This window comes from Enterobacter sp. CPE_E1241, assembly GCF_045618265.1.
Lineage (GTDB): Bacteria > Pseudomonadota > Gammaproteobacteria > Enterobacterales > Enterobacteriaceae > Enterobacter > Enterobacter adelaidei.
Map to the genome: position 1 here is coordinate 1,311,182 of NZ_JBIWYV010000001.1, position 115,343 is coordinate 1,426,524.

The 115,343-nt window shown below is 53.6% G+C and carries 103 protein-coding genes, 12 tRNA genes and 1 pseudogene (2 of these 116 running past the window's edge); 55 read left to right on the plus strand and 61 right to left on the minus strand.

The window, feature by feature from the left end:
* The 10 genes from dacA to leuS all read right to left on the minus strand — a co-directional run.
* A protein-coding gene (dacA, locus tag ACJ9Y9_RS06305; protein WP_028019477.1) for a D-alanyl-D-alanine carboxypeptidase DacA crosses the window boundary here: on the minus strand, positions 1 to 132 show its 5' portion. The gene continues 1,080 nt to the left of window position 1, outside the view; the window shows 132 of its 1,212 coding nt (coding positions 1-132); its start codon is at positions 130 to 132; its stop codon lies beyond the left edge, outside the window.
* 139 nt (positions 133 to 271) lie between these two features.
* Complete coding sequence (gene rlpA, locus ACJ9Y9_RS06310; protein WP_028019476.1) at positions 272 to 1,384, minus strand: endolytic peptidoglycan transglycosylase RlpA; 1,113 nt, start codon at positions 1,382 to 1,384, stop codon at positions 272 to 274.
* 16 nt (positions 1,385 to 1,400) lie between these two features.
* A complete protein-coding gene (gene mrdB / locus ACJ9Y9_RS06315) occupies positions 1,401 to 2,513 on the minus strand; it encodes a peptidoglycan glycosyltransferase MrdB (RefSeq protein ID WP_028019475.1) in 1,113 nt (370 codons plus the stop codon).
* Positions 2,514 to 2,515: 2 nt separating this feature from the next.
* Positions 2,516 to 4,417, minus strand: a complete 1,902-nt coding sequence (mrdA, locus tag ACJ9Y9_RS06320; protein ID WP_028019474.1) for a peptidoglycan DD-transpeptidase MrdA — start codon at positions 4,415 to 4,417, stop codon at positions 2,516 to 2,518.
* Between the two features lie 29 nt (positions 4,418 to 4,446).
* Positions 4,447 to 4,914, minus strand: a complete 468-nt coding sequence (gene rlmH / locus ACJ9Y9_RS06325; protein WP_003858701.1) for a 23S rRNA (pseudouridine(1915)-N(3))-methyltransferase RlmH — start codon at positions 4,912 to 4,914, stop codon at positions 4,447 to 4,449.
* A 3-nt stretch (positions 4,915 to 4,917) separates the two neighbouring features.
* Positions 4,918 to 5,235: a ribosome silencing factor gene (gene rsfS / locus ACJ9Y9_RS06330; RefSeq protein WP_003858696.1), complete on the minus strand. Its 318-nt coding sequence runs from the start codon at positions 5,233 to 5,235 to the stop codon at positions 4,918 to 4,920.
* A gap of 269 nt (positions 5,236 to 5,504) precedes the next feature.
* Positions 5,505 to 6,170 carry a nicotinate-nucleotide adenylyltransferase gene (gene nadD, locus ACJ9Y9_RS06335; RefSeq protein ID WP_407226077.1) on the minus strand — a complete coding sequence of 222 codons (666 nt, stop codon included), beginning with the start codon at positions 6,168 to 6,170 and terminating at the stop codon, positions 5,505 to 5,507.
* A complete protein-coding gene (holA, locus tag ACJ9Y9_RS06340) occupies positions 6,163 to 7,194 on the minus strand; it encodes a DNA polymerase III subunit delta (RefSeq protein ID WP_028019472.1) in 1,032 nt (343 codons plus the stop codon). Before holA ends, nadD begins: the two co-directional genes overlap by 8 nt.
* Positions 7,194 to 7,763, minus strand: coding sequence for an LPS assembly lipoprotein LptE (gene lptE, locus ACJ9Y9_RS06345; protein ID WP_028019471.1), 570 nt, complete (start codon positions 7,761 to 7,763; stop codon positions 7,194 to 7,196). Before lptE ends, holA begins: the two co-directional genes overlap by 1 nt.
* Before the next feature lie 14 nt (positions 7,764 to 7,777).
* Complete coding sequence (leuS, locus tag ACJ9Y9_RS06350) at positions 7,778 to 10,360, minus strand: leucine--tRNA ligase (protein ID WP_032667025.1); 2,583 nt, start codon at positions 10,358 to 10,360, stop codon at positions 7,778 to 7,780.
* 214 nt (positions 10,361 to 10,574) lie between these two features.
* On the opposite strand from leuS, the gene ACJ9Y9_RS06355 reads away from it, so the two are divergent.
* A complete protein-coding gene (locus tag ACJ9Y9_RS06355) occupies positions 10,575 to 11,057 on the plus strand; it encodes a zinc ribbon-containing protein (RefSeq protein WP_028019469.1) in 483 nt (160 codons plus the stop codon).
* A gap of 79 nt (positions 11,058 to 11,136) precedes the next feature.
* On the opposite strand, the gene rihA is transcribed toward ACJ9Y9_RS06355, so the two are convergent.
* The 10 genes from rihA to miaB form a co-directional block, all read right to left on the minus strand.
* Positions 11,137 to 12,078, minus strand: coding sequence for a pyrimidine-specific ribonucleoside hydrolase RihA (gene rihA / locus ACJ9Y9_RS06360; RefSeq protein ID WP_028019468.1), 942 nt, complete (start codon positions 12,076 to 12,078; stop codon positions 11,137 to 11,139).
* Positions 12,079 to 12,198: 120 nt separating this feature from the next.
* Positions 12,199 to 12,924: an amino acid ABC transporter ATP-binding protein gene (locus ACJ9Y9_RS06365; protein ID WP_014883001.1), complete on the minus strand. Its 726-nt coding sequence runs from the start codon at positions 12,922 to 12,924 to the stop codon at positions 12,199 to 12,201.
* Complete coding sequence (gene gltK / locus ACJ9Y9_RS06370; protein WP_023334900.1) at positions 12,924 to 13,598, minus strand: glutamate/aspartate ABC transporter permease GltK; 675 nt, start codon at positions 13,596 to 13,598, stop codon at positions 12,924 to 12,926. Before gltK ends, ACJ9Y9_RS06365 begins: the two co-directional genes overlap by 1 nt.
* Positions 13,598 to 14,338, minus strand: a complete 741-nt coding sequence (gene gltJ, locus ACJ9Y9_RS06375) for a glutamate/aspartate ABC transporter permease GltJ (protein ID WP_028019467.1) — start codon at positions 14,336 to 14,338, stop codon at positions 13,598 to 13,600. The genes gltK and gltJ overlap by 1 nt, the downstream gene beginning before the upstream one ends.
* 155 nt (positions 14,339 to 14,493) lie before the next feature.
* The gene (locus ACJ9Y9_RS06380; protein WP_014069338.1) at positions 14,494 to 15,399 is read right to left on the minus strand and encodes an amino acid ABC transporter substrate-binding protein; all 906 of its coding nucleotides are present in this window, start codon (positions 15,397 to 15,399) and stop codon (positions 14,494 to 14,496) included.
* 384 nt (positions 15,400 to 15,783) lie between these two features.
* The gene (gene lnt, locus ACJ9Y9_RS06385) at positions 15,784 to 17,322 is read right to left on the minus strand and encodes an apolipoprotein N-acyltransferase (RefSeq protein WP_028019466.1); all 1,539 of its coding nucleotides are present in this window, start codon (positions 17,320 to 17,322) and stop codon (positions 15,784 to 15,786) included.
* Between the two features lie 5 nt (positions 17,323 to 17,327).
* Positions 17,328 to 18,206: a CNNM family magnesium/cobalt transport protein CorC gene (gene corC / locus ACJ9Y9_RS06390; RefSeq protein WP_028019465.1), complete on the minus strand. Its 879-nt coding sequence runs from the start codon at positions 18,204 to 18,206 to the stop codon at positions 17,328 to 17,330.
* An 89-nt stretch (positions 18,207 to 18,295) separates the two neighbouring features.
* Entirely contained in the window at positions 18,296 to 18,763 is a 468-nt protein-coding gene (ybeY, locus tag ACJ9Y9_RS06395) for an rRNA maturation RNase YbeY (RefSeq protein ID WP_003858677.1), read from the minus strand.
* A complete protein-coding gene (locus ACJ9Y9_RS06400; protein WP_028019464.1) occupies positions 18,760 to 19,806 on the minus strand; it encodes a PhoH family protein in 1,047 nt (348 codons plus the stop codon). The genes ybeY and ACJ9Y9_RS06400 overlap by 4 nt, the downstream gene beginning before the upstream one ends.
* 154 nt (positions 19,807 to 19,960) lie before the next feature.
* Positions 19,961 to 21,385, minus strand: coding sequence for a tRNA (N6-isopentenyl adenosine(37)-C2)-methylthiotransferase MiaB (gene miaB / locus ACJ9Y9_RS06405; RefSeq protein ID WP_028021394.1), 1,425 nt, complete (start codon positions 21,383 to 21,385; stop codon positions 19,961 to 19,963).
* A gap of 135 nt (positions 21,386 to 21,520) precedes the next feature.
* Between miaB and ubiF the strand changes: the two genes are divergently transcribed.
* On the plus strand, positions 21,521 to 22,696 hold the full coding sequence (gene ubiF, locus ACJ9Y9_RS06410; protein WP_028019462.1) for a 3-demethoxyubiquinol 3-hydroxylase: 1,176 nt from the start codon (positions 21,521 to 21,523) through the stop codon (positions 22,694 to 22,696).
* Between the two features lie 102 nt (positions 22,697 to 22,798).
* Here ubiF and ACJ9Y9_RS06415 read toward each other — a convergent pair.
* The 12 genes from ACJ9Y9_RS06415 to nagB form a co-directional block, all read right to left on the minus strand.
* Positions 22,799 to 22,873, minus strand: a tRNA-Gln gene (locus ACJ9Y9_RS06415).
* 35 nt (positions 22,874 to 22,908) lie between these two features.
* A tRNA-Gln gene (locus ACJ9Y9_RS06420) sits at positions 22,909 to 22,983 on the minus strand.
* Between the two features lie 40 nt (positions 22,984 to 23,023).
* Positions 23,024 to 23,100, minus strand: a tRNA-Met gene (locus ACJ9Y9_RS06425).
* A 17-nt stretch (positions 23,101 to 23,117) separates the two neighbouring features.
* Positions 23,118 to 23,192 (minus strand) — tRNA-Gln (locus ACJ9Y9_RS06430).
* Positions 23,193 to 23,224: 32 nt separating this feature from the next.
* Positions 23,225 to 23,299 (minus strand) — tRNA-Gln (locus ACJ9Y9_RS06435).
* Positions 23,300 to 23,322: 23 nt separating this feature from the next.
* Positions 23,323 to 23,407: transfer RNA gene (locus tag ACJ9Y9_RS06440), tRNA-Leu, on the minus strand.
* A gap of 9 nt (positions 23,408 to 23,416) precedes the next feature.
* Positions 23,417 to 23,493, minus strand: a tRNA-Met gene (locus ACJ9Y9_RS06445).
* Positions 23,494 to 23,720: 227 nt separating this feature from the next.
* Entirely contained in the window at positions 23,721 to 25,385 is a 1,665-nt protein-coding gene (asnB, locus tag ACJ9Y9_RS06450; protein ID WP_028019461.1) for an asparagine synthase B, read from the minus strand.
* A gap of 249 nt (positions 25,386 to 25,634) precedes the next feature.
* Positions 25,635 to 26,387: a ribonucleotide monophosphatase NagD gene (gene nagD, locus ACJ9Y9_RS06455; RefSeq protein ID WP_023310763.1), complete on the minus strand. Its 753-nt coding sequence runs from the start codon at positions 26,385 to 26,387 to the stop codon at positions 25,635 to 25,637.
* A 45-nt stretch (positions 26,388 to 26,432) separates the two neighbouring features.
* Positions 26,433 to 27,653 carry an N-acetylglucosamine repressor gene (locus ACJ9Y9_RS06460; RefSeq protein WP_021242995.1) on the minus strand — a complete coding sequence of 407 codons (1,221 nt, stop codon included), beginning with the start codon at positions 27,651 to 27,653 and terminating at the stop codon, positions 26,433 to 26,435.
* Positions 27,654 to 27,661: 8 nt separating this feature from the next.
* Positions 27,662 to 28,810, minus strand: coding sequence for an N-acetylglucosamine-6-phosphate deacetylase (gene nagA, locus ACJ9Y9_RS06465; RefSeq protein WP_028019460.1), 1,149 nt, complete (start codon positions 28,808 to 28,810; stop codon positions 27,662 to 27,664).
* A 55-nt stretch (positions 28,811 to 28,865) separates the two neighbouring features.
* Positions 28,866 to 29,666: a glucosamine-6-phosphate deaminase gene (gene nagB / locus ACJ9Y9_RS06470; protein ID WP_023310765.1), complete on the minus strand. Its 801-nt coding sequence runs from the start codon at positions 29,664 to 29,666 to the stop codon at positions 28,866 to 28,868.
* A gap of 326 nt (positions 29,667 to 29,992) precedes the next feature.
* Here nagB and nagE point away from each other — a divergent pair, with 326 nt between their 5' ends.
* From nagE to chiQ, 4 genes are all read left to right on the plus strand, one after another.
* Positions 29,993 to 32,014, plus strand: a complete 2,022-nt coding sequence (gene nagE / locus ACJ9Y9_RS06475; RefSeq protein ID WP_028021393.1) for an N-acetylglucosamine-specific PTS transporter subunit IIBC — start codon at positions 29,993 to 29,995, stop codon at positions 32,012 to 32,014.
* 169 nt (positions 32,015 to 32,183) lie between these two features.
* Positions 32,184 to 33,851, plus strand: a complete 1,668-nt coding sequence (glnS, locus tag ACJ9Y9_RS06480) for a glutamine--tRNA ligase (protein WP_028019458.1) — start codon at positions 32,184 to 32,186, stop codon at positions 33,849 to 33,851.
* Positions 33,852 to 34,299: 448 nt separating this feature from the next.
* Positions 34,300 to 35,697, plus strand: coding sequence for a chitoporin ChiP (gene chiP / locus ACJ9Y9_RS06485; protein WP_028019457.1), 1,398 nt, complete (start codon positions 34,300 to 34,302; stop codon positions 35,695 to 35,697).
* Between the two features lie 15 nt (positions 35,698 to 35,712).
* Positions 35,713 to 36,042, plus strand: coding sequence for a ChiQ/YbfN family lipoprotein (gene chiQ, locus ACJ9Y9_RS06490; RefSeq protein WP_028019456.1), 330 nt, complete (start codon positions 35,713 to 35,715; stop codon positions 36,040 to 36,042).
* 108 nt (positions 36,043 to 36,150) lie between these two features.
* On the opposite strand, the gene fur is transcribed toward chiQ, so the two are convergent.
* From fur to ybfF, 4 genes are all read right to left on the minus strand, one after another.
* A complete protein-coding gene (gene fur, locus ACJ9Y9_RS06495; RefSeq protein ID WP_014169146.1) occupies positions 36,151 to 36,597 on the minus strand; it encodes a ferric iron uptake transcriptional regulator in 447 nt (148 codons plus the stop codon).
* Between the two features lie 288 nt (positions 36,598 to 36,885).
* Positions 36,886 to 37,416, minus strand: a complete 531-nt coding sequence (gene fldA, locus ACJ9Y9_RS06500) for a flavodoxin FldA (protein WP_008501067.1) — start codon at positions 37,414 to 37,416, stop codon at positions 36,886 to 36,888.
* A gap of 155 nt (positions 37,417 to 37,571) precedes the next feature.
* On the minus strand, positions 37,572 to 37,859 hold the full coding sequence (gene ybfE / locus ACJ9Y9_RS06505; RefSeq protein WP_028019455.1) for a LexA regulated protein: 288 nt from the start codon (positions 37,857 to 37,859) through the stop codon (positions 37,572 to 37,574).
* 128 nt (positions 37,860 to 37,987) lie between these two features.
* On the minus strand, positions 37,988 to 38,761 hold the full coding sequence (gene ybfF, locus ACJ9Y9_RS06510) for an esterase (RefSeq protein ID WP_028019454.1): 774 nt from the start codon (positions 38,759 to 38,761) through the stop codon (positions 37,988 to 37,990).
* A 183-nt stretch (positions 38,762 to 38,944) separates the two neighbouring features.
* Between ybfF and seqA the strand changes: the two genes are divergently transcribed.
* On the plus strand, positions 38,945 to 39,493 hold the full coding sequence (seqA, locus tag ACJ9Y9_RS06515) for a replication initiation negative regulator SeqA (RefSeq protein ID WP_028019453.1): 549 nt from the start codon (positions 38,945 to 38,947) through the stop codon (positions 39,491 to 39,493).
* Positions 39,494 to 39,517: 24 nt separating this feature from the next.
* Positions 39,518 to 41,158 carry a phosphoglucomutase (alpha-D-glucose-1,6-bisphosphate-dependent) gene (pgm, locus tag ACJ9Y9_RS06520; protein ID WP_028019452.1) on the plus strand — a complete coding sequence of 547 codons (1,641 nt, stop codon included), beginning with the start codon at positions 39,518 to 39,520 and terminating at the stop codon, positions 41,156 to 41,158.
* Between the two features lie 34 nt (positions 41,159 to 41,192).
* Here the strand turns inward: pgm and potE are convergent, their stop codons facing one another.
* From potE to kdpF, 9 genes are all read right to left on the minus strand, one after another.
* A complete protein-coding gene (gene potE / locus ACJ9Y9_RS06525) occupies positions 41,193 to 42,506 on the minus strand; it encodes a putrescine-ornithine antiporter (RefSeq protein ID WP_014831099.1) in 1,314 nt (437 codons plus the stop codon).
* Positions 42,503 to 44,701, minus strand: coding sequence for an ornithine decarboxylase SpeF (gene speF, locus ACJ9Y9_RS06530; RefSeq protein WP_028019451.1), 2,199 nt, complete (start codon positions 44,699 to 44,701; stop codon positions 42,503 to 42,505). Before speF ends, potE begins: the two co-directional genes overlap by 4 nt.
* 254 nt (positions 44,702 to 44,955) lie before the next feature.
* A complete protein-coding gene (speFL, locus tag ACJ9Y9_RS06535; RefSeq protein WP_003858645.1) occupies positions 44,956 to 45,060 on the minus strand; it encodes a leader peptide SpeFL in 105 nt (34 codons plus the stop codon).
* Between the two features lie 279 nt (positions 45,061 to 45,339).
* On the minus strand, positions 45,340 to 46,017 hold the full coding sequence (gene kdpE / locus ACJ9Y9_RS06540; protein ID WP_028019450.1) for a two-component system response regulator KdpE: 678 nt from the start codon (positions 46,015 to 46,017) through the stop codon (positions 45,340 to 45,342).
* Positions 46,014 to 48,701 carry a two-component system sensor histidine kinase KdpD gene (gene kdpD / locus ACJ9Y9_RS06545; protein WP_028019449.1) on the minus strand — a complete coding sequence of 896 codons (2,688 nt, stop codon included), beginning with the start codon at positions 48,699 to 48,701 and terminating at the stop codon, positions 46,014 to 46,016. Before kdpD ends, kdpE begins: the two co-directional genes overlap by 4 nt.
* Positions 48,702 to 49,277 carry a potassium-transporting ATPase subunit KdpC gene (kdpC, locus tag ACJ9Y9_RS06550; RefSeq protein ID WP_028019448.1) on the minus strand — a complete coding sequence of 192 codons (576 nt, stop codon included), beginning with the start codon at positions 49,275 to 49,277 and terminating at the stop codon, positions 48,702 to 48,704.
* Between the two features lie 12 nt (positions 49,278 to 49,289).
* Positions 49,290 to 51,338, minus strand: a complete 2,049-nt coding sequence (kdpB, locus tag ACJ9Y9_RS06555; protein WP_028019447.1) for a potassium-transporting ATPase subunit KdpB — start codon at positions 51,336 to 51,338, stop codon at positions 49,290 to 49,292.
* An 18-nt stretch (positions 51,339 to 51,356) separates the two neighbouring features.
* The gene (gene kdpA / locus ACJ9Y9_RS06560; RefSeq protein WP_028019446.1) at positions 51,357 to 53,036 is read right to left on the minus strand and encodes a potassium-transporting ATPase subunit KdpA; all 1,680 of its coding nucleotides are present in this window, start codon (positions 53,034 to 53,036) and stop codon (positions 51,357 to 51,359) included.
* On the minus strand, positions 53,036 to 53,125 hold the full coding sequence (gene kdpF, locus ACJ9Y9_RS06565; protein ID WP_014069365.1) for a K(+)-transporting ATPase subunit F: 90 nt from the start codon (positions 53,123 to 53,125) through the stop codon (positions 53,036 to 53,038). Before kdpF ends, kdpA begins: the two co-directional genes overlap by 1 nt.
* Before the next feature lie 309 nt (positions 53,126 to 53,434).
* On the opposite strand from kdpF, the gene ACJ9Y9_RS06570 reads away from it, so the two are divergent.
* The 7 genes from ACJ9Y9_RS06570 to nei all read left to right on the plus strand — a co-directional run bounded on the left by ACJ9Y9_RS06570 (position 53,435) and on the right by nei (position 59,546).
* Positions 53,435 to 53,641 (plus strand): YbfA family protein, encoded by a 207-nt coding sequence (locus ACJ9Y9_RS06570; protein ID WP_028019445.1) that lies wholly within the window; start codon positions 53,435 to 53,437, stop codon positions 53,639 to 53,641.
* 604 nt (positions 53,642 to 54,245) lie between these two features.
* Positions 54,246 to 55,658, plus strand: a complete 1,413-nt coding sequence (gene phrB / locus ACJ9Y9_RS06575; RefSeq protein WP_028019444.1) for a deoxyribodipyrimidine photo-lyase — start codon at positions 54,246 to 54,248, stop codon at positions 55,656 to 55,658.
* 10 nt (positions 55,659 to 55,668) lie between these two features.
* The gene (locus tag ACJ9Y9_RS06580) at positions 55,669 to 56,412 is read left to right on the plus strand and encodes a type 2 GTP cyclohydrolase I (RefSeq protein ID WP_028019443.1); all 744 of its coding nucleotides are present in this window, start codon (positions 55,669 to 55,671) and stop codon (positions 56,410 to 56,412) included.
* 14 nt (positions 56,413 to 56,426) lie between these two features.
* The gene (pxpB, locus tag ACJ9Y9_RS06585; protein WP_028019442.1) at positions 56,427 to 57,083 is read left to right on the plus strand and encodes a 5-oxoprolinase subunit PxpB; all 657 of its coding nucleotides are present in this window, start codon (positions 56,427 to 56,429) and stop codon (positions 57,081 to 57,083) included.
* Positions 57,077 to 58,009 carry a 5-oxoprolinase subunit PxpC gene (gene pxpC, locus ACJ9Y9_RS06590; protein WP_028019441.1) on the plus strand — a complete coding sequence of 311 codons (933 nt, stop codon included), beginning with the start codon at positions 57,077 to 57,079 and terminating at the stop codon, positions 58,007 to 58,009. Before pxpB ends, pxpC begins: the two co-directional genes overlap by 7 nt.
* Entirely contained in the window at positions 57,996 to 58,736 is a 741-nt protein-coding gene (pxpA, locus tag ACJ9Y9_RS06595) for a 5-oxoprolinase subunit PxpA (RefSeq protein ID WP_028019440.1), read from the plus strand. Before pxpC ends, pxpA begins: the two co-directional genes overlap by 14 nt.
* An 18-nt stretch (positions 58,737 to 58,754) precedes the next feature.
* Positions 58,755 to 59,546, plus strand: a complete 792-nt coding sequence (gene nei, locus ACJ9Y9_RS06600; RefSeq protein ID WP_028019439.1) for an endonuclease VIII — start codon at positions 58,755 to 58,757, stop codon at positions 59,544 to 59,546.
* A 98-nt stretch (positions 59,547 to 59,644) separates the two neighbouring features.
* Here nei and ACJ9Y9_RS06605 read toward each other — a convergent pair whose 3' ends face one another.
* Positions 59,645 to 60,928, minus strand: a complete 1,284-nt coding sequence (locus ACJ9Y9_RS06605; RefSeq protein WP_028019438.1) for a citrate synthase — start codon at positions 60,926 to 60,928, stop codon at positions 59,645 to 59,647.
* A gap of 639 nt (positions 60,929 to 61,567) precedes the next feature.
* Between ACJ9Y9_RS06605 and sdhC the strand changes: the two genes are divergently transcribed.
* The 8 genes from sdhC to sucD all read left to right on the plus strand — a co-directional run bounded on the left by sdhC (position 61,568) and on the right by sucD (position 71,319).
* Positions 61,568 to 61,972 (plus strand): succinate dehydrogenase cytochrome b556 subunit, encoded by a 405-nt coding sequence (gene sdhC / locus ACJ9Y9_RS06610; RefSeq protein WP_020684965.1) that lies wholly within the window; start codon positions 61,568 to 61,570, stop codon positions 61,970 to 61,972.
* Positions 61,966 to 62,313, plus strand: coding sequence for a succinate dehydrogenase membrane anchor subunit (gene sdhD, locus ACJ9Y9_RS06615; RefSeq protein ID WP_008501088.1), 348 nt, complete (start codon positions 61,966 to 61,968; stop codon positions 62,311 to 62,313). Before sdhC ends, sdhD begins: the two co-directional genes overlap by 7 nt.
* Positions 62,313 to 64,079 carry a succinate dehydrogenase flavoprotein subunit gene (sdhA, locus tag ACJ9Y9_RS06620; RefSeq protein ID WP_028019437.1) on the plus strand — a complete coding sequence of 589 codons (1,767 nt, stop codon included), beginning with the start codon at positions 62,313 to 62,315 and terminating at the stop codon, positions 64,077 to 64,079. Before sdhD ends, sdhA begins: the two co-directional genes overlap by 1 nt.
* Before the next feature lie 15 nt (positions 64,080 to 64,094).
* Positions 64,095 to 64,811 (plus strand): succinate dehydrogenase iron-sulfur subunit SdhB, encoded by a 717-nt coding sequence (gene sdhB / locus ACJ9Y9_RS06625; protein ID WP_008501090.1) that lies wholly within the window; start codon positions 64,095 to 64,097, stop codon positions 64,809 to 64,811.
* A 347-nt stretch (positions 64,812 to 65,158) separates the two neighbouring features.
* Positions 65,159 to 67,966, plus strand: a complete 2,808-nt coding sequence (gene sucA / locus ACJ9Y9_RS06630) for a 2-oxoglutarate dehydrogenase E1 component (RefSeq protein WP_028019436.1) — start codon at positions 65,159 to 65,161, stop codon at positions 67,964 to 67,966.
* Between the two features lie 14 nt (positions 67,967 to 67,980).
* Complete coding sequence (odhB, locus tag ACJ9Y9_RS06635) at positions 67,981 to 69,201, plus strand: 2-oxoglutarate dehydrogenase complex dihydrolipoyllysine-residue succinyltransferase (protein ID WP_028019435.1); 1,221 nt, start codon at positions 67,981 to 67,983, stop codon at positions 69,199 to 69,201.
* Between the two features lie 82 nt (positions 69,202 to 69,283).
* Positions 69,284 to 70,450 (plus strand): ADP-forming succinate--CoA ligase subunit beta, encoded by a 1,167-nt coding sequence (sucC, locus tag ACJ9Y9_RS06640; protein ID WP_006809579.1) that lies wholly within the window; start codon positions 69,284 to 69,286, stop codon positions 70,448 to 70,450.
* Positions 70,450 to 71,319, plus strand: a complete 870-nt coding sequence (gene sucD / locus ACJ9Y9_RS06645) for a succinate--CoA ligase subunit alpha (protein ID WP_008501094.1) — start codon at positions 70,450 to 70,452, stop codon at positions 71,317 to 71,319. The genes sucC and sucD overlap by 1 nt, the downstream gene beginning before the upstream one ends.
* Positions 71,320 to 71,403: 84 nt before the next feature.
* Here sucD and ACJ9Y9_RS06650 read toward each other — a convergent pair whose 3' ends face one another.
* Genes ACJ9Y9_RS06650 through ACJ9Y9_RS06665 form a run of 4 tightly spaced genes read right to left on the minus strand, consistent with a single transcriptional unit; the run spans position 71,404 to position 76,257 of the window.
* A complete protein-coding gene (locus tag ACJ9Y9_RS06650; protein ID WP_028019434.1) occupies positions 71,404 to 71,727 on the minus strand; it encodes a cupin domain-containing protein in 324 nt (107 codons plus the stop codon).
* A 47-nt stretch (positions 71,728 to 71,774) separates the two neighbouring features.
* A complete protein-coding gene (locus tag ACJ9Y9_RS06655) occupies positions 71,775 to 73,709 on the minus strand; it encodes a heparinase II/III family protein (protein WP_028019433.1) in 1,935 nt (644 codons plus the stop codon).
* 28 nt (positions 73,710 to 73,737) lie between these two features.
* The gene (locus ACJ9Y9_RS06660; protein ID WP_032667022.1) at positions 73,738 to 74,970 is read right to left on the minus strand and encodes an alginate lyase family protein; all 1,233 of its coding nucleotides are present in this window, start codon (positions 74,968 to 74,970) and stop codon (positions 73,738 to 73,740) included.
* Positions 74,971 to 75,000: 30 nt separating this feature from the next.
* The gene (locus tag ACJ9Y9_RS06665) at positions 75,001 to 76,257 is read right to left on the minus strand and encodes an MFS transporter (protein ID WP_032667021.1); all 1,257 of its coding nucleotides are present in this window, start codon (positions 76,255 to 76,257) and stop codon (positions 75,001 to 75,003) included.
* Positions 76,258 to 76,673: 416 nt separating this feature from the next.
* On the opposite strand from ACJ9Y9_RS06665, the gene ACJ9Y9_RS06670 reads away from it, so the two are divergent.
* A complete protein-coding gene (locus ACJ9Y9_RS06670) occupies positions 76,674 to 77,429 on the plus strand; it encodes an oligogalacturonate-specific porin KdgM family protein (protein ID WP_032667020.1) in 756 nt (251 codons plus the stop codon).
* 58 nt (positions 77,430 to 77,487) lie between these two features.
* Here the strand turns inward: ACJ9Y9_RS06670 and ACJ9Y9_RS06675 are convergent, their stop codons facing one another.
* Positions 77,488 to 78,204: a GntR family transcriptional regulator gene (locus ACJ9Y9_RS06675; RefSeq protein ID WP_028019430.1), complete on the minus strand. Its 717-nt coding sequence runs from the start codon at positions 78,202 to 78,204 to the stop codon at positions 77,488 to 77,490.
* A 170-nt stretch (positions 78,205 to 78,374) separates the two neighbouring features.
* On the opposite strand from ACJ9Y9_RS06675, the gene mngA reads away from it, so the two are divergent.
* The 20 genes from mngA (at position 78,375) to pnuC (ending at position 95,148) form a co-directional block, all read left to right on the plus strand.
* Positions 78,375 to 80,291 (plus strand): PTS 2-O-a-mannosyl-D-glycerate transporter subunit IIABC, encoded by a 1,917-nt coding sequence (gene mngA, locus ACJ9Y9_RS06680; protein ID WP_028019429.1) that lies wholly within the window; start codon positions 78,375 to 78,377, stop codon positions 80,289 to 80,291.
* Between the two features lie 22 nt (positions 80,292 to 80,313).
* Positions 80,314 to 82,947, plus strand: a complete 2,634-nt coding sequence (mngB, locus tag ACJ9Y9_RS06685; protein WP_028019428.1) for a mannosylglycerate hydrolase — start codon at positions 80,314 to 80,316, stop codon at positions 82,945 to 82,947.
* Positions 82,948 to 83,621: 674 nt separating this feature from the next.
* Positions 83,622 to 85,190: a cytochrome ubiquinol oxidase subunit I gene (gene cydA, locus ACJ9Y9_RS06690; RefSeq protein ID WP_028019427.1), complete on the plus strand. Its 1,569-nt coding sequence runs from the start codon at positions 83,622 to 83,624 to the stop codon at positions 85,188 to 85,190.
* 15 nt (positions 85,191 to 85,205) lie between these two features.
* Complete coding sequence (gene cydB, locus ACJ9Y9_RS06695) at positions 85,206 to 86,345, plus strand: cytochrome d ubiquinol oxidase subunit II (RefSeq protein WP_028019426.1); 1,140 nt, start codon at positions 85,206 to 85,208, stop codon at positions 86,343 to 86,345.
* Between the two features lie 14 nt (positions 86,346 to 86,359).
* Positions 86,360 to 86,473, plus strand: coding sequence for a cytochrome bd-I oxidase subunit CydX (cydX, locus tag ACJ9Y9_RS06700; RefSeq protein ID WP_003858598.1), 114 nt, complete (start codon positions 86,360 to 86,362; stop codon positions 86,471 to 86,473).
* Positions 86,473 to 86,763, plus strand: a complete 291-nt coding sequence (ybgE, locus tag ACJ9Y9_RS06705) for a cyd operon protein YbgE (RefSeq protein WP_028019425.1) — start codon at positions 86,473 to 86,475, stop codon at positions 86,761 to 86,763. The genes cydX and ybgE overlap by 1 nt, the downstream gene beginning before the upstream one ends.
* Positions 86,764 to 86,911: 148 nt before the next feature.
* The gene (gene ybgC, locus ACJ9Y9_RS06710; protein ID WP_003858593.1) at positions 86,912 to 87,316 is read left to right on the plus strand and encodes a tol-pal system-associated acyl-CoA thioesterase; all 405 of its coding nucleotides are present in this window, start codon (positions 86,912 to 86,914) and stop codon (positions 87,314 to 87,316) included.
* Positions 87,313 to 88,005 (plus strand): Tol-Pal system protein TolQ, encoded by a 693-nt coding sequence (gene tolQ / locus ACJ9Y9_RS06715; protein WP_008501101.1) that lies wholly within the window; start codon positions 87,313 to 87,315, stop codon positions 88,003 to 88,005. The genes ybgC and tolQ overlap by 4 nt, the downstream gene beginning before the upstream one ends.
* Positions 88,006 to 88,008: 3 nt before the next feature.
* Positions 88,009 to 88,437 (plus strand): colicin uptake protein TolR, encoded by a 429-nt coding sequence (tolR, locus tag ACJ9Y9_RS06720; protein WP_003858589.1) that lies wholly within the window; start codon positions 88,009 to 88,011, stop codon positions 88,435 to 88,437.
* A gap of 28 nt (positions 88,438 to 88,465) precedes the next feature.
* Entirely contained in the window at positions 88,466 to 89,767 is a 1,302-nt protein-coding gene (gene tolA / locus ACJ9Y9_RS06725) for a cell envelope integrity protein TolA (RefSeq protein WP_028019424.1), read from the plus strand.
* 134 nt (positions 89,768 to 89,901) lie between these two features.
* Positions 89,902 to 91,194: a Tol-Pal system beta propeller repeat protein TolB gene (tolB, locus tag ACJ9Y9_RS06730; protein WP_028019423.1), complete on the plus strand. Its 1,293-nt coding sequence runs from the start codon at positions 89,902 to 89,904 to the stop codon at positions 91,192 to 91,194.
* A 35-nt stretch (positions 91,195 to 91,229) separates the two neighbouring features.
* A complete protein-coding gene (pal, locus tag ACJ9Y9_RS06735; RefSeq protein WP_003858578.1) occupies positions 91,230 to 91,751 on the plus strand; it encodes a peptidoglycan-associated lipoprotein Pal in 522 nt (173 codons plus the stop codon).
* A gap of 9 nt (positions 91,752 to 91,760) precedes the next feature.
* A complete protein-coding gene (gene cpoB, locus ACJ9Y9_RS06740; protein WP_028019422.1) occupies positions 91,761 to 92,558 on the plus strand; it encodes a cell division protein CpoB in 798 nt (265 codons plus the stop codon).
* Between the two features lie 161 nt (positions 92,559 to 92,719).
* A tRNA-Lys gene (locus ACJ9Y9_RS06745) sits at positions 92,720 to 92,795 on the plus strand.
* Between the two features lie 27 nt (positions 92,796 to 92,822).
* A tRNA-Val gene (locus ACJ9Y9_RS06750) sits at positions 92,823 to 92,898 on the plus strand.
* Between the two features lie 3 nt (positions 92,899 to 92,901).
* Positions 92,902 to 92,977: transfer RNA gene (locus ACJ9Y9_RS06755), tRNA-Lys, on the plus strand.
* Between the two features lie 46 nt (positions 92,978 to 93,023).
* Positions 93,024 to 93,099: transfer RNA gene (locus ACJ9Y9_RS06760), tRNA-Lys, on the plus strand.
* Positions 93,100 to 93,123: 24 nt separating this feature from the next.
* Positions 93,124 to 93,199: transfer RNA gene (locus ACJ9Y9_RS06765), tRNA-Lys, on the plus strand.
* A 163-nt stretch (positions 93,200 to 93,362) separates the two neighbouring features.
* Positions 93,363 to 94,406, plus strand: coding sequence for a quinolinate synthase NadA (gene nadA, locus ACJ9Y9_RS06770; protein ID WP_028019421.1), 1,044 nt, complete (start codon positions 93,363 to 93,365; stop codon positions 94,404 to 94,406).
* A gap of 22 nt (positions 94,407 to 94,428) precedes the next feature.
* A complete protein-coding gene (gene pnuC, locus ACJ9Y9_RS06775) occupies positions 94,429 to 95,148 on the plus strand; it encodes a nicotinamide riboside transporter PnuC (RefSeq protein WP_028019420.1) in 720 nt (239 codons plus the stop codon).
* On the opposite strand, the gene zitB is transcribed toward pnuC, so the two are convergent.
* Positions 95,145 to 96,074, minus strand: a complete 930-nt coding sequence (gene zitB / locus ACJ9Y9_RS06780) for a CDF family zinc transporter ZitB (protein ID WP_028019419.1) — start codon at positions 96,072 to 96,074, stop codon at positions 95,145 to 95,147. The genes pnuC and zitB overlap by 4 nt on opposite strands.
* A 183-nt stretch (positions 96,075 to 96,257) precedes the next feature.
* On the opposite strand from zitB, the gene aroG reads away from it, so the two are divergent.
* Entirely contained in the window at positions 96,258 to 97,310 is a 1,053-nt protein-coding gene (gene aroG / locus ACJ9Y9_RS06785) for a 3-deoxy-7-phosphoheptulonate synthase AroG (RefSeq protein WP_028019418.1), read from the plus strand.
* 61 nt (positions 97,311 to 97,371) lie between these two features.
* Here the strand turns inward: aroG and gpmA are convergent, their stop codons facing one another.
* The 7 genes and pseudogenes from gpmA to modE form a co-directional block, all read right to left on the minus strand.
* Positions 97,372 to 98,124: a 2,3-diphosphoglycerate-dependent phosphoglycerate mutase gene (gene gpmA / locus ACJ9Y9_RS06790; protein WP_028019417.1), complete on the minus strand. Its 753-nt coding sequence runs from the start codon at positions 98,122 to 98,124 to the stop codon at positions 97,372 to 97,374.
* A gap of 206 nt (positions 98,125 to 98,330) precedes the next feature.
* Positions 98,331 to 99,371, minus strand: a complete 1,041-nt coding sequence (galM, locus tag ACJ9Y9_RS06795) for a galactose-1-epimerase (RefSeq protein ID WP_028019416.1) — start codon at positions 99,369 to 99,371, stop codon at positions 98,331 to 98,333.
* Complete coding sequence (gene galK / locus ACJ9Y9_RS06800; RefSeq protein ID WP_028019415.1) at positions 99,365 to 100,513, minus strand: galactokinase; 1,149 nt, start codon at positions 100,511 to 100,513, stop codon at positions 99,365 to 99,367. The genes galM and galK overlap by 7 nt, the downstream gene beginning before the upstream one ends.
* A 3-nt stretch (positions 100,514 to 100,516) precedes the next feature.
* Complete coding sequence (gene galT / locus ACJ9Y9_RS06805) at positions 100,517 to 101,563, minus strand: galactose-1-phosphate uridylyltransferase (RefSeq protein WP_028019414.1); 1,047 nt, start codon at positions 101,561 to 101,563, stop codon at positions 100,517 to 100,519.
* Positions 101,564 to 101,572: 9 nt separating this feature from the next.
* Positions 101,573 to 102,587: pseudogene (gene galE, locus ACJ9Y9_RS06810) on the minus strand (UDP-glucose 4-epimerase GalE).
* A 201-nt stretch (positions 102,588 to 102,788) separates the two neighbouring features.
* A complete protein-coding gene (gene modF, locus ACJ9Y9_RS06815; protein WP_028019412.1) occupies positions 102,789 to 104,261 on the minus strand; it encodes a molybdate ABC transporter ATP-binding protein ModF in 1,473 nt (490 codons plus the stop codon).
* 67 nt (positions 104,262 to 104,328) lie between these two features.
* Positions 104,329 to 105,117: a molybdenum-dependent transcriptional regulator gene (gene modE / locus ACJ9Y9_RS06820; protein WP_028019411.1), complete on the minus strand. Its 789-nt coding sequence runs from the start codon at positions 105,115 to 105,117 to the stop codon at positions 104,329 to 104,331.
* Between the two features lie 127 nt (positions 105,118 to 105,244).
* Between modE and ACJ9Y9_RS06825 the strand changes: the two genes are divergently transcribed.
* The 4 genes from ACJ9Y9_RS06825 to modC all read left to right on the plus strand — a co-directional run bounded on the left by ACJ9Y9_RS06825 (position 105,245) and on the right by modC (position 108,097).
* On the plus strand, positions 105,245 to 105,394 hold the full coding sequence (locus ACJ9Y9_RS06825) for an AcrZ family multidrug efflux pump-associated protein (protein ID WP_008501118.1): 150 nt from the start codon (positions 105,245 to 105,247) through the stop codon (positions 105,392 to 105,394).
* Positions 105,395 to 105,573: 179 nt separating this feature from the next.
* Positions 105,574 to 106,347 carry a molybdate ABC transporter substrate-binding protein gene (gene modA / locus ACJ9Y9_RS06830; protein WP_028019410.1) on the plus strand — a complete coding sequence of 258 codons (774 nt, stop codon included), beginning with the start codon at positions 105,574 to 105,576 and terminating at the stop codon, positions 106,345 to 106,347.
* Positions 106,347 to 107,036, plus strand: a complete 690-nt coding sequence (modB, locus tag ACJ9Y9_RS06835; RefSeq protein WP_028019409.1) for a molybdate ABC transporter permease subunit — start codon at positions 106,347 to 106,349, stop codon at positions 107,034 to 107,036. The genes modA and modB overlap by 1 nt, the downstream gene beginning before the upstream one ends.
* Positions 107,037 to 107,038: 2 nt before the next feature.
* Positions 107,039 to 108,097, plus strand: coding sequence for a molybdenum ABC transporter ATP-binding protein ModC (modC, locus tag ACJ9Y9_RS06840; protein ID WP_028019408.1), 1,059 nt, complete (start codon positions 107,039 to 107,041; stop codon positions 108,095 to 108,097).
* Here the strand turns inward: modC and ACJ9Y9_RS06845 are convergent, their stop codons facing one another.
* On the minus strand, positions 108,098 to 108,916 hold the full coding sequence (locus ACJ9Y9_RS06845) for a pyridoxal phosphatase (RefSeq protein ID WP_028019407.1): 819 nt from the start codon (positions 108,914 to 108,916) through the stop codon (positions 108,098 to 108,100).
* Between the two features lie 140 nt (positions 108,917 to 109,056).
* Here ACJ9Y9_RS06845 and pgl point away from each other — a divergent pair, with 140 nt between their 5' ends.
* Complete coding sequence (gene pgl / locus ACJ9Y9_RS06850) at positions 109,057 to 110,052, plus strand: 6-phosphogluconolactonase (RefSeq protein WP_028019406.1); 996 nt, start codon at positions 109,057 to 109,059, stop codon at positions 110,050 to 110,052.
* A gap of 443 nt (positions 110,053 to 110,495) precedes the next feature.
* Positions 110,496 to 110,585, plus strand: coding sequence for a type I toxin-antitoxin system toxin TisB (tisB, locus tag ACJ9Y9_RS06855; protein WP_023332440.1), 90 nt, complete (start codon positions 110,496 to 110,498; stop codon positions 110,583 to 110,585).
* A gap of 52 nt (positions 110,586 to 110,637) precedes the next feature.
* On the opposite strand, the gene ACJ9Y9_RS06860 is transcribed toward tisB, so the two are convergent.
* Entirely contained in the window at positions 110,638 to 111,921 is a 1,284-nt protein-coding gene (locus ACJ9Y9_RS06860) for a putative acyl-CoA thioester hydrolase (RefSeq protein WP_028019405.1), read from the minus strand.
* Between the two features lie 224 nt (positions 111,922 to 112,145).
* Between ACJ9Y9_RS06860 and hutI the strand changes: the two genes are divergently transcribed.
* From hutI to hutU, 4 genes are all read left to right on the plus strand, one after another.
* Positions 112,146 to 113,369, plus strand: coding sequence for an imidazolonepropionase (gene hutI / locus ACJ9Y9_RS06865; protein WP_028019404.1), 1,224 nt, complete (start codon positions 112,146 to 112,148; stop codon positions 113,367 to 113,369).
* Positions 113,366 to 114,304: a formimidoylglutamase gene (gene hutG, locus ACJ9Y9_RS06870; RefSeq protein WP_028019403.1), complete on the plus strand. Its 939-nt coding sequence runs from the start codon at positions 113,366 to 113,368 to the stop codon at positions 114,302 to 114,304. The genes hutI and hutG overlap by 4 nt, the downstream gene beginning before the upstream one ends.
* Positions 114,305 to 114,323: 19 nt before the next feature.
* Positions 114,324 to 115,058, plus strand: coding sequence for a histidine utilization repressor (locus tag ACJ9Y9_RS06875; protein WP_028019402.1), 735 nt, complete (start codon positions 114,324 to 114,326; stop codon positions 115,056 to 115,058).
* Between the two features lie 127 nt (positions 115,059 to 115,185).
* A protein-coding gene (hutU, locus tag ACJ9Y9_RS06880; protein ID WP_028019401.1) for a urocanate hydratase crosses the window boundary here: on the plus strand, positions 115,186 to 115,343 show its beginning. 1,531 nt of this gene lie beyond the right edge of the window; the window shows 158 of its 1,689 coding nt (coding positions 1-158); the start codon lies at positions 115,186 to 115,188; its stop codon lies beyond the right edge, outside the window.

The window sequence follows — 115,343 nt, forward strand, 5'->3', positions numbered from 1 at the left end:
AATTTGCGGAACGCCAGGGATCATGGTCTTGATATTCAGGTCATCGGCGTGAGCTGCAGAGAGTGCAGTAGCGCAAAGGGCCGTGGTCAGCGCCATGCGCTGCACAAAACGAGCGGAAAAAGTGGTCTTCATGGTCAGAACTACGACATCCGTGATGGAATTAAAAAAAGTGCCCTACTATAGCAAATGCTATTCAGGCAGGCATCCGACTTTAAGCATGAGTTTGTGAATGTGTTTTACACAAACTGACAATTCGGATACCGCCGGTTCATTATTTCGCAACAGCGATAAATGACTGAAGTTGAGCTTCATTCTGCAGACGCTGCTGCAAGGACGCTGCCTGCGATTTGCTGGCAAACGGCCCCATTTGAATACGCCAGACCGCGCCATTCTGCTCAACGCGTCCTGGTACGCCAAACTGCTGGCTCAGACGCTGCTGATACTGTTTGGCCCGAGCCTGATCGCTCACTGCGCCTACCTGAACCACATAACTGCCACTGGCCGCTGCTGGAGCAGCAACTGGCGCACTTTGCGTCACGGCTGGGGCTGTTACAGGAGCTGGCTGGGTAGCCGGAGCGGTAACAGGAGCGGGTGCTGGTGTAGGTTCACTGCCTTCCAGCACGCCTGCGGCTAAGGTCGTTGGTGCGCCAAGGAAGCCGCTACTCTTTACCGGTGCGCCGGTCGAGTCATCGCTTTGCAGGGTATCATTGCTGATGGCGCGGATCTCCCCACCTGGCTGAGCAGGCTCTGCCGGTGAAGAGGCGCTCCCCATTCCACCGTCAAGATTTGGGCGGTCAGGAAGGGCATAAGTCTGTTTAGCCACCGTGGTACATGCTGTGCCTGGGCCGGACAGCGAACCATCCTGCGCCACAATAATCGGATCAATACGGACTTTGGTATTGTTTGAGGTGTTCAGGCGGTCAGCGGATGCGCGGGACAGAGAGATCACCCGGTCATTACCGTACGGGCCGCGATCGTTAATTTTCACGACGATCATTCGCCCATTCGCCAGGTTCGTTATACGAGCATAGCTTGGGATCGGCAGCGTTGGGTGCGCCGCGGTAAGCTGCGTTGGGTCAAAGGCTTCGCCTGATGCAGTCAGGTTACTACCGGGTTCAGCATCATAAATGGCGGCAAAGCCTGCCTGACTGAAACGAGAAGGATCCTGAACAATTTTGTAGCTTTTGCCGTCGCGCTCGTAATCCTGATTCGCGCTGGCATTTAGCGGTTCATAAACGGGATCGGCGCCGCTGATTTCAACGATCGGGCCATTACAAACCGCAGGCTGCGGTGGCGCGACGGTTGCCTGTTGCTGACCATCATCACTTGTGCAGGCCGCAAGTAAACTTGCCGCGATGCAGATCCCCAGCCACTGCTTACGCATTCCGATCCCCTTATTTTTATACGCTTTTTGACAACATTTTTCTGTGGGTATGGATCGACATTACGATACCAAACCCGGCCATCAACACGATCAGTGCCGAGCCTCCGTAACTCACCAGCGGCAGCGGTACGCCTACTACTGGCAGAATACCACTCACCATACCAATATTTACGAAGACATAAACGAATAAAATCAACATTAACCCGCCAGCCATGACGCGACCAAAGGTGGTTTGCGCACGAGCGGCAATCCACAATCCGCGCATGATTAGCAGCACGTAGAGCGCCAGCAATATTAAGATGCCAACCAGTCCCAGCTCTTCCGCCAGTACCGCAAAGATAAAGTCAGTGTGGCGTTCCGGTAAAAATTCCAGCTGAGACTGGGTGCCGTGTAGCCAGCCTTTACCGCGTAGGCCACCTGAGCCAATCGCAATCTTGGACTGAATAATATGATAGCCCGCACCAAGCGGATCGGTTTCTGGATCGAGCAACATCATTACGCGCTGGCGCTGGTAATCATGCATCAGGAAGAACCAGAGAATGGGGATGAAAGCCGCAATCAGCACCACCGCGATACCAATCAGACGCCAGCTTAAGCCCGACAGGAAGAGAACAAACAGGCCGGAGAGGGCGATTAATATTGAGGTGCCAAGGTCAGGCTGCGCGGCAACCAGCAGTGTCGGCAGGAAAATCAGCACCAGCGCGATGGCGGTATTTTTTAGCGACGGCGGGCAGACGTCACGGTTGATAAAGCGCGCGACCATCAATGGAACGGCAATTTTGGCAATTTCAGAAGGCTGGAAGCGAACCACACCCAGATCCAGCCAGCGCTGTGCGCCTTTAGAGATAGCGCCGAAGGCGTCAACCGCAACCAGCAACACAATACAGAATATATACAGATACGGCGCCCAGCCTTCATAGACGCGCGGCGGGATCTGCGCCATGACCACCATAATGACCAGACCCATCGCGATCTGGCCGATTTTGCGCTCCATCATGCCGATGTCCTGGCCACTGGCGCTCCAGATAACCAGGGCGCTGTAAACCAGCAGAGCCAGCAGGATCAGCAGCATGGCTGGGTCGATGTGGATTTTATCCCACAGCGATTTCTTATTTGGATTATCCGTCATGATTATTGGTCCTCCGCCGCAGCGGCGGCCGGGTTTTCAGCCGGCAGTTCGGTGTTGTTATCACCCAGCATAATGTGGTCAAGGATCTGGCGCATGATGGTCCCGACTGCTGGTCCGGCACCGCCGTTCTCCAGAATCATTGCCACCGCCACCTGCGGGTTATCATAAGGGGCAAATGCCGTCATCAGTTTATGGTCACGCAGTCTTTCGGCAATGCGGTGCGCGTTATAGGTTTCATTAGCTTTCAGACCAAACACCTGCGCAGTACCTGATTTCGCGGCCACTTTATACGGCGTACCAGTGAAATACTTATGCGCGGTACCGTTAGGGCGGTTTGCTACGCCGTACATACCGTCTTTAGCGATTTCCCAGAAGCCGGAGTGAATATCCCCCACAGGCGCTTCATGCGGCTGGTTCCAGGGCACTTTTTTACCGTCTTCAACCGTACTTAGTAGCAGGTGTGGAACTTTCACGACACCGTCATTGATGAGGATCATCATGGCTTTGTTCATCTGAAGCGGTGTTGCTGTCCAGTAACCCTGTCCGATACCCACCGGAATGGTATCGCCCTGATACCATGGTTTTTTAAAGCGTTTCAGCTTCCATTCACGCGTTGGCATATTACCGGAACGTTCTTCTGCAAGGTCAACGCCGGTGTAGTGCCCATAACCGAATTTGCTCATCCACTCTGAGAGGCGGTCAATCCCCATGTCATACGCCACCTGATAGAAGAAGGTATCCGCAGACTCCTCCAGCGATTTGGTGACGTTCAGATGACCGTGGCCCCATTTTTTCCAGTCACGGTAGCGTTTTTCAGAACCAGGCAACTGCCACCAGCCCGGGTCAAACAGGCTGGTATTACGGTTGATAACACCGGCACTCAATGCAGAAACCGCCACGTACGGTTTAACCGTTGACGCTGGCGGGTAAACACCCTGTGTCGCGCGGTTCACCAGCGGCGTATTAGGGTCATTCAGCAGACCGGAATAGTCCTTACTGGAGATGCCATCGACAAACAGGTTCGGGTCATAACTTGGCATTGAAACCATTGCCAGAATGCCACCGGTACGCGGATCGGTGACCACAACGGCTGCTCGGCTGCCTGCCAGCAGGGTTTCAATATACTGCTGAAGCTTAAGATCGAGCGTCAGATACACATCATGTCCCGCCTGAGGCGGCACTTCTTTAAGCTGGCGAATAACGCGGCCACGGTTGTTAACCTCAACCTCTTCATAGCCAGTCTGTCCGTGCAGAACATCTTCGTAATAACGTTCAATCCCCAGCTTACCGATATCGTGCGTCGCGGCGTAGTTCGCCAGTTTGCCGTCTTTATCGAGACGATCGACGTCTTTATCGTTAATTTTGGAAACGTAGCCAATCACATGCGTCAGCGCAGAGCCATAAGGGTAGTAGCGACGTTTGTAACCCTTCACTTCCACGCCGGGGAAACGGTACTGGTTTACCGCAAAGCGGGCAACCTGGACTTCCGTCAGATTGGTTTTTACCGGAATGGAGGTGAAACGGTGAGAGCGGGCCCGTTCTTTTTTGAAAGCGGCGATATCGTCATCGTTAAGATCGACAACGCTTCTCAGCGCTTCCAGCGTATCCTGAACATTATCGACCTTTTCCGGCATCATCTCTATTTGATAGATGGTGCGGTTTAACGCCAGCGGTGTGCCGTTACGGTCGTAAATGATGCCGCGGCTGGGGGCGATTGGCACCAGCTTAATACGGTTTTCGTTTGAACGCGTCTGGTAATCGGTAAAGCGGACAATTTGCAGATTATAAAGGTTGGCGATCAGCACGCCGGTAAGCAGCAAAATCCCCGTAAAGGCGACCAGCGCCCGGCGCACAAACAGCGCGGACTCAGCCGTATAGTCGCGAAAAGAATTCTGTAGTTTCATCCGCTGCTTAATCTACCCTGGTCAAGTCACTATTCGCGGTGATAGGGGTGGTTGGTCGTAATGCTCCACGCGCGATACAGGCTTTCTGCCACCAGTACCCGAACGAGCGGATGGGGAAGCGTCAGCGCGGAGAGAGACCAACTTTGTTCTGCTGCCGCTTTGCAGGCAGGGGATAACCCTTCTGGCCCGCCAATCAACAGACTGACGTCACGGCCATCCTGCTTCCAGCGCTCCAGTTCGTGCGCCAGCTGCGGCGTATCCCAGGGTTTTCCTGGAATATCGAGGGTGACGATGCGGTTTTTGCCTGCGGCAGCCAGCATCAGTTCGCCCTCTTTATCAAGAATACGTTTGATATCGGCGTTCTTGCCGCGCTTTCCGGCGGGGATCTCCACCAGTTCGAACGGCATGTCTTTTGGGAAACGACGCAGATACTCAGTAAAACCGGTTTGTACCCAGTCCGGCATTTTGGTGCCGACGGCGACCAGTTGCAACTTCACGCATTAACCCCAGAGTTTTTCCAGCTCATACAGGCGACGGCTCTCTTCCTGCATGACATGGACAATCACATCGCCGAGGTCGACAACCACCCAGTCAGCCGTCGCTTCACCTTCAACACCAAGCGGCAACAGCCCTGCTGCACGTGATTCCTGAACCACGTGATCGGCAATCGAAACAACATGACGCGTAGAAGTACCGGTGCAGATAATCATGCAGTCGGTAATACTGGATTTACCCTTAACGTCGATAGCGATGATGTCCTGACCTTTCAGGTCATCAATTTTGTCAATAACAAAATCCTGGAGTGCTTTACCCTGCAAGTTTTCCCCCTGGGGTGAACGAGATTGTATAACTATGAATTCGTGGCCAGACAGTATACCTGAACTAGCGCCTGTGTCGGGACAAATGTCTCCGGCCGGGCTTTTGAAGGCGGGTATCATCCCACCCTCCGCCTGAGATTGCATCGCCATTTTTGTAAAACAATTTCTGTAAAGCAATGATCGGCGGGAAAGTCTGGCAGCGGAGGATAACAGTATGGCTTACTCTGTCAAGGCAGGATAATCAATAAGCCACTTTTTATGGTCCCGGGTCAGGCATCTGCACTTTTCTGATACAACCCGTGTGCGTGAATATACGCCAGTACCGATGCGGGCAGCAGATCGTCACACGCTAAGCCCTGTTGCAGGCGCTCACGAATGAGGGTCGCAGAGATATCGAACCACGGTGTTTCTGCCAGATAAATTTTCCCGGCAGGCTGATTGTGGAGATCTTCAACATTATCGGTGAGATGGTCTTCCAGCCATTGCTGATACTGCTCTTCGCGCATCGTCAGCGGATAACCCGGACGGCGGCAGACAAGCAGGTGGCTGTTCTCCAGAATGGTTTCATACTGATGCCATGTGGGGAGATTTAGCAGTGAATCCTGGCCAATAATGAAGGCCAGCGGCTTGTCAGGGCCTTGTTCAGTCCGCCACTCCTGCAGCGTCTGTGACGTCCAGGAGGGAGTATCGCGACGTAGCTCCCGTTCATCAAGTTTGAAAAGCGGTTTATCCGCAATGGCCAGGACCAGCATCTCTTTGCGTTGCTCGCTGGTCGCCTCAGGCTGGGGACGGTGTGGCGGAACATTATTGGGCATAATGGTGACGCACTGAAGCCCGATCAGATTCGCCAGAATTTCGACTGGCTTCAGATGCCCGTAATGTACCGGGTCGAAGGTGCCACCATACAGGGCCTGTAAAGAATGCATGCTATCCATCAATAAATACGTCTGCGAGCGCCTTGTGGCAGAGCAGCAGAGAAAGGCTTTCCAGCTCTGCCCAGACCGACTGGCCGTAATCTTGTTTTAACGTGAGCTCAGCGCGCATCAGCAGCTGAACAGCCTGTCGCAGCTGTTCATGACTCAGGCGGTTAATGGCCTCTGTCGTCATAGCCCGGCGATTTTGCCATACGCGGTGTTTATCAAACAGCGAACGCAACGGCGTATGGGCAGACTGACGCTTTAGCGTAATCAGCAGCAGTAATTCGCGCTGCAGAGTACGTAGCAGAATAACGGGTTCGCTCCCTTCGAGGCGCAGTTGTTGCAGAATATGCAGGGCGCGTTTGCTTTTCGCCGCCAACAACGCATCCACCCAGTGGAATGGCGTGAAGTGCGCGGCATCGTTAACGGCCTGTTCGACACGCGGTAGGGTGAGTTTACCATCCGGCCAGAGTAGGGAGAGTCTGTCCAGCGCCTGAGCCAGGGCCAGCAGATTTCCTTCATAGCAGTAGCAAAGCAGTTGATTCGCGGCGTCATCCAGTTGAAGGTTGTTTTGCTTCGCTCTCGCCGCCACCCATTTGGGTAGATGCATTTGCTCAGGCGTCTGACAGGTGACCAGCACTGCGTGAGTTGCGAGCTGGGTAAACCAGGCTGCATTTTCCTGTGCTTTAGTGAGCTTGTTGCCGCGCACGATGAAGAGCAGATCGTTGTGCAACAGGCTCACCAGCGTAGCGAGTTGTTCATTCATGGCCGCGTTAGGACCATTTTCCGGGAGCAGGATCTGGATAGTCTGGCGCGACGCGAAAAGACTCATCGCCTGGCAAAGCGAGAAGAGGGCGTTCCAGTCGGTGTTGTTATCCAGTTGAACGGTGTGATGTTCATCAAATCCCTGTGCCGCCGCCGCATGGCGCACGGCATCCAGGCTTTCCTGAAGTAATAGCGGATCGTTTCCAAGAAGCAAATACGCCGCGCGCAGCCCTTCATTGAGCTGCGCGCGAAGTTGTTCAGGATACAGCCTGATCATCATTTACCCAGAGAGTTAGCAGCGGGAAGCGTGCCAGCAACCGGTTTTTCAACAATGTCAGAACCTTGCTTGGTTGACGCTGCAACACTTGGCAGTTTACGGATCAGCTGTTCCGCTGCCTTGTCGTACATTTCGTTGATAATAATCTGCTGTTCGGCATCTTTTGCCAGCGCCGTCTGCGGGTTATCGAAGAACGAACGGTACACTTTCGTGCTGATCGGATAAATATCTTTACCCGGGATCAGAACTGCCGCATCGACCGTTAACACCATCTGATACTCTGCGGTGCGGCCATCCTGGAAGATAGAGGCTGTATCTCTCGACAGACCGCCTCCTATCACACGCAGAGACGGTACATCCTGGCGAAGCGTTTGTTTCTCAACAATTTCAACACCGTTCAGACGCAGCTGGTTACGAATTGCCCGGCTGAGTGGGCCATTCGGATCCCCGGAATCAAAGATCATCGTTTTCATCTGAGCAGGCACCGCCGTAGTATTGCGCAGATGCCAGCCACAGCCAGCGGTGACAAGCACCGCCAGAGATAAGAGTATTGTTGCCAGTTGTCGCACGTTTCCTCCCGCGCTTAGCCAACGACCAGATTCAGCAATTTACCCGGTACGTAGATCACTTTACGTACGGTAACGCCCTCAAGATATTTTGCGACCAGAGGTTCCTGGCCCGCGCGTTCGCGAACCTGTTCTTCGGTTGCATCGACCGCCACGGTAATTTTACCGCGTACTTTGCCGTTTACCTGAACGACAACCAGCGTAGTGTTTTCCACCATCGCGGCTTCGTCGGCCTGTGGCCATGGCGCATTGTCGATATCGCCTTCGCCTTTCAGCTCCTGCCACAGGGTGAAGCTAACGTGCGGAGTGAACGGGTTCAGCATGCGAACGACGGCCAGCAACGCTTCACGCATTAAGGCACGATCCTGCTCGCCGTCCTGCGGGGCTTTCGCCAGCTTATTCATCAGTTCCATAATAGCTGCAATTGCAGTGTTAAAGGTCTGACGACGACCAATATCATCGGTCACTTTCGCAATCGTTTTATGAACATCACGACGCAGCGCCTGCTGATCTTCAGTCAGTGCAGCGGCGTTCAGTGCCGGAGCATCACCCTGTGCAGTGTGTTCGTAAACCAGTTTCCAGACGCGTTTCAGGAAGCGGTTTGCACCTTCCACACCCGATTCCTGCCACTCCAGGGTCATGTCCGCCGGAGAAGCAAACATCATGAACAGACGCACGGTATCCGCGCCGTAACGTTCAACCATCACCTGTGGGTCGATGCCGTTGTTTTTGGATTTAGACATCTTGCTCATGCCGGTATAGACCAGTTCATGACCTTCGGCGTCTTTCGCCTTCACAATGCGGCCTTTCTCGTCACGCTCAACGATAGCATCAACCGGAGAAACCCAGTTACGCTCGCCGTTAGCACCCACGTAGTAGAAGGCATCAGCCAGTACCATACCCTGACACAGCAGCTGTTTTGCCGGTTCGTCAGAGTTCACCATGCCGGCATCGCGCATCAGTTTGTGGAAGAAGCGGAAGTAGAGCAGGTGCATGATGGCATGTTCGATACCACCGATGTAAATGTCTACCGGCAGCCAGTAGTTCGCTGCATCAGAGTCCAGCATACCCTCTTTATACTGCGGGCAGGTGTAACGCGCATAGTACCAGGAGGACTCCATAAAGGTGTCGAAGGTGTCGGTTTCACGCAGAGCAGGCTGGCCGTTGACGGTGGTTTTTGCCCACTCAGGATCGGCTTTGATCGGGCTGGTAATGCCGTCCATAACCACGTCTTCAGGCAGGATCACCGGCAGTTGATCTTCCGGCGTTGGCATCACGGTGCCGTCTTCCAGCGTCACCATTGGGATTGGTGCACCCCAGTAACGCTGACGGGAAACGCCCCAGTCGCGCAGACGGAAGTTAACTTTACGCTCGCCCACGCCCAGAGAGGCCAGTTTGTCTGCAATGGCATTAAAACCGTCTTCGAAGCTCAGTCCGCTGAATTCACCGGAGTTAAACAGGGTGCCTTTTTCAGTCAGCGCTTGCGCGGACAGGTCTGGTTCAGAACCATCGGCGGCCAGGATAACGGCTTTAATCGGCAGGCTGTATTTGGTCGCAAACTCGTAGTCGCGCTGATCGTGGCCAGGAACAGCCATGACTGCACCTGTACCGTATTCCATCAGAACGAAGTTCGCGGCCCAGACAGGGATCGCTTCGCCTGTCAGTGGGTGCTTAGCATAGAAGCCTGTCGCTACACCTTTTTTCTCCATCGTCGCCATGTCGGCTTCGGCCACTTTGGTGTTGCGGCATTCGTCGATGAAGGTGGCCAGTTCCGGATTGTTCTCCGCCGCTTTCTGCGCCAGAGGGTGACCCGCCGCCACGGCCAGGTAGGTCGCGCCCATGAAGGTGTCTGGACGGGTGGTGTAGACGGTCAGGGTCTGGTCGTAGTTCTCAACGTTGAAGGTGATCTCCACGCCTTCAGAACGGCCGATCCAGTTGCGCTGCATGGTTTTAACGGTATCTGGCCAGTGATCCAGCGTATCCAGATCGTTCAGCAGTTCGTCAGCATAGGCTGTGATTTTGATAAACCACTGTGGGATCTCTTTACGCTCAACTTTGGTATCACAACGCCAGCAGCAGCCATCAATAACCTGTTCGTTCGCGAGAACAGTCTGGTCATTTGGACACCAGTTAACAGCAGAGGTCTTCTTATACACCAGGCCTTTTTTGTACAGCTCGGTGAAGAATTTCTGTTCCCAGCGATAGTATTCCGGGGTGCAGGTTGCCAGCTCGCGGCTCCAGTCATAGCCAAAGCCCAGCATTTTAAGCTGGTTTTTCATGTACGCGATGTTGTCATACGTCCATGGGGCAGGTGCGGTGTTGTTTTTTACCGCAGCGCCTTCAGCAGGCAGACCGAACGCATCCCAGCCGATTGGCTGCAGAACGTTTTTGCCCAGCATACGCTGGTAGCGGGCGATCACATCACCAATGGTGTAGTTACGCACGTGGCCCATGTGTAGTCGACCAGAAGGATAGGGAAGCATCGACAGGCAGTAATACTTCTCTTTGCTCTCGTCTTCGGTTACTTCAAAGGTGCGCTTCTCGTCCCAGTGTTGCTGGACTTTTGATTCTATCTCTTCCGGGCGGTATTGCTCTTGCATGGCAGCCAGTGGTCCTGTTTTCAATACAGCTACAAATGTAGCCAATGGATGTGGTATTTCAGATCCGCATAGCATAGCCCAAACGTCCGCGTCAAAACAGCCTTTCGCACAAATGCACATTGCAGGAATTTACCGGGTCTGTGCTTCACCTGACAAAGCGGCGACGAAATAAGGTCTATTATTAGAAATAGTTACTTACCCGGGAGGCAAAATGATGAACAAGGTTGCTCAATTTTACCGCGAACTGGTGGCGACACTGACGGAACGGCTGCGTAACGGCGAGCGCGATATTGACGCGCTGGTGGAGCAGGCTCGTGCCCGCGTGACGCAAACGGGTGAGTTAACGCGCACCGAAGTTGAAGAGGTCACCCGCGCGGTACGCCGTGACCTGGAAGAATTCGCACGCAGCTACCAGGAGAGCCAGGATGAGGTCACTGACAGCGTATTTATGCGGGTGATTAAAGAGAGCCTGTGGCAGGAACTGGTGGATATCACCGATAAAACGCAGCTGGAGTGGCGCGAGGTGTTTCAGGATCTGAACCATCATGGTGTGTATCACAGCGGTGAAGTGGTTGGCCTGGGGAATCTGGTCTGCGAGAAATGCCATCACCATATTGCAGTGTATACGCCGGAAGTGCTGCCGTTATGTCCGAAATGTGGGCACGATCAGTTTCAGCGTCGACCGTTTGAGCCATAAATAAAAGTAAAACGGCAACTATGTTGCCGTTTTTAGTGTCTGCCCCCTCTCACCTTGGGAGAGGGGTAGGGTGAGGGCATCAGGCCGCAGCGTAGTACTTGAGCCTCTCCGCCAGCAAATCCACAAACGCCTGCCGATCGATATCCACCATCACCGTGGTATTCGGCGCATTTCCCGTCAGTGAGTAGTAATCCACTACTGTCATCCCTTGGGTATATTTCCCCTGCGTCTCCACACCGACCCAGCGTTCCACTGTGGTAAACATCTCCGGCTTCAGTAGCCAGGCAATGGTGCATGGATCATGCAGGGGCGCGCCGTGGAAGCCCCACTTCTCGGCTTTGTGATATTCCATAAAGAAGTCGAGCAGTTCGGCCACAGTTGTCGCAACCGGGTTGCCCACCGAGCGGAAACGCTCAATATCGTCCGCCATAATCTGCGCTCGATGGGTAACGTCCAGTCCCGCCATCACAACCGGCAAGCCGGACTGGAAGACAATCTCAGCGGCTTCCGGGTCGACAAAGATGTTGAACTCCGCCGCAGGCGTCCAGTTACCCAGCCCCATTGCGCCACCCATTATCACGATACGGGAAATTTTACTGTGCAGCTCTGGATGACTGTTAAGCAGCAACGCAACGTTGGTTTGCGGACCGGTTGCCACCAGCGTTACCGGCTCGGCACTTTCATGCAGCACCTTCGCCATCAGTTCCACGGCAGTGCAGTGTTGCGGTGCGAAACCCGGCTCCGGCAGTGCCGGGCCGTCCAGCCCGCTCTCACCGTGAACGTTGTCGGCAATGATCAGCTCGCGCATCAGCGGCTTCACGGCTCCGCCGGCGACGGGAATATCGGTGCGTTTGAGCAGTGTTAGCATGCGCAGGACGTTACGCAGGGTTTTTTCAGGCGTCTGGTTTCCGGCGGACGAGGTGACGGCTTTGACGTCAAGTTCAGGGGAGGCAAGAGCGAGGACGAGCGCGATCGCGTCATCATGACCCGGATCGCAATCGAGAATAATAGGCTGTGCCATAGCGTTCTCCATACGTAGCGTTATTTTGTGACAAGGTTAACGCTGCAATGTGACGCCGACGAGAGGAAGTGAGTGAAAGCGTGAAGCAGTGCGCAATCCGCAGATTGCGCACTGAGAAGATTAATGCAGAATTTTGGCAAGGAAGTCTTTTGCACGTTCCGATTTCGGGTTAGCGAAGAACTCTTCTTTCGGCGAGTCTTCCACGATCTTCCCTTCGTCCATAAAGATCACGCGGTTTGCTACTTTGCGGGCGAAGCCCATTTCGTGGGTCACCACCATCATGGTCATCCCTTCGTGCGCCAGCTCGACCATCACGTCCAGCACTTCGTTGATCATCTCTGGATCGAGCGCCGACGTTGGCTCATCAAACAGCATCGCCACCGGATCCATGCACAGCGCGCGGGCGATCGCCACACGCTGCTGTTGGCCGCCAGATAGCTGTGCCGGGAATTTATCGGCATGCGCAGAGAGCCCAACGCGTTCCAGGAGTTTCAGCCCTTTCTCGCGCGACGCTTTTTTATCGCGCTTAAGCACTTTTACCTGCGCCAGCGTCAGGTTCTCAATAATGGAGAGGTGAGGGAACAGCTCAAAATGCTGGAACACCATGCCAACGTGAGAGCGAAGCTGGGCGAGATTGGTTTTTTTGTCATTGACTTTAGTGCCGTTGACGACGATCTCACCCTGCTGCACCGGCTCCAGTCCGTTGACGGTTTTGATCAGCGTGGATTTACCGGAACCTGACGGTCCGCACACTACCACCACATCGCCTTTTTTCACTTCGGTGGAGCAGTCGGTCAGCACCTGAAAGTGCCCATACCATTTAGAAACATTTTTCAGGGAAATCATTATACCGTCCTTTTCTTCAGCCAACTGACCAACAGCGACGCGCTTAAACTAATCACAAAATAGACCGCACCCGCAAAGAGCACCATCTCGACCTGCGTACCATCACGCTCACCGATGGTGGAGGCGGTACGGAAGAAGTCTGCCAGGCTGAGTACATATACCAGAGAGGTATCCTGGAACAGCACGATACCCTGAGTCAGCAGGAGTGGAACCATGGCGCGAAACGCCTGCGGCAGAATGATGAGCTGCATGGACTGCCAGTGTGTCATCCCCAGCGCCAGGGCGGCACTGGACTGCCCACGCGAGATACTCTGGATACCCGCACGGATAATCTCTGAATAGTAAGCGGCCTCAAACATGGAGAACGCCACCATCGCCGAGATCAGGCGGATATCGGTTTTCGGTGACAGTCCCAGCACGTTCTGCAGGAAGCCGGGAACAATCAGGTAAAACCACAGCAGCACCATCACCAGCGGGATGGAGCGGAACACGTTAACGTAGGCGGTCGCAAACCAGGCGAACGGCTTAAAGCTCGACAGGCGCATGACCGCCAGCAGGGTACCCCAGACAATACCGATGATGATGGCGATAACGGTGATTTTTAAGGTAATCACCAGGCCATCAAGTAGGTATGGCATGGATGGAACAATGGAACTCCAGTCAAATTCGTACATTATTTGCCCCCCAGATTGCCCGGCAGGCGAATTTTGCGTTCAACCAGGTTCATCACCAGCATGATGAAAGCGTTAATAAGAACATAGGCGAGCGTGATTGCGGTGAAGGATTCCCACGCATGAGCGGAGTAATCCAGCAGCTTGCCCGCCTGCGCAGCCATATCCACCAGGCCGATGGTCGAGGCGATGGCCGAGTTTTTCACCAGGTTCATCATCTCAGAGGTCATCGGTGGAACGATAACGCGGTAGGCGTTGGGCAGCAGCACATAACGGTAGGTTTGTGGCAGTGTTAATCCCATCGCCAGGCCTGCATTTTTTTGTCCACGCGGCAATGACTGAATGGCGGCTCGCACCTGCTCGCACACGCGGGCAGCGGTAAACAGCCCCAGACAGAGCATCGAGGAGACAAAGAACTGAACGTTAGGATCCAGTTCCGACTTGAACCACATGCCAATATTTTCCGGCAGCAGTTCAGGAATCACCAGATACCAGGTAAAGAACTGCACAATCAGCGGAACGTTACGAAACAGTTCAACGTACAAGGTGCCGAGGGTTGAAAGAAAGCGGTTAGGGACGGTACGCAAAATACCGAACAGCGAGCCGACAAGAAATGCGATGATCCATGCCGTTATGGATAAAGCGACAGTGACCTGAAAGCCGCTCCATAACCAGCCAAGATAGGTGGTGTTGCCGAACGGGGCTTGTTGCAGAAAGATGCCCCAGTTCCAGTCTATTGACATAATAAACTCCAGAAAAAAAAGGGTAGCAGCGCTACCCTCGAAGATTGGTGAGAAGCTCATTTTTCGCGCTGAGTGGGGAACGACCACTCAACGTATAGTCTGTCCATGCTTCCCGACAATCGAGAGGGCAGGAGATCCCGCCCCTGTTGTTCTAATTAGTTAAGAGCCTTGTCATTTGGTGATTTGAACAGCGCTTTCATGTCGTCAGACAGTTCAAAGTTCATGTTCAGGTTTTTTGGTGGAATTGGGTTCTTGAACCACTTGTCGAACCATTTTTCCGCTTCGCCGGAAGTTTGTGCCTGGGCGATGGTGTCATCGATCAGTTTTTTGAACTCAGCGTCGTCTTTACGCAGCATGCAGCCATAAGCTTCTTTTGACTGTGCAGTTCCGACGATTTCCCAGTTGTCCGGTTTCTTCGCTTTCGCGCGTTCGCCCGCCAGCAGGGCGTCATCCATCATAAACGCGACGGCACGGCCACTTTCCAGGGTACGGAAGGAGTCGCCATGGTCTTTCGCGCTGATGATGCGCATATCCATTTTCTTCTCATCATTCAGTTTGTGCAGCAGCACTTCTGAGGTGGTACCGGAGGTGACAACGACCGCTTTGCCTTTCAGGTCAGCAAAATCTTTAATCTCGCCGCCTTTTTTGGTCAGCAGGCGGGTACCTACCACGAAGATGGTGTCAGAGAAAGCAGCCTGTTTCTGACGCTCAAGGTTGTTGGTGGTGGAGCCACACTCAAAATCAAAGGTGCCGTTTTGCAGCAGTGGAATACGGTTTTGTGAAGTGATTGGGATCAGCTTCACCTGCAGGTCAGGTTTGTTCAGCTTTTTCTTCACGGCTTCAACGATGGCGTTGGAGTAATCCTGTGAATAACCCACGACTTTTTGCGTGTTGTCGTAGTAAGAGAACGGAACAGAAGATTCACGGTGGCCGACCACGATCACGCCGTTTTTGGCGATCTTGTCGAGAGTGCTCCCGGCAGCCGGAGCGTCTTCAGCGTGAACCACGCCTGCAGACATCCCCATCACCAGCATTGCTGTGGCCAGTTTACGTAATTGCATACCCAACTCCTTTTTTATCAGCGCCAGAGACGCATTGATACCCATTGTGATGTTGTTATATCTCGCGCTATGCGAGTACAGTGTTATGCAAGCTTGTTAACATTTAGTCTGGCTTAATGTAAAGATTTTGCTGCGTTATTGTTTATTTTTGCGAAGCGCGCCGCACCATTCAGAGGCAAAAATCTCTCGTTGCACCGTTTCGGTGCTACCGATGATCTACGCTGGTGCGACCAGGTTGCGCGTTAAGCCAAACTGCGTTTACCTGAATAAACAAAGCAATAGGCGTGCCAGAATTGGAGTCTGGAGGGAATGGTAGGATGGTAGCAACAGTATGGAAAAGTAGGCCGGGTAAGCGTCAGCGCCACCCGGCAACAGAAGGTAGGGTTATTTACGACGCCGACGAAGACTCATCAACACCGCACCAAAACCAAACAGCGCGGTCAGGATCCACAGCGGCCAGTTGCCGGTGCGGGCGTACGGCGTAAGTCCCGTGGTTGGCGTGACGTTGGTGGTCAGCACCTCACGGGTAAACTGCGGGATCATGGCCTGAATTTCACCCTGTGGGCCAATTACGGCGGTGATGCCGTTGTTGGTGCTACGCAGCAGTGGACGCGCCAGCTCCAGGGAACGCATCCGCGCCATCTGGAAGTGTTGCCATGGGCCAATCGACTTACCAAACCACGCGTCATTGGAGATGGTCAGCAGGAAGTCCGTATCCGGGCGGAAGTTATCGCGTACCTGCTCGCCGAGGATAATTTCGTAGCAAATGGCGGCGGTCAGGGCAAAACCGTGCGCATGCAGCTGCGGCTGAACGTATGGACCACGGCTGAAAGAGGACATCGGCAGGTCAAAGAACGGTGCCAGCGGGCGCAGAATGGACTCCAGCGGGACAAATTCACCAAACGGAACCAGGTGATTTTTGTTGTACCTGTCAGTGGAGTTGTAGCTGTATTCGCTATCTTTGCCGAGGGTAATGATGGTGTTATAGGTGTCATAACGGTTCTGCTGATTCAGACGCGCATCAACAATACCGGTAATCAGCGTGCTGCCGCGCGCGAGCAGCAGATCGTTCATCATGTTCAGGAACGGCTGCTGGTTTATTTCCAGGTCCGGGATCGCAGATTCCGGCCAGATAATCAGCTGTGATTTGCCCATGACCTCTTCGGTCGCGTTGGCGTAGATCTTCAGCGTATTCAGAAGCTGCTTTTCATCCCACTTCATGGCCTGTGGGATATCACCCTGCACCATGGAAACCTGCGTAGCGCGTTCTGGCTCCAGGGTATACCACTGGATATAGCGCAGCGGGAAGGGCAGTGCGAACAATACCAGTGCCGCAACCAGCGGCTTCCAGCAGCGCTTGGCCAACGCCAGTACCAGCAGGCCGCTGACAACCATCAGCAGGAAGTTAATCGCCTCAACGCCCATCACCGGTGCTAGGCCTTTCAGCGGCCCGTCAATCTGGCTGTAGCCGAACTGCAACCATGGAAAACCGGTCAATACCCAGCCACGCAGGAACTCGGTAATTTGCCAGACAACCGGTGCCGCAATGGCGACGCGCAGCCAGGTTGTTTGTGGCCACAGACGAGAAAGAATGCCGGCGAACAGACCGGTATAGAGCGAGAGATAGGCCGCGAGCAGGACGACCAGGAAGACGTTCACCGGCCCTGGCATACCGCCAAACTGAGCAATGCTGACATAGACCCAGTTGATACCGGAACCAAACAGCCCCAGTCCCCAGAAGTAGCCAATCGCAGCGGCCTGCACCGGACGACGATTCAGGGTCAGCCCCTGTAGCCCCATCAGGGAGAGTATGGCGGCGGGCCAGATATCGTAAGGAGAAAAAGCCAGCGTACCGCTGGCTCCGAGTAACAGCGCCAGCAGCAAACGGACGCGCTGGCGTTCAAGCAGTGGGGCAAATGCCATTTACATTAATCTTCCAGTTTTGGCACCGGTGAGTCATCCGGCGTTCTGACATGAACCTGTATAATACGTCGGCTGTCGGCCATCGCTACCTTGAACTGGTAACCGTCGATGTCAACGGTTTCACCGCGCGCCGGGAGGTGGCCAAAGGCCTGCATCACCAGACCGCCAATGGTATCAACCTCTTCATCGCTGAAGTGGGTGCCGAAAGCGTCGTTAAAGTCTTCAATCGAGGCCAGCGCACGCACAGTCCAGGTGTGGCGGCTCAGTTGACGGAAGTCGATATCTTCTTCTTCGTCATACTCATCTTCGATTTCTCCCACGATCAGCTCAAGGATATCTTCGATCGTGACAAGACCCGACACACCGCCAAATTCATCAATAACAATCGCCATGTGGTAACGCTGAGAGCGAAACTCTTTCAGCATCCGATCCACACGTTTACTTTCCGGCACAACCACGGCCTGGCGTAACACTTTTTCCATGCTGAAAGCGTCAGAATCGCTGCGCATAAACGGCAGCAGATCTTTCGCCATCAAAATCCCTTCAATGTGATCTTTGTCTTCGCTGATGACCGGGAAACGTGAATGAGCGGATTCGATAATCACATCGAGGCACTCGTCCAGTGTCTGGTTACGTTTCAGGGTGATCATTTGCGAACGGGGGATCATGATATCGCGAACACGCTGGTCGGCGATGTCCATGACCCCTTCAAGCATTTCGCGCGTATCTTCATCGATAAGGTCGTTTTGCCCGGAATCACGAATCAGCTCCAGCAGTTCATCACGGTTTTTCGGTTCGCCGTGGAAAAGCTGGTTCAGAATGAGGGAGAAAAATCCCTTTTTACCGTTTGTCGTGTCGCTACTGTGTGAATTGTCGTCGCTCATGGCGTTTGTTAAGGGTTCTCTTGTTAGTTCAACGTTTACCGCCACGCGATTTCCTTTCGTGGCGGCATGTTAGTCAGTGGGGAGACTGACTATTCTTTCTCGGCAATGTACGGATCCTCATAGCCCAGAGCAAGCATTATCTCTGTCTCGAGGGACTCCATCTCTTCTGCTTCGTCATCTTCTATATGATCGTAGCCGAGCAGATGCAGGCTGCCATGTACCACCATATGCGCCCAGTGGGCTTCAAGGGGTTTTTGCTGCTCTTTGGCTTCCTGCTCAACCACCTGGCGACAGATGATCAGATCGCCCAGCAGCGGCATCTCGATGCCCGGTGGGGCTTCGAACGGGAAAGAGAGCACGTTGGTCGGCTTATCTTTCCCGCGATAGGTCAGGTTAAGCTCATGGCTTTCGGCTTCATCCACCAGGCGAATCGTGACTTCTGATTCTTCCTGAAATTGGGGGATAACGGCATCCAGCCATTTCTGAAACTGCGCCTCTTCTGGCATACCGGAATTATCTTCACAGGCCAGCTGTAAATCGAGGATCACCTGACTCATTTCTGTTCTTGCTCCTGCGCTTCGCGCTTACGTTCTGCTGCCAGTTCGGCCTTACGCTTCTGATCGGCTTCTTCCCAGGCCTCGTAGGCGTTAACAATACGCGCGACGACCGGGTGGCGTACCACGTCTTCACTGTGGAAGAAGTTAAAACTGATTTCTTCGACCTCGGCCAGCACCTCAATGGCGTGACGCAGGCCAGATTTGGTGCTGCGCGGCAGATCGATCTGGGTGACGTCACCGGTAATGACCGCTTTCGAGTTAAAGCCGATACGCGTCAGGAACATCTTCATCTGTTCGATGGTGGTGTTCTGACTTTCATCAAGAATGATAAACGCATCGTTCAGCGTACGGCCGCGCATATAAGCGAGCGGAGCAACTTCGATAACGTTACGCTCAATAAGTTTCTCAACTTTTTCAAAACCGAGCATTTCGAACAGCGCGTCGTATAAGGGACGCAGGTATGGGTCGACTTTCTGGCTCAGGTCGCCTGGCAGGAAGCCCAGTTTCTCGCCCGCTTCAACCGCAGGGCGAGTCAGCAGAATACGGCGGATCTCCTGACGCTCCAGCGCATCCACTGCTGCTGCTACCGCCAGATAGGTTTTACCGGTACCGGCCGGTCCAACGCCGAAGGTGATGTCATGGTCGAGGATATTCGCGATGTACTGTGCCTGGTTTGGCGTACGCGGTTTAATCACGCCACGTTTGGTTTTGATGTTAATTGCCTTGCCGTAGTCAGGCACACTTTCCGCGCTCTGCTCGAGCACTCGCGCTTCTTTAATGGCGAGGTGGATCTGTTCTGGCTCGATATCCTGAATTTCGCCACGCATTGGGGAGGTATCCACATACAGGCTACGCAGAATATCTGCAGCGGCGTTGACGCAGATAGGGCGTCCGGTCAGTTTGAAATGATTATCGCGACGATTGATTTCGATACCCAGACGTCGCTCCAGTTGCTTGATGTTGTCATCAAACGGCCCGCACAGGCTCAGCAGGCGAGCGTTGTCTGCTGGCTCAAGGCTAATTTCACGCGTGTCTATATTCAAACCGTTCCTCTTTGAGTGTTTAGTAGGGCTGGCATCATAAAACTGTCATTACCGAAATTATTCACGCCACAGAATAAAGGCGCAAGCATTGCGATGGATATTGGGGGCGAAGAGGGGAATTACAAGGCCTGCCAGAAAGGCAGGCCTGGACGCATTACGGCTGATAGATACCCACGCCAGAATCGTTTTCTTTTCGGGTTCGGGAAATGACGGATTCCGGAGATTCTGCAATGCGCAGACCCATTTCATCCTCGGTACGTACCACCTTCGCTCGCAGCGAGTTGGTCAACACTTCCACAATCTCGACGTCCACGAACTTACCGATCATATCCGGGGTGCCTTCGAAGTTCACCACGCGGTTATTTTCGGTACGACCGGAGAGTTCCATAATGCTCTTGCGCGAGGTGCCTTCAACCAGAATACGCTGGACAGTACCAAGCATACGACGGCTCCAGGCATTGGCCTGCTGGTTGATACGCTCCTGCAGAATATACAGACGCTGCTTTTTCTCTTCTTCCGGCACATCGTCAACCATATCTGCCGCAGGGGTTCCAGGACGTGCAGAGAAGATGAAGCTGTAGCTAACGTCAAAATTCACGTCGCCGATGAGCTTCATGGTGCGCTCAAAGTCGTCGGCAGTTTCGCCTGGGAAGCCGACGATAAAGTCCGAGCTAATCTGGATATCAGGACGGGCTTCACGCAGTTTACGGATGGTGGATTTGTACTCCAGAACCGTATGCGGGCGCCCCATCAGGGTCAGCACACGGTCAGAACCACACTGAATCGGCAGGTGCAGGAAGCTCACCAGTTCCGGCGTGTCGCGATAAACATCGATGATGTCATCGGTAAATTCCATCGGGTGGCTGGTGGTGAAGCGAATGCGGTCGATACCGTCAATCGCGGCCACCAGACGCAGCAGTTCAGCAAAGCTGCCGGTGCTGCCGTCATAGTTCTCGCCGCGCCAGGCGTTAACGTTCTGGCCCAGCAGGTTCACTTCGCGTACGCCCTGCGCGGCAAGCTGCGCGATTTCAAACAAAATGTCATCCGCCGGACGGCTGACCTCTTCACCGCGCGTGTAAGGCACCACGCAGTAAGTGCAGTATTTGTTGCAGCCTTCCATGATTGAGACAAAAGCGGTCGGGCCATCCGCGCGCGGCTCTGGCAGACGGTCAAATTTTTCAATCTCCGGGAAGCTGACGTCAACAACCGGGCTACGATTGCCGCGAACCTGATTGATCATCTCAGGCAGGCGGTGCAGGGTCTGAGGGCCAAAGACAATATCCACATACGGGGCTCTCTGGCGGATCAGTTTCCCTTCCTGCGACGCAACACAACCGCCAACACCAATGATCAGGTCCGGATTTTTTCGTTTGAGAAGTTTCCAGCGACCTAACACATGAAAGACTTTTTCCTGCGCTTTTTCACGAATAGAACAGGTGTTTAGCAGCAGCACATCGGCTTCTTTCGCATTTTCAGTCAGCTGGTATCCGTGGGTTGTATCCAGCAGATCGGCCATCTTGGATGAATCGTATTCGTTCATCTGACAGCCCCAGGTTTTTATATGGAGTTTTTTAGTCATCGACTTGCTCAGCTCAGGATTGCAAGCCGCGTATTGTAATGCTTTGGTGCGGTTGTGACCAGTATGAAGGTTGTCAACCTCCTGACCCCAAAAATCCGGTAAACTTAAGGGATTCTGCAATAAGGAAAATTGACCATGACACTCCAACAAACCGAAATCGCCGTTGTCGGCGGCGGTATGGTCGGCGGCGCACTGGCGCTGGGGCTGGCGCAGCAGGGATTTGAGGTGACGGTTATCGAGCAGGCTGCTCCTGCTACGTTTGACCCGACGGCAAAGCCGGATGTGCGTATTTCTGCGATCAGTGCCGCCTCAGTTGATCTACTGCGCGGGCTGGGCGTTTGGGACGCGGTGCTGACGATGCGTGCTCACCCTTACAGCCGCCTCGAAACGTGGGAGTGGGAAAATGCCCACGTCGCGTTTGATGCCGCTGAACTCAAGCTGCCCCGTCTGGGCTATATGGTGGAAAACAACGTCCTCCAGCAGGCGCTCTGGCAGGCGCTGGAGGCACACCCGAAGGTGACGCTGCGTGTCCCATCGTCACTCAAAGCCTTGCATCGTCATGACAACGGATATCGCCTGACGCTTGATAATGATGATGAATTAGCCGTGAAGCTGGTGGTGGGCGCTGATGGCGCCAACTCTCAGGTCAGAGAGATGGCGGGGATTGGGGTTCATGCCTGGCAGTATCAACAGTCTTGTATGTTGATTACTGTCCAGTGTGAGAATGCGCCAGGAGAGAGCACCTGGCAGCACTTTACGCCGAATGGTCCGCACGCGTTTTTACCGTTGTTCGATAACTGGGCATCGCTGGTGTGGTACGACAAACCGGCGCGTATTCGTCAGTTACAGGGGCTTTCGATGGCGCAACTGCAAGACGAAATTATGCGCCACTTCCCGAGCCGACTGGGATATGTGACGCCGGTTGCGGCAGGAGCATTCCCGCTGACTCGTCGACACGCGTTGCAATACGCCCGCGAAGGGCTGGCTCTGGTAGGAGATGCGGCACACACCATTCACCCGCTGGCAGGGCAGGGGGTAAACCTGGGGTATCGTGATGTTGATGCATTACTGGATGTGCTGGGTAGTGCACGCGGGCATGCGGAGGACTGGTCAAGCCATCAGGTACTGAAGCGTTACCAGACGCGGCGTATGGCGGATAACTTCATCATGCAGTCAGGGATGGATCTGTTCTATGCCGGGTTCAGCAATGACGTAGGGCCGGTGCGTATTCTGCGTAATATTGGATTGATGGCGGCTGAGCGTGCCGGAGGTCTGAAGCGTCAGGCGTTGAAATACGCCCTCGGACTCTAAACTTTATTCCCTCTCCCCGTGGGAGAGGGTTGGGTGAGGGAGCCAGGCCGCACTGACAACAAAAAAAAAAAAGCCCGCAGAGCGGGCTTTTTCGTTACTAAGTGGCTGGGGTGCAGGGATTCGAACCCCGGAATGCTGGTATCAGAAACCAGAGCCTTACCGCTTGGCGACACCCCAATTGCGTTAAACAGTGTTTAACGACTTTTTTAAATTGGCTGGGGTACGAGGATTCGAACCTCGGAATGCCGGAATCAGAATCCGGTGCCTTACCGCTTGGCGATACCCCAACAATTTGTCTTGATTACCGAAAAATCGACAATCTAAATATGGTGGCTACGACGGGATTCGAACCTGTGACCCCATCATTATGAGTGATGTGCTCTAACCAACTGAGCTACGTAGCCAGTACTGCAATCTTCGATGGCTGGGGTACCTGGATTCGAACCAGGGAATGCCGGTATCAAAAACCGGTGCCTTACCGCTTGGCGATACCCCAATACCGCGGAGAACCGCAAAATCGAAGAAATATGGCTGGGGTACCTGGATTCGAACCAGGGAATGCCGGTATCAAAAACCGGTGCCTTACCGCTTGGCGATACCCCATCCGTGCAACGCTTACCTGGGAATGGTGCGGGAGGCGAGACTTGAACTCGCACACCTTGCGGCGCCAGAACCTAAATCTGGTGCGTCTACCAATTTCGCCACTCCCGCAAAAAAAGATGGTGGCTACGACGGGATTCGAACCTGTGACCCCATCATTATGAGTGATGTGCTCTAACCAACTGAGCTACGTAGCCATCTTTTTTTCGCGTTACCTTATCGGCGTTGCGGGGCGCATTATGCGTATAGACCCTTGCAGCGTCAACACCTTTTTCAACGAAAATGGCCGGAATGTGACTGTTTGGTTAGGTTGCGAACAGCGTGACCGAATATTCGGCAATTATTGGTTATTAATCAGATTTAGGTGGTGAAATGTGAGGCAAAAAAATCAGGCCCCTGAGGGGCCTGATTGCGATCTGAGCGATTATTTGTAGGCTGACTGGTGAACGCCTACTGCGCGTCCTGATGGATCGTTCATGGATTTGAACGATTCATCCCATTCAATCGCTTTTGCTGAAGAGCAGGCGACGGACGGGCCACCCGGCACACATTCCGCAGCACTTGGAACCGGGAACAGTTCTTCAAAAATTTCACGGTACAGATAGGCTTCTTTGGAACCCGGCGTGTTGTACGGGAAGCGGAAGCTCGCTGTTTCCAGTTGTTGGTCGGAAACCTGTTTTGCCGCCACCTCTTTCAGGGTGTCGATCCAGCTGTAACCTACACCGTCAGAGAACTGCTCTTTCTGACGCCACGCCACGCTTGCCGGCAGGTAGGATTCAAAACATTCACGCAGGATATGTTTTTCCATTTTGCCGTTGCCGCACATCTTGTCCTGCGGGTTGATACGCATCGCGACGTCGAGGAATTTCTTATCCAGGAACGGAACACGCGCTTCCACACCCCAGGCCGACATCGCTTTGTTGGCACGCGCACAGTCAAACATATGCAGCGCCTGAAGTTTGCGCACTGTCTCTTCATGCAACTCTTTGGCATTCGGCGCTTTGTGGAAATACAGGTAGCCACCGAATACTTCGTCAGAACCTTCGCCAGACAGCACCATCTTAATGCCCATCGCTTTGATCTTACGGGACATCAGATACATAGGCGTAGAGGCGCGGATGGTCGTCACATCATAAGTTTCGATGTGATAGATAACATCGCGGATCGCATCCAGACCTTCCTGCACGGTGAAATGAATTTCGTGGTGCACGGTACCAAGATGGTTTGCCACTTCCTGTGCGGCTTTCAGATCCGGCGCGCCTTCCAGGCCCACGGCAAAGGAGTGCAGCTGTGGCCACCAGGCTTCAGAGCGTTCCTGATCTTCCACGCGACGGGCGGCAAATTTCTTGGTGATCGCGGAGATCACGGAAGAATCCAGGCCGCCGGAGAGCAGCACGCCGTACGGCACGTCTGACATCAGGTGGCTTTTAACGGAGTCTTCCAGCGCCTGACGCAGCTCGGCTTTGTCCGTGACGTTGTTTTTTACCGCATCATAGTCGAACCAATCGCGCTGATAATACTGACGGATCTCGCCGTCTTTGCTCCACAGGTAGCTACCTGCAGGGAACTCTTTAATGGTGCGGCAAACCGGTACCAGGGCTTTCATTTCAGAGGCAACATAGAAGTTGCCGTGTTCATCGTGACCCATGTACAGGGGAATAATACCAATGTGATCACGGCCAATCAGGTAAGCGTCTTTTTCGCTGTCGTACAGTGCGAAGGCAAACATGCCCTGCAGGTCGTCCAGGAACGCCGGGCCTTTCTCCTGATACAGCGCGAGGATCACTTCACAGTCAGAACCGGTCTGGAACGCGTAGCGGTCGCCGTACTCGGCACGCAGTGCCTGATGGTTGTAGATTTCACCGTTGACAGCCAGCGCGTGCGTTTTTTTCTCGTTATACAGCGGCTGAGCACCAGCGTTGACGTCTACGATCGACAGACGTTCGTGAGCCAGAATAGCTTTATCGCTGGCGTAAACGCCGGACCAGTCCGGGCCGCGATGGCGCATCAGGCGGGACAATTCGAGTGCTTTTTTACGCAGTTCGCCCGCGTCAGTTTTAATATCCAGTACGCCAAAAATAGAACACATAACCTTCTCCGTTAACCCTGTTGCATTGTGATGTTGCTTGCTTATGAAAATGCCGCAAAGGGACTGGGGGCGCAAGCGTTTTACGGGCTAAAACGGAAATAGTGCAATGGTAATTGCTGAATAGTGAAAAACGAGTATGTCATGCATGCTTTTATTGATGATTATTCAATAAAACGTGGTTTTTGTTAGATGGGTTTTTATTTGGCTGGGCTGAAAATGAAAAACCACGCCCTGAGGCGTGGTTTGGTATCAGATAATGTCAATTTCATCAACGGAGGGGTAAATCCAGCTCGGCCGGAACGGCATCGAATCAATGTCATCAAGCTGAGAGACGCCAGAGAGCACCAGAATAGTTTCAAGACCCGCCTGGAAACCGGCCAGAATATCGGTACGGAGGTTGTCGCCGACAATGACGGTTTCTTCAGAGTGAGCCTGCATTTTGTTCAGTGCGGCACGGATGATCCACGGGCTAGGTTTCCCGACCACAAACGGCTGACGACCAGAGATTTTCTCGATACCGGCGCAGAGCGCACCACATGCCGGATAAAAGCCACGGCCGTGCGTATCCGGGTTGGTGGCGATAAAGCGCGCGCCGCTGGCGACAAAGTATGCCGCTTTATGCATCATCTCCCAGTTAAAGGAGCGCGTTTCACCCACGATCACAAAGTCCGGGTTCACATCGGTGATGGTAAAACCGGCTTTGTACAGCTCATGGATCAGCGCACCTTCACCGACCACGTAGGCTTTTTTTCCTTCCTGACGTTTCAGAAAATCAGCCGTTGCCATCGCCGAGGTATAAAACACGCTGTCCGGCACGTCGACACCGGCTGTGGCAAAGCGGTTCGCCAGATCCTGACCGGTCTGAGAAGGGTAGTTCGTGAGAAGAACCAGAGGCATTCCTTTGTCGATGATGCGGTGAAGAAACTCCGCAGCACCCGGCACAGCAACGTTGTCGTGCATCAGCACGCCGTCGATATCACAAATTACATTCTTAATGGTCATGGACAGTCCGACATCAAAAAAAGAAGGCGTTACTATAAGGTTCGATCAACTTTCCAGCAAATGCTGCAACAGAATGCCGTTGAGCATCGCACGTTTTACCAGCGCGAATGCACCAATCGCTGAACGATGGTCAAGCTTTGAACGAACAACCGGGAGATTCTGGCGGAATGCTTTCAGCGCCTGGGTATTAATACAGCCTTCAATGGCGGGCAGCAGTACCTTTTCCGCTTCAACAATTTCACCGGCGATCACCACTTTTTGCGGGTTAAACAGGTTAATCGCGATAGCAATGGTTTTGCCCAGATGACGTCCAACCTGCTCGATCACCTCACAGGCCAGCGCGTCGCCTTTATTGGCGGCTTTACAGATAGTTCCTATCTTGCAATCGTCCAGCGTGACGCGGCTTTGATAACCCTGCTCAAGCAAATGGCGAACACGCTGCTCAATGGCCGTATTGGCGGCAATGGTCTCAAGACAACCAAAGTTTCCGCAGTGGCAACGTTCGCCAAGCGGCTCGACCTGAATATGGCCGATCTCGCCGACATTACCGTTGCGACCAATAAAAATACGCCCGTTAGAGATAATGCCTGCACCTGTACCGCGGTGAACGCGCACCAGAATAGAGTCTTCGCAGTCCTGACTGGCACCAAAATAGTGCTCCGCCAGCGCCAGAGAGCGAATGTCATGGCCTACAAAACAGGTCACTTTAAAGCGCTTTTCCAGCGCATCGACCAACCCCCAGTTTTCAACCTGAATGTGCGGCATATAACGGATCACGCCGCTTTCCGGGTCGACCAGACCAGGCAGAATCACGGAGATGGCGATGAGTTCACGGATTTTACGCTGACAGCTTTCAATAAACTGCGCGATGGTATTCAGCAGCGCGTGTTCCAGGGTCTCCTGAGTGCGTTCAGGAAGGGGGTAGTGCTCTTCCGCAATGGCTTTGCTGCTCAGATCGTAGAGCGTAAGCGTGGTGTCATGACGGCCAAGGCGGACGCCAATGGCCTGAAAATTACGGGTTTCGGTAATAATAGAGATAGCGCGGCGGCCTCCGGTGGAGGCCTGTTGATCGACTTCTTTGATCAAACCGCGCTCGATGAGCTGGCGGGTAATTTTTGTCACGCTGGCGGGAGCAAGCTGGCTTTGTTCGGCTATCTGAATTCGCGAGATAGGCCCGTGCTGGTCAATCAGACGATAAACCGCCGCACTGTTAAGTTGTTTAACGAGATCGACATTACCTATTTGAGCTTGTCCGCCTGGTGTCATACTTTTACTTACTCAGTGACGACCTCGTTACCATTAACGATGGTCTTAATAATTTTATAATCGTGTGTGAATGCCGTCAGGTTTGCAACCATACCTGGTGCAATTCCGCCAAGCTGTTTATCGACGCCCATTGCGCGCGCCGGATAAAGCGTCGCCATACGCAGCACTTCATCGAGGGCAATACCGCAATGCTCAACCAGGTTGCGTACCCCTTCAATCATGGTCAGGGCAGAACCACTCAGCGTGCCGTTCTCATCCACACACAGTCCATTGCGGTAGTATATTGTTTTACCGGCAAAAATGAACTGCTCAATATTTGCACCTGCTGGCGCGGTGGCATCGGTGACCAGACAAAGCTTGTCACCTTTCAGCCGCTTGGCATTACGAATGTTGGTGTAATCGACATGTAAGCCGTCAGCAATAATACCGCAGTAGACGTCTGGCTCATCCAGAATCGCTCCGACCAGACCCGGTTCACGACCGGTTATATACGGCATTGCGTTGTAGAGGTGCGTGGCGAAGGTAATGCCCGCGCGGAAACCGGCTTTCGCTTCTTTCAGCGTCGCGTTTGAGTGACCCGCTGAAACGATAATCCCTGCGGCAGCCAGTTTGCTGATGACATCCGTACCTGTCATTTCAGGCGCCAGCGTCACTTTGGTGATCACATCGGCGTTAGCACACATGTAGTCAACCAGCTCCGCATCAGGTTTACGCACGTAATTCGGGTTATGCGTCCCTTTTTTGACCATATTCAGCCATGGCCCTTCAAGGTGCAGACCCAGCGCCTGATTCGGGTGTTTTGCCAGGTATTCACGCATCACGCGGATGCCCTGTTTCATAAGGTCATCACTGCTGGTGATGAGCGTTGGCAGATAGCTGGTGCAGCCCGAATTCTCGTTGGCTTTTTGCATGATCTCCAGCGTTTCTACCGTCACCGCATCCGCAGTGTCATTGAATTGCACACCGCCACAGCCGTTGAGCTGTACGTCGATGAAACCGGGGGAGATTACTGCTCCATTGAGTGAGCGCTGTTCAATCTCCGGCGGCAGTTCTGCCAGCGGGCAAACACGTTCAATCAGGCCATTAGCGATAACAATCGCATGGTCATCCAGAATATCATGGCCGGTATAAATCCGACCGTGGGTTAAAGCGTACATAACGACCCCCGGTTAAAAAAAGCGGCCGCCTCTTGATGAAGAGGCGGTTATTCAATTACAGACCTTTGATGTTCTCTGCTTCTAATTCGTTGAAGTATTTCAGCGTTTTCACTTTCAGCTCCATCGTGGACGGTTCGTCACAAACGATGACTGATTTCGGATGCAGCTGCAGGCAGCTGATGGTCCACATGTGGTTAACGTTGCCTTCAACGGCAGCCTGGAGCGCCTGTGCTTTCACGCCGCCTAGGACCAGAATCATCACTTCTTCGGCATCCAAAAGGGTGCCTACACCTACGGTCAGGGCGTATTTTGGAACCTGGTTAACGTCACCGTCAAAGAAGCGGGAGTTTGCCACGCGTGTGTCATGGGTCAGCGTTTTAATACGGGTGCGGGAAGCCAGAGAAGACGCAGGTTCGTTAAACGCGATATGACCATCATTACCTACACCACCCATAAACAGGTGGATTTTACCGTAGGAACGGATTTTTTCTTCATACTGACGACATTCTGCGTCAATATCAGGCGCGTTTCCATTCAGCAGGTTAATATTTTCAGATGGAATATCAACGTGATCAAAGAAGTTGCGGTGCATAAAGCTATGGTAGCTTTCCGGGTGATCCTTCGGTAAGCCAACATATTCGTCCATATTGAAGGTCACAACATGTTTAAAGCTAACCTGGCCTGCTTTATGCATCTCAACCAGTGCCTTATACGCGGTCAGGGGTGTGCCACCAGTCGGAAGACCAAGAACGAAAGGACGATCGGCAGTAGGTTTGAATGCGTTAATACGGTTAACGATATGGCGAGCGGCCCATTTACCAACTTGTTCAGCAGTTGCCAGGGGAATCAGTCTCATTGTTCACCTCAAGAGTTAAAGTAGAAGAGTGGGCGGATGGCTATCGGAACCTGAATTAAGCGTAACCTGGAATCTTTCAGGCCGGATCAATCCGTCTTGATTTTTTGAATGATAAAATAAGTTTTCGCAGTTAGCCAGCATAAGGGAGGGTTAATAACGATATTTGGTGACAAAAATCACAAAAAATACGTGTTTAATTTGCGATACGAATTAATTTTTCACACACTCACAATGCCAGTGAATCATCAACTGTATTTATAGTTCGTGACACAATAAAAAACAGAGCTGAGAACATGCCTTAAACGGGGTCTCATAGGGGGAAGAAAGTGAGTATTCTAGGTTATTTACAAAAGGTTGGTCGCGCACTTATGGTGCCGGTCGCCACGCTGCCAGCCGCAGCGATATTAATGGGTGTCGGTTACTGGATTGACCCGGTAAGTTGGGGCGGCGATAACGCTCTGGCGGCATTGTTTATTAAATCGGGCTCCGCCATTATCGATCACATGTCAGTCCTGTTCGCGATTGGTGTGGCTTATGGTATGTCCAAAGATAAAGACGGCGCAGCGGCGCTGACCGGCTTTGTCGGTTTCCTGGTATTAACTACCCTCTGCTCCCCAGCAGCGGTGTCTATGATTCAAAAAATCCCAGCGGATCAAGTTCCTGCCGCATTCGGGAAAATTGAAAACCAGTTCGTTGGTATCCTCGTCGGTATCATCTCTGCTGAACTGTACAACCGCTTCAGCGGCGTAGAGCTGCCAAAAGCGCTGTCCTTCTTCAGCGGTCGTCGTCTGGTGCCTATTCTGACTTCCTTCCTGATGATCGTTGTTGCATTCATCATGATGTACATCTGGCCGGTTATCTTTGACGGTCTGGTGAACTTTGGTGAGCACATTCAGAAGCTGGGTTCCGTCGGTGCGGGCGTATACGCGTTCTTCAACCGTCTGCTGATCCCGGTCGGTCTGCACCACGCGCTGAACTCCGTATTCTGGTTCGATGTTGCCGGTATTAACGATATTCCTAACTTCCTGGGTGGCGCACAGTCCATCGAAGCAGGTAAAGCGGTTGTCGGTATCACTGGTCGTTACCAGGCGGGCTTCTTCCCAATCATGATGTTCGGCCTGCCAGGTGCAGCGCTGGCTATCTACCACTGCGCACGTCCAGAGAACAAAGCGAAAGTCCTGGGTATCATGATGGCGGGTGCATTTGCAGCCTTCTTCACCGGTATCACTGAACCGCTGGAATTCTCCTTCATGTTCGTGGCTCCTGTGCTGTATGTGATCCACGCTGTCCTGACCGGTATCTCTGTGTTCATCGCCGCAAGTATGCAGTGGATTGCCGGTTTCGGCTTCAGTGCGGGTCTGGTGGATATGGTGCTTTCTTCCCGTAACCCGCTGGCAACCCACTGGTGGATGCTGATCCCACAGGGTCTGGTGTTCTTTGCTATCTACTACGTGGTGTTCCGTTTCACTATCACCAAATTCAACCTGATGACCCCAGGTCGTGAACTGGCTGTTGCCGGTAGCGAAGCGGATGGTCAGGACGTGAATGTGAGCGCGGACAAAGACCAGGATGTTGCAGGTCTGGCGCGTCAGTACATCGCCGCTGTCGGCGGTTCTGACAACCTGACCGGTATCGACGCATGTATCACCCGTCTGCGTCTGAACGTAAAAGACTCTTCTCTGGTGAACGAAGCGCTGGCTAAACGCCTGGGTGCATCCGGTGTTATCCGTCTGAACAAAACCAGCGTGCAGATTATCGTTGGGTTCGTGGCGGAAAAAATTGCCAATGCCATGAAAACGACAGGTCCGGTAGCCGCAGCGGAAACGTCTGCAGCTCCAGCCGCTGCGCCAGCTGCCGCAAAACCGCAGGCAGTACCAAATGCTAAAACGATTGCCGCACTGGTTTCCCCAGTGACGGGTGAAGTCGTTGCCATTGAGCAGGTGCCTGACGAAGCCTTCGCCAGCAAAGCGGTCGGTGACGGTGTCGCGGTAAAACCAACGGAAAAAACCGTGGTGTCACCAGCAGCCGGTACCATCGTAAAAATCTTCAATACCAACCATGCGTTCTGCCTCGAAACCGAGAATGGTGCTGAGATCGTTGTCCACATGGGTATTGATACCGTTGCGCTGAACGGCCAGGGCTTTACTCGCCTGGTGGAAGAGGGTGCTGAAGTGGTCGCAGGGCAGCCAATCCTGGAAATGGATCTGGACTTCCTGAACGCCAACGCGCGCTCAATGATTAGTCCGGTCGTTTGCAGCAACATTGATGACTTTAGTGGCCTGGTCATTCAGGCGAAAGGTCAAGTGGTTGCGGGTCAAACGCCACTGTATGAGATTAAAGGCAAGTAATCGCTCCTGAGTAGAGTCATGCCTTAAGCGGCGGGGGATATCCCTCGCCGCTTTTTTTTGCAGCAAATGCCCCCATTATTTTCTTCAGAGCCGTTTTAAGGGTTGTCACTACGTCCGGCTTATAAGATCATATGCCGTTATACGTTGTTTACGCTTTGAGGAATCCACGATGAGTGAGGCAGAAGCCCGCCCGAGTAACTTTATTCGTCAGATCATCGATGAAGATCTGGCCAGTGGTAAGCACACCACAATTCATACGCGTTTCCCGCCGGAGCCGAACGGTTACCTGCATATTGGTCACGCGAAATCTATCTGCCTGAACTTTGGCATTGCCCAGGACTACCAGGGGCAGTGCAACCTGCGTTTCGATGACACCAACCCAGTAAAAGAAGACATCGAATACGTTGAGTCCATCAAGAACGACGTGCAATGGCTAGGCTTTAACTGGTCTGGCGACATCTGCTACTCCTCTGACTATTTTGATCAGCTGTATGCCTATGCGGTAGAGCTGATTAACAAAGGTCTCGCGTACGTCGACGAGCTGTCTGCCGATGAGATCCGTGAATACCGCGGCTCGCTGACCGCGCCGGGCAAAAACAGCCCGTACCGCGATCGCAGCGTGGAAGAGAACCTGGCGCTGTTTGAAAAAATGCGTGCCGGTGGCTTCGAAGAAGGCAAAGCCTGTCTGCGTGCCAAAATTGACATGGCATCTCCGTTCATCGTGATGCGTGACCCGGTGCTGTACCGCATTAAGTTTGCGGAACACCACCAGACGGGTAACAAGTGGTGCATCTACCCGATGTACGACTTCACCCACTGCATCAGCGATGCGCTGGAAGGCATTACTCACTCTCTGTGTACGCTGGAGTTCCAGGACAACCGTCGTCTGTACGACTGGGTACTGGATAACATCACTATCCCTGTGCATCCACGTCAGTACGAGTTCTCTCGTCTGAATCTGGAATACACCGTGATGTCCAAGCGTAAGCTGAACCTGCTGGTGACCGACAAGCATGTTGAAGGCTGGGACGATCCGCGTATGCCGACCATCTCTGGTCTGCGTCGTCGTGGTTACACCGCCGCTTCTATTCGTGAGTTCTGCAAACGCATCGGTGTGACTAAGCAGGATAACACCATTGAAATGGCGTCTCTGGAATCCTGCATTCGTGAAGATCTCAACGAAAACGCACCGCGCGCAATGGCAGTCATCGATCCAGTGAAACTGGTTATCGAAAACTACCCGCAGGGTGAAAGCGAGCTGGTGTCCATGCCTAACCATCCGAATAAACCGGAAATGGGTAGCCGCGACGTACCGTTCAGCGCTGAAATCTGGATCGATCGTGCTGACTTCCGCGAAGAAGCGAACAAGCAGTACAAGCGTCTGGTATTGGGTAAAGAGGTGCGTCTGCGTAATGCTTACGTCATCAAGGCTGAGCGCGTAGAGAAAGATGCTGAAGGCAATATCACCACCATCTTCTGTTCTTATGATGCTGAAACCCTGAGCAAAGATCCGGCTGATGGCCGTAAAGTGAAAGGCGTTATCCATTGGGTAAGCGCTGCACACGCGCTGCCTGTTGAAATTCGCCTGTACGATCGTCTGTTCAGTGTCCCTAACCCTGGTGCTGCCGAAGACTTCCTGGCGACGATCAACCCGGAATCTCTGGTAATTAAACAGGGTTATGCCGAGCCGTCTTTAAAAGCGGCCGAAGCGGGTAAAGCGTTCCAGTTCGAACGCGAAGGTTACTTCTGCCTGGATAGCCGTTACAGCACGGCGGAAAAACCGGTGTTTAACCGTACCGTTGGTCTGCGTGACACCTGGGCTAAGATCGGCGAATAATATTGCCATTCTGGTCAATGAGAGACAAACGCCGCGATAAGCGGCGTTTTTTTATTTAACGATCAGACTATTAAGGCGCAGCGCAAATAAGATGTTCGTGAAATTGAGGTCAATGAGGTGCTACTTATTTTACTCAAAAAAAGTTTCAATATTTACGAATAGCCTTAAGGACAAAAAATACGCAGAATAAACGGTCGATACTCCCTCAAAATACGCGTTATTCCCTGTAAATCCTCGCATTGGCACAGATGTTACAAATCACTACCAATTATGTGCACTTCGTCATAATCCTGACTTTTGCTCGCTGAAAAGCATTGATAATTCGCGTCGCGAAAAATAACCTAAAGGCGGTAGTTAATTCGAGGGTATTTCTAACTACCCCTGACCATTAGGTCTTTTATATTTTTCGCCGTTTAAGGCGTTTTAATTCGTCAAAGAGGAATAATCTATGCGTACGTTCAGTGGCAAACGTAGTGCGCTGGCGCTGGCTATTGCCGGTGTGACAGCAATGTCGGGCCTGGTGATTGCACCAGAGGCGAAGGCAGCAGGTTTTATTGATGATTCAACCCTCACGGGGGGGATTTACTACTGGCAGCGTGAACGTGACCGTAAAGACGTCACTGAAGACAAATACAAAACCAACCTTTCTCACTCCACCTGGAACGCCAATCTGGATTTCCAGTCTGGTTATGCTGCCGATATGTTCGGTCTGGATATTGCTGCATTCACGGCAATTGAAATGGCGGAAAACGGCGACAGCGCCCACCCGAACGAAATCGCATTCTCCTCCAGTAATAAAGCCTATAAAGAAGACTGGTCCGGAGATAAAAGCGGTATCAGCCTGTATAAGGCAGCAGCGAAATTCAAATACGGCCCGGTATGGGCGCGCGGTGGTTATATTCAGCCAACCGGTCAGACATTGTTAGCACCACACTGGAGCTTTATGCCGGGTACTTACCAGGGCGCGGAAGCGGGTGCCAACTTTGATTACGGTGATGCAGGTGCGTTGAGCTTCTCCTATATGTGGACCAACGAGTACAAAGCACCATGGCACATTGAAATGGACAAGTTCTACCAGAACGATAAGAAAACCAAAGTAGATTATCTCCATTCACTGGGTGCTAAATACGACTTTAAAAATGACCTGGTACTTGAGGCGGCATTTGGCCAGGCTCAAGGTTACATCGATCAGTACTTTGCCAAGGCCAGCTATAAATTTGATATCGCGGGTAGCCCGCTGAGCACCAGCTACCAGTTCTACGGTACGCGCGACAAAGTCAGTAATGGTGGCGTCAATGATATCTATGACGGCACCGCGTGGTTGCAGGCACTCACCTTCGGCTACAAAGTCGGACAGGTTGATTTGCGTCTGGAAGGCACATGGGTGAAAGCGGAAGGGCAGCAGGGGTACTTCCTGCAGCGTATGACCCCAACCTATGCATCGTCTAACGGTCGTCTTGATATCTGGTGGGATAACCGCTCTGACTTCAACGCCGACGGCGAAAAAGCGGTGTTCTTCGGCGCGATGTATGATCTGAAAAACTGGAACCTGCCAGGCTGGGCGGTGGGTGCATCTTACGCTTATGCCTGGGATGCAAAACCTGCAGATATGGCTACACCGGACGCTTACTACGATCCAAACTATCGCCTGAAAGAGTCTTCTTACAGCCTGGATGCTATCTACACCCTGCAGGACGGCCGCGCGAAAGGCACGATGTTCAAACTGCACTTCACCCAGTATGACAACCACTCCGACATTCCGAGCTACGCAGGCGGTTACGGCAACATCTTCCAGGATGAGCGTGACGTGAAATTCATGGTTATCGCTCCATTCACTATCTTCTAATGGAGACAGAACATGATGAAAAACATCGTAATCGTCGCGTTGCTGGCTGCGGGGCTGGCGGGGTGTGCGCAGGAGCAGGCACCGAAAGAGGACTCGCGTCTTAAAGAGGCGTATAGCGCCTGCATTAACACAGCGGAAGGTTCACCGGAGAAGATCGAAGCCTGTCAGAGCGTGCTGAATGTGCTGAAGAAAGAGAAGGCACATGAGCAGTTCGCCACACAGGAAAGCGTTCGCGTGATGGATTACCAGGCCTGTATTCAGGCACGTAAAACCGGAAACGATCAGGAAGTGGCGAAGCGTTGCGACCAGATCTGGAAAGAGATTCGCAGTAACAACAGCAAATAATTCTCTGTCATCATGCCCGGTAGCACAGCGCTACCGGGCTTTTTTGCGTCAAATAACAGGCAAAAAAAAAGCCAACCTCGCGGCTGGCTCAGAGTATGAAAGCTTGAGTTATTTAGCGTCGTGCGCGTGATCGTCTTCGCGGCAATCACCTTCAGCACAGTGACCATACAGGTACAGGCTGTGGTTGGTCAGGCGGATGCCATGACGAGCCGCGATTTCACGCTGGCGCGCTTCGATGGAGTCATCGCTAAATTCAATGACCTTGCCACAGTCGAGGCAGATCAGGTGATCGTGGTGCTGTTGCTGGGTCAGTTCGAATACAGATTTACCGCCTTCGAAATTATGACGGGTAACAATGCCCGCGTCATCAAACTGGTTCAGCACGCGATAGACGGTAGCGAGCCCAATTTCTTCGCCCATGTCAATAAGACGTTTATAAAGGTCTTCCGCACTGACATGGTGATTGTCTGGACCCTGAAGCACTTCAAGGATTTTTAACCGAGGAAGCGTAACTTTCAGGCCAGCCTTCTTTAATGCGGTATTGTTGTCAGTCATGCGGAATCTGTCCTGTTGCTAAACGATTCACTTCTGTAGGAAGTGACAGAAAATGCACCTTGGATAATGCGTCTCATTATAGAACTGCCATGTCTAAATGAAAACAGCAAGTCTCAGGCAAAATATGCTTATAAAAATGGGGTATCACCAACAAACTTGCTCAATGGAAACCACATTTTTCAGGGAGACATTGTACAGGTCTGGGCGAAAAAGTTAAAAGATTGTAGCAATTAATTTAATCGGTTTGACCTGGGGCGTGGCGCAACCGCAGTTGCGCCACGATAAAAATCAGGCGTTCAGAATATCATCCAGGTGCAGTTCTTCACGGATCTGCTTAACCCACTTCTCAACACGCTCTGCGGTCAGTTCAGGCTGGCGGTCTTCGTCGATGGCCAGACCCACGAAATGATCGTCATCAGCCAGGCCTTTAGAGGCTTCGAAGTGGTAACCCGCCGTTGGCCAGTGGCCTACGATAACCGCGCCATTTGGCTCAATGATGTCGCGGATGGTACCCAGCGCATCACAGAAATATTCTGCGTAGTCTTCCTGATCGCCACAGCCAAACAGGGCAACCAGCTTGCCGTTGAAATCAACTTCTTCCAGCGTCGGGAAGAAATCATCCCAGTCACACTGGGCTTCACCGTAGTACCAGGTTGGAATACCCAGCAGCAGAATGTCATAGCCTTCGAGATCTTCTTTGCTGCTCTTGGCGATGTCATGCACATCAGCAACGTCTTTACCGAGCTGTTTTTGAATGTTTTTTGCGATATTTTCGGTATTGCCGGTATCACTGCCGAAGAAAATGCCGATGATTGCCATGAGTAAAATAACCTCTTGAAACTTAATAGTATGGTGGCGCAATTAGGCCACGGATAAGGGCAATAATAGCAGAACTGGCAACCCTGCGGAAACAGCTATCGCGCAGGACTGCACTCTGTGCTACATGAAAAGGGCGATAAAGGGGATTTTCAGACTTATGCCTGGCTGCGTAACGTCTCAAGCTGGACGAGCAACATCTCTTCAATGAGTTCGCTGCGGCTGATATTTCGCGCGTCAGCCAGCTCGTTAAGCGCATCGACGGCGTCGGCGTTGAGCTTCAGTTCGACACGCTTAAGCCCACGATTTTTATCGCGTTTAAGCTGATTGCGTTTATTGATACGCAGCTGTTCATCGCGCGAAAGCGGATTCGTTTTCGGTCGTCCCGGGCGACGCTCATTCGCGAACAGATCTAGTGTCGTACGGTCCGTTTGTTCTTTGGCCATGATTCTGAGACTTCGGGGGAAACACGCCGCCCTGCTAATGCCCGGGCGATAAGCGCGCCATCATACATCACCAAAAACGGCACGCCAACGACTGGAAGCCTGCAGCCTTCCAGTCGCTCTCTTTTTAATCAATTTGCAGTATCAGCAAGATAGCGACGAATGGCGCGCAATACGGCGTCAGGTTTTTCCGCGTGAACCCAGTGTCCGGCCCCGGCGATAACATGAGCGCGAGCCTGCGGGAATTGCGCCAGCAATGCGTCGCGGTACGCGTCGGTGACGTAAGGCGAGTTACCGCCACGGATAAAGAGGGTAGGATGCGGCCAAACAGGTACCGTTTCCCAGCCTACGATATTGTTGTACTGCTCCCAGAGCACCGGCACGTTAAAACGCCATTGTCCGTCAACAAATGACTTCAGCAGGAACTGCACGACACCTTCTTCATCAAGATGCTCACGCATGACGGCAGCCGCTTGTTGACGAGTCGTGGCTCTTGCCTTTGTTACCGCGTTGATCGCCGCGAAAATTTCGTCATGGCGTCGAACGTCGTAATCCACCGGAGCAACATCGATTACCACCAGACCCTGAATTCTCTCAGGTGCCAGCGCCGTCAGGGCCATTACCGCTTTGCCGCCCATTGAATGCCCGATGAGGGTGACCTTTTGCAGGTTGTTGGCATCCAGCGTATCCAGCAGATCCTGCGCCATTGCCGCGTAGGTCATCTCTTCTGAGCGCCCTGAAAGACCGTGATTGCGCATGTCGACTTGCAAAATGTCGTGATCGCTAACCAGATCGCGCGCCAGCACGCCCAGGTTATCCAGGCTGCCAAAAAGTCCGTGAACCAGTACGATGGGAGAATTATTGTTCGGCGATTGTGCAGTTTGCGCTCGGGTATTCAATTTCATGGCAAAGTTCTTTTTTTACGTATGTCAGGTTAGGGTATCATGTTGACCATTCTGCCGCCCGGCTGCAAGGTTCCAGTTTAATCTGACTTTTGCCGCCAACCTGGTTTGACGCTATCCGCTGTTGGGATTTGACCTTATAATCCCAATGACTTGTATTCAGATAAGATATCGCACTGGATTAAGATGAAAACAATCGAAGTTGATGACGAACTCTATCAGTATATTGCCAGCCAGACGCGGCATATCGGGGAGAGTGCGTCCGACATTTTACGGCGCATGCTTAAAATTTCCGCCGCTTCACAGCCTGTCACCCCAGTTACCAAAGATGTCGTGTCTCAGCCGAGCGTTGTTGCACAAGCAAAACCTGCCGTGACACCGGCAAAAGATAAAGTGCGGGCGATGCGCGAGCTGCTGCTGTCCGATGAATATGCGGAGCAAAAAAAGGCGGTTAACCGCTTTATGCTGGTGCTGTCTACACTCTACTCACTGGATAACAAAGCGTTTGCTGAAGCGACCGAGTCGCTGCACGGTCGTACTCGCGTCTATTTCGCGGGTGACGAGCAAACGCTGCTGCAAAATGGCAATCAAACCAAACCCAAACATGTCCCTGGCACTCCGTACTGGGTGATCACCAATACCAATACGGGCCGCAAGTGCAGCATGATTGAACACATCATGCAGTCTATGCAGTTCCCGGCGGAATTGATTGAAAAGGTTTGCGGTACAATTTAACCCTTGCATCAGAAGGACCCGGTAATGGCAAATCACAGCCGTGCAGGCCAACCTGCACAACAAAGCGATTTGATTAATGTCGCTCAGCTGACCGCGCAGTATTACGTTCTGAAGCCGGTTGTGGGCAATGCAGAACACGCCGTGAAGTTTGGTACATCTGGTCACCGCGGTAGCGCGGCGCGCCATAGCTTTAACGAACCGCACATTCTGGCCATTGCTCAGGCCATTGCGGAAGAGCGCGCCAAAAATGGCGTTACCGGTCCATGCTATGTGGGAAAAGATACCCATGCTTTGTCTGAGCCGGCATTCATTTCTGTCCTGGAAGTGCTGGCCGCAAACGGCGTTGATGTGATTATTCAGGAGAATAACGGATTCACGCCAACGCCTGCGGTGTCTAACGCCATTCTTGTGCACAACAAGAAAGGGGGCGCGCTGGCTGACGGGATCGTTATCACGCCATCCCACAACCCGCCGGAAGATGGTGGTATCAAATACAACCCGCCTAATGGCGGCCCGGCTGATACTAACGTCACCAAAGTGGTGGAAGATCGTGCTAACGCCCTGTTAGCCGATGGCCTGAAAGGTGTGAAGCGTATTTCTCTGGATGCTGCGATGGCATCTGGTCATGTGAAAGAGCTGGATCTGGTGCAGCCGTTTATTGAAGGGCTGGCGGATATCGTCGACATGGCGGCGATTCAGAAAGCCGGTCTGAAGCTGGGTGTGGATCCGCTCGGTGGCTCCGGTATTGAATACTGGAAACGCATTGCTGAGCATTACAAGCTGGATCTGACCATCGTGAACGATCACGTCGATCAGACCTTCCGCTTCATGCACCTGGATAAAGACGGCGCAATCCGTATGGACTGCTCCTCTGAATGTGCGATGGCGGGCCTGCTGGCGCTGCGCGACAAATTCGATCTGGCATTTGCCAACGACCCGGATTACGACCGTCATGGTATCGTCACCCCGGCAGGGCTGATGAACCCGAACCATTACCTGGCGGTAGCGATTAACTACCTGTTCCAGCACCGTCCGCAGTGGGGCAAAGAGGTTGCTGTGGGCAAAACGCTGGTCTCATCGGCGATGATCGACCGTGTGGTCGACGCGCTGGGCCGCAAGCTGGTGGAAGTGCCGGTGGGCTTCAAATGGTTCGTTGACGGTCTGCACGACGGCAGCTTCGGTTTTGGCGGTGAAGAGAGCGCCGGGGCATCTTTCCTGCGTTTCGACGGTACGCCATGGTCAACCGATAAAGACGGCATCATTATGTGCCTGCTGGCGGCGGAAATTACCGCTGTCACCGGTAAAAACCCGCAGGAACACTACAATGAGCTGGCTGCACGCTTTGGTGCACCAAGCTATAACCGTATTCAGGCATCGGCGACTTCAGCTCAGAAAGCCGCCCTGTCCAAACTCTCTCCGGAGATGGTCAGTGCGAGCACGCTGGCTGGCGACCCGATAACTGCACGCCTGACGGCTGCACCGGGTAATGGAGCCTCTATTGGTGGCCTGAAAGTGATGACTGAAAACGGCTGGTTCGCCGCGCGTCCATCCGGTACCGAAGATGCGTACAAGATCTATTGCGAAAGCTTCCTCGGCGCTGAACATCGTCAGCAGATTGAGAAAGAAGCGGTAGAGATTGTCAGTGAAGTGTTGAAAAACGCGTAAGAATGAAAAAGGGAGCCGAATGGCTCCCTTTTTTTTAGCTGTGCTTATTCTTTAACTCGAACCGTGGTGACACCAGACCGTACAGCGTCCAGCCCATAAAGGTGACCATTGCGCCGTAAAGCATCGCTTCCTGGCCGGATGAATAGAGCGCATAGAAGCTGTAGATTGCCCCAATCAGCGCCACGATATTGGCCGCCCGCGCTTTGCGTGGGTCCACCTTCGCCACCTTCTGAATAATCACCAGCGCCGCCATCGACAGAATATACGGAATGATGTTCGTCACGACCGCCAGGTTAACCAGCACATTGAACTGGCTGTTCAGCGACGGGCTAATGGTCATCAGCGATAATCCACTCTGGAAGATGACAATCGCCAGCATGCCCTGCACCGGTGCATCCGCTTTGGTGACGCGAGAGAAGATTTTCGGGAAGTACCCTTCGTCAGCCGAGGATTTAAAGACCTGAGCGATGGTGAACTGCCAGCCGAGGAGTGAACCGCAGCAGGACATCACCATCAGGCCCATGATCACTTTCCCGACTTCTGGCGTGAACATCTGCGCAAAGGCCAGACCAAACGGCGCCGTAGAGTTAGCCAGATCCATGTTTGGCACAATCCCGGCAATCACGTTAGTCGAGACGATATAGATCACCGCCGCGCCCAGCGTTCCGCCGAGGACCGCAATCGGGACGTTTTTCTCAGGGTTCTCAACCACTTCCGCATTCGCGCAGGCAGATTCCAGACCGAGGAAGGCCCAAAGCGTCATGGCAATGGAAGAACCCACTGCGGTAAAGAACGGTACATGGTGAGGGTTCCAGGAGTTCGCGTACAAGGTCGGGCTGAACCAGAACCAGCCGATGATGCACAGGCCAACAACCGGGATAATCACGCCCCAGACGGTGATGCTGCTGAGCTGTCCGGTGATACGCGCGCCGCCAAAGTTAGCCACGGTGCAGATCCACAGCACACCGATGGTCGCCAGCCCAATTTGTACCGGGCTCAGCGTGGCACCAAACAGCTCCGTACCGTAACCCACGGCGGAAATGGCAATCGCCACGTTAGCGATCAGCAATGACACACCATAGGTATAGTTGGCCATAAAGTTGCCTGACTTACCAAAGGCGTATTCTGCATACCCCCCCATCCCGCCTGACTTGCGGCTGAACATCCCGCATTTGGCAAAGGCCCATGCCAGTGCCATTGACCCTACGGCGGTCACCAGCCAGGAGATAATCGAAATGGTTCCCACTTCTGCAAGCTTGGTCGGCAGCATGATGATCCCTGACCCCATCATGTTAACCATGGTGAGGATGGTCAGCTGCACAACGCCCATTTTGTTGGATTTACTCATAATTTCTCTCCTTTCAGCAGTGCAGGCTGAGCGGTGGGTTGTTTGATGACGTTGCAGCGAACCTCTTTGCGCCCTTCACACTCCTCGACATACACACCCTGCAGTTCCGGTGCGAAGCCAGGCAGAAGGTTGATGCCTTCTTCCAGTGCGGCAAAGTAGCGCAGTACGGAACCGCCCCAGACTTCCCCTGGGACAACACACAACACTCCTGGTGGATAAGGGAGTGCGCCTTCGGCAGCGATGCGACCTTCCGCATCGCGCAGGGACACCAGTTCAACTTCACCGCGCAGATAGGCGTAGTTCGCATCTTGTGGATTCATCATCACGCGTGGGAAGTGGGATTTGCGGAACATCTCTTTTTGCAGCTGTTTCACGTTGTGACGGGCATACAGGTCATGCATCTCCTGGCAAATCTGGCGCAGGGTGTAATCTGCGTAACGCTCAGGATGTTGTTTGTAAAGAGAAGGCAGGACGTCTTTCAGCGGAACATCGCTCTCGAGCAGTTTTTCGAAGCGCACCAGCTGTGCCACCAGTTGTTGCAGCTTGCCCATATCCTCTGCTGGGGTGAGCAGGAACAGGATCGAGTTGAGGTCGCATTTCTCCGGCACAATGCCGTTTTCACGCAGGAAGTTGGCAAGGATTGTGGCAGGTACCCCGAAATCCTCATACTCGCCGGTACGCGCGTTAATGCCTGGCGTGGTCAGCAGCAGTTTGCACGGGTCGATAAAATATTGATGTTCGGCGTAGCCCTCAAAAGCATGCCAGTTCTCACCGGGAACAAAATGGAAGAAGCGCAGATCGGTAGCGATTTCCGACGTCTCCCAGCTTTCCCACGGACGACCATCCACCATATCTGGCACGAATGGACGCAGATACTGGCAATTCTGCAGGATCAGCTTACGCGCTTCGATACCGGTGACCACGCAGTCCATCCACATGTTGCGGCCACTCTGGCCTTCATGCATGCGGGCGTTGATATCCAGTGCGGCAAACAGCGGATAGAACGGGCTGGTGGAGGCGTGCATCATAAAGGCATTATTCAGACGCTTGTGGGGCACATAGCGCTGTTGACCTTTAATGTGGCTGTCTTTCTTGTGGATCTGCGAGGTTTGCGAGAAGCCAGCCTGTTGTTTATGCACGGACTGGGTCACCAGAATGCCCGGGTCGTTTTCGTTCAGTTCCAGCAGCAGTGGAGAGCAGTCGGCCATCATCGGAATAAACTGCTCGTAACCTACCCAGGCTGAGTCAAACAGGATGTAGTCACACAGAGGGCCAATCTTATCTACCACCTGACGAGCGTTATAAATGGTGCCATCGTAAGTACCTAGCTGGATTACCGCCAGGCGGAACGGACGTGCATCACGCGCTCTGCCTGGTGCGACTTCTGATACCAGCTCGCGCAGATAACTCTCTTCAAAGCAGTGGGCGTCAATACCCCCGATAAAGCCGTACGGGTTACGCGCGGTTTCCAGATAGACTGGTGTTGCACCTGCCTGGAGGAGGGCACCGTGATGGTTCGATTTATGGTTGTTACGGTCAAACAGGACCAGGTCGCCAGGAGTGAGCAGGGCGTTAAGCACTACTTTGTTGGATGATGACGTTCCATTCAGCACGAAGTAGGTCTTATCGGCATTAAAGACTTTCGCCGCATGTTGCTGCGCAATGCACGGCGCACCTTCATGGATCAGCAGATCGCCCATCGCCACGTCGGCGTTGCACAGGTCGGAACGGAAGAGCGTTTCACCAAAGAAATCGACAAACTGATTACCGGCAGGATGGCGGCGGAAGAACTGGCCGCCCTGATGCCCCGGGCAGTCAAAGGCGCTGTTACCCTGTTTCACGTAGTCGACCAGGGCGCGGAAAAACGGCGGTCGCAACTGGGTTTCATACTTCTGGGCCGCCGCTTCCAGTTGACGTCCATAATAGTCGTTGCTGGTGTCTGAGTGTTCGAAAACGCCGTGAATGCGCGATAAATAGTCTGCCGGGATGATCTCTTCTTTGTGCGTTGCGACAAAAACAGGAATGCCAAACCCGGTGGCTTCTATTTCTTCCAGAATGCCGCTGGAAATATCGCTGACCGCCAGAACAATAGCGGCAACATCAATATAATCAGAGGCTCTGACATCCACGAGTTCACGCTGAGTGGTAAAGCAATCAGGGCATGCACGGCTGGCTGCGATTTTTAAATTTTTCATCTTTATCTCTTTATTTTAGGTAATAGAAGTCCCTCGATTCCTTGTAAAAAAGAAATCGATAATTTCCCGGAAAAAAAGCAAAGGGTGACCGCTGATTAAAATCAGTGAGTTGCTTTTTGATGATTGAAATTCAGTCTGCCCGGTTGCAGATGCGTCTGAATTAAGATGAATAAGCGCACGGGTTCACAGGCAATTGCCTGTAAATAAATGAGTTTCAGGATGACCTGTAAGCGGGTGCGCCAGAAGTCGAAGGACTACCGGGCATTAAAGAGATGAAAGTCAAAGCAGTTTCGGTGGGCAAACATCATGATATGTGTTGTCCGCCTTATATGGGGCATTAAACGATTGTTGTTTTCCATGTTTCATTTTCCTTTCAGTAATTGAAAGCATGGTCATTTTATCCAGGAAAGGGCTATGAACTGTGAAGAAGATCACCATTAACCGATCAAATCAGAAATAAATATTCGGTTTTGATGAATATCGCAGATCAAAATGCTGATTTGTTGGTTATGCGTTAATGGGTTGTGTTATTAATGTTTTGAATGGGCAAAAATAAGACGGAAAAATAACCATCGGGTTATTTTTCGAATATTTAATAAGTGAGCTTAGTTTTATTTATAAATAAAATGAATAGTTATTCAAAGCATAAACCGATAACCGATACCGGTTTCAGTTAATAAATGACGAGGGCGAGCGGGGTCGACTTCGAGTTTCTGACGAAGGTGTCCCATATATATGCGTAAATAGTGACTATGCTCCACGGCATTTGGCCCCCACACCTGGCTCAGTAGCTGGCGTTGGGTGAGCACCTTCCCGTGGTTATTGAGCAACACGGCAAGCAGTCGAAATTCTATTGGGGTGAGATGGATCTCCTCCTCACCACGCACAATGCGCCGGGCGGCAAGGTCAACCTGGATATCACCAAACGTGTATGTGGGATCGGCGGGCGTGGTGGCGCTGTGACGACGCAGCGCCACGCGAAGGCGAGCCTGTAGCTCGCCAATGCCGAAAGGTTTAATCAGATAGTCATCCGCTCCGGCGTCCAGCGCCGCGATTTTATCCGTCTCTTCAGTACGTGCTGAAAGCACGAGAATCGGCATCTGGCTCCACTGGCGGACTTCACGGATAAAATCAATACCGTCACCATCCGGCAGACCAAGGTCGAGGATCACCAGGTCCGGCTTGCGGGTGGCGGCTTCAATTAAACCCCGTTGGAGCGTACCCGCATCATGAACGCGCAGGCCATCTCCTTCCAGCGCAGCGCGCAGAAATCGACTAATGGCGATCTCATCTTCAACAATCAGAACGTTGATCACAAATCCTCTGGTAATTCATTAAGTTCCGGCGGGGTTTCCAGAGGAAGTGTAACACAAAAACGCGCGCCTCCATCCGGACGGTTCTCTGCGGAAATGGTCCCGCCATGGACATCAATAATCGCCTGGCAAATGGCCAGACCCAGCCCAACCCCCGGAATGGCCGACTCCTTATTGCCACGCGCGAATTTTTCGAAAATGGCCAGCTCTTGTCCGGCAGGAATACCTGGCCCGGTATCCCAGACTTCAAGGCGAAGCGTCTGATCTTCCACCGTTGCATCGACCCCAATCTGGGCGCTGGATCCTGCATACTTACCGGCATTTTCCAGCAGGTTGATCAGCACCCGTTCAAACAGCGGACCATCAACGTGAATTAAGGTAAGCGGTTCAGGCATGTTCAACGCAATATGACGCCCGCCAAGGCCTGGCTCCAGCATTTTCAGCGCGCTGCCAACTACCTCTTCGAGCGTGAGCCACTCTTTTTTGAGGTTAAATCCGCCTGACTGAATACGCGCCATATCAAGCAGATTATTCACCAGGCGCGTGGTATTCAGTACATGCTGGCGGATCTCGCTGGCCTGAAGAGCATGTTTAGAGCCTTCTGCCGCCAAATCCAGGGTCAGGATTTCTGACTGACCAAACAGTACGGTGAGTGGGGTCCGCAGATCGTGAGAGAGCGCCGCAAGCAATGAGTTACGAATACTCTCACGCTCGCTTGCCAGACGAGCCTGTTCTTCGCTGGCAGTCAGCGCCAGCCGTTCCAGCGCGCTGGCAACCAGCAGCGTAAAGGTTTCCAGCAGTCGTTGCTGCTCAGGGATCATCAGTTGACGCAGATTTGACGGCTCAACGATAACCAGCCCCTGGTTTTTATCTGCGCTGCGCAGCGGCAAAATTTGATAAGGCACGCCGGGCAGGGTGTCTGTCCCCGCGCCCGCCGGTAACCCCTTGTCAAAGCTCCAGCGCGCGATGGCTTCGTCCCAGGGCGTCATGCCTGTGGCCGACGTCAGTGGGCGCAGCTTGCCGTGTTCGTCCGGGAGTAAAATCAGGTTGCTGGCATGAAACGTCGAGCGGATAAACTGCTCGCTGGTCTGCACGATATCCAGCGGCGTGCGACCCACCGCCAGCGATTTCGACATCTCATAGAGATGACGCGTGCGTTGTTCGCGATAACGGGCAATACGCGCCTGATAGCGCACGCCCGCCGTCAGATTACCGATCACCAGCCCGACGGTGAGCATCACGGCGAAGGTGAGTATGTACTGTACGTCCGAAACGGCAAGCGTTCCGCGGGGGGCAATAAAGAACAGATCAAAGCTGATAACGTTGATAACCGTCGCCAGTACCGACGGCCAGCGTCCGTAAAAGAGTGCCACAACCACCACGCCAAGGAGGTAGACCATCACCAGGTTGGCGGCATCAAACGCAATCAGCCACTGGCTGGCAATCACGGTAATCAGGGCGCAAAGCACGACGGCGACAAAGCAACCGCGAAGCTGAATGCGCCATTTATCGCTAAAGGTGCGGCTGTCTGGCGCGCGAGTCGGTAAGGGGGGGGGTTTGTCATCCAGTGCAACGATCACCAGATCCAAATCAGGCGCGCGGCGAGCCAGTTTGTCGGCAAAAGATTCGCGGCTAAACCAGCGACGGTGCTGGCGACGACCAATCACAATCTTCCCCAGGTTATGTTCGCGCGCGTAGCGCAGAATAGCTTTATCTTCCTGAGGATCGGAAAGGGTCGCCGTTTCCGCGCCCAGCTCCTGAGCCAGACGCAGCGAACTCAGAATTGCCCGGCGTTGGTTTTCTGGTAGCGCGTGTAGCTGCGGCGTTTCGACATACACCGCATGCCAGACGCTGCCAAATTTGGCCGCAAGGCGAGCGGCGGTGCGGACAAGTTTTTCATTGCCGCTGCCGTGACCAATACACAGGAGGATGGCATCCCGCGTATGCCAGACGCGTTCCTGGCCTTGCAGATCACGCCAGGCACGCATCTGATCGTCAACACGGTCAGCGGTTCGGCGTAAAGCCAGTTCGCGCAGGGCAATCAGGTTGCCTTTGCGAAAGAAATGTTCGATGGCGCGCTCGGCCTGGCCGGCGATATAGACTTTGCCTTCGTGCAGGCGCTGGCGCAAATCATCAGGCGGAAGGTCGACCAGCACCACCTCGTCCGCGGAATCGAAGAAGGGGTCAGGCACCGTCTCGCGCACCTGAATGCCGGTCACGCCGCTCACCACGTCGTTCAGGCTTTCGAGATGCTGAACGTTAACCGTCGTGAATACGTCAATACCGGCTTCAAGTAACTCTTCAACGTCCTGCCAGCGTTTTGGATGGCGTGAGCCTGGCGCATTGCTGTGCGCCAGTTCGTCCATCAGGATAAGCGCGGGACGACGGGCGAGGGCGGCATCGAGATCGAATTCGGTGACTAACCGACCACGATGGCTGATGCGTCGGGGCGGCTGCGTGGCCAGCCCCTTCAGCAGCGACGCCGTCTCTTTACGTCCGTGGGTTTCTACCACGCCGATCAGTATATCGAGCCCCTGCGCCCGAAGCCGCTGGGCTTCTGTCAGCATGGCGAAGGTTTTCCCGACGCCCGCGCAGGCGCCGAAGAAGATTTTCAATTTGCCACGATGGGCTTCAGCCGTCTGTTCTAGCAGCCTGTCCGGATCCGGGCGCATGGGCTCGTCGGTCATTTAGTTTTTCCTTAGCGCGTCCAGCGCCAGATTCAGCTCAACAATATTTACCACAGGCATGCCGATGAAGCTGACCAACGGCTTTTGCGTGTGCTCTGCAACCACCTGGCTGACCTGCTCGACGGTCAACTGACGGGCGGCGGCGACGCGCGGGATCTGCCATGCCACTGCTGCTGGCGTCAGGCTGTAGTCCAGCCCGCTGGCAGAGGCCGTCACCAGTTCCACGGGAACCTCGCGGCTGGCCTGAGGATTGGCGCTGCGCAGGGCTGCCACGCGTTCAGCGACGGCTTTGTCCAGCTCCGGATTGCTGCCTGCCAGGTTGCTGCCGCCGGAAGCCATTGGATTATACGGGCTTTCAGCAGTGGCGGAAGGGCGTCCCTGGAAGTAACGGGCATCCGTAAAGTTCTGTCCAATCAGGCGCGAACCGCGGTTTTCACCGTTTTGCATAATCAGCGAGCCATTGGCCTGATCCTTAAACCACCACTGGCCCAGCGCGGTGGTCACCAGCGGATACAGCCCGCCAGTAATCAGAGACAGCAGAATAAACAGAAGTATAGCGGGGCGTAACATCGTCATTTGATTCACCTTTTAAACCAGGCCGAACAGCGTCAACAGCAGGTCGATAACCTTGATGCCGATGAAGGGCACCACAAGTCCACCCAGGCCGTAAATCCACAGGTTGCGGCGCAGCATGGCGGCCGCAGTGAGTGGTTTATAGCTCACGCCTTTCAGCGCCAGCGGGATCAGGAAGACAATAATCAGGGCGTTAAAGATCACTGCGCTCAGAATGGCCGAGGCCGGAGAGTGCAGGTGCATCACATTAAGTGCATTCAGTTGTGGATAGGTCGCGGCAAACGCGGCCGGAATAATGGCGAAATACTTTGCCACGTCATTGGCGATACTGAACGTGGTTAGCGAACCGCGCGTCATTAGCATCTGTTTGCCGATGTGCACCACTTCAATCAGCTTGGTCGGGTTAGAGTCGAGATCAACCATGTTGCCCGCCTCTTTGGCTGCCTGGGTACCGGAGTTCATCGCCACTGCCACGTCGGCCTGCGCCAGGGCAGGGGCATCGTTGGTACCGTCCCCGGTCATTGCCACCAGACGACCTTCTGCCTGATACTGGCGGATCAACGCCAGTTTGGCTTCCGGTGTGGCTTCGGAAAGAAAATCATCGACGCCCGCTTCGGCGGCAATCGCCGCGGCAGTAAGACGGTTGTCCCCGGTGATCATCACCGTTTTGATCCCCATTTTACGCAACTGGGCAAAACGTTCTTTGATGCCGCCTTTGACGATGTCCTTCAGGGCAATCACCCCCAGAACATGAGCCCCCTCAGCCACCACCAGCGGTGTGGCACCCTGACGGGCAACGCTCTCAACCAGGTTGTCTACTTCCGGTGGGAAATGACCGTTGTTGGCTTCAATGTGGCGACGAATCGCATCAACGGAACCTTTACGGATCATGCGATCCTGAATGTTAATCCCACTCATGCGGGTTTGCGCCGTAAAGGGCACGAAAGTGGCATGCAGGCTCTGAACGTCGCGCTGGCGCAGGTTAAAGCGCTGCTTAGCAAGAATCACAATACTGCGGCCTTCCGGCGTTTCATCGGCAAGAGAAGAGAGTTGCGCGGCATCTGCCAGCGTTTTTTCATCCACGCCTGGAGCGGGTAAGAAATCTGACGCCTGGCGGTTGCCGAGGGTGATGGTCCCGGTTTTATCCAGCAGCAACACATCCACGTCGCCGGCGGCTTCAACGGCACGTCCACTGGTAGCGATGACGTTGGCACCGAGCATACGGCTCATCCCGGCCACGCCGATAGCCGACAACAGGCCGCCAATCGTGGTTGGGATCAAGCAGACCAGCAACGCCACCAGAACGGTAATGGTCACCGCAGTGCCACCGTAGGCGGAGAATGGCCACAGCGTCGCGGTTGCCAGCAGGAAGACGATCGTCAAGGCCACGAGCAGAATGGTCAGTGCGATTTCGTTAGGTGTTTTACGACGCTGCGCGCCTTCCACCATGGCGATCATCCGGTCGAGGAACGTTTCCCCCGGGTTAACGCTACACTGGATCACCAGCCAGTCGGAGAGAATGCGCGTCCCGCCCGTCACGGAGGCGAAATCGCCGCCGGACTCACGGATCACCGGCGCGGATTCACCGGTGATGGCGCTTTCATCCACCGATGCGCCGCCTTCAATCACTTCACCATCACAAGGGATAATGTCGCCGGCTTCCACCAGTACCACATCGCCCTTACGCAGTTCATCCGCCGGAACGTGATCCATCTGCGCACCGTATTTCGGTTCACGCAACTTGCGCGCGAAGGCAGTCTTTTTTACCCCTTTCAGGCTGTTGGCCTGGGCTTTACTCCGGCCTTCTGCCAGTGCTTCTGCAAAGTTGGCAAACAGCACGGTAAACCACAGCCACAGGCTGATGGCGCCGGTAAACATCGTATTTCCCGGCATGTGGCCCGTTCCCATGGCAATCGCCAGGGCGGTGGTCAGAACACTGCCCGCCCAGACAATAAACATCACCGGGTTGTGCCACTGGACGCGCGGACTCAACTTTTTCACCGCATCCATAAGCGCCTGGCGAACTAATGACGGTTCGAGCAGGGCCAGTTGTTTACGACTCATGACAATTTCTCCGCAAAATCAGCGTAAAGAGAGGAATTCCGCGACCGGGCCTAACGCGAGGGCGGGGATAAAGGTCAGGGCGCCGACCAGCAACACGGTGCCTGTCAACAGGCCGATAAACAGCGCGCCGTGGGTCGGTAATGTGCCAGTGGTGGTCGGTTGAATTTTTTTACTCACCAGCGATCCGGCAATGGCCATGACCGGCACAATGACGCCAAAGCGACCAAAGAACATGCAGAACGCCAGCAGGCAGTTCCAGAAAGGCGAGTTGGCGCTTAAGCCGGCAAAGGCGCTACCGTTGTTGTTAGCCGCAGACGAGACGGCATACAGCACTTCACTGAAGCCATGGATACCCGGGTTAAAGATGCCGCTGCGCCCGGCTTCGGTCATCAGCGCCAGCGCGGTGCCGAGCAGCACGAGGGCAGGGGTGACCAGAATCGCCAGCGCGGTTAATTTCATCTCGCGAACGTCGATTTTTTTACCGAGGTATTCCGGGGTGCGGCCAATCATCAGACCGGCAATAAACACCGCCAGCAGCACAAACAGCAGCATGCCGTAAAGACCTGAGCCCACGCCACCAAACACCACTTCGCCAATCTGCATCAGCCACATTGGGATCATGCCACCCAGTGCCGTAAAGGAGTCATGCATAGCATTTACCGCCCCGCAGGATGCCGCCGTGGTGACGACGGCATACAGGCTGCTGGCGAGAATGCCAAAGCGGCTCTCTTTACCTTCCATGTTGATCGCGCTATCAGCACCCAGTGAGAGGAAATGCGGATTACCCTGCCATTCTGCCCACATGACCAGCGCAACGCAGACCACGAAGATCAGCGACATAGTCCACAGCAGTGTGCGTCCCTGACGGCGATCGTTGACCACGTCGCCAAAGGCAAAGCAGAGTGCGGCAGGGATCAGGAAGATCGCCAGCATCTGCACGTAATTAGTCAAGGCGGTAGGGTTTTCAAACGGATGAGACGAGTTGGCGTTAAAGAAGCCGCCACCGTTCGTTCCGAGCATCTTGATGGCTTCCTGTGATGCTACCGGACCCATCGGCAGGAGCTGTTTTGCACCTTCCAGCGAGGTATAAGATGCATAAGGCAGCAGGTTTTGCAGGGTGCCTTGCTGAATAAAGAACAGCGCGATCAGCAGCGCAATGGGCAGCAGGATCCACAGCGTGATGCGCGTCAGATCCACCCAGGCATTTCCCAGCGTACTGATTTTTTGGCGTGCAAAAGCACGCGTCAGCGCGAAGATAACGGCGATACCAGTGGCGGCCGAGAGGAAGTTCTGCACGGTTAAACCGACCATCTGGCTGAAGTAGCTGAGCGTGGTTTCACCGGAATAGGACTGCCAGTTGGTGTTGGTGACAAAGCTGACTGCCGTGTTCAACGCAAGGTGCCAGGACAGACCCGGTAACTGCTGCGGATTGAGCGGCAGAATACCCTGCAACATCAGCATGGCAAAAAGCGTAATAAGGCCAACGATATTCAGCAGCAGAATGGCTGTCAGATATTGACGCCAGTTCATTTCCTGATCACGTACTCCCAGTACACGCCAGATCCCTTTTTCAACGCTTCCCGTGCCCGGCAAAGGTACGTTGTTGATCAGCCGTGCCAGTCCTGTTCCCAGTGGCCTTGCCAGAACGAACAATACCACTAAGAAGCTGGCAATAAGCAAAAACGCCTGAGCAGCCATCAGAATGCCTCCGCATTAATCAGGGCATAGACCAGATAACCCAATAACAGGAACACCAGCACGATGCCGGCAATAAGACCTGCACTCACAATCCACCTCCGGGTGACTTTTGTTGTTGTGTTAACGGTAGGATTTCTGGCGCAAAGATTTCGCAAAAATGGGGAGGGCGGGTGTAAAAAAAGTATAAAAATGACAAAGCCCACAATTTAACTATTGATAAGTAAACTGTTAACTTTTTTGTAACTTAATTACGGCGCGAGTGTAAATTTTCACTAAACGGACAAAAATAAGTGGTCGGATGAGTAGTAAAATTACAAACAAAGCGATATTATTTTAGCCAGGTCACAGATTTTGAATTTTCCGGATGACGTTTCCGGCCAACTATAGGGGAGAAAAATATGGATCTTTATAAAGAGTTTCCGGCTCATATCGTTTTCATGCGTCGCACTTTCGCCGTAGTGGCTGGTGTGCTGGCGCTGCCGGTGATGCTGTTCTGGAAAGATCGTGCACGTTTTTACAGCTATCTGCACCGCGTCTGGGCGAAAACCAGCGAGAAGCCGGTGTGGATGGACCAGGCAGAGAAAGCGACCTGCGATTTCTACTGATACAAAGATTACACACAGCAATAAAAAAACCGCCAACAGCAATGTGGCGGTTTTTTTGTCCCTCGGGATTCGCGGTCCGTTGGGTGGTTTTCAAGCTCTCACACAGAGGTTTCCAAGCATACTTCTGCAAGTCTAATATTCAAATGCTTAGATCATAAATATATTCTTAAAAACCATTTTATTGGATTACGCTTCGTTCGTGTGGAGATTACTATGCAGCGTCCCTTTCCGCCATCTCGCAAATGGGCACCGGTCACGGGAGAGGTATTTCCACAACCGTGAGTCAGGCTCCACACAGAGCTTGTGTCCACCGACTTATCACCGGTGGTGAACGGTGGAGCGGTTAGCTGCAGGGACCGCATAATGAAACACTATATATGCATCGCGTTCATTGTCGCCAGCGTACTCGTTGTAAAAAGTGATGAACCGGATGCGTTTGTTGCTTTAACCACGATAGCGCAGGACAAGTAGCGTTAAGGCCGCCCCGGGCGGCCTTTTTTATTTCATCGCGTCTACACTTCATGGCAAAGTACATAAAAGCCTGCACCATTTTCTCTTTGGTGGCATGGCCTTACGGACATAATGGATATTTGCCTGGAGTTTTATGCCCACCCATCTGGTTTGGTTTCGCGCGGACCTGCGCGTACATGACAACATCGCACTCGCGGCGGCCTGTCGCGCCAAAGACGCTAACGTACTGGCTCTGTTTATTGCCACGCCCGAGCAGTGGCGGCAGCATGATATGGCTCCCCGCCAGGCGGCCTTGCTCCGTGCCTGGCTGAACGATCTGCAGCACTCGCTGGCCGAAAAAGGCATTCCCCTGATTTATAGAGAGGTGAGTGACTTTGCCGCACAGCTTCAGACGGTACAGGAGATCTGTCAGCAGAACGAAGTCACACATCTTTTTTATAACTATCAGTACGAACTGAACGAACGTCAGCGAGATCGCCAGCTGGAGTCAATCCTGAAGGATGTTCAGTGCCAGGGATTTGATGACAGCGTGATGCTGGCACCGGGCAGCGTCATGACCGGTGGTCATGAAATGTATAAAGTGTTTACGCCCTTTAAAAATGCCTTTGTTAAACGTCTTAAAGAGGCACTGCCGGAGTGCGTGGTCGCTCCTGCTGTCCGGGGCGACGTGATAGCGGATCTGCCTGAGCTGACATTTAACTATCCCCAGCAGGCGTTCAATGCACTTCTGATCCCCGAAAACGAGAAATCTGCTATCGCGAAACTGCGCCAGTTTTGCAAACAGGGCGCGGGCGAATATGACACGCGCAGGGATTTTCCCGCTATTGAAGGAACCAGCCGTTTATCGGCCTGTTTAGCGCTGGGTGTCCTTTCTCCGCGCCAGTGTTTGCACCGCCTTCTGGCCGAACAACCTCAGGCGCTGGACGGAGGCGCGGGCTCAGTCTGGCTTAACGAACTTATCTGGCGCGAATTCTATCGCCATTTGATGACGTATCACCCTGATTTATGTAAGCATCGGCCATTCATTCCCTGGACCGATAACGTAAAATGGCAGCATAGCGAGACGCTTTTACAGGCCTGGCAGAAGGGAGAAACGGGCTACCCAATTGTTGATGCCGCGATGCGCCAACTGAATGAAACCGGGTGGATGCACAACCGTCTGCGGATGATCGCCGCCAGCTTCCTGGTGAAAGATCTGCTTATCGACTGGCGTATCGGGGAGCGCTATTTTATCTCTCAGTTGATCGATGGCGATCTGGCGGCGAACAACGGTGGCTGGCAGTGGGCGGCCTCTACCGGCACCGATGCGGCTCCCTATTTCCGGATTTTTAATCCAACCACCCAGGGGCAAAAATTTGATGCTGAAGGTGCGTTTATTCGCGCCTGGGTACCTGAACTGAAGGATGTTCCCGCCAAAGCGATTCACGAACCGTGGGTCTGGGCGGATAAACAGCGCGTCACGCTGGATTATCCTCGTCCGATTGTTGACCATAAACAGGCGCGCGTCGCCACGCTGGCGGCGTACGAAGCCGCCCGTAAAGCTTAAGAGAATCATGATGAAAAATAGCGAACTGGAAAGCCTGATTAACGAAAAACTGAACAGTGCCTCCTTCAGCGATTATGGCCCGAATGGGCTTCAGGTTGAAGGACGTGAAACGGTACAGAAAATTATCACTGGTGTGACGGCAAGCCAGGCGCTGCTGGACGAGGCTGTCCGTCAGGACGCAGACGCGGTGATTGTCCATCACGGTTATTTCTGGAAAAACGAATCGCCGATTATTCGCGGAATGAAGCGCAATCGCCTGAAAACGCTGCTGGCAAATGACATCAACCTGTACGGCTATCACCTGCCACTGGATGCGCACCCGGAACTGGGAAACAACGTCCAGCTCGCACAGCTTCTGGGAATTACCGTGATGGGTGAGATTGAACCTCTGGTGCCGTGGGGCGAACTGGCGATGCCGGTTCCGGGTCTGGAGCTGGCCTCCTGGATTGAAGCGCGTCTGGGGCGTCGCCCATTGTGGTGCGGTGATACCGGACCGGACCTGGTTAAACGTGTTGCCTGGTGTACCGGTGGCGGACAGGGCTTTATCGACAGCGCTGCCCGCTTCGGCGTCGATGCGTTCATCACCGGCGAAGTCTCAGAGCAGACGGTTCACTCTGCTCGTGAGCAGGGTCTGCACTTTTACGCGGCAGGCCACCATGCCACTGAGCGCGGTGGCATTCGTGCCCTCAGTGAATGGCTGACGGAAAATACCGAGCTGGATGTGACCTTTATTGATATCCCCAACCCGGCCTGATGAGAGGTGATTAAGTGCAGCGAGCGCGTTGTTATCTTCTGGGGGAAACCGCAGTCGTACTGGAGCTTGAACCCCCGATCACGCTAGCCACACAAAAGCGTATCTGGCGGCTGACGCAGCGTCTGGCCGAGATCCCTGAAGTGGTGGAAACCATTCCAGGTATGAATAACATCACCGTGGTACTGCGTAATCCGCATACTCTGGCCCTCGATGCCATCGAACGTTTGCAGCGCTGGTGGGAAGAGAGTGAGGCGCTGGAGCCTGACTCCAGAACGATTGAGATCCCGGTCGTTTATGGTGGTGCGCAGGGGCCCGATCTCTCTGTGGTGGCTGAACACTGCGGCTTAACGGAAAAGCAGGTCGTTGAGCTGCACGCCTCCGTTGATTACGTTGTCTGGTTTTTAGGATTTCAACCGGGCTTTCCGTATCTGGGAGGGCTCTCTTCAAGGCTGTATACGCCGCGTCGCGCCGAGCCTCGCCTGAGTGTGCCAGCAGGTACTGTTGCGATTGGCGGTGAGCAGACCGGCATTTATCCACTGGCATCACCGGGTGGCTGGCAGCTTATTGGACACACGTCCACGCCGTTATTTGAACCCGGGCAGGAATCGCCGGTTCTCTTGCGTCCAGGCGATACCCTTCGCTTTATCCCGCAGAAGGAGGGGGTATGTTAACGCTTATTCGCGCCGGGCTTTACACCTCCGTTCAGGATGCAGGCCGCTTTGGTTTGCGCCAGTCTGGCGTCAGCTATTGTGGTGCGCTGGACAGGCCTGCACTGGAGATTGCTAACGTGCTCGTGGGCAACCCCGGCAATACGGCTGCGCTTGAAATTACGCTCGGTCAATGTGTCATTGAGTTTGCTCAGGAGACATGGTTTGCCTTAACCGGAGCGGGGTGTGACGCCACGCTGGATGGCAAAGCCGTCTGGACGGGCTGGAGATTGCGGGCGAAAGCCGGGCAGCGTTTGACGCTTAAACGACCTCTGCACGGCGTCCGGAGCTATCTTGCGGTCGCGGGCGGCATTGATGTACCGGAGGTCATGGGGTCTTCCAGTACCGATCAAAAAGCGGGTATCGGTGGTCACGAAGGACGTTTGTTGCGCGACGGAGATCGTCTTGCGATTAAACCTTCAGGCCGCCATTTCTCTACGACGCTGGGCGTAAAACAGCTGTTGTGGGGAAATCAAATCCGCGCGTTGCCCGGACCGGAATATCAGGAGTTTGATGAGGTTTCTCAGGAGTCTTTCTGGCGTTCACCGTGGAAAATAAGTCCGCAAAGTAACCGCATGGGCTATCGTCTTCAGGGGCAACCACTGACCCGTACCACCGACCGGGAATTGCTTTCCCACGGTTTATTGCCCGGTGTCATTCAGGTACCGGGTAACGGTCAACCCATCGTACTGATGAACGATGCGCAAACGACGGGGGGATACCCGCGAATTGCCTGCATTATTGAAGCCGATCGCTACCATCTGGCACAAATCCCTCTCGGGCAGCCGATTCATTTTGTGCAATGTTCGCTGGAGGAAGCGCTAAAAGCGCGACAGGATCAGCAGCGTTATCTGGAACAACTGGCGTGGAGGCTTGATGGCAAAGATTGATTTAAACGCCGATCTGGGCGAGGGCGGGAGTGCCGACGCGGAGCTGATGACACTGGTCTCTTCGGTCAATATCGCCTGCGGCTTTCATGCGGGCGATGCGCAAACCATGCTCGCAAGCGTGCGTCGAGCCATCAAAAATGGCGTGGCGATTGGCGCTCACCCGAGCTTCCCTGACCGGGAGAACTTTGGTCGCACCGCGATGAGCCTGCCACCTGAGACGGTCTACGCTCAGGTGCTCTACCAGATTGGCGCGCTGGAGGCGATGGTTCGCGCCGAGAAGGGCGCGCTGCGCCACGTGAAGCCGCACGGCATGCTCTATAACCAGGCGGCACAAGATCCGGCGCTGGCAGATGCTATTGCCCGTGCGGTAAGAGACTGCAATTCACAGCTGATCCTGGTGGGTCTGGCAGGCAGCGAGCTTATTCGCGCCGGCGAGCGTCTGGGGTTAACCACGCGGCAGGAGGTCTTTGCCGACCGGGGTTATCAACCCGACGGCAGTCTTGTACCGCGTACGCAAGCCGGTGCGCTGATAACGGACGAAGGTAAAGCGTTGGCCCAGACGCTGGAGATGGTGCGCGCCGGGCGGGTCACCGCCGTGGATGGCACATCGGCGCACGTTCAGGCTGATACGGTATGTTTACATGGTGATGGCGAGCATGCGCTCCAGTTCGCGCGCCGCTTGCGGGCAGCGTTCTCTGAGGAGGGCATCCTTGTCAGCGCAGACTAATCATGAAAGGACAGAAAAATGCCAGAAGGCCCGGAGATCCGCCGCGCGGCGGATAGCCTCGAGGCGGCGATAAAGGGCAAACCCCTGACGGAGGTCTGGTTTGCTTTTCCTCAACTGAAACCGTTTGAATCACAGCTGGTGGGGCAGACGGTAACCCATATTGAAACGCGCGGCAAAGCGTTGCTCACGCATTTTTCCCATAACCTGACGTTATATAGCCATAACCAGCTTTACGGCGTCTGGCGAGTGGTGGAGGCGGGTGAACAGCCGCAGACTACCCGCGTGCTGCGCGTCAGGTTGCAAACTGCCGATAAGGCGATCCTGCTCTATAGCGCCTCTGATATCGAAATGTTAACGCCGGAGCAACTGCTCGCACACCCGTTTCTACTGCGAGTAGGACCGGACGTACTGGATATGCGTCTGACGGCGAGCGATGTGAAGGCCCGACTGTTATCGCCCAAATTCCGCAACCGGCAGTTTTCCGGCCTGTTCCTTGACCAGGCGTTTCTGGCCGGGCTTGGCAACTACCTGCGGGTGGAAATCCTCTGGGAAGTCGGGCTGGCGCCGCAGCATAAAGCCTCTCAGCTGAGCGATGAACGGCTGGAGGCGCTGTCCCACGCGCTGCTGGACATCCCGCGGCTGTCGTACAACACGCGCGGCGTGGTGGATGACAATAAGCATCACGGGGCGTTGTTCCGGTTCAAGGTGTTTCACCGGGCGGGGAAAAAGTGCGAGCGGTGCGGCGGGATTATCGACAGGATGATGCTTTCTTCAAGACCTTTTTACTGGTGCCCGCACTGCCAGAAATAAAAGTAAAACGGTAACCCAGGGGTTACCGTTTTTAAGGTTTTCACCCTCTCCACAGGGAGAGGGCCGAGGTGAGGGCATCAGGCCACACCCAGCGTCTTTTAGCGCTTCAGATCAGACTTAAAATCACGCTGCTCGTAGCCGGTATACAGCTGACGAGGACGGGCGATTTTCATGCCTTCGCTGTGCATTTCGTTCCAGTGCGCAATCCAGCCTACGGTACGTGCCATAGCGAAGATTACGGTGAACATGGAAGACGGAATGCCCATCGCTTTCAAAATAATGCCAGAGTAGAAATCGACGTTCGGGTAGAGTTTCTTCTCGATGAAGTACGGGTCGTTCAGCGCGATGTGTTCCAGCTCCATCGCCACTTCCAGCAGATCATCTTTGGTGCCCAGCTCTTTCAGCACTTCGTGGCAGGTCTCACGCATCACGGTGGCGCGTGGGTCGTAGTTTTTGTAAACACGGTGACCAAAGCCCATCAGGCGGAAGGAATCATTCTTGTCTTTCGCGCGACGCACGAACTCAGGAATGTGTTCAACAGAGCTGATTTCTTCCAGCATCTTCAGTGCTGCTTCGTTCGCGCCGCCGTGCGCCGGTCCCCACAGGGAGGCAATGCCCGCAGCGATACAGGCGAACGGGTTCGCGCCTGAAGAGCCTGCGGTACGTACGGTGGAGGTAGAGGCGTTCTGTTCGTGGTCAGCGTGCAGGATCAGAATACGGTCCATTGCGCGTTCCAGAACCGGGTTCACTTCGTACTCTTCGCACGGCGTGGAGAACATCATGCGCAGGAAGTTGCCGGCATAGGAGAGGTCGTTACGTGGATACACAAACGGCTGACCGATGGAGTATTTGTAGCACATCGCTGCCATGGTTGGCATTTTGGACAGCAGACGGAACGCCGCGATATCACGGTGGCGTGGGTTATTCACGTCCAGAGAATCGTGGTAGAACGCCGCCAGCGCACCGGTAATCCCGCACATCACCGCCATCGGGTGAGAGTCACGACGGAACGCATGGAACAGACGAGTAATCTGTTCATGGATCATGGTGTGACGGGTCACGGTGGTTTTGAATTCATCGTATTGTGCCTGCGTCGGTTTTTCGCCGTTCAGCAGGATGTAGCACACTTCCAGGTAGTTGGATTCAGTGGCTAATTGATCGATGGGGAAGCCGCGATGGAGCAGGATACCTTCGTCACCGTCAATGTAGGTGATTTTGGATTCGCAAGATGCGGTAGAGGTGAATCCAGGGTCAAAGGTGAAAACTCCTTTAGAACCCAGCGTACGGATATCAATAACATCCTGACCGAGCGTGCCTTTTAGCACATCCAGTTCAATAGCAGTGTCACCATTTAGGGTGAGCGTTGCCTTCGTATCAGCCATTTACGGTCTCCTTAGCGCCTTATGCTTAAGACTGCGCTTTACCGGATTTGCTTTCAGCTGTTAATCACCGTTACCAGATTGTTATTTGGCTTACCGCTCAGCTCACGAGGACAAACCAGGGTACAGAGCTATGGCGCCTTGCAGGTAAACGAATGAAATATCAGTGAAACAACAGCAAATCAGCGTTTTTGCAGTCCGAATTATTCAAACCTGTATATCACTAATAACTGTCCTGATAACTTCGGTCAATACCATCACACTGTTACATAACTATTTGTCAGGTGAAAGAGAGACCTCATAACTTTTGCGCATTATATGCCTTTTCTGCTGACGTTTGTAACAATATTGTTTAACATTTGTCAAATCAGATGATTAAAATTTAAAAAGATGTTGTTATCGTGACCCTGATCACTGTTCCAGAGAAAACCCGACAAACTGTATGTAGGTTAATTGTAATGATTTTGTGAACGGCCTATACTGCCGCCAGGTCTCCGGAACACCCTGCAATCCCGAGCCACCCAGCGTTGTAACGTGTCGTTTAAGCATCTGGAAGCAATGTTTTGCATGACGCGCAGTTATAGAAAAGGAACGCTGCTTGACCCGCATCGCAGTCCGGAGGAAGGAAACAATAAGAACAGCATGTGGGCGTTATTCATGATAAGAAATGTGAAAAAACAAAGACCTGTCAATCTGGACCTCAAAACGATCCGGTTCCCTGTAACAGCAATAGCGTCCATTTTGCACCGCGTTTCTGGTGTGATTACGTTTGTGGCGGTCGGTATTCTGCTGTGGTTACTGGGCACCAGCCTCTCTTCTCCTGAAGGATTCCTCCAGGCCTCTGCCATCATGAACAGCTTCTTCGTGAAATTTATCATGTGGGGCATTCTGACCGCGCTGGCGTACCACGTTGTGGTGGGTGTTCGCCATATGCTGATGGACTTTGGCTACCTGGAAGAAACCTTCGAAGCCGGGAAACGCTCCGCTAACATTTCATTTGTGATTACAGTCGTGCTTTCACTTCTCGCAGGAGTTCTCGTATGGTAAGCAACGCCTCCGCATTAGGACGCAACGGCGTACATGACTTCATTCTGGTCCGTGCTACCGCTATCGTTCTCACCCTTTACATTATCTATATGATCGGTTTCTTCGCGACCAGCGGCACGCTGACGTGGGAAATCTGGAGTGGGTTCTTCGGATCTGCCTTCACCAAAGTGTTCACCCTGCTGGCGCTGTTCTCCATCCTTATTCATGCCTGGATTGGCATGTGGCAGGTGTTGACCGATTACGTTAAACCACTGGCTATTCGCCTTCCTCTGCAGCTGGCAATCGTCGTTGCTCTGGTGGTTTACGTTATTTATGGATTCGTTGTGGTGTGGGGTGTGTAATGAAACTGCCAGTCAGAGAATTTGATGCTGTCGTGATTGGTGCGGGTGGCGCAGGTATGCGTGCCGCACTGCAAATTTCCCAGAGCGGCCAGACCTGTGCGCTGCTCTCAAAAGTATTCCCAACCCGTTCCCACACTGTGTCTGCGCAGGGCGGTATCACCGTTGCGCTGGGTAACTCCCATGAAGATAACTGGGAATGGCACATGTACGACACGGTAAAAGGTTCCGACTACATCGGCGACCAGGATGCCATAGAATATATGTGTAAGACTGGCCCGGAAGCGATTCTGGAGCTGGACCATATGGGTCTGCCGTTCTCCCGTCTGGAAAATGGCACCATCTATCAGCGTCCGTTTGGCGGCCAGTCGAAAAACTTCGGCGGCGAGCAGGCGGCACGTACTGCGGCGGCGGCTGACCGTACCGGTCACGCGCTGCTGCACACCCTGTACCAGCAGAACCTGAAAAACCACACCACCATCTTCTCCGAGTGGTACGCGCTGGATCTGGTGAAAAACGCCGATGGCGCAATTGTGGGTTGTACCGCGCTGTGCATCGAAACCGGTGAAGTGGTCTACTTCAAAGCACGTGCAACCGTGCTGGCAACCGGCGGTGCAGGCCGTATCTATCAGTCCACCACTAACGCCCACATCAACACCGGTGACGGCGTCGGTATGGCTATCCGCGCGGGCGTGCCGGTGCAGGATATGGAGATGTGGCAGTTCCACCCAACCGGTATCGCTGGTGCGGGCGTTCTGGTAACAGAAGGCTGCCGCGGTGAAGGTGGTTATCTGCTGAATAAACACGGCGAGCGCTTCATGGAGCGTTATGCCCCGAATGCGAAAGACCTGGCGGGTCGTGACGTGGTGGCGCGCTCCATCATGATCGAAATCCGTGAAGGCCGCGGCTGTGACGGCCCATGGGGTCCACACGCCAAGCTGAAACTCGACCATCTGGGTAAAGAAGTACTGGAGTCCCGTCTGCCAGGCATCCTGGAACTGTCCCGTACCTTCGCTCACGTTGACCCTGTAAAAGAGCCAATTCCGGTAATCCCAACCTGCCACTATATGATGGGCGGTATTCCGACCAAAGTGACCGGTCAGGCGCTGACCGTGAACGAGCAGGGCGAAGACGTGGTCATCCCTGGCCTGTTCGCGGTAGGCGAAATCGCCTGCGTATCCGTACACGGTGCCAACCGTCTGGGCGGCAACTCCCTGCTGGACCTGGTGGTGTTTGGTCGTGCGGTGGGTCTGCATCTGCAGGAATCCATTGCCGAGCAGGGCGACCTGCGTGACGCGACCGACGACGAAATTGATGCCTCTCTTGAGCGCCTCAACCGCTGGAACGGCAACCGTAACGGCGAAGATCCGGTGGAAATCCGTAAAGCGCTTCAGGAATGTATGCAGCACAACTTCTCGGTATTCCGTGAAGGTGACGCGATGGCCAAAGGTCTTGAGCAGCTGAAAGCGATCCGCGAGCGTCTGAAAAATGCCCGTCTGGACGACACTTCCAGCGAGTTCAACACCCAGCGCGTTGAGTGCCTGGAGCTGGATAACCTGATGGAAACTGCATTTGCCACCGCGATGTCGGCAAACTTCCGTACCGAAAGCCGTGGCGCGCATAGCCGCTTCGACTTCCCGGAGCGTGACGATGAAAACTGGCTGTGCCATTCCCTGTATCTGCCAGAATCGGAAACCATGACGCGCCGTCAGGTGAACATGGAACCGAAACTGCGTCCGGCGTTCCCGCCGAAGATTCGTACTTACTAATGCGGAGACAGGATAATGAAACTCGAATTCTCAGTTTATCGTTATAACCCGGATGTTGATGATGCTCCGCGTATGCAGGATTACACCCTGGAAGCGGAAGAAGGTCGTGACATGATGCTGCTGGATGCCTTAATCCAGCTGAAAGAAAAAGATCCGACGCTGTCGTTTCGCCGCTCCTGCCGTGAAGGGGTTTGTGGCTCTGACGGCGTGAACATGAACGGCAAAAATGGCCTGGCCTGCATCACGCCAATTTCCGCGTTGCAGCGTCCAGGTCAGAAAATTGTTATCCGTCCTCTGCCTGGCCTGCCGGTCGTGCGTGATTTGGTGGTGGACATGGGGCAATTCTATGCACAATATGAGAAGATTAAGCCTTACTTGTTGAATAATGGGCAAAATCCGCCCGCTCGCGAGCACTTACAGTCTCCTGAGCAGCGTGAAAAACTCGATGGGCTGTACGAGTGTATTCTCTGTGCATGTTGTTCGACGTCCTGCCCGTCGTTCTGGTGGAACCCGGACAAGTTTATCGGCCCGGCGGGTCTGCTGGCTGCCTATCGCTTCCTGATCGATAGCCGCGACACCGAAACCGATAGCCGTCTGGAAGGACTGAGTGACGCTTTCAGCGTATTCCGCTGCCATAGCATCATGAACTGCGTCAGTGTGTGTCCGAAGGGGCTGAACCCGACGCGCGCCATCGGCCATATTAAGTCGATGTTGTTGCAGCGCAGTGCGTAAGTAGTGAGAGGGGAGCGCTGTTCCCCTCACCCTAACCCTCTCCCAAAGGGAGAGGGGACAGATTGCAGAAACCTTTAAAAACTGCCAGATAAGTAAATAATCGAGACGTTCAGCGCGAGACAAGGCGCGGTTGAACGAATCCCAGGAGCATAGTGAACTATGTGACTGGGGTGAGTGAAAGCCGCAACGCAGTCGCAGCCGGAACGACGAAGATTATTTAGACAGTTTCTAAAGGTTCCTTCGCGGGCCAAAGTAAAAGAGCTCGCAGGTGAACCCCGGCACGTACACGTGGTGTGCGTGGTAGTTTCTACGGCGAAAGTAAGCATAAAAATGCTTAAGGGATCACGATGCAGAACGGCGCAATGAAAGCCTGGCTGGACTCTTCTTACCTCTCTGGTGCTAACCAGAGCTGGATAGAACAGCTCTATGAAGACTTCTTAACCGATCCTGACTCAGTGGACGCAAACTGGCGTTCCATGTTCCAGCAGTTGCCTGGCACGGGAGTCAAACCGGATCAATTCCATTCCAAAACACGTGATTATTTCCGTCGTCTGGCGAAGGATGCCTCACGTTACTCTTCTGCGATTTCCGACCCTGACACCAATGCGAAGCAGGTTAAAGTCCTGCAGCTTATCAACGCTTATCGCTTCCGTGGTCACCAGCATGCGAATCTCGACCCGCTGGGACTGTGGCAGCAAGACCGTGTGGCGGATCTCGATCCGGCGTATCACGATCTGACCGAGGCCGATTTCCAGGAAAGCTTTAACGTAGGTTCCTTTGCCATCGGCAAAGACACGATGAAGCTGGGCGATCTGATTGACGCGCTCAAGCAAACCTACTGCGGCTCCATCGGCGCGGAATACATGCACATTACCTCTACCGAAGAGAAACGCTGGATCCAGCAGCGCATCGAATCCGTAGCGGGCCACGCGACCTTCTCGGCTGACGAGAAAAAACGCTTCCTGAACGAACTGACCGCTGCCGAGGGTCTTGAGCGCTATCTGGGCGCGAAATTCCCGGGCGCAAAACGCTTCTCGCTGGAAGGCGGTGATGCGCTGGTGCCGATGCTGAAAGAGCTGATTCGTCACGCCGGCAAGAGCGGCACCCGTGAAGTGGTGCTGGGCATGGCGCACCGTGGTCGTCTGAACGTACTGGTCAACGTGCTGGGTAAAAAACCGCAGGATCTGTTCGACGAATTCGCGGGCAAACATAAAGAACACCTCGGCACCGGCGACGTGAAGTACCACATGGGCTTCTCGTCTGATATCGAAACCGAAGGTGGTCTGGTTCACCTGGCGCTGGCGTTTAACCCGTCACACCTGGAAATCGTCAGCCCGGTGGTTATCGGTTCCGTGCGTGCGCGTCTGGATCGTCTGGACGAGCCGAGCAGCAATAAAGTACTGCCAATCACCATCCACGGTGATGCGGCGGTAACAGGGCAGGGCGTGGTTCAGGAAACCCTGAACATGTCCAAAGCGCGTGGTTACGAAGTGGGCGGTACCGTTCGCATCGTGATTAACAACCAGGTGGGCTTCACCACCTCTAACCCGCTGGATGCACGTTCTACCCCGTACTGCACCGACATCGGTAAAATGGTACAGGCACCGATCTTCCACGTTAACGCGGATGACCCGGAAGCCGTTGCTTTTGTTACCCGTCTGGCGCTGGACTTCCGTAACACCTTCAAGCGCGATGTGTTCATTGACCTCTTCTGCTACCGTCGTCACGGCCACAACGAAGCGGATGAGCCAAGTGCAACCCAGCCGCTGATGTACCAGAAAATCAAAAAACACCCGACCCCGCGCAAAATCTATGCTGACAAGCTTGAGAGCGACAAAGTGGCGACGCTGGAAGATGCGACCGAAATGGTCAACCTCTACCGCGACGCGCTGGATGCGGGTGAATGCGTGGTGAAAGAGCTGCGCCCAATGAACATGCACTCCTTTACCTGGTCGCCGTACCTCAACCACGAGTGGGATGAGAGCTACCCGAACAAGGTCGAAATGAAGCGCCTGCAGGAGCTGGCTAAACGCATCAGCACTGTGCCTGACGCCATTGAGATGCAGTCTCGCGTGCAGAAAATCTACGCTGACCGTCAGTCCATGGCGGCAGGCGAGAAGCTGTTTGACTGGGGCGGCGCGGAAACCCTGGCTTACGCAACGCTGGTTGACGAAGGTATTCCTGTTCGTCTGTCCGGTGAAGATGCGGGCCGTGGCACCTTCTTCCACCGTCACGCGGTTGTTCACAACCAGTCCAACGGTTCAACCTACACTCCGCTGCAGCACGTGCACAACGGTCAGGGCCAGTTCAAGGTCTGGGACTCCGTGCTGTCTGAAGAAGCGGTGCTGGCATTCGAATACGGTTACGCCACCGCAGAACCTCGCACCCTGACTATCTGGGAAGCGCAGTTCGGTGACTTCGCCAACGGTGCGCAGGTTGTAATCGACCAGTTCATCTCCTCCGGCGAGCAGAAATGGGGCCGTATGTGTGGCCTGGTGATGCTGCTGCCGCACGGCTATGAAGGCCAGGGTCCGGAGCACTCCTCCGCGCGTCTGGAACGTTATCTGCAGCTCTGCGCTGAGCAGAATATGCAGGTCTGCGTGCCGTCCACCCCGGCTCAGGTGTACCACATGCTGCGTCGTCAGGCGCTGCGAGGTATGCGCCGTCCGCTGGTGGTGATGTCGCCGAAATCCCTGCTGCGTCACCCGCTGGCCGTGTCCAGCCTGGATGAACTGGCGAATGGCACCTTCCTGCCAGCCATCGGTGAGATTGATGAACTGGATCCGCAGGCTGTGAAGCGTGTGGTGATGTGTTCTGGTAAGGTTTATTACGACCTTCTGGAACAGCGCCGTAAGAACGATCAGAAAGATGTCGCCATCGTGCGTATCGAACAGCTTTATCCGTTCCCGCACCAGGCGGTGCAGGAAGCGCTGAAACCTTACGCTCACGTACATGATTTTGTCTGGTGCCAGGAAGAGCCGCTCAACCAGGGCGCATGGTACTGCAGCCAGCATCATTTCCGTGAAGTGATTCCATTTGGGTCAGCCCTGCGTTATGCAGGTCGCCCGGCCTCCGCCTCACCGGCGGTAGGGTACATGTCCGTTCACCAGAAGCAGCAACAAGATCTGGTCAATGACGCGCTGAACGTCGATTAATTAAAGGATACATAATGAGTAGCGTAGATATTCTTGTTCCCGACCTGCCTGAATCTGTAGCAGATGCGACCGTCGCTACCTGGCACAAAAAACCAGGCGATGCCGTTAAGCGCGATGAAGTGCTGGTAGAAATCGAAACTGACAAAGTGGTACTGGAAGTACCGGCTTCGGCGGATGGTGTTCTGGATGCTGTGCTGGAAGATGAAGGTACAACCGTAACCTCTCGTCAGATCCTGGGTCGCCTGCGCGAAGGCAACAGCGCGGGCAAAGAGTCCAGCGCGAAATCTGAAGAGAAAGCCTCTACGCCGGCTCAACGCCAGCAGGCTTCTCTGGAAGAGCAGACCAACGATGCGCTCAGCCCGGCGATCCGTCGCCTGCTGGCTGAGCACAACCTGGATGCGGCTGCTATTAAAGGCACCGGTGTGGGTGGTCGTCTGACCCGTGAAGATATCGAGAAGCACCTGGCGAAAGCGCCTGCGAAAGCAGAAGCAAAAGCCCCTGCGGCAGCGCCAGCAGCACAGCCTGCTCTGGGTGCCCGCAGCGAAAAACGTGTGCCAATGACTCGCCTGCGTAAGCGTGTGGCAGAGCGTCTGCTGGAAGCGAAAAACTCCACCGCGATGCTGACCACCTTCAACGAAGTGAACATGAAGCCAATCATGGACCTGCGTAAGCAGTACGGTGACGCGTTTGAAAAACGTCACGGTATCCGTCTGGGCTTTATGTCCTTCTACGTGAAAGCGGTAGTTGAAGCGCTGAAACGCTACCCGGAAGTGAACGCGTCCATCGACGGTGATGACGTGGTTTACCACAACTACTTCGATGTCAGCATGGCGGTATCTACTCCGCGTGGCCTGGTGACCCCAGTACTGCGTGACGTGGATACCCTGGGTATGGCTGATATCGAGAAAAATATTAAAGAGCTGGCTGTGAAAGGCCGCGACGGCAAGCTGACCGTAGATGACCTGACCGGCGGTAACTTCACCATTACCAACGGCGGCGTATTCGGTTCGCTGATGTCTACCCCAATCATTAACCCGCCGCAGAGCGCGATCCTGGGTATGCATGCCATTAAAGATCGTCCTATGGCGGTAGACGGTAAAGTTGAGATCCTGCCGATGATGTACCTGGCACTGTCTTACGATCACCGTCTGATCGATGGCCGCGAGTCCGTGGGCTTCCTGGTGGCGATTAAAGAGTTGCTGGAAGATCCAACGCGTCTGCTGCTCGACGTCTAGTTTGCAGTCTTGCCCGGCGGCATATAGCTGCCGGGCCTATAAAAGCACGACCTAACGATTACCTGAAGGATGGATAGAACACATGAACTTACATGAATATCAGGCCAAACAGCTGTTTGCCCGGTATGGCTTACCGGCTCCGGTGGGTTATGCCTGTACTACCCCGCGTGAAGCAGAAGAAGCCGCATCTAAAATCGGTTCCGGCCCTTGGGTAGTTAAGTGTCAGGTTCACGCTGGTGGCCGTGGTAAAGCGGGCGGTGTGAAGGTTGTTAAGAGCAAAGAAGAGATTCGTGCGTTTGCTGAACATTGGCTCGGCAAGCGTCTGGTGACCTACCAGACAGATGCGAACGGCCAGCCGGTTAACCAGATCCTGGTAGAAGCCGCGACCGATATCGCGAAAGAACTGTACCTGGGTGCGGTTGTTGACCGTAGTTCCCGTCGCGTGGTGTTCATGGCGTCTACCGAAGGCGGCGTGGAAATCGAAAAAGTGGCAGAAGAAACCCCTCATCTGATCCACAAAGTGGCTATCGATCCGCTGGCAGGTCCAATGCCTTACCAGGGTCGTGAGCTGGCGTTCAAACTGGGTCTGGAAGGTAAACTGGTTCAACAGTTCACCAAGATCTTCATGGGTCTGGCGACCATCTTCCTGGAGCGCGACCTGGCGCTGATCGAGATCAACCCGCTGGTGATCACCACTCAGGGCGATCTGATCTGTCTCGACGGTAAACTGGGCGCTGACGGCAACGCACTGTTCCGCCAGCCGGATCTGCGCGAAATGCGTGACCAGTCTCAGGAAGACCCGCGTGAAGCGCAGGCTGCACAGTGGGAACTGAACTACGTGGCACTGGATGGCAACATCGGCTGCATGGTTAACGGTGCGGGCCTGGCAATGGGCACCATGGACATCGTTAAGCTGCACGGCGGTGAGCCAGCAAACTTCCTCGACGTAGGCGGTGGCGCAACCAAAGAGCGCGTAACCGAAGCGTTCAAAATCATCCTGTCTGACGACAACGTGAAGGCCGTTCTGGTTAACATCTTCGGCGGTATCGTGCGTTGTGACCTGATCGCCGACGGTATCATCGGTGCAGTGGAAGAAGTGGGTGTTAACGTTCCGGTGGTTGTGCGTCTGGAAGGTAACAACGCTGAACTCGGCGCGAAAAAACTGGCTGACAGCGGCCTGAATATTATTGCAGCGAAAAGTCTGACGGATGCAGCTCAGCAGGTTGTTGCCGCAGTGGAGGGGAAATAATGTCCGTTTTAATTAATAAAGATACCAAGGTTATCTGCCAGGGCTTCACCGGTAGCCAGGGGACTTTCCACTCCGAACAGGCGATTGCCTACGGTACGCAGATGGTTGGCGGCGTAACGCCAGGTAAAGGCGGCACCACGCATCTGGGTCTGCCAGTCTTTAACACCGTACGCGAAGCGGTAGAAGCGACGGGCGCAACCGCGACCGTGATCTACGTTCCGGCACCGTTCTGCAAAGACTCCATTCTGGAAGCGATCGATGCAGGTATTAAACTGATCATCACCATCACTGAAGGTATCCCGACGCTGGATATGCTGACCGTGAAGGTGAAGCTGGATGAAGCTGGCGTGCGTATGATCGGCCCGAACTGCCCAGGCGTTATCACTCCAGGCGAATGCAAAATCGGTATCATGCCGGGCCACATTCACAAGCCGGGCAAAGTGGGTATCGTTTCCCGCTCCGGTACGCTGACCTATGAAGCGGTCAAACAGACCACCGATTACGGCTTCGGCCAGTCCACCTGTGTGGGCATCGGCGGTGACCCGATCCCGGGCTCTAACTTCATCGACATCCTGAAGCTGTTCCAGGAAGATCCACAGACCGAAGCGATCGTGATGATCGGTGAGATCGGTGGTAGCGCTGAAGAAGAAGCGGCTGCTTACATCAAAGAACACGTGACCAAGCCAGTTGTCGGTTACATCGCGGGTGTGACTGCGCCGAAAGGCAAGCGTATGGGTCACGCAGGTGCGATTATCGCGGGTGGTAAAGGTACGGCTGATGAGAAATTCGCAGCGCTGGAAGCCGCAGGCGTGAAAACCGTTCGCAGCCTGGCGGATATCGGCGAAGCACTGAAATCCATCATTAAGTAAATCCTCTCTGCTCTCTGCAAGGAGAGCGTTGAAATAAAAAAATGTCCGTTTCGACATGGTTGGCCGCTGTAAAGCGGCCTTTTTTTATTGCAGAAAATCCTCACGTATCGGCGTAAAGGTATCCAGCAGGGTTCCCGCCTTGTGACAGACGCAGCCGTGCATAACATTGGGTTGTTTGTACAGCGTATCGCCTGCTCTGACGGTATGCGTTTCGTCGCCAATGGTAAATTCAAACTCACCGGAGAGAACATACGTCAACTGCTCGTGGGGATGGCTGTGCATGGGGCCGATGGCACCCTGCGCGAAATGTACTTCAACCGCCATCATATTGCCGGCATGGGCGAGGATCCGGCGGGTTACGCCATTCCCAGCCTCTTCCAGCTGGGTCTGATTGTGAAAAACAAACATCGTATTACCTCAGTTGTATAGTGAATGAGTGACTTCTGACCGAGCTGTCAGAGGCGGTATGTGCGGTTTAACGTCATGTCAATCACGGTTATTGTATCGTCGCTCTTCACGATATCGACTTTCCCGGTGCCCGTGAAATCTGTGACAAACACGAAGGAAATGCGCTTATCTCGGCTGCGTAATAGCAGGTAGTCGATCGTTGATGTCGAAGGGTTATTCGGTCCCTGAGCTTTGATTAACGCCGCATTGTTGGTCGAAAAGCAGGTGACAGATACCGGGGCGTCGGCCTGGTAGTGAACCTCCATTTTACCCTTCAGCGGCTGTTCAGTTGCCTGCTTAACGTAGGGGTAGCAGATCCGGACGCCATTCTGTGGCGCCGTCGGTGTTGCTGAGGCGTTGATGTGGTAAACCGCATCGACGCACTGGTAGTGAGGATTATCGACGTCCCATTTATCAATCAGCAGGTTTTCCGTCACGACGATGCTACGGCGAAAAACGATATCCCGGTAGGACTCATCATCCCACTCCACGCGAGTTTTACTGTCGGGTAACACAGCGGCGCTGCACCAGTCCACTTCGGCGATCAGCCGCGATTCTCCCTCCTGCTGCTGGTAATCGAGAACCCTGGGTAGTGCAGGGGGCTGGTTGAGTCCGTTGACGCACAGCGTATTGTGCGAAAACGTATTTTTGTAGTAGCCATAGTGCAGCGGTGCGCCATAGCCGGTTGTGCCCAGATCGGGGAACAGCGCGCTGTAGTTATTGAAGACGATAAGGTTGAGTCTGTCGTAGTGATCGTGCTCGCCGCCGTAGGGGCCATGTTTAATGCATACGGCGCGGCCTGGCGCGTTGCGGATTATCGTAAATCCGGCGTCAGGATTATGCTCATTACCTTCCGGGGCGCTTAACGCCTGCGTCGGCAGCGGTTGCCCATAGAAAAGGGCATCAATGTTGTCGCGCGGTCCAGCGGTGTATAGCCAGGCTAACAGCTCGCCATATTGCGGGTTGCCATAATAGTTGAACGCAAATTCATAGATATCGGCGTGGCCGAGTCTCTCCTGGCCGTTCACGCAGTCGTTTACTTTAGGCAGGGTCATATTCGGCATCAGCAGCGTCAATGGCAGCGACAGCATGTTCGTATACCAGGGCTTATCCAGCAGGCTGAACGGACCATGTTGGGCGAATTTCTCAAAGCCCATGAACGCCTCAAGCGCGTAATAGTGGTAATGCAGCGAACCTTCGAACCATAAGCCGCCGGGCAGCAGGGCATGTTCCAGCTGATACCGCAGGCCGTAAGGGCTGTTAACGGCAAACGTCAGATAGCGATCGTCGTCGAGAATCGCGCCGATAATGCCGATGGTCGCGCTGATCTTCACCTCGTGGTTGTGGATTTGATTGCTACGGTGCTGCATCAGAAAATCGGCTCCGCTGCGCAGCAGGCGTCGGGAAATATACTCATACTGTTCTGTCGTCAGCGCGGCGCTGACGATATCGAATCCACGGGCAAAATCGGCATGACAGTTGGCTTCACACAGCGTCTGCGCGTTGGCTTTACCGGGACCGTTATAAGGAATACCGCCGTGTTCTTCGTAGTCAGGGTAGTATTTTGCGTACTGCATCAGGATATCGGTAATTTTATTGAGGTATTTATTATCGTCCGTTAGCAGCCAGAGGATGCCCAGCTCATAGCACGCTTTAGCATTGAGCCCGTTAAGCCAGCGCCACCAGGCACCATAGTAAGGTTCACCGGTAAAGACGGCTCCATCAACCGGGCAACGGTGCTTATTGGGCGATTTCCGGTCCCAGAACAGCCGCACGCTGTGTTCCGGGCAGTAAAAATAGTGGTTCCACGTGGCGCAGCCCGTTTGCGGAACCAGCGTGTCGTGGTTAAGGACGTCGCGGTTGTTTTCCTCCAGGCGGCGAAGGATCTCCGGCGTTACCCGGGCTTTTGCAGCGGCAATCTGTGCTTCTGTAAACTGTTTCATTATCTACCTGTATGCGTTGACGTGGCGCTTACTTCACCAATACAGAGCCCGGGGTCAGGATGTTGATATCGGTGTCATTTGCCTGCGTCAATAGCGCGGCATTTTTGCTGAAGTCATTGTCTTTCCAGACTCTCGCTGCGGCGAGTAACGGACCAGTAGCCTCTTCAGGGTTGTATTTTATTTCCTGATACGGCCAGTCGCTGGCGTCTTTGCCGGTTTGCTGGCTGACGAAGGAAAAGGCTTTTTTCATGGTTCGCCCATCCAGTTCATAATTCCAGACATCATCACCGGTTATTTCACCGTAGCGCCCCATTCTGGCGTAGGCTGCCAGAGCAAAATTGGTGTAATGGAAGGATCGAGTTCGTTCAAGCTCGGCCGGTAGTTCGCCTTTGACGTTCACCTGAGCAGCAAGGTGGCGATTTTTGAAAATATCGATTTGCCGACGAGCCTGTTTGACGTCACCGGAGAACAACGAAAAGGCGGTAACCTGCGCGTCATACCAGGCGCCGTGATTGTTATACCAGTTTCCCTCTTCCTGGCCGTTAGCGCTGGATAACAGCCATGTGGCATAGTCCGAATACCAGCTTTTGTAACCCTGAACCTCTTTATCCGAGAGGAAGCCCGCATGTTGCAGCAGGATGATGCTGTCAGCGACGTCGATCAATACGCGCGTATCAATAATGCCAATCCCCCGGCCATTTACTATGCCCGGAATTGCCTGGGCGTAACTGAGATCAGGATTCATTCGGGTTTGCTTGTTCAGAAACCAGGTGTCCAGCATGATTTCTGCTTTTTGCGCATAGCGGGCGTCTGCGCTATAAAATGCGGCCAGTGAGAGCGCTCGGACGTCGTCAGAGAACTGCACCAGGCGTTTGCTGTCCGTATCGTCTGTCTTGGATGACGGGTTTATCTGGCCGTCTTTACGAATCCAGGGAAGATGGTCTTTGGTATCCGGGTTTGGCCACCAGTAGGGACCAAAACTGTAATAGTCATGCTTATTCCCGGACGCCGGTAACAATTTTTTATCGGTCACACTCCAGGGTTTATGTTCCAGCGCCTGGTCTGCTTTCTGCAGCAGATTTTTCCAGGCGGGAGCGTAGGTTTGATCTCCGCGCTGAATACTTTCTTTTATCTCAAGCATCTGCCTGCAATCGTACGTCAGGCAGTCGTCATTCGAGCCCTGAGGCAGTGTATTCCCACTCGCTGCTAACGCGGAGGTTGAGAACAGCGCGCTGATAAACGCAATGTTGCGATAATTCATCGGTATATTCCTTACATTTATACCCGTCATTCAGGCGATTACCGGTGTGACTTTTTCAGAAGGGAGCTTAATCAGCATCCACAGGAACAGGGCGCCAATCAAATCGAAAACGCCCAGACCGATAAAGAAGATGTCGTAACCCACAACAGCGACCATGGCACCAAGGAAAATACTGAACAGGAAGTTCCCCATGCTGCCGGTGAAGGCGGCGAAACCGGTCGCGGTGGCGACTTTTTGTCTTGGGAACAGGTCGGATGACATGCTGATCACCGTAACGGACAGACACTGATGGGCGAACCCGGCAATACAGAACAGCGCAATGGCCACATAGACATTACTGACGAAACCAACGCCAGCCATCGACAGCATCAGCAGGGCGGCAAACGTAAAAGTGATGCGTTTGGCGTTAACAATATGCACGCCGCGGTTATTCAGAAACTTCGAAATGTAACCCGCAGCCAGGCAACCCAGGTCAGCGGTCAGGAAGGGGAGCCAGGCAAACATGGCGATTTCTTTCATGTTCATGTGGCGCACCGTCACCAGGTAGAGCGGCATCCAGTAGTGCAGCGTCCCCCATGCCGGATCGGCCATAAAACGCGGTAAGGAGATGGCCCACAAGCTTTTATCCTTGATCATGGACATCAGGGAGGCTTTCTCTTTAACCACTTCTATTTGATCGGCCATGACCTCTTCGTGCTCTTCCTTCAGCAGCGCAGGATGCGACTCCGGGGAGCGATAAAGCACCGCCCACAGAATGGCCCAAACAACGCCGATGGCGCCGGTGACAACAAAAGACATTTCCCAGTTGTAGTTAACAATCGCCCAGACAACCAGTGGCGGGGCCAGCATGGCACCGACGGAGGTACCGAGGCTGTAAACGCCGCAGGCTAAGCCGCGCTCCTTTGCCGGAAACCACTCGGCGGTGACTTTCATACCCGCAGGGTTGAAGGCGGCTTCGGTCAGGCCCAGGCCCCCGCGCAATGCGGCAATGGGGAACCATGTGCTAAATAATGCCGTCAGCATGTTGCACAAAGACCACAGCGCGGCCAGTACAGCAAAACTGACTCGCAAGCCGAATTTATCGATCACAAAACCGCAGGCGATCCCGCCGATGGCATAGGTGAATGGAAAGACCGACACAATCCATGAGTATTGCTCGCTGGAGAGATTCAGCGTTTTCATCATTTCTGGTGCTGCGACGCCGAGCGTGCTTCTGGCTAAGTAGTTGATAATCGTACCTAACATGACGAGTGAGATAATGTACCAGCGCAGTTTTTTGATCTTCACAACATTCACCTTGTCCGTTGATAATTAGCTTTGGTTAAAATAAAACAATGTTTCATTTCATTTTATGGACTGGTGATGGAGGTGTTCATGATCTTGATCTCAGTTTTGAAACAATATTTCATTTTGTTTGGATTGGGTGATTGGAAGAGGATTTTGTTTGTTTTTGTTAACTGTTTTATAAGTCGATAAAACTTAAATTTATTTGGTGAATAATTCATGGGAGGTTTTTATTTTACACTTTCAATTATTAAAACTGTATTTTGATAATTTTTATGATCACGATCTTGTTTGTGAAACAATGTTCGTGATTTTAATTTGTAGATAAATATGATTCTCGAAAATTGCGGGTTGATGGCTGTTGATTTTATTTGTTTATGGCAATGAGTTTTCTTTTCTTAAAAGGATGAAGGTCTGTTATGCAAAAAAATCCATTACGTTTTCTGATTCTCTTCGCTGCTGGGTTGCCGCTGGCGAGCCATGCGCTAACGTTTGATCTCCGGGGCGGCTATAAAACCGGGAGCCACTCCTATGAGTCGCGGTATAAGATCAGTGAGAGCTGGGCTAACGGCTGGTGGGCAAGCGCGGAGATGGATAATAAAAACAATAAAAATAACGGAAAGGGTACAAATGGTTCCGATAAGTCCGACAGTGCTCACTCTTTTGGTGACAGCACAACTGACTATAACGAGATAGAGACTAATTATACCTGGCGGTTTGCCGATAAGTGGAATCTACAACCCGGGGGGATTTACCACTGGAGCAGTAAAGGCACTCAGATTCGTCCCTATATCAGGGTCAACTATCTACCCGGAGCTGACTGGAGTCTCGGTTTGCGTTACCGATACGATTATAATACTTATGAGACTGTTAACGATGAGGGAGAGTCACATCGCGACAGCGTTAATCGTCTCGACATCTTTGTGGGTTATAAATTTAATCGCGAATGGAGTTTCTTATATCAGGGCACAGCATATAAGCATGCCAATGAGGATTACACCTATAAAAATAATAAAACCTGGGCAACTGAGAATGCATTTACACTGCGGTATAAGTGGAACGAATGGTTTAGTCCCTATGTTGAATACGACTATTTAGATCAGCAGGGCTACTACGAAGGTGAGGATAATGTCTCTGAGTCGCGCTATCGCATTGGTATGACGTTTACGCTTTAAACGCGATTATTACCCTGAAAACCCGGTTTAGCACCGGGTTTTTGTCATTCATGTACGTTTAGTGTCTACGTTTCGCTACTAGCGTAAATTTGTAGTCATCACTTTTGAAGGTATTACGGCTGTATTCAAATACGCGTCCATCACTGAGATAGCCGCGGGAGATTTTTTCGAGGACAGGTTTTGCCGCATCGATCCCCAGTGCATTCACAACCTCGGCAGAGGGCATCACGGGAATGACCTCCTGCTCACTGCGGTCGATAACCATCTTTTTAATCTGTTCGATGTAATGATATTTGGAGTTTTCCATCACGGCCCAGGTGAGGTCGTCGAACATTGCCAGCGGCATCCACGTCTCTTCCAGATTCACAGGTTTTTGCTTAATAAAACGCACGCGTTTGATATGCCAGACGTTGTCATCAGGGCGAATGTTCAGCTTTTCCGCGAGTTTCTCATCTGCTTTGATCACTTCGAATGTTTTGACATCGCTATGGGTATCAACATTGCGATCCGCCAGTTTTTCGTAAAAGCCGGTGAGTTGATAAATGTCGTAATTAACGCGCTCCTCTTTGACGTAGGAGCCGCTGCCCTGAATGCTCTCGATAATGTGCTCTTCGGTGAGCAGCTTTAGCGCCTGTCTCACCGTTACCCGACTCACGCTAAAGGCGTCCTGCAGACTGGATTCCGTTGGTAACGCATCACCAGGTTTTAACTCACCGGCGTTGATTTGCTCGCGAAGCGCATCGGCTATCTGTCGGTACATCGGTTTGTTGCCCATATCATCTGCCTTCCTAATACCTTTTAACGGAATTATGCCCTCAGACTAAAATTTGTAAACAATACAAATTAAATACAAATAATGTTTTTAGGTGAAAGTGATCACATAAATGTATTGTTTTGTCTGCCACACTCGATCCCGAACAATAACCATTGAGTGTGAGGATCTTTATGGACCTGACGACCCTGACCCACCCCAGCGCAGTCTGCGTGCTGGCGCGGTATACCAGCCGTGATGAGGCAATACGCCAGCTCACTCAGCGGCTGGTGGCACTGGGCAAAATTGCGGACGGCGAGACATTTTTGACCGACGTCTTTCACCGGGAATCACTTGGCCCTACCGCGCTGGGAGAAGGCCTGGCGGTACCGCATGGCAAATCTGGCGCAGTGAAAGACGCCGCTTTTGCGGTGGCAACATTACGGGAGCCGCTGGCCTGGGAAGGCGTTGATGGCCCGGAAAACGTCGAGCTGATTGTCCTGCTCGCCATTCCCCCGGCTGAGGCGGGCTCAACGCATATTCAGGTGTTAACGGAGCTGACGTCTCGCCTGGCGGATGATGCCCTCCGGGCGCGGGTGATGGAGGCAACCACGGCAGAAGCGCTGCTTGCCGCGTTAAATGATGCGCCACAGGATGAAGACGTTATCGCGTCAGAAGATGCGTCCACTGTTGTCTGTGTGACGGCGTGTCCGGCCGGGATTGCGCATACCTACATGGCTGCTGAGTACCTTGAAAAAGCCGGGCGCAAACTCGGCGTGAACGTGGTGGTTGAAAAACAGGGGGCGAACGGCATTGAAGGACGCCTTACCCCTGAGCAACTGCAGGAGGCTCGCGCCTGTATTTTTGCGACAGAGGTGGCTATCAAGGAAAGTGAGCGTTTTCAGGGGATTCCCTCGCTATCAGTGCCTGTCGCGGAACCGCTGCGACATGCTGAGGCGTTGATTGAGCGCGCGCTCGCATTACAGCCCTCACCGGTGGCGCGCCCTGTGCAAACAGAAACCGAGGCGAGAAAGAGCGTTAAAACGGAACTCAAGCAGGCGCTTCTCAGCGGGATCTCCTTTGCAGTGCCGCTTATTGTCGCCGGGGGCACTGTGCTGGCCGTCGCAGTGTTACTGGCGCAGATCTTTGGACTGCAGCATCTGTTCGATCAGGAAAATTCGTGGCTGTGGATGTACCGCAAACTTGGCGGCGGCATGCTCGGCATTTTGATGGTGCCTGTGCTGGCAGCCTACACCGCGTACTCGCTTGCGGATAAACCCGCGCTGGCTCCAGGCTTCGCTGCCGGTCTTGCTGCCAACATGATCGGTTCAGGTTTTTTGGGGGCGATCGCAGGTGGTTTGATTGCGGGTTATCTGATGCGTTGGGTGAAGAACCATATTCGTCTCAATAATCGCTACAACGGTTTCTTAACCTATTACCTCTACCCGGTTCTCGGTGTGCTGGGCGCGGGCAGCCTGATGCTGTTTGTGATTGGCGAGCCGGTGGCATGGCTGAACAACTCTCTGACGGCCTGGCTTAACGGTCTATCCGGCGCCAATGCGCTATTGCTCGGTACGCTCCTCGGTTTTATGTGTTCGTTCGATCTGGGCGGGCCTGTCAATAAAGCAGCGTACGCATTCTGTCTGGGGGCAATGGCCAACGGTGTATATGGCCCTTACGCCATTTTTGCCTCTGTAAAAATGGTATCGGCCTTTACCGTCACGGCGTCAACGATGCTGGCCCCGCACCTCTTCAAACAGTTTGAAATCGAAACCGGTAAATCAACGTGGCTTCTCGGGCTGGCGGGTATCACAGAAGGGGCGATCCCAATGGCGATTGAAGATCCTGTCCGGGTTATTGGTTCGTTTGTGCTTGGATCGATGGCAACGGGCGCAATAGTGGGTGCGATGGGGATCGGGTTGTCTACGCCAGGGGCGGGTATTTTCTCCCTCTTTTTACTTCATGACGCGGGGCTGGGTGGTGTGGTCGCTGCGGCAGGCTGGTTCGCTGCGGCATTGGCAGGTACCACCCTCTCTACGCTCGTTTTGCTGTTCTGGCGACGTCAGGCCGTCAGAAAGGGCAAATACATGACAGAAGACGTTACGCCTTAAAACTCACTAACAGGAAACGAAGATGAAAGCTGTATCTCGCGTTCATATTACGCCGCATTTGCACTGGGACCGTGAGTGGTACTTCACCACCGAGGAGTCGCGTATTCTTCTGGTCAATAATATGGAAGAGATCCTGACCCGCCTCGAGCAGGATGACGAATATAAATATTATGTCCTTGATGGACAGACGGCGGTACTGGAGGATTACTTCGCCGTGGTGCCTGAAAACCGGCCACGGGTGAAGGCGCTGGTCGAGCGTGGAAAGCTGATTATCGGTCCGTGGTATACCCAGACCGATACCACGATTGTCAGCGGTGAGTCGATTGTCCGTAACCTGATGTACGGCATTCGCGACTGTATGGCGTTCGGCGAGCCGATGAAAATCGGTTATCTGCCGGACTCGTTTGGTATGTCCGGGCAACTTCCGCATATCTACAACGGGTTTGGCATCACCCGTGCCCTGTTCTGGCGTGGGTGTTCTGAACGTCACGGAACCGATAAAACCGAGTTTTTATGGCAGAGTACAGACGGCAGTGAAGTGACGACACAGGTGCTGCCGTTGGGCTACGCGATTGGTAAGTACTTACCGGAGGACGAAGCCGGGCTGCGAAAACGGCTCGACAGCTATTTTGACGTGCTGGAAAACGCCTCCGTCACCAAAGAGATTTTGCTGCCTAACGGTCACGACCAGATGCCATTACAGCAGAATATTTTTGCGGTGATGGATAAGCTTCGTGAAATCTATCCGCAGCGTCAATTTGGAATGAGTCGGTTTGAGGACGTCTTTGAACATATTGAGGCACGCCGTGGGGAGTTGGCGACGCTGAAAGGGGAGTTTATTGACGGGAAATACATGCGCGTGCACCGGACAATCGGCTCGACACGCATGGACATCAAAATCGCCCATGCGCGCATTGAGAACAAAATCGTCAACATCCTTGAGCCGCTGGCGACGCTCGCCTGGGCGCTGGGCTTCGACTATCACCACGGTTTACTGGAAAAAATGTGGAAAGAGATCCTCAAAAACCACGCTCACGATAGCATCGGCTGCTGCTGCAGCGACAAGGTGCATCGAGAGATTGTCTCCCGGTTCGAACTGGCCGAAGACATGGCCGATAACCTGTCGCGTTTCTATATGCGCAAGATTGTCGACAACATGCCGCAAAGTGATACCGATAAGCTGGTCATGTTCAACCTGATGCCCTGGCCGCGTGAAGAGGTGATGAACACTACGATACGTCTGCGCGCCAGCCAGTTCCGTCTGCTTGATGAGAAAGGCAACGAGATCCCATATTTCATCCGTAGTGCACGTGAGCTCGACCCAGGTCTTATTGACCGGCAGATTGTCCATTATGGTAATTACGAACCGTTTATTGAGTTTGATATCCAGTTGAATCAAATCCTGCCGTCGATGGGGTATCGAACGCTGCTTATCGAACCTAACGTAGCAGGGAAGATGCTCTCTCCGCTGGAAAACACCGAGTCCCTACTTGAAAACGCCTTCTGGCAGATTGACTTAAATGACGACGGTACGCTGCGCCTGCGCGACAAAGAAACCGGGCTTATTTATGACCGCGTACTGGAAATCGAAGAGAGCTCTGATGATGGCGATGAATACGACTACTCGCCTTCTCGGGAAGAGTGGAGACTCACTTCAGCACAGGGCGAGCACGAAGTTGAGGTGGTGCATGAGGGTTGGCGGAGCAGGGCGATAATCCATCATCGGCTCGCCGTTCCGGCAAATCTGGCCGAGCGTTCGGCGCGTCAGCGAAAGGGGTCTCTTGACGTAGCGTTTGAAGTCACTCTCACGCACAACAGCAGGCGCATTGATGTTGACGTGCGTCTGGATAATCAGGCTGATGATCACCGTGTACGGGTGCTCATCCCTACGCCATTTACCACGCAAGAGGTGCTGTCTGATACGCAGTTTGGTTCGATCACCCGCCCGGTACAGGACCCGGCGATGGAAAACTGGCAGGAAGAGGGCTGGAAAGAAGCGCCGGTGCCCGTCTGGAATCTGCTGAACTACGCCGTTCTTCGGGAAAGGCGAAACGGACTTGCGCTGTTCACTGAGGGTCTGCGCGAATTTGAGGTAGTGGGTGAGAACAAAAAAGCCTTTGCCTTGACCCTACTGCGCGGCGTGGGATTACTCGGCAAGGAGGATCTGTTGTTGCGGCCAGGCAGACCGTCGGGGATCAAACTGCCCGTTCCTGACTCTCAGGTGCGCGGCCAGTTAACCTGTCATTTTAGCCTGTTCAGTTTCAGTGGAACGCCGGAAAACGCGGGTGTCGCGCAGCAGGCCAAATCGTGGTTAACGCCCGTGCAGTGCTACAACAAAATTCCCTGGGATGCGATGAAACTGAATTGTTCGTCGTTTACCACGCCGGAAAGTTACAGTCTGTTAGCTCTTTCGCCCACGGGATGCGTGCTCAGTGCCCTCAAGAAGGCGGAAGATCGGGACGAGCTTATTCTTCGCCTGTTCAACCCTTCGGCGTTCAGCGCATGTGACACGACGTTATCCGTGAACCCGACGGTGAAACGGTGCTGCGAGACGGATATGAATGAACGGATAACGGGCAGGGAAGAGGAGCAGGGCATTGTAGGGGCGTTTAGACCTGGAGAGTCGCGCACTTTTAGCTTCCTTATCGACCGATAGCGGTGATGCCTGAAAAGGCCACAGGTAATGTGGCCTTTTACACTAAATAGTTACGGTGCGGTGTTAACTTATGGGGTAATAAAAGTGAATTAAATGTAATTTTGCGGTATTGCAGAAGAAAAATGGAAAAATAATTAGGGAAGACTATCCTTTAGTGTTTGCCTCTTTGTGAAATGGCATTGTTCCGCTGCGTTAATTAAAATCACTTCTGTTCATATTTTTCCCGTCTTCGATAACCAATTACACTTTTGAATGCACATGTCATTAACAAGAATTTCACCATTCTTACCATGATTAAACATGGTTAACATTGAGGTTTGTTTTTGATTTAAATCAAAGTTTAATCCTTGGAAAAAGACGATGAAAAGCGCTAAATTGTCCCCGATCAAAATGGCCGAAAAGTGGTAATTTTGCTATAAATTGATCACCGTCGAAAAACGTAAATGTGATTCAATAAAAACCTGTTTATTGTAAGGGTTTTGCAGCGTATTATATTTGCGGGATCAATTTGAGTTTTTTATTAACGTATTTGTAACCTGACGTCATCGTTTTTATCCTTCCTCAGGGTAATAACGACGACAGGGATGCGAATAATTTGTATTGGGGCATGCGTGTGGATCTCTCTCTGACGGGGTTCACTCTCGGAGTCTTCATGCGATGAGCAAGGAGTCATGATGTTAGATATAGTCGAACTGTCGCGCTTACAGTTTGCCTTGACCGCGATGTACCACTTCCTGTTTGTGCCACTGACGCTCGGTATGGCGTTCCTGCTGGCCATCATGGAAACGGTATACGTTCTCTCCGGCAAACAGATTTATAAAGATATGACCAAGTTCTGGGGCAAGTTGTTTGGTATCAACTTCGCACTGGGCGTGGCAACCGGTCTGACCATGGAGTTCCAGTTCGGGACTAACTGGTCTTACTATTCCCACTATGTAGGGGATATCTTCGGTGCGCCGCTGGCCATTGAAGGTTTGATGGCCTTCTTCCTCGAATCCACCTTTGTAGGTCTGTTCTTCTTCGGTTGGGACCGTCTGGGTAAAGTCCAGCACATGGCAGTGACCTGGCTGGTGGCATTAGGTTCGAACCTGTCCGCGCTGTGGATCCTGGTGGCGAACGGCTGGATGCAAAACCCAATCGCGTCTGATTTCAACTTCGAAACTATGCGTATGGAGATGGTCAGCTTTGCCGAGCTGGTCCTGAACCCGGTTGCGCAGGTTAAATTCGTTCACACCGTGGCATCTGGCTATGTGTGCGGCGCGATGTTTATCCTGGGTATCAGTTCTTACTACATGCTGCGTGGTCGTGACTTTGCATTTGCTAAGCGCTCTTTCGCCATCGCTGCAAGTTTCGGTATGGCTGCAATCCTCTCTGTTATCGTCCTGGGTGATGAATCCGGTTACGAAATGGGTGACGTGCAGAAAACCAAACTGGCTGCTATCGAAGCTGAATGGGAAACGCAACCGGCCCCTGCTGCCTTTACCCTGTTCGGTATCCCGGATCAGGATGCGCAGCAAAACCACTTCGCCATTCAAATTCCTTACGCGCTGGGTATCATCGCTACCCGTTCTGTTGACAAACAGGTGACGGGGCTGAAAGAGCTGATGGTGCAGCATGAAGGTCGTATCCGTAACGGTATGAAAGCTTACGCGCTGCTGGAACAGCTGCGTGCTGGCTCGACCGATCAGGCCGTCCGTGACCAGTTCAACGACGTGAAGAAAGATCTGGGTTACGGTTTGCTGCTGAAGCGCTATACCCCGAACGTGTCTGATGCGACGGAAGCACAGATCCAGATGGCAACCAAAGACTCCATTCCGCGTGTTGCACCGCTGTACTTCGCATTCCGTATCATGGTGGGCTGCGGCATCATCATGCTGCTGATCATTGCGGCGTCCTTCTGGTCTGTTATCCGCAACCGCATCGGCGAGAAGAAATGGCTGCTGCGTACCGCGCTGTACGGTATTCCACTGCCGTGGATCGCAATTGAGTCCGGTTGGTTTGTTGCAGAATATGGTCGTCAGCCATGGGCGATTGGTGAGGTGCTGCCAACGGCGGTAGCGAACTCCTCCCTGACAGCAGGCGACCTGATCTTCTCCATGCTGCTGATTTGTGGTCTGTACACCCTGTTCCTGGTGGCTGAACTGTTCCTGATGTTCAAGTTCGCGCGCCTTGGCCCAAGCAGCCTGAAAACCGGTCGCTATCACTACGAGCAGTCCACTGCGACTACTCAGCCGGCACGCTAAGACAGGAGTCATCAAATGATCGATTATGAAGTATTGCGTTTTATCTGGTGGCTGTTGATCGGCGTTCTGCTGATCGGTTTCGCTGTCACGGATGGTTTCGACATGGGGGTGGGGATGCTCACCCGTTTCCTCGGTCGTAATGACACCGAGCGTCGAATTATGATCAACTCCATCGCCCCGCACTGGGACGGTAACCAGGTGTGGCTGATCACCGCAGGCGGCGCGCTGTTCGCTGCCTGGCCGATGGTCTACGCGGCTGCGTTCTCCGGTTTCTATGTGGCGATGATTCTGGTGCTGGCGTCTTTATTCTTCCGTCCGGTTGGTTTCGACTACCGTTCCAAGATTGAAGACACCCGCTGGCGCAACATGTGGGACTGGGGCATCTTCATTGGTAGCTTCGTTCCACCGCTGGTGATCGGCGTGGCGTTCGGTAACCTGTTGCAGGGCGTACCGTTCCACCTGGACGAATACATGCGTCTTTACTACACCGGTAACTTCTTCCAGTTGCTGAATCCGTTTGGTTTGCTGGCGGGTGTGGTGAGCGTAGCGATGATCATCACTCAGGGTGCAACCTATCTGCAGATGCGTACTGTCGGTGAATTGCACCTGCGTTCTCGCGCGACGGCTCAGGTTGCTGCGCTGGTTACGCTGGTCTGTTTCGCACTGGCTGGTGTGTGGGTAGTGTACGGTATTGATGGTTACGTGGTGACATCTGCCATTAACCATACTGCGCCGTCTAACCCGCTGACCAAAGAAGTGGCGCGTCAGGCCGGTGCATGGCTGGTGAACTTCAACACGACGCCTGCACTGTGGGCTATCCCGGCTCTGGGCGTGCTGCTGCCGCTGCTGACGGTTCTGACGTCTCGTCTGGAAAAAGGTGCCCTGGCGTTTGTGTTCTCTTCACTGACCCTGGCGTGCATCATCCTGACCGCAGGTATTGCAATGTTCCCATTCGTCATGCCATCCAGCACCATGCTGAATGCTAGCTTGACCATGTGGGATGCGACTTCCAGCCATATGACGCTGAACTTAATGACCTATGTTGCTTGCGTATTCGTGCCGATTGTTCTGGCCTACACCATCTGGTGTTACTGGAAAATGTTCGGACGTATTACTAAAGAACATATCGAAAGCAACACCCACTCTATGTACTAAGTAAGGAGCTGAATATGTGGTATTTCGCATGGATTTTAGGGACGCTTCTTGCCTGTGCTTTTGGGGTCATCACTGCCCTGGCGCTTGAGCACGTTGAAGCGACTAAAGCGGGTGAAGAAAAACACTAATGAACATTATCGCAAGGTTATATGCGGTAATGGATAAGCGCCCGTTACGGGCGCTTTCTTTAGTGATGGCATTACTGCTGGCAGGTTGTATTTTCTGGGACCCTTCGCGCTTTGCAGCGAAAACCAGTGAGCTTGAAATCTGGCACGGTTTCCTCATTATGTGGGCGGTGTGCGCAGGTGTGATTCACGGCGTGGGCTTTCGTCCGAAAGCTGTTCACTGGCAGGGCATCTTCTGTCCGCTGATTGCCGATCTCGTTCTGCTTGCTGGATTGATTTTCTTCTTCTTCTGAATAAGAAATGTCCGTTAACGATATGGGCTTACCCGAGCCCATAAAAATTTACTCTCCGTTTACTTTCTCCCATTCCAAACCACCTTTCCCGCGCGTATAGTAGCGAAGTTTAAAAGAGTTAACTTTTATTGCATTACCGGGATGTAAAGTGAATACAACGCTGTTTCGATGGCCGGTTCGTGTCTACTACGAAGATACCGATGCCGGTGGTGTGGTTTACCACGCCAGCTACGTTGCTTTTTATGAACGGGCACGCACAGAGATGCTGCGCCATCATCACTTTAGTCAACAGGTGCTGTTGGCTGAGCGAGTTGCCTTCGTGGTACGCAAGATGACGCTTGAGTATTTTGCGCCTGCCAGACTCGACGATATGCTCGAAGTCCAAACTGAAATTACATCAATGCGCGGGACCTCACTGGTTTTCACGCAGCGGATAGTCAATGCAGAGAACACCGTACTGAACTCAGCTGAGGTACTGATTGTCTGTGTTGATCCAACCATAATGAAGCCTCGTGCGCTTCCTAAGTCTATTGTCGCGGAGTTTAAGCAGTGACTGACATGAATATCCTTGATTTGTTCCTGAAGGCAAGCCTTCTGGTTAAACTTATCATGTTGATTTTGATTGGTTTTTCAATCGCATCCTGGGCCATCATCATCCAGAGAACGCGTATCCTCAATGCCGCTGGCCGTGAAGCTGAAGCGTTTGAAGATAAGTTCTGGTCGGGTATCGAGCTTTCTCGTCTGTACCAGGAAAGCCAGGGACGCCGTGAAAACCTTACAGGCTCCGAGCAAATTTTCTATAGCGGTTTCAAAGAGTTTGCGCGTCTGCATCGTGCAAACAACCATGCGCCGGAAGCGGTTGTAGAAGGTGCCTCGCGTGCGATGCGTATCTCCATGAACCGTGAACTGGAAAACCTTGAAACGCACATTCCTTTCCTGGGGACTGTGGGTTCTATCAGCCCGTATATCGGTCTGTTTGGTACGGTGTGGGGGATCATGCACGCCTTCATCGCACTCGGTGCGGTGAAGCAGGCGACATTGCAGATGGTTGCCCCGGGTATTGCAGAAGCACTGATTGCGACCGCTATCGGTCTGTTTGCGGCAATCCCAGCGGTTATGGCGTACAACCGTCTGAACCAGCGCGTGAACAAACTGGAACTGAACTACGACAACTTTATGGAAGAGTTCACTGCGATTCTGCACCGTCAGGCGTTTACCAGCACCGAGAGTAACAAGGGGTAAACCATGGCCAGATCGCGTGGACGAGGTCGTCGCGAGCTCAAGTCCGAAATCAATATCGTTCCATTGCTGGACGTGCTGTTGGTTCTGCTGCTGATCTTCATGGCGACAGCGCCAATCATTACCCAGAGCGTGGAAGTGGATCTGCCGGATGCGACAGAATCACAGGCGGTGAGCACCAATGACGATCCTCCGGTCATCATTGAGGTTTCCGGCGTAGGGCAATACAGCGTGGTGGTAGAAAAAGATCGTATGGATCAGTTACCTCCTGAGCAGGTTATTGCTGAAGCACAGCGTCGCCTGGAGTCAAATCCGAAAACGGTCTTCTTAATCGGTGGCGCAAAAGACGTACCATACGATGAAATTATTAAAGCGCTGAACTTGCTACATAGTGCGGGTGTTAAGTCAGTTGGCTTAATGACTCAACCTATTTGATCATCCGCGTAGTTTTTGGGAACCGATAGTGTCAAAGGCAACCGAACAGAACGACAAGCTTAAGCGAGCGATAATCGTCTCCGCAGTGCTGCACGTTATTCTCTTTGCAGCGCTGATCTGGAGTTCGTTCGACGAGCATATTGATGCATCAGCCGGCGGCGGTGGAGGCTCTTCCATTGACGCCGTGATGGTGGATCCCGGTGCGGTAGTACAGAACTATAATCGCCAACAACAGCAGAAGGCGAGTGCCAAACGGGCTGAAGAGCAGCGTGAAAAACAGGCGCAACAGCAAGCGGAAGAACTGCGTGAAAAGCAGGCCGCAGAGCAGGAGCGTTTGAAGCAGCTTGAGAAAGAACGTTTGCAGGCGCAGGAAGCGGCGAAAGAGCAGGCACAGCAGCAGAAACAAGCTGAAGAGGCTGCGAAGAAAGCCCAGGAACAGCAAAAGCAGGCAGAAGAAGCGGCAGCAAAAGCCGCAGCGGACGCCAAAGCGCAGGCTGATGCCCAGGCCAAATTAGCGGCCGAAGCGGCGAAGAAAGCTGCTGCTGATGCTCAGAAGAAAGCTGAAGCGGAAGCCGCGAAGAAAGCCGCCGCTGATGCCCAGAAGAAAGCTGAAGCGGAAGCCGCGAAGAAAGCCGCCGCTGATGCTCAGAAGAAAGCTGAAGCAGAAGCCGCGAAAAAAGCCGCTGCTGATGCTCAGAAGAAAGCTGAAGCCGAAGCCGCTAAGAAAGCTGCTCAGGAAGCAGAGAAAAAAGCTGCTGCTGACGCCGCGAAGAAAGCCGCTGCCGCAGAGAAAGCCGCTGCAGAGAAAGCGGCAGCCGCTGAAAAGGCTGCAGCTGACAAAAAAGCTGCAGCTGAGAAGGCTGCTGCCGATAAGAAAGCCGCGGCTGAAAAAGCGGCTGCGAAAAAGGCTGCTGCTGCGGAGAAAGCCGCTGCCGCTGCGGGCGTTGACGACCTGCTGGGCGATCTCAGTTCTGGTAAGAATGCGCCGAAAACTGGTGGTGGGGCGAAAGGAAACAACGCAGCACCGACGGGAAGTGGTAACACTAAGAGTAACGGCGCGTCAGGAGCTGAAATCAACGGTTATGCCTCGCAGATTAAATCCGCTATTGAAAGCCGATTCTATGATGCGTCGTCTTATGCCGGTAAAACCTGTACGTTGCGTATAAAACTGGCTCCAGACGGCATGCTGTTAGATATTAAGTCTGAAGGTGGCGACCCAGCTTTATGTACTGCGGCCCTGGCTGCAGCGCGTCAGGCGAAGATGCCTAAACCGCCGTCTCAGGCAGTCTATGAAGTCTTCAAAAATGCACCGCTGGACTTCAAACCTTAAGTTACATTTTCCCCGTGCAAACGGGGAAAAATAGACCAGGTTTAGTCACAGGGTTCAGGTAGTTTTGTCTATTTGGGTTTGTTAACATTCTGCTAAATTATCGTGGGTAAGGTTACCCGGATAAGGGAGATATGATGAAGCAGGCATTACGTGTAGCATTTGGTTTTTTAATGCTGTGGGCAGCAGTACTGCACGCAGAAGTACGTATCGAGATCACCCAGGGGGTGGACTCGGCACGCCCAATCGGGGTTGTTCCGTTCCAGTGGGCCGGTCCTGGCGCTGCGCCTGAAGATGCTGGTGGCATCGTGGCGGCTGACCTGCGTAACAGTGGTAAATTCAACCCGTTAGACCGTTCTCGTCTGCCTCAGCAGCCGGGCAGTGCGCAGGAAGTACAGCCTGCTGCATGGTCTGCACTGGGAATTGATGCCGTGGTTGTGGGTCAGGTTACGCCTAACCCGGACGGCTCTTACAACGTGGCCTGGCAACTGGTTGATACCGGTGGTGCGCCGGGTACCGTTCTGGCACAGAACTCCTACAAGGTCACTAAGCAGTACCTGCGCTACGCGGCTCACGCTGCCAGCGATGCGGTATTCGAAAAACTGACAGGCATTAAAGGTGCATTCCGTACCCGTATTGCCTATGTGGTTCAGACCAACGGTGGTCAGTTCCCTTACGAACTGCGTGTATCTGACTACGACGGTTACAACCAGTTCCTGGTGAAACGTTCTTCCCAGCCTCTGATGTCTCCAGCATGGTCTCCGGACGGTTCTAAGCTGGCGTATGTAACCTTCGAAAGCGGCCGTTCAGCGCTGGTTATCCAGACACTGGCAAACGGTGCTGTTCGTCAGGTGGCGTCGTTCCCACGTCACAACGGTGCACCTTCATTCTCTCCGGATGGGTCTAAACTGGCGTTTGCGCTGTCTAAAACCGGTAGCCTGAACCTGTACGTGATGGACATTGGTTCTGGCCAGATTCGCCAGGTGACTGATGGTCGTAGCAACAATACCGAACCTTCATGGTTCCCGGACAGCCAAAATCTGGCATTTACCTCTGACCAGGCAGGCCGTCCGCAAATCTATAAAGTGAATGTCAACGGCGGTGCTCCGCAGCGTATTTCCTGGGAAGGTACACAGAACCAGAACGCAGACGTGAGCAGCGACGGTAAGTTTATGGTAATGGTGAGCTCCAACGGTGGGCAGCAGCACATTGCCAAACAAGATCTGGTAGCGGGTGGCGTGCAAGTTCTGTCGTCAACGTTCCTGGATGAAACGCCAAGTCTGGCACCTAACGGCACGATGGTAATCTACAGCTCTTCTCAGGGGATGGGATCTGTGCTGAATCTGGTTTCTACAGATGGGCGTTTCAAAGCGCGTATTCCGGCAACTGATGGACAGGTAAAATCACCTGCCTGGTCGCCGTATCTGTAAATAATAATTAATTGATTACTAAAGGAATCATAGAAATGCAACTGAACAAAGTGCTGAAGGGGCTGATGATCGCTCTGCCTGTAATGGCAATCGCAGCGTGTTCTTCCAACAAGAACGCAAGCAATGACCAGAGCGGCGAAGGCATGATGGGTGCCGGCACCGGTATGGACGCGAACGGCAATGGCAACATGTCTTCTGAAGAGCAAGCGCGTCTTCAGATGCAGCAGCTGCAGCAGAACAACATCGTTTACTTCGATCTGGATAAATACGACATCCGTTCTGACTTCGCTGCGATGCTGGATGCGCACGCTAACTTCCTGCGTAGCAACCCATCTTACAAAGTCACCGTAGAAGGTCACGCGGACGAACGTGGTACTCCTGAGTACAACATCTCCCTGGGTGAACGTCGTGCTAACGCTGTTAAAATGTACCTGCAGGGTAAAGGCGTTTCTGCTGACCAGATCTCCATCGTTTCTTACGGTAAAGAAAAACCTGCAGTACTGGGTCACGACGAAGCGGCTTACTCCAAAAACCGTCGTGCCGTACTGGTTTACTAAGAGAATTGCATGAGCAGTAACTTCAGACATCATCTGTTGAGTCTGTCGTTACTGGTTGGAATAGCGGCCCCCTGGGCCGCTTTTGCTCAGGCACCAATCAGTAGTGTCGGCTCAGGCTCGGTAGAAGACCGGGTCACTCAACTCGAGCGTATTTCTAACGCTCACAGCCAGCTTTTAACCCAACTCCAGCAACAACTTTCCGATAACCAAAACGATATTGACTCTCTCCGTGGGCAAATTCAGGAAAGCCAGTATCAGCTTAATCAGGTTGTGGAACGCCAGAAGCAAATCTTGTTGCAGATTGATAGCCTGAGCAGTGGTGGTGGTGCACAAGCACAGCCGGCAGCAGGCGATCAGAGCGGAGCGGCGACTTCTGCGGCAGCCCCGGCGGCTGATGCTTCTGCTTCAACAGGAGCGCCTGTACAAAGCGGTGACGCGAATACAGACTATAACGCGGCCATTGCCCTGGTACAGGATCAATCTCGTCAGGATGACGCGATTGCGGCGTTTCAGAACTTTGTTAAGAAATACCCTGATTCCACTTATCAGCCAAATGCGAACTACTGGCTTGGTCAGCTGAATTACAACAAGGGTAAAAAGGACGATGCGGCGTTTTATTTTGCCTCTGTGGTTAAAAATTACCCGAAATCGCCAAAAGCGCCAGATGCGATGTATAAGGTCGGCGTGATCATGCAGGACAAAGGCGACACTGCGAAAGCCAAAGCGGTTTATCAGCAGGTGGTCTCAAAATTCCCGGGTACCGAAGGTGCTAAGCAGGCGCAAAAACGTCTGAATTCGATGGGATGATTATCGCATGACCAGAAATCGCGTTATTTCTGGTCGTGCAGCATGATTACTAAGCAGTTAAGTGATCTTCATCGAAATTTTTGTTGCGCTGAATTCTTAAATCAGTAATATATGCCGCCGTTGCCACGGGATATCAAACAACGTGAAAACAGCGTAAAAGTGGGTCGTTAGCTCAGTTGGTAGAGCAGTTGACTTTTAATCAATTGGTCGCAGGTTCGAATCCTGCACGACCCACCACTTAACGCATTACCGGCAGTACAGAGTGGGTGATTAGCTCAGTTGGTAGAGCATCTCCTTTACACGGAGGGGGTCGGCGGTTCGAGCCCGTCATCACCCACCACTCGGGTCGTTAGCTCAGTTGGTAGAGCAGTTGACTTTTAATCAATTGGTCGCAGGTTCGAATCCTGCACGACCCACCACTTTAAAGTGGCACCGAGTAAAAATCTTCGAAGTCAGCACCCGAATGGGTCGTTAGCTCAGTTGGTAGAGCAGTTGACTTTTAATCAATTGGTCGCAGGTTCGAATCCTGCACGACCCACCACTTCGAAGAAAAAATTCCCGCAAGGGGTCGTTAGCTCAGTTGGTAGAGCAGTTGACTTTTAATCAATTGGTCGCAGGTTCGAATCCTGCACGACCCACCAGTGTAAAAAGGCGCCCTAAAGGCGCCTTTTTGCTATCCATTCCGATGACATTTCCTCTCAAATTCGCTATCTTGTTTAGTATACAAAACACAATTGCCGTCCGTTTTGCTATGTCATGCAAAAGAAAGGCAATATTGTTAAGCCAGTAAAACGAGAAGCCATAATGAGTGTGATGTTTGATCCTGAAGCCGCAATCTATCCGTTTCCGCCAAAGCCTGTCCCGCTGAGCCTGGATGAAAAGCAATTCTACCGTGAGAAGATCAAGCGACTTCTCAAAGAGCGAGACGCGGTGATGGTGGCCCATTACTACACCGACCCGGAAATTCAGCAGCTGGCGGAAGAGACCGGAGGCTGTATTTCTGACTCACTGGAAATGGCACGCTTCGGTGCAAAACATCCCGCTTCGACGTTACTGGTTGCTGGCGTACGTTTTATGGGCGAAACGGCGAAGATCCTGAGCCCTGAAAAAACCATTCTGATGCCGACGCTTAATGCTGAGTGCTCACTCGATCTTGGCTGCCCGATTGACGAATTCTCGGCCTTCTGTGACGCCCATCCTGACCGGACCGTGGTGGTCTACGCTAATACCTCTGCGGCGGTAAAAGCGCGGGCTGACTGGGTGGTCACGTCAAGTATCGCCGTTGAGCTGATTGAACATCTGGACAGTCTGGGCGAGAAAATTATCTGGGCGCCCGATCGCCATCTCGGAAATTATGTCCAGAAGCAGACGGGGGCAGACGTTCTCTGCTGGCAGGGCGCCTGCATTGTGCACGATGAATTCAAAACCCAGGCACTGGCGCGCATGAAGGCGCTTTATCCTGACGCCGCCATTCTTGTTCATCCTGAATCACCGCAGTCTATTGTCGACATGGCGGATGCCGTGGGTTCAACCAGCCAGCTTATCAACGCGGCCAGAACGCTACCCCATAAACAGCTCATCGTGGCGACCGATCGCGGTATCTTCTATAAGATGCAGCAGGCCGTGCCGGAGAAAGAGCTTCTGGAAGCGCCTACAGCGGGTGAGGGGGCAACGTGTCGCAGCTGCGCACATTGTCCGTGGATGGCGATGAACGGCCTGAAGGCGATTGCCGAAGGGCTTGAGACAGGCGGTGCAGCACATGAAATCCATGTGGATGCCGCTCTGCGTGAAGGTGCGTTAATTCCGCTTAACCGCATGCTGGATTTTGCGGCTACACTACGTACTTAATTCAAAATGCCCTGGGGAAAAGATGGATTTTTTTAGCACGCAGAACATTCTGGTTCATATACCGATTGGTGCAGGTGGCTATGACCTGTCATGGATTGAGGCCGTTGGTACGCTGGCGGGATTATTGTGTATCTGGCTGGCGAGCCTTGAGAAGATCAGCAATTACGCGTTTGGGCTGATTAACGTTACGCTGTTTGCGATTATCTTCTTCCAGATCCAGCTGTACGCCAGCCTGCTTTTGCAACTGTTCTTCTTCGCTGCCAACATTTACGGCTGGTACGCGTGGTCGCGTCAGAACAGCCAGCAGGAGGCCGAGCTGCAAATCCGCTGGCTGCCCTTGCCTAAAGCTATCGCCTGGTTTGTCGCCTGCGTGGTCGCCATTGGTTTAATGACTGTCTATATCAACCCGGTATTTGCTTTCCTGACCCGCATAGCGGTCTCGGTGATGTCTGGTATGGGGTTGAATGTGGCTATGCCTTCGCTTCAGCCAGATGCTTTCCCGTTCTGGGATTCCTGCATGATGGTGTTGTCGATTGCAGCGATGATCCTGATGACCCGTAAATACGTTGAGAACTGGCTACTGTGGGTCATCATCAATGTCATCAGCGTGGTGATCTTCGCCCTGCAGGGCGTCTATGCGATGTCACTGGAATATCTGCTGCTGACCTTCATCGCGCTAAACGGTAGCCGGATGTGGATTAACAGCGCGCGTGAGCGAGGATCTCACGCGCTTTCCAGCTAATGGTGATGATGTGAATGGCCGGACTGCGCCTCATTTAGGTGGCAGTCCGGCCCGTTACATGGCTGATACTCCATCTGGATGGTCGCATGACCAATCTCATAGTGATGTTCAAGAAAGTGCTGGATCCGTTCAAGCAGCGCATCATGGTCATGAGGTGGGATCACCTGAACGTGCAATGTCATAACCGGTTTCTCTCCCACCAGCCAGACATGCACGTGATGCACATTGCGGACTTCCGGGACAGAGCGGTGCAGGTTACGTTTCAACTCAGCAATATCTATTGATGTTGGTGCACCTTCAAGCAGTTCATTGACGCTCTCCTTCAGCAGTCGCCAGGCGCTACGCAGCACCAGACACGACACCAGCACTGAAAGAATCGGGTCGGCAGGCGTCCAGCCGGTATAGAGGATTACCAGCGCGGCCACAATCGCGCCCACTGAACCGAGCAAATCACCCAGCACATGCAGGGCCGCCGCGCGCACGTTGAGGTTCTTTTCCGCACTTCCTCGGTGCAAAATCCAGAAAGCCAGAATATTAGCCAACAGCCCTGCCACGGCGATGACCATCATTGTCATCCCCGCAACGGGTTGCGGGTGTCTGAAACGCTGGAAGGCCTCCCAGACGATAAGAACGGTAATGACCACCAGTGCAATGGCGTTAACAAACGCGGCGAGGGTGGTTAGCCTCAGCCAGCCGAAGGTGTGGCGCGCATTCGGTGGACGACGAGCGAACTGCACGGCCAGCAGGGCGAAGAGCAGGGCGGCAGCATCGGTCAGCATATGTCCGGCATCGGCCAGAAGCGCCAGAGAGCCGGAAACCAGGCCGCCAATGACCTCGATAATCATGAAGGTTGCGGTGACGCCAAAGGCTAGCATCAGTCGTTTAGCGTTTTCGTCCCCGGAAGCGTGCGAATGAGAGTGCGCCATATCTATTTTCCTGGTTCATTTTAGGTTAAGTGTAGAGTTTTTAATGTGTTAGACAAACCTATTTTTGGGTCTGTTTCTGCAAATTCGGGAGAGAGTGTAAAAGGTGGTTTACACTAAGCGGCGAGCAAGTTAGATTGAAAGGATTGCATTCACGACTAGAGTTATGGCAGAGCTGGAAAGAAAATGAATTATCAGAATGACGATTTACGTATCAAAGAGATCAACGAGTTATTACCTCCTGTAGCACTCCTTGAGAAATTCCCCGCCACTGAAAATGCCGCAAACACGGTTTCTCATGCTCGTAAAGCGATCCATAAGATCCTGAAAGGTAATGACGATCGTCTTCTGGTGGTGATTGGTCCTTGTTCTATTCACGACCCGGCAGCCGCGAAAGAGTACGCGGCCCGTTTGCTCACCTTGCGAGAAGAGTTGAAAGACGAGCTGGAAATCGTCATGCGCGTTTACTTTGAAAAACCGCGTACCACCGTGGGATGGAAAGGGCTGATTAACGATCCGCACATGGACAACAGCTTCCAGATTAACGACGGTCTGCGCATTGCGCGCAAGCTGCTGCTGGAGATCAACGACAGTGGCCTGCCGGCAGCCGGTGAGTTTCTGGACATGATCACGCCGCAATACCTGGCAGACCTGATGAGCTGGGGCGCAATTGGCGCACGTACCACGGAATCGCAGGTTCACCGCGAACTGGCGTCCGGTCTCTCTTGCCCGGTTGGGTTTAAAAACGGGACTGATGGCACTATCAAGGTAGCTATTGACGCTATCAACGCTGCCGGGGCACCGCACTGCTTCCTCTCTGTGACCAAATGGGGTCACTCCGCCATCGTTAACACCAGCGGTAACGGTGATTGCCATATCATTCTGCGCGGCGGCAAAGAGCCAAACTACAGTGCAAAACATGTGGCGGAAGTGAAAGTCGGTCTGGACAAGGCCGGGCTGCCACCGCAGGTGATGATCGACTTCAGCCACGCCAACTCCAGCAAGCAGTTTAAAAAGCAGATGGAAGTGGGGGCAGATGTCTGCCAGCAGATTGCTGGCGGTGAGAAGGCGGTGATTGGGGTGATGATCGAAAGCCATCTGGTTGAAGGTAACCAGAATCTGGAAGGCAGCGAGCCGCTTGTCTATGGCAAGAGCGTGACGGATGCCTGCATCGGCTGGGAAGATACCGACACGATCCTGCGTCAGCTGGCGAATGCGGTAAAAGCCCGTCGCGGCTGAATAATCAGGCACAAATAAAAAAGCGCGGAAGGTTCCGCGCTTTTTTTATGTCCGGCGAAAATTACTTCGCTTTACCCTGGTTCGCAACGGCCGCTGCTTTCGCCGCGATCTCTTCTGCGTTACCCAGATAGTAGTGTTTGATTGGCTTGAAGTTTTCGTCGAACTCATACACCAGCGGTACGCCAGTCGGGATGTTCAGTTCGAGGATTTCGTCTTCACCCATGTTATCCAGGTATTTCACCAGCGCACGCAGGGAGTTACCGTGAGCTGCGATGATCACGCGCTCGCCGCTTTTCAGGCGTGGCAGAATGGTTTCGTTCCAGTAAGGCACAACGCGATCGATGGTCAGCGCCAGGCTCTCGGTGGTTGGCAGCTCAGCGTCGGTCAGTTTCGCATAACGCGGGTCGTGACCCGGGTAACGCTCGTCATCTTTGCTCAGCTCTGGTGGGGTGATTGCGAAGCCACGACGCCACTGTTTAACCTGCTCGTCTCCATATTTCTCAGCGGTTTCCGCTTTGTTCAGGCCCTGCAGCGCACCGTAGTGACGCTCGTTCAGTTTCCAGGATTTCTCAACCGGCAGCCAGGCCTGATCCAGTTCGTCCAGCACGTTCCACAGGGTGTGGATGGCACGTTTCAGCACAGAGGTGTAAGCAAAATCAAAGCTGAAGCCTTCTTCCTTCAGCAGTTTACCTGCTGCTTTTGCTTCGCTTACGCCTTTCTCAGACAGATCAACGTCGTACCAACCGGTAAAGCGGTTTTCGTTGTTCCACTGGCTTTCGCCGTGACGCACCAGAACCAGCTTAGTAATAGCCATCTCTTACTCCTCAAGCATTTTTAGAATGATAACAATTCTCATTATATTGCCGTGGCGGTGCCACCAGCAACGCTTAACCCTAACCATAGCGAAAATAGTCTCTGAGTGTAAGATGCTTGTGAATCCAGGGTTATGATTTTGTCTGCGATCGGCGCTATTTTCAGCAAGGCGAGCAGAAAAAAGCCCTCCGACAGGAGGGCTGGAAATCAATGCGGGATAAAATGGTATTCCGTCACGCTGACGTACTCTTCTCCCGGGCGCAGCACACAGTCTGGCTGCGGCCATTCCGGATGATTGGGGCTGTCCGGCAGGAACTCGCTCTCCAGCGCCAGTCCTTGCCAGTCGCTGTATTCATCATGTTCGCGTGCCGTCGTGCCGCCAAGGTAGTTGCCTGAGTAGAATTGCAGGGCAGGGGCTGTGGTATACACCGTCATCTGCAGCTTCTCATCCGCAGACCAGACTTGTGCAGCAGGCTGGCTGATATCACCTTTTGCCTGCAGCAGGAAAGCGTGGTCGTAACCTTTCACCTTGCGCTGATCGTCATCGCTCAGGAAATCCTGGGCGATAGTCTTCGCGCTGCGGAAGTCAAAGCTGGTTCCGCTCACGTCTTTGAGGCCCTGATAAGGAATGCCCATCTCGTCAACCGGCAAATACGCATCCGCCAGGATCTGCAGCTTGTGGTTGCGCACGTCGCACTGGTTACCGTCCAGATTAAAGTACGCGTGATTGGTCAGGTTAACCGGACACGGTTTGTCGACCATCGCACGGTACTCAATGGCGATACGGTTGTCGTCGGTCAGCGTAAAGCGTGCGGAGGCAATAAGGTTCCCCGGGAAGCCCTGATCGCCATCAAGCGAATCCAGTGAGAACAACACTTCCCCATCGTTTTGCCGAACAATCTTCCAGCGGCGTTTGTCAAACCCGTCCGGACCGCCGTGCAGCTGGTTCTCACCCTGGCTTGGAAGCAGAGAATACTCCACGCCGTCGAGTTCAAAATGGCTCTTCGCGATGCGGTTAGCGTAGCGCCCTACAGACGCGCCCAGATAGGCGGACTGATTGACGTACTGCTCAGGTGAAGCACAGCCGAGCAGGGTTTCGCGCACGCTGCCGTCCGGCATCGGTACGCGGGCAGAAAGAAGGGTTGCACCCCAGTCCATCAGCGTAACCACCATCCCCGCGCTGTTGCGCAGGGTTAACAGGCGATACGGCAGACCATCCGGTGCAAGGGTAGGTGTTTCGTTTAGCACTGTCCGGCTCCTTGTGATGCTTTACACACGTAGAACGTTTCTTTAATACCTGTTTTCGCTTCGTACTGTTTCTCTACCGCCTGCTGGACGGCAGGAACCAGTTCTTCCGGCACCAGGGCAACAATGCAGCCACCGAAGCCACCGCCGGTCATACGCACGCCACCTTTCTCGCCGATGGTGGCTTTGACTATGTCCACCAGGGTGTCAATTTGCGGAACGGTGATCTCGAAATCATCGCGCATGGAGGCGTGCGATTCCGCCATCAACTCACCCATACGTTTCAGATCGCCTTTCGCCAGCGCGGACGCGGCTTCGACGGTTCGGGCGTTCTCCGTCAGCACGTGACGAACGCGTTTGGCGACGACCGGATCCAGCTCGTGGGCCACCTTATTGAATTCATTAAGCGTCACGTCGCGCAGGGCGGGTTGCTGGAAGAAGCGCGCACCGGTTTCGCACTGCTGGCGGCGGGTATTGTACTCGCTCCCCACCAGCGTGCGTTTAAAGTTGCTGTTGATAATAATGACCGCGGCGCCTTTTGGCAGCGGAACGGCTTTGGTGCCAAGCGAGCGGCAGTCGATCAGCAGCGCGTGCTCTTTTTTGCCCAACGCGGAGATCAACTGATCCATAATGCCGCAGTTGCAGCCCACGAACTGGTTTTCTGCTTCCTGACCGTTCAGGGCGATTTGCGCGCCATCCAGCGGCAGATGATAAAGCTGCTGGAACACGGTTCCCACGGCGACTTCCAGAGAGGCAGAGGAGCTTAAGCCTGCCCCCTGTGGTACGTTGCCACTGATAACGAGATCGGCGCCGCCAAAGTTCTTGTTACGTTTCTGCAGGTGCTTCACCACGCCGCGCACGTAGTTAGACCACTGCTGGCTGTCGTGCGTCACAATCGGGGCATCGAGGGAAAACTCGTCCGTCTCATTACCATAATCCGCCGCAATCACGCGGACGTTGCGGTCGTTGCGCTTTGCACAGCTGATGACGGTCTGGTAATCGATGGCGCACGGCAGCACGAAACCGTCGTTATAGTCGGTGTGTTCACCGATCAGGTTAACGCGGCCAGGCGCCTGGATAACGTGGGTGGCAGGGTAGCCAAATTTCTCAGCAAACAGGGATTGTGTTTTATCTTTCAGACTCATTTTTTAGACTCCTGATTCGCGATAGTGGACGTCGCTAACGGCACGCAGACGTTCTGCCGCCTGTTCCGCCGTCAGGTCACGCTGCGTTTCCGCCAGCATTTCATAGCCCACCATAAATTTACGTACCGTCGCAGAACGCAGCAGCGGCGGATAGAAATGGGCATGCAACTGCCAGTGTTGATTCTCTTCGCCGTTAAACGGTGCGCCGTGCCAGCCCATGGAGTACGGGAAGGAGCACTGGAACAGATTGTCATAACGGCTGGTCAGTTTTTTCAGTGCCAGGGCAAGGTCGTCGCGCTGTGCGTCGCTGAGCTCGGTGATGCGCTGCACGTGAGCTTTTGGCAGCAACAGCGTTTCGAAGGGCCAGGCTGCCCAGTAAGGCACCACGGCCAGCCAGTGTTCAGTGTCCACCACGGTGCGGCTGCCATCGGCCAACTCACGTTGGGTGTAGTCCAGCAGCATCGGGGAACCGTTTTCCGCGTAATAGGCTTTTTGCAGGCGGTCTTCACGTTCGGCTTCGTTAGGCAGGAAGCTGTTCGCCCAGATCTGCCCATGAGGGTGCGGGTTCGAGCAGCCCATGGCCGCGCCTTTGTTTTCGAACACCTGCACCCACGGATAGCTCTGCCCAAGCTCGGCGGTTTGCGCCTGCCAGGTGCTTACTACTTCTTTCAGCGCCTCAATGCTCAGCTCCGGCAGCGTCTTGCTGTGATCGGGCGAGAAGCAGATCACGCGGCTGGTTCCGCGCGCGCTTTCGCAGCGCATCAGCGGATCGTGGCTTTCCGGCGCGTCCGGCGTGTCGGTCATCAGGGCGGCAAAATCGTTGGTAAAGACGAAGGTGCCTTTGTAGTCCGGGTTTTTATCTCCGGTGACGCGGGTGTTGCCCGGACACAGGAAGCAGTCCGGGTCATGCTGTGGCAGCGTCTGTTTCGCAGGCGTCTCTTGCGCCCCCTGCCAGGGGCGCTTGGCGCGATGCGGAGAAACTAAAATCCATTGCCCGCTTAACGGGTTAAAACGACGATGCGGATGATCGACGGGATTAAATGAAGTCATGACGGATCCTTAGTCCGGATAACCTTGTGGGTGGCGGACTGCCAGTGCCGGTATCCTGTGCCATTTCATCCAGCGTGCGGGTCACACGCCAGTTAAGCTCTTTATCGGCTTTGGTGGCATCGGCCCAGTAAGCAGGGAGGTCACCCTCACGACGCGGTGCGAAGTGATAATTGACCGGCTTACCGCAGGCTTTGCTGAAGGCGTTAACCACATCCAGCACGCTGCTGCCAATACCGGCGCCGAGATTGTAAATATGCACGCCTGGCTTATTTGCCAGTTGCTGCATGGCCGCCACGTGCCCGTCGGCCAGATCCATAACGTGGATGTAATCACGCACGCCGGTGCCATCTTCGGTTGGATAGTCGTTACCAAAAATCGCAAGTGAGTCACGACGGCCCACCGCTACCTGCGCGATATACGGCATCAGGTTATTCGGAATGCCCTGTGGATCTTCACCCATATCGCCTGACGGATGGGCGCCGACCGGGTTGAAGTAGCGCAGCAACGCGATGCTCCATTCCGGCTGCGCTTTTTGCAGATCGGTCAGGATCTGTTCCACCATCAGTTTGCTTTTGCCATACGGACTTTGCGGCGTACCGGTTGGGAAGCTTTCAACGTAAGGGATTTTTGGCTGGTCACCATAGACGGTGGCGGATGAGCTGAAGATAAAGTTTTTAACGTTTGCCGCACGCATGGCGGAGATGAGACGCAAGGTGCCGTTGACGTTGTTGTCGTAATACTCCAGCGGTTTCGCAACGGATTCACCGACCGCTTTCAGACCGGCGAAGTGGATCACCGTTTCAATGGCGTGGTCGTGAAGGATCTCGGTCATCAGCGCTTCATTGCGGATGTCGCCTTCCACGAACGTTGGCTGTTTCCCGGCAAGACGTTCAATCACAGGCAGCACGCTGCGCTTACTATTGCACAGGTTGTCGAGGATGATGACATCATGACCATTTTGCAGCAGTTGCACACAGGTATGACTTCCTATGTAACCGCTACCACCTGTTACCAGAACTCGCATATTTCGCTCCATTGGGCTTATGGTATGTAATAACCATAGCATAACAGAGTCGCTAAAAGTGTGACATGGGATAAAATAGTGGAATCGTTTACACTGTTTTTAAATACCGATTTTCAGATGTCGTGTGGCATTGTAGATCAAAGGGATAGCGATGTCTTAGTGCAGGTTATCTGAAAAACGGAGGGCGGCGCCCTCCGGAGTTTAGTCGATTTTGCTTAGCAGATAATCATAGCGTTCACCGTCCGGCACAAACTCCAGGCGGTGTGTGATGCAGGAGGGGGCATCTTCGGCATGGTGTGAAACAAACAGCAGTTGCGTTTCGCCTTCACTAATGAGGACATCCACAAAGCGGCGGATTAACTGTCGGTTCAGCGGGTCCAGTCCCTGCAGGGGTTCATCGAGGATCAGAAGCGTAGGATGTTTCACCAGGGCGCGAACGATCAGCGCCAGCCGCTGCTGCCCCCACGACAGGCTGTGAAACGGCGCGTCAGCGACCCGGGTATCCATTCCAAGAATATCCAGCCATTGCTGAGCCAGCTTGTGCTGTTTGTCCGATACCGCCTGATAAATGCCGATGGAATCAAAATACCCGGAGAGGATCACATTGCGCACCGTTGTGCTGACCCGGTAATCGAGATGCAGGCTGCTGCTGACATACCCGATATGCTTTTTGATATCCCAGATGGTTTCGCCGCTGCCGCGACGCCGGCCAAACAGCGTGAGATCGTTACTGTAACCCTGCGGGTGATCCCCGGTGATCAGGCTCAGTAGCGTTGATTTACCCGCACCATTAGGGCCAACAATCTGCCAGTGCTCGCCAGGATTGACCGTCCAGCTGAGATGGTTAAGGATCGGGCGATCGTCATAAGAGACAAGGCCATCACGCAGCACGATGCGCGGATGGTGGGGATCAAGCGCATGACGAGCTGAAGGGGCGTCGGGTTCCGGAAGCGTGATTCCATCAAGCTGTTCACTGTGTGCGAGTTGCGCAATTAATGCCTGCTTAAGCAGTACTGATTTTTGGCCTGTTTCAGTCAAAATACAGTCGGCCAGCACACCTGCATTCTGGATGAAATCCGGAATTTCATCGAAGCGATTAAGCACCAGCACAACGGTATACCCCTGCTGGTTAAGCGACGCCAGCAGCGTTGCCAGCTGGGCGCGAGACTGCACGTCAAGACCATCGAACGGTTCGTCAAGGATCAACAACTCTGGTTCGCTCATCAAAGCCTGACAAAGCAGCGTTTTCCGCGTCTCGCCGGTTGAAAGGTATTTAAAGCGCCGGTCCAGCAGGGCGGTGATGCCGAACTGTTCTGCCAGGTGCTGGCAACGGGCGGGATCGTTCACCTCATCCTGAATAATTTCCGCCGTCGTACGGCCGGTATCTTCTTCGCCAGGGCTGAGTAAATCGGTGTTGTTACGCTGCCATTCGTCACTGACCAGCTTTTGAAGTTGTTCAAATGACAGACGTGTCAGGCGCGTAAAATGGCGCTGATATTCACCCTTGAGGAGAGGGAGCTCGCCGGCCAACGCGCGGGCAAGGGCTGATTTACCGCTCCCGTTCGTGCCGACAAATGCCCAGCTTTCACCTGCGCGAATTGCCAAATCGGCAATTGTCAGTGTTCGGGTATCGCTAAGACGAAACGTGCCTTGCGAAATATGCAATGATGACATGATTTATCCCATTTTTTGCAGCAACAGATGTCAGGGATACTCACTGTCGGTACGATTGTCAATGTGCTCAGCACAATGTGGCGATAATCACCCGGTCTGCGTTGAAATATGCGGTGACTACAGCACCTTCCTCTAATCCGTCAGCCTCGTTGAGCGGTACCGTCGCGCAGAGCATTTGTCCGTCCGCCAGGGTCATCAGCACTTCACACTGTTCCTCACCGCGTTCAATATGGGTGATTGCACCTTGAAGCTGGTTATCGGCTGCCTTAGCTGTATCGGGATTGCTCGTGATATTGACCCACGGCGCTTTCAGTAACACCAGCACCTCTTTACCTTCATCCAGCTCAAGACGTTTTGCACTCTGCGCCGTTATTGCGGCTTTCAGGCGGGTAGTCCCATCGGCAAGCAGGATCTCGATATGCTGCTGCACCTGGAGATTATCGCGTGCCGTTACCGTACCAAACCACTGGTTACGGGCGCTGGTTTGTAACGAGAAACGGGATATGGCAGCCAGCAAACTGTCCAGCGGGAGATTGTCGTCATCACTCAACACATCAAACGCTTTTTGCTGGATCTGGGCCAGGAGATCGTAAAGCTGAATCAGACGCTGCCCAAAACGCGTAACCACTGCACCGCCGCCGCCTTTGCCGCCTGTAGCTCTGTCCACCAGCGGTTGCTCGCTCAGGGTGTTCATCTCGTTGATGGCATCCCAGGCGCTTTTGTAACTGATACCGGCGTTTTTTGCCCCCTGGCTAATCGAGCCTGTTTGTTCTATCTGTTTAAGCAGGGTGATACGACGCGGATCGGCGAAAAGCTTTTGCTGAAGTCGGAGAGTGAGGAGAATTTCGGCCTGCATAACAGTATCCTGGCAAAAAGAGTATTGTGACCCAAATGGTGCAGGGCGCAAAGGGTACCGCACAAAAGGGGATGTTTTTCTCACTTGAAAGGGTAGAATAAGCTATTCACAATCTCTGGAGAAAACCATGTTAGAGTTGTTAAAAAGTCTGGTATTTGCCGTGATCATGGTACCAGTAGTGATGGCCATCATCCTCGGTGCCATCTACGGCCTGGGTGAAGTGTTCAACGTCTTCTCGAACATTGGTCACCGAGACCAGGCTAAAAAGCAGCATTAATTCCCCACAAAACGCCCGGCCAGTCCGGGCGTTTTGCTCTCAAGATTTTCCCGTTTTCGCCGATAATATTTAACGTATCACACTGGTTTACCCCTTCAGCGGTACGATTTAACGCTGGGATCTCCCTGACGTTATCGTTATATTAATGTGTATATAACGCTACTCACAGGAGTTAAAAAATGGCACGTACCTGGGTACGCCTTTTCGCAGGGGCAACGCTGACGCTTTCACTTACCGGCCACGCGCTGGCGGACGACGGTAAAATTACGGTCTTTGCGGCGGCGTCGCTGACCAACGCGCTGCAGGATATCGCGGCGGTATATAAAAAAGAGAAGAACGTTGATGTAGTCTCCTCTTTTGCGTCTTCCTCGACGCTGGCACGTCAGATAGAAGCGGGTGCGCCGGCGGATCTGTTCATCTCGGCTGACCAGAAGTGGATGGATTACGCGGTGGAGAAGAAAGCGATTGATGCGGCGACCCGCGAAACGCTGCTGGGGAATAGCCTGGTAGTGGTGGCACCAAAAGCCAGCGCGCAGGCTGACATCACCATCGACAAAGAGACCAACTGGATCAGCCTGCTAAACGGTGGCCGCCTGGCGGTGGGGGATCCTGAGCACGTTCCTGCCGGGATCTACGCCAAAGAAGCACTGCAAAAACTGGGCGCATGGGAGACATTGTCACCGAAACTGGCCCCGGCTGAAGATGTCCGCGGTGCGCTGGCGCTGGTGGAACGCAACGAAGCTCCACTGGGTATTGTCTACGGTTCTGATGCCGTTGCCAGCAAAGGTGTCAAAGTGGTAGGTACCTTCCCGGAAGACTCCCACAAGAAAGTGGAATACCCTGTTGCGATTGTTGATGGACATAAAAATGCGACGGTTTCTGCCTTTTATGATTATCTGAAAGGACCAGAAGCCTCTGCAATCTTTAAACGTTATGGATTTACAACTCACTGATGATATTGACCGATCCTGAATGGCAGGCCGTGCTGCTGAGCCTTAAAGTCTCTTCCCTGGCAGTCGTGCTGAGTTTGCCCTTTGGGATCTTCTTTGCCTGGTTACTGGTCCGCTGTAAGTTTCCAGGCAAAGCCCTGCTGGACAGTGTGCTTCATCTTCCCCTCGTGTTGCCGCCCGTGGTGGTCGGTTATCTGTTACTGATTTCAATGGGACGTCGCGGTTTTATCGGTGAGAAACTCTATGACTGGTTTGGGCTGACGTTCGCTTTTAGCTGGCGCGGAGCGGTGCTGGCGGCGGCTGTGATGTCATTCCCTCTGATGGTCAGGGCTATTCGTCTGGCGCTGGAAGGGGTGGATCTCAAACTGGAACAGGCGGCCCGCACGCTGGGCGCCGGGCGCTGGCGCGTCTTCTTTACCATTACGCTGCCGCTAACATTACCCGGTATTATTGTCGGTACGGTGCTGGCCTTTGCCCGCTCGCTGGGCGAGTTTGGTGCGACCATTACCTTTGTGTCGAACATCCCCGGTGAGACGCGAACAATTCCGTCGGCCATGTATACCCTGATTCAGACGCCAGGTGGAGAAAACGCCGCAGCGCGACTGTGCATCATCTCAATCGTATTAGCGCTGGTATCATTGCTGGTGTCGGAATGGCTGGCGCGACTCAGCCGTGAGCGGATGGGGAAATAGTCATGCTGGAGCTTCAATTTACCCAGACGCTGGGAAATCATACCCTGACGATTAACGAGACGCTGCCAGCCAGCGGCATTACCGCCATCTTTGGCGTGTCTGGCGCGGGAAAAACGTCGTTGATTAATGCGATAAGCGGCCTGACCCGCCCGCAATCAGGGCGCATTGTATTAAATAACCGCGTCTTAAATGACGTGGAGAATAAGGTATATCTTTCGCCGGATAAACGCCGTATCGGCTATGTTTTTCAGGATGCACGATTATTCCCGCACTACAGCGTGCGCGGGAATCTGCGTTACGGCATGGCGAAAAGCATGGCCGGGCAGTTTGATAAGCTGGTGACCCTTTTAGGGATTGAACAGCTGCTCGACAGGCTGCCATCCTCGCTTTCCGGCGGTGAGAAACAGCGTGTGGCGATTGGCCGCGCGTTGCTGACCGCGCCAGAGTTGCTGTTGCTCGATGAACCGCTGGCCTCGCTGGATATTCCGCGTAAACGTGAACTCCTGCCGTATCTGCAGCGCCTGACGCGCGAAATTAATATTCCGATGCTCTACGTTAGCCACTCGCTGGATGAGATCCTGCATCTGGCTGATAAAGTGCTGGTGCTGGAAGAGGGCAGCGTTAAGGCCTTCGGCAACCTGGAAGAGGTGTGGGGCAGCAGCGTGATGCACCCCTGGTTACCCCGGGAGCAGCAGAGCAGCATCCTCAAAGTCAGTGTGCTGGAACACCATCCACATTACGCAATGACCGCGCTGGCACTGGGCGATCAGCATCTGTGGGTCAACAAAATCGACAAACCGCTGCAGTCTGCGCTACGTATTCGCATTCAGGCGTCGGATGTTTCGCTGGTGCTGCAACCGCCGTTGCAGACCAGTATCCGAAATATTCTGCGTGCAAAAGTGGCGGAGTGTTTTGATGATAACGGCCAGGTAGAAGTAAAGCTTGAGGTCGGCAGCAGGACGCTCTGGGCGCGTATCAGCCCGTGGGCCAGAGATGAATTAGGGATCAAACCCGGCCTGTGGCTTTACGCGCAAATTAAGAGCGTCTCGATCACCGCCTGATTACAGCAGGTGGGTATAAATGTACTGCGCGATGCTGTCAGTGGTGTTATCGCCAATCACCACGTTAGCGCGCGCTTTTACTGCATCATCGGCATTGCCCATCGCCACGCCGGTACCGGCGGCTTCCAGCATGCTGATGTCGTTGTAGTTATCGCCGAAGGCGATCACGTCACGCATCGACCACCCCTGAGATTCCACATACTGTGTCAGACGCTTGCCTTTGCTGTTACCTTTGCGGGCGATATCAACCTGGTCATGCCAGGACCATTCACACTCCAGGCCCAGCGTTTCTTCCACGTGTTTTGCGAAGGTATTCAGTTTGGTGGTGTCTTCATCCGTCAGCGCGAATTTCCAGATAGCATCAACATCCTGCGCTGCCTGGCGCAGGGAGGATACCTGGGTAAAGACCGGACGCTGGGCTTCAGGCAGGGACTGCGCCCAGTTGCTGGTGCGGATCACATGGCCGGTCGGGCGTTCATAGACCATCGCGTTATCCACATACATCAGGCCGTGTACGGCGTGTTCATCCAGCAGATCAATCAATTGCAGCGCCTGAGGAACCGGCAGCGGGTCGGATGCCAGAACCTTTTTTGCCTGATAATCATACAAATAAGTGCCATTACAACAAATTGCAGGTGTATCTAACGCCAGTGCCTGATAAAAAGGGTGAATGGCAACGTGATGTCGACCCGTTACGATAAGGAGTTGATATCCCACTTCCTGCGCGCGTTTAAGCGCTTCAAGGGAGGAAGGGAGGAGGGTTTTTTGCGGCGTCAGTAAGGTACCGTCTAAATCCAGAGCAATCACACGCGAGGTCATTTGTTTTTCCGGGTTAATATTGAATTTACGTTTTGATGGGATGGTACACCGAGAGGCGGATGCTTCAAAATTCCTGTCGACAATTCAGCATTCACCGTCAAAAGTTAACTACTTTCATGCGCAGTGAGGAGTGAATATTCATGAAACAAACCGTTTATACCGCCAGTCCTGAGAGCCAGCAGATCCATGTCTGGCGTTTAAATACCGAAGGGTCACTCACGCTGGTGCAGGTTGTTGATGTCCCAGGGCAGGTGCAGCCGATGGTCATCAGTCCGGATAAACGTTTCTTGTACGTGGGTGTGCGCCCGGAGTTTCGCGTGCTGGCCTACCGCATCTCTCCGGACGACGGCGCGCTGACTTACACTGCCGAAGCGCCATTGCCGGGCAGCCCAACCCATATCTCTACCGATCGTAAAGGCAATTTTGTCTTTAGTGGCTCGTATAACGCAGGCTGTGTCAGCGTAACGCGTCTGGAAAACGGTATTCCGGTTGAAACTGTCGATGTGGTGGAAGGGCTGGAAGGTTGCCACTCGGCGAATATCACGCCGGATAACCGTACACTGTGGGTACCTGCATTGAAGCAGGATCGCATCTGCCTGTTCACCCTGAGCGACGATGGTCACCTGGTGGCGCAGACTCCTGCTGAAGTCACTACCGTTGAAGGCGCGGGCCCCCGTCATATGGTTTTCCATCCGAACCAGCAGTACGCCTATGTGGTCAATGAACTGAACAGCTCGGTGGACGTCTGGGAACTGAAAGATCCTAACGGCCAGATTGAGTGCGTGCAGACGCTGGATATGATGCCGTCTGACTTCTCTGACACCCGTTGGGCTGCGGATATTCACATTACGCCAAATGGCCGCCATCTGTACGCCTGTGACCGTACCTCCAGCCTGATTACCGTGTTTAGCGTCTCGGAAGATGGCAGCGTGCTGGCGATTGAAGGCTTCCAGCCAACGGAGACCCAGCCGCGCGGTTTTAATATCGACCACAGCGGTAAATATCTGATCGCAGCAGGGCAGAAATCCCACCACATTGCGCTGTATGAAATCAAAGGCGAACAGGGCCTGCTGGAAGAGAAAGGGCGCTATGCGGTCGGCCAGGGGCCTATGTGGGTGGTGGTTAACGCCCACTAAGCGGCTTAAAACAAAAAACCTCGCGAATGCGAGGTTTTTTTATGCCCGGTGGTCGCCGGGTGAGCACATCAAAACGTAACCAACTTAATCATCATAATATTGGCTTAAGGCGATGTAAATTCATCGTCAACGAAGAAAAGAGAACATGGAATGATTAGAGATTATTATTTATATAATAATCAGTGGTTTATGTGTTTTTGCTTTATGAATTCCTAAACTGATTTTATCTGTTTTTATGTACAGTGGTGATTTGATATCATTCTGTCCGTTGGCTTGATGTGTTGCAGTTCCGCAATTCAGGATCCTTTTTAAGTCCTGGCTGTCGGGTGGTGCCGACGGTGCCTAAACTGCGGAGCACATCAAAACATAACCAACACACCTCTGGTGACAGGCAGCGGAAAGGTAAATCAGAGGAGAAGTGCTCTATACCAAAGGAGTGGCGTATGAGCGGTGTGGAATGGGCAATTCTGTTCCTGCAACTCATGGTTGCGATTATGCAACTATTGGATGCGTATCTTAAGTTTGGTGCCTGACGCATTCAGTCGCAGTAAAAAGGGGGATTAAACTCCCCCTTTTACTCTCATCTTACTGCTTCGGCTCAGCAACCACTTTGCTACCCAGACCGCGGTTGTTGTATTCCCACATGCGGTTGAAGTTAGCGTCGTTCAGGTTGCGCTGCACGTTTCCTTTATCGTCCACCGCACCGGTATTGCCGGAGAACGGACGTTTGGAGATCGCGGCATCCGCCCACGGCTTCGCCATGTTAAAGCCTTCGTTGATCACGCTGTCGCGGATCACCACCTGACCGTTGGTTGCAGAGTCCACATCCAGGGAGCGGCCCAGCTGCGCCACGCCGTCACCGGCAGCGTTAAAGCGGCTGTTTACGGCCAGGAAACCGAAGAACAGGTTAGACAGCGTCGCTGGTGCAAAGACATAGCCTTCCTGCTGAGTACGCGAGTTCACCACGCGGAAGTCGGTGTTATCGAACACCACCGCGCCACGACCGGATACCAGGTCAACATCACCTTCGACGTAGCTGTTAGTCACCAGCGTACGGGTCAGGCGGTTGTTCTGCAGGGTGTTCTGTACACCGCTGTTGGTCACGAAGAAGGTGTTCTGACGGCCGAGAATGTTAACGTTGTTGATCTGTACTTTATCACCATCGCTACGCAGCGCGACGGCCTGATGGTTACCTGCATCGACGCTGTCACCCAGGGTGTTCTGAATGGTCAGGTTTTGCAGCTGCAAGCCATTATTCTGAGACCAGAATACCGCTGAGCACATCACCCCAATGGTGGCAGAACGCTTGCTCTGGCAGTTATCAAACATGTACCACGCAGGTTTGCCCGGCATATATTTACCGGCTGGGTTCACCAGGCGACGCCAGGCGTTGCTGTCGATTTCTGAATCAATCGCCAGGCCAATTTTTACATCGATCGCTTTTTCGCCCAGACCGTAAAGGGTAATGCTGCCTGGTGCCGCCGGAACGTAAACGGTGCCTTCATATTCGCCTGGCAGGATCGCGATGTACTGGCGAGAAGCGCTGTGCTTCGTGATGGCAGCATCAACCGCAGCCTGAATAGAGGTATGCGTTACACCCTGCGCACCTGCTGGTCCAACGACGAAGTCAGGCTGTTTTGGCAGGTTAATAGAAGACGGTGTCCACGGCGCAGCGTTGGGTTCCATCGCCGAGAAGTAGTGTGCACGGTCGAAGTTCTTCGCTTCATCAGCGGACAAAATCGGGCGGGAGGCGGTACCCGGTGCTACCTGCTCAGAAGGCAGCTGATCCGGTGGTGTTGAACTGCATGCGGATAATGTCACGCCAAAGGCGAGTGCTAACGCCAGACGGGAAATCCTGGAAATGTTCAAGGTAAAGCTCCTGGGTATGCAAGTCTTAACGGGATAGACGAAATAGCCTGCTTTTTTATACTAAGTTGAGCGAAACGGGAAGTTAAAAAGGGTAAAAGTTGCATTTTTTGCCCTCGGGGGGCGGGAAAGTCATCACAAATAAATAACATTTTCCATCAGGACGGTTGACAGCGGGCAGTGGATGAAAATAAATGTCTATACAACCCATGACAAGTGGAATACCCATGCAGCAGCTTCATCCCGACGATGTAATATGGCGAAATGCGCGACTGGCAACGATGGATCCGGAAGGCGCCGCGCCGTATGGCCTGAAAGAGCAACACGCTCTGGTGGTGCGCGGCCAAACCATTCAGGCCGTGATCCCTGAATCTGAAATACCTTCAGGACACCGTCACAGCGTCGATCTTCAGGGACGTCTGGTTACACCAGGCCTGATTGACTGCCATACCCACCTGGTGTTTGGCGGCGATCGCGCGGCAGAATGGGAGCAGCGTCTGAACGGTGTCTCTTATCAAACAATCAGCGCCCAGGGAGGCGGGATTAACGCTACCGTGACGGCGACGCGCAACAGTTCACCGGAAACCCTGCTGAAACTGGCCCAGCAGCGGCTTCAGCGTCTGATGAATGAAGGTGTCACCACGGTTGAAATCAAGTCCGGATACGGGCTAAACGCCGATGCCGAGGAGAAGATGCTGCAGGTTGCACGCCAACTGAGCCTCAATAATCCGGTTGATATCAGCCCAACGCTGCTGGCGGCTCATGCGGTTCCGCCGGAATTCCGACAGGATCCGGATGCGTACCTCACGCTGGTCTGTGAGCAGATATTGCCCGTGCTGTGGCAAAAAGAATTGTTTGAAGCTGTCGACGTATTTTGCGAAAACGTCGGCTTTACCCCGTCGCAAACCGAGCGCCTCTTTAAGGCGGCAACCGCGCTCGGTATCCCGGTGAAGGGGCATGTTGAACAGCTCTCAAATCTGGGTGGCGCAGCGCTTGTCAGCCGATATAAGGGGCTGTCGGCCGATCATATCGAATACCTGGATGATGCAGGCGTTCAGGCGATGGCGCAAAGCGGGACCGTTGCCGTATTGTTGCCTGGCGCGTTCTATTTTCTTCAGGAGCGCCAGCGTCCGCCGGTTGAACAGCTCAGAAAACAGGGGGTACCGATGGCGGTCGCGACCGACTATAACCCCGGCACCAGCCCGTTTGCCAGCCTGCACCTGGCGATGAATATGGCCTGCGTCCAGTTTGGTCTGACCCCTGAAGAAGCCTGGGCTGGCGTTACGCGACATGCCGCGCAGGCGCTGGGTCGTGGCGCAACCCACGGACAGCTTAGGGCAGGGCTTGTCGCCGATTTTATCGTCTGGGATGCTCACCATCCGGTTGAGATGGTCTACGAGCCGGGACGCAATCCGCTATATCAACGTATTTTCCGTGGGGAGGCAGTATGAGGTTATGGCGGCCGGTAGCCGAAACGGTCTGGCAGGGGCGCGACGACAGCGCCGAGGCCAGCAACGCAAAGCGCATTTTTCAGACGATACGGCAGCAGCCGAATTTCACGCCGCTTTCATCCAGCATCGCGCTGATAGGCTTTGAATGTGATGAAGGGGTGAAACGCAATCATGGCAGGCCCGGCGCCGTGCAGGCACCGGATATGCTGCGGAAAGCGCTGGCGAATATGGCAAGCCATCAGGGGCACGAACGGCTGGCGGATATGGGCTCGTTTTATGTTGAAGGCAACAAGCTGGAAGCGGCCCAGCAGGCGTTAAGCGATGCCGTCACGGCCTGCCAGCAGTCCGGGATGCGCACGCTGGTCTTTGGCGGCGGTCATGAGACCGCGTGGGCGCACGGTCGGGGCATTCTGGATGCGTTCCCGAGCGAGCGCGTGGTGGTGATCAATCTTGATGCCCATCTTGACCTGCGCAAGGCCGACCGGGCGACGTCCGGCACCCCGTTTCGCCAGCTGGCGCATTACTGCGATGAGCGCGGGCGGGAGTTTCAGTACGCCTGCTTTGGCGTGAGCCGGGCGGCGAACACGCTGGCGCTGTGGGATGAGGCCGAACGCCTGAACGTCACGCTGGTGGAAGATCTCCATTTCAGGCGCGATGCGCTACCCGCACTGGAAAAGGTGCTGGCGCAGGCCGATCGTATCTATCTGACGATCGATCTGGACGTCCTCCCCGCGAGCGAAATGCCTGCCGTGTCCGCACCGGCCGCGTTAGGCATACCGGCGCTGGATCTTCTGCCGGTTATCGAACAAATCTGCCGCAGCGGTAAGCTACAGGCCGCCGATCTGGTAGAGTTTAACCCGCAGTACGATCGAGACGGACAGGGCGCAAAGCTTGCCGCCCGTCTGGCCTGGCAAATTGCTCACTGGTGGGCATAACACTATTCAAGGAGTCACGATGTTTTCACGCTCACCTCTGCCGCAGTCGAGCCCTCCCGCACCTTTCTACGAAAAGGTGAAGCAGGCGATAAGCGAAAAAATCGCCACCGGCGTCTGGCGGCCGCACGACCGTATTCCCTCGGAAGCCGAGCTGGTGGCGCAGTTTGGTTTTAGCCGGATGACCGTCAACCGGGCGCTGCGCGAACTGACCGACGACGGTCTTCTGGTGCGCTTGCAGGGGGTCGGAACGTTTGTGGCGGAACCGAAAGGGCAATCTGCCCTGTTTGAAATCCGCAGTATTGCCGATGAGATCACCGCGCGTAACCATCAGCACCGCTGTGAGGTGCTGGTGCTCGAAGAGACCCAGGCCAGCGCCGAGCAGGCCGTAGAGCTGAATGTCAAAGAGGGGAGCCGGATCTTCCACTCCGTGATGGTGCATTTCGAAAACGACATTCCGGTGCAGATTGAAGATCGCTGCGTTAACGCCGAACGGATACCGGACTACCTGAACCAGGATTACACCCACACCACGCCGCACGCCTATCTCTCGCTCGTCGCACCGCTGACGGAAGGGGAGCATATTGTGGAGGCCGTGCGCGCCACGCCGCAGGAGTGTGAACGGCTGCGCATTAAAGAGCACGATCCATGCCTGCTGATCCGTCGTCGTACATGGTCGTCATCGCAAATTGTGTCGCATGCCCGGCTGCTTTTCCCGGGTAACCGTTACCGGCTGCAGGGCCACTTTATGTCATAAGTTTTAAAAGCGTGATAGCTAACGCAATATAACAAAATTGTATCTTTTTTGTTAAAACTGACCTTGTGTGTGCTTGTCTATACAAGTATATCTAAATGCATCATCTGTCCCGTATGAGGAGCACACAATGTCGTCAGGTAAATACCGCCAGCAGGATGTCCGCGCTCCGCGCGGCACCACTCTCACCGCCAAAAGCTGGCTCACCGAAGCCCCGCTGCGCATGTTGATGAACAACCTTGATCCAGAGGTTGCGGAAAACCCCCACGAGCTGGTGGTCTACGGCGG

Coding starts and splice junctions, on each gene's coding strand:
- mngA (WP_028019429.1), top strand. CDS start 78,375: ATGGACCTGACGACCCTGACCCACCCCAGCGCAGTCTGCGTGCTGGCG.
- nagA (WP_028019460.1), bottom strand. CDS start 28,810: ATGTACGCTTTAACCCACGGTCGGATTTATACCGGCCATGATATTCTG.
- mrdA (WP_028019474.1), bottom strand. CDS start 4,417: ATGAAACTACAGAATTCTTTTCGCGACTATACGGCTGAGTCCGCGCTG.
- sucD (WP_008501094.1), top strand. CDS start 70,450: ATGTCCGTTTTAATTAATAAAGATACCAAGGTTATCTGCCAGGGCTTC.
- mrdB (WP_028019475.1), bottom strand. CDS start 2,513: ATGACGGATAATCCAAATAAGAAATCGCTGTGGGATAAAATCCACATC.
- rihA (WP_028019468.1), bottom strand. CDS start 12,078: ATGGCACAGCCTATTATTCTCGATTGCGATCCGGGTCATGATGACGCG.
- pal (WP_003858578.1), top strand. CDS start 91,230: ATGCAACTGAACAAAGTGCTGAAGGGGCTGATGATCGCTCTGCCTGTA.
- pgl (WP_028019406.1), top strand. CDS start 109,057: ATGAAACAAACCGTTTATACCGCCAGTCCTGAGAGCCAGCAGATCCAT.
- speF (WP_028019451.1), bottom strand. CDS start 44,701: ATGAAAAATTTAAAAATCGCAGCCAGCCGTGCATGCCCTGATTGCTTT.
- nagB (WP_023310765.1), bottom strand. CDS start 29,666: ATGAGACTGATTCCCCTGGCAACTGCTGAACAAGTTGGTAAATGGGCC.
- sucA (WP_028019436.1), top strand. CDS start 65,159: ATGCAGAACGGCGCAATGAAAGCCTGGCTGGACTCTTCTTACCTCTCT.
- seqA (WP_028019453.1), top strand. CDS start 38,945: ATGAAAACAATCGAAGTTGATGACGAACTCTATCAGTATATTGCCAGC.
- ACJ9Y9_RS06660 (WP_032667022.1), bottom strand. CDS start 74,970: ATGAATTATCGCAACATTGCGTTTATCAGCGCGCTGTTCTCAACCTCC.
- ybeY (WP_003858677.1), bottom strand. CDS start 18,763: ATGAGTCAGGTGATCCTCGATTTACAGCTGGCCTGTGAAGATAATTCC.
- ACJ9Y9_RS06380 (WP_014069338.1), bottom strand. CDS start 15,399: ATGCAATTACGTAAACTGGCCACAGCAATGCTGGTGATGGGGATGTCT.
- phrB (WP_028019444.1), top strand. CDS start 54,246: ATGCCCACCCATCTGGTTTGGTTTCGCGCGGACCTGCGCGTACATGAC.
- pnuC (WP_028019420.1), top strand. CDS start 94,429: ATGGATTTTTTTAGCACGCAGAACATTCTGGTTCATATACCGATTGGT.
- sdhD (WP_008501088.1), top strand. CDS start 61,966: ATGGTAAGCAACGCCTCCGCATTAGGACGCAACGGCGTACATGACTTC.
- ACJ9Y9_RS06365 (WP_014883001.1), bottom strand. CDS start 12,924: ATGATTTCCCTGAAAAATGTTTCTAAATGGTATGGGCACTTTCAGGTG.
- kdpC (WP_028019448.1), bottom strand. CDS start 49,277: ATGACGATGTTACGCCCCGCTATACTTCTGTTTATTCTGCTGTCTCTG.
- speFL (WP_003858645.1), bottom strand. CDS start 45,060: ATGGAAAACAACAATCGTTTAATGCCCCATATAAGGCGGACAACACAT.
- gltJ (WP_028019467.1), bottom strand. CDS start 14,338: ATGTCAATAGACTGGAACTGGGGCATCTTTCTGCAACAAGCCCCGTTC.
- cpoB (WP_028019422.1), top strand. CDS start 91,761: ATGAGCAGTAACTTCAGACATCATCTGTTGAGTCTGTCGTTACTGGTT.
- mngB (WP_028019428.1), top strand. CDS start 80,314: ATGAAAGCTGTATCTCGCGTTCATATTACGCCGCATTTGCACTGGGAC.
- sdhA (WP_028019437.1), top strand. CDS start 62,313: ATGAAACTGCCAGTCAGAGAATTTGATGCTGTCGTGATTGGTGCGGGT.
- fur (WP_014169146.1), bottom strand. CDS start 36,597: ATGACTGACAACAATACCGCATTAAAGAAGGCTGGCCTGAAAGTTACG.
- hutG (WP_028019403.1), top strand. CDS start 113,366: ATGAGGTTATGGCGGCCGGTAGCCGAAACGGTCTGGCAGGGGCGCGAC.
- hutI (WP_028019404.1), top strand. CDS start 112,146: ATGCAGCAGCTTCATCCCGACGATGTAATATGGCGAAATGCGCGACTG.
- kdpB (WP_028019447.1), bottom strand. CDS start 51,338: ATGAGTCGTAAACAACTGGCCCTGCTCGAACCGTCATTAGTTCGCCAG.
- pxpA (WP_028019440.1), top strand. CDS start 57,996: ATGGCAAAGATTGATTTAAACGCCGATCTGGGCGAGGGCGGGAGTGCC.
- ubiF (WP_028019462.1), top strand. CDS start 21,521: ATGACACTCCAACAAACCGAAATCGCCGTTGTCGGCGGCGGTATGGTC.
- ACJ9Y9_RS06655 (WP_028019433.1), bottom strand. CDS start 73,709: ATGAAACAGTTTACAGAAGCACAGATTGCCGCTGCAAAAGCCCGGGTA.
- tisB (WP_023332440.1), top strand. CDS start 110,496: ATGAGCGGTGTGGAATGGGCAATTCTGTTCCTGCAACTCATGGTTGCG.
- modB (WP_028019409.1), top strand. CDS start 106,347: ATGATATTGACCGATCCTGAATGGCAGGCCGTGCTGCTGAGCCTTAAA.
- corC (WP_028019465.1), bottom strand. CDS start 18,206: ATGAGCGACGACAATTCACACAGTAGCGACACGACAAACGGTAAAAAG.
- zitB (WP_028019419.1), bottom strand. CDS start 96,074: ATGGCGCACTCTCATTCGCACGCTTCCGGGGACGAAAACGCTAAACGA.
- chiQ (WP_028019456.1), top strand. CDS start 35,713: ATGAAAAACATCGTAATCGTCGCGTTGCTGGCTGCGGGGCTGGCGGGG.
- galT (WP_028019414.1), bottom strand. CDS start 101,563: ATGACTTCATTTAATCCCGTCGATCATCCGCATCGTCGTTTTAACCCG.
- ACJ9Y9_RS06845 (WP_028019407.1), bottom strand. CDS start 108,916: ATGACCTCGCGTGTGATTGCTCTGGATTTAGACGGTACCTTACTGACG.
- cydA (WP_028019427.1), top strand. CDS start 83,622: ATGTTAGATATAGTCGAACTGTCGCGCTTACAGTTTGCCTTGACCGCG.
- ACJ9Y9_RS06460 (WP_021242995.1), bottom strand. CDS start 27,653: ATGACACCAGGCGGACAAGCTCAAATAGGTAATGTCGATCTCGTTAAA.
- ACJ9Y9_RS06605 (WP_028019438.1), bottom strand. CDS start 60,928: ATGGCTGATACGAAGGCAACGCTCACCCTAAATGGTGACACTGCTATT.
- gltK (WP_023334900.1), bottom strand. CDS start 13,598: ATGTACGAATTTGACTGGAGTTCCATTGTTCCATCCATGCCATACCTA.
- leuS (WP_032667025.1), bottom strand. CDS start 10,360: ATGCAAGAGCAATACCGCCCGGAAGAGATAGAATCAAAAGTCCAGCAA.
- ACJ9Y9_RS06580 (WP_028019443.1), top strand. CDS start 55,669: ATGAAAAATAGCGAACTGGAAAGCCTGATTAACGAAAAACTGAACAGT.
- ACJ9Y9_RS06825 (WP_008501118.1), top strand. CDS start 105,245: ATGTTAGAGTTGTTAAAAAGTCTGGTATTTGCCGTGATCATGGTACCA.
- pgm (WP_028019452.1), top strand. CDS start 39,518: ATGGCAAATCACAGCCGTGCAGGCCAACCTGCACAACAAAGCGATTTG.
- nei (WP_028019439.1), top strand. CDS start 58,755: ATGCCAGAAGGCCCGGAGATCCGCCGCGCGGCGGATAGCCTCGAGGCG.
- tolR (WP_003858589.1), top strand. CDS start 88,009: ATGGCCAGATCGCGTGGACGAGGTCGTCGCGAGCTCAAGTCCGAAATC.
- sdhB (WP_008501090.1), top strand. CDS start 64,095: ATGAAACTCGAATTCTCAGTTTATCGTTATAACCCGGATGTTGATGAT.
- ACJ9Y9_RS06670 (WP_032667020.1), top strand. CDS start 76,674: ATGCAAAAAAATCCATTACGTTTTCTGATTCTCTTCGCTGCTGGGTTG.
- rlpA (WP_028019476.1), bottom strand. CDS start 1,384: ATGCGTAAGCAGTGGCTGGGGATCTGCATCGCGGCAAGTTTACTTGCG.
- glnS (WP_028019458.1), top strand. CDS start 32,184: ATGAGTGAGGCAGAAGCCCGCCCGAGTAACTTTATTCGTCAGATCATC.
- odhB (WP_028019435.1), top strand. CDS start 67,981: ATGAGTAGCGTAGATATTCTTGTTCCCGACCTGCCTGAATCTGTAGCA.
- ACJ9Y9_RS06875 (WP_028019402.1), top strand. CDS start 114,324: ATGTTTTCACGCTCACCTCTGCCGCAGTCGAGCCCTCCCGCACCTTTC.
- aroG (WP_028019418.1), top strand. CDS start 96,258: ATGAATTATCAGAATGACGATTTACGTATCAAAGAGATCAACGAGTTA.
- asnB (WP_028019461.1), bottom strand. CDS start 25,385: ATGTGTTCTATTTTTGGCGTACTGGATATTAAAACTGACGCGGGCGAA.
- ACJ9Y9_RS06355 (WP_028019469.1), top strand. CDS start 10,575: ATGAACAAGGTTGCTCAATTTTACCGCGAACTGGTGGCGACACTGACG.
- fldA (WP_008501067.1), bottom strand. CDS start 37,416: ATGGCAATCATCGGCATTTTCTTCGGCAGTGATACCGGCAATACCGAA.
- kdpA (WP_028019446.1), bottom strand. CDS start 53,036: ATGGCTGCTCAGGCGTTTTTGCTTATTGCCAGCTTCTTAGTGGTATTG.
- ybfE (WP_028019455.1), bottom strand. CDS start 37,859: ATGGCCAAAGAACAAACGGACCGTACGACACTAGATCTGTTCGCGAAT.
- cydX (WP_003858598.1), top strand. CDS start 86,360: ATGTGGTATTTCGCATGGATTTTAGGGACGCTTCTTGCCTGTGCTTTT.
- galK (WP_028019415.1), bottom strand. CDS start 100,513: ATGAGTCTGAAAGATAAAACACAATCCCTGTTTGCTGAGAAATTTGGC.
- gpmA (WP_028019417.1), bottom strand. CDS start 98,124: ATGGCTATTACTAAGCTGGTTCTGGTGCGTCACGGCGAAAGCCAGTGG.
- sucC (WP_006809579.1), top strand. CDS start 69,284: ATGAACTTACATGAATATCAGGCCAAACAGCTGTTTGCCCGGTATGGC.
- cydB (WP_028019426.1), top strand. CDS start 85,206: ATGATCGATTATGAAGTATTGCGTTTTATCTGGTGGCTGTTGATCGGC.
- modC (WP_028019408.1), top strand. CDS start 107,039: ATGCTGGAGCTTCAATTTACCCAGACGCTGGGAAATCATACCCTGACG.
- pxpC (WP_028019441.1), top strand. CDS start 57,077: ATGTTAACGCTTATTCGCGCCGGGCTTTACACCTCCGTTCAGGATGCA.
- kdpD (WP_028019449.1), bottom strand. CDS start 48,701: ATGACCGACGAGCCCATGCGCCCGGATCCGGACAGGCTGCTAGAACAG.
- modE (WP_028019411.1), bottom strand. CDS start 105,117: ATGCAGGCCGAAATTCTCCTCACTCTCCGACTTCAGCAAAAGCTTTTC.
- ACJ9Y9_RS06570 (WP_028019445.1), top strand. CDS start 53,435: ATGGATCTTTATAAAGAGTTTCCGGCTCATATCGTTTTCATGCGTCGC.
- ybfF (WP_028019454.1), bottom strand. CDS start 38,761: ATGAAATTGAATACCCGAGCGCAAACTGCACAATCGCCGAACAATAAT.
- modA (WP_028019410.1), top strand. CDS start 105,574: ATGGCACGTACCTGGGTACGCCTTTTCGCAGGGGCAACGCTGACGCTT.
- nadA (WP_028019421.1), top strand. CDS start 93,363: ATGAGTGTGATGTTTGATCCTGAAGCCGCAATCTATCCGTTTCCGCCA.
- holA (WP_028019472.1), bottom strand. CDS start 7,194: ATGATCAGGCTGTATCCTGAACAACTTCGCGCGCAGCTCAATGAAGGG.
- chiP (WP_028019457.1), top strand. CDS start 34,300: ATGCGTACGTTCAGTGGCAAACGTAGTGCGCTGGCGCTGGCTATTGCC.
- tolB (WP_028019423.1), top strand. CDS start 89,902: ATGAAGCAGGCATTACGTGTAGCATTTGGTTTTTTAATGCTGTGGGCA.
- miaB (WP_028021394.1), bottom strand. CDS start 21,385: ATGACTAAAAAACTCCATATAAAAACCTGGGGCTGTCAGATGAACGAA.
- ACJ9Y9_RS06675 (WP_028019430.1), bottom strand. CDS start 78,204: ATGGGCAACAAACCGATGTACCGACAGATAGCCGATGCGCTTCGCGAG.
- nadD (WP_407226077.1), bottom strand. CDS start 6,170: ATGGATAGCATGCATTCTTTACAGGCCCTGTATGGTGGCACCTTCGAC.
- ybgE (WP_028019425.1), top strand. CDS start 86,473: ATGAACATTATCGCAAGGTTATATGCGGTAATGGATAAGCGCCCGTTA.
- lnt (WP_028019466.1), bottom strand. CDS start 17,322: ATGGCATTTGCCCCACTGCTTGAACGCCAGCGCGTCCGTTTGCTGCTG.
- modF (WP_028019412.1), bottom strand. CDS start 104,261: ATGTCATCATTGCATATTTCGCAAGGCACGTTTCGTCTTAGCGATACC.
- ACJ9Y9_RS06650 (WP_028019434.1), bottom strand. CDS start 71,727: ATGTTTGTTTTTCACAATCAGACCCAGCTGGAAGAGGCTGGGAATGGC.
- potE (WP_014831099.1), bottom strand. CDS start 42,506: ATGAGTAAATCCAACAAAATGGGCGTTGTGCAGCTGACCATCCTCACC.
- sdhC (WP_020684965.1), top strand. CDS start 61,568: ATGTGGGCGTTATTCATGATAAGAAATGTGAAAAAACAAAGACCTGTC.
- nagD (WP_023310763.1), bottom strand. CDS start 26,387: ATGACCATTAAGAATGTAATTTGTGATATCGACGGCGTGCTGATGCAC.